The organism is Streptomyces sp. NPDC046887 (assembly GCF_040644755.1).
Lineage (GTDB): Bacteria > Actinomycetota > Actinomycetes > Streptomycetales > Streptomycetaceae > Streptomyces > Streptomyces lichenis.
The window spans coordinates 1-109310 of sequence record NZ_JBEYXH010000021.1; the positions used below are offsets into that span (position 1 = coordinate 1).

The 109310-nt window shown below is 72.9% G+C and carries 114 protein-coding genes and 3 pseudogenes (1 of these 117 running past the window's edge); 60 read left to right on the top strand and 57 right to left on the bottom strand.

The window, feature by feature from the left end; all coding sequences use genetic code 11:
• Positions 1 to 135 precede the first annotated feature (135 nt).
• Positions 136 to 1641, top strand: a complete 1506-nt coding sequence (locus ABZ945_RS19915) for an ATP-binding protein (protein WP_361271018.1) — start codon at positions 136 to 138, stop codon at positions 1639 to 1641.
• A 146-nt stretch (positions 1642 to 1787) separates the two neighbouring features.
• Complete coding sequence (hemC, locus tag ABZ945_RS19920; protein ID WP_361271020.1) at positions 1788 to 2720, top strand: hydroxymethylbilane synthase; 933 nt, start codon at positions 1788 to 1790, stop codon at positions 2718 to 2720.
• 26 nt (positions 2721 to 2746) lie between these two features.
• Here hemC and ABZ945_RS19925 read toward each other — a convergent pair whose 3' ends face one another.
• Positions 2747 to 3928 (bottom strand): epoxide hydrolase, encoded by a 1182-nt coding sequence (locus tag ABZ945_RS19925; RefSeq protein ID WP_361271023.1) that lies wholly within the window; start codon positions 3926 to 3928, stop codon positions 2747 to 2749.
• Between the two features lie 87 nt (positions 3929 to 4015).
• On the opposite strand from ABZ945_RS19925, the gene ABZ945_RS19930 reads away from it, so the two are divergent.
• From ABZ945_RS19930 to ABZ945_RS19945, 4 genes are all read left to right on the top strand, one after another.
• Positions 4016 to 4603 carry a CGNR zinc finger domain-containing protein gene (locus ABZ945_RS19930; protein ID WP_361271026.1) on the top strand — a complete coding sequence of 196 codons (588 nt, stop codon included), beginning with the start codon at positions 4016 to 4018 and terminating at the stop codon, positions 4601 to 4603.
• Between the two features lie 282 nt (positions 4604 to 4885).
• Positions 4886 to 5572, top strand: coding sequence for an RNA polymerase sigma factor (locus tag ABZ945_RS19935; RefSeq protein WP_248632349.1), 687 nt, complete (start codon positions 4886 to 4888; stop codon positions 5570 to 5572).
• Positions 5572 to 6699: a hypothetical protein gene (locus ABZ945_RS19940; protein ID WP_361271028.1), complete on the top strand. Its 1128-nt coding sequence runs from the start codon at positions 5572 to 5574 to the stop codon at positions 6697 to 6699. Before ABZ945_RS19935 ends, ABZ945_RS19940 begins: the two co-directional genes overlap by 1 nt.
• Positions 6700 to 6924: 225 nt before the next feature.
• The gene (locus tag ABZ945_RS19945) at positions 6925 to 7746 is read left to right on the top strand and encodes a MerR family transcriptional regulator (protein ID WP_361271031.1); all 822 of its coding nucleotides are present in this window, start codon (positions 6925 to 6927) and stop codon (positions 7744 to 7746) included.
• 263 nt (positions 7747 to 8009) lie between these two features.
• Here ABZ945_RS19945 and ABZ945_RS19950 read toward each other — a convergent pair whose 3' ends face one another.
• Both ABZ945_RS19950 and ABZ945_RS19955 read right to left on the bottom strand, forming a co-directional pair.
• Positions 8010 to 9371, bottom strand: a complete 1362-nt coding sequence (locus ABZ945_RS19950) for an alpha-2,8-polysialyltransferase family protein (RefSeq protein WP_361271034.1) — start codon at positions 9369 to 9371, stop codon at positions 8010 to 8012.
• The gene (locus ABZ945_RS19955) at positions 9368 to 10387 is read right to left on the bottom strand and encodes a glycosyltransferase family 2 protein (protein WP_361271037.1); all 1020 of its coding nucleotides are present in this window, start codon (positions 10385 to 10387) and stop codon (positions 9368 to 9370) included. Before ABZ945_RS19955 ends, ABZ945_RS19950 begins: the two co-directional genes overlap by 4 nt.
• 166 nt (positions 10388 to 10553) lie before the next feature.
• Here ABZ945_RS19955 and ABZ945_RS19960 point away from each other — a divergent pair, with 166 nt between their 5' ends.
• The 15 genes and pseudogenes from ABZ945_RS19960 (at position 10554) to ABZ945_RS20030 (ending at position 26965) form a co-directional block, all read left to right on the top strand.
• Positions 10554 to 11855 carry a DUF6716 putative glycosyltransferase gene (locus tag ABZ945_RS19960; protein ID WP_361271039.1) on the top strand — a complete coding sequence of 434 codons (1302 nt, stop codon included), beginning with the start codon at positions 10554 to 10556 and terminating at the stop codon, positions 11853 to 11855.
• A gap of 29 nt (positions 11856 to 11884) precedes the next feature.
• Positions 11885 to 13381 carry an NTP transferase domain-containing protein gene (locus tag ABZ945_RS19965; protein WP_361271302.1) on the top strand — a complete coding sequence of 499 codons (1497 nt, stop codon included), beginning with the start codon at positions 11885 to 11887 and terminating at the stop codon, positions 13379 to 13381.
• A gap of 65 nt (positions 13382 to 13446) precedes the next feature.
• On the top strand, positions 13447 to 14337 hold the full coding sequence (locus tag ABZ945_RS19970) for an N-acetylneuraminate synthase family protein (RefSeq protein ID WP_361271041.1): 891 nt from the start codon (positions 13447 to 13449) through the stop codon (positions 14335 to 14337).
• Positions 14334 to 15407 carry a hypothetical protein gene (locus ABZ945_RS19975; protein WP_361271042.1) on the top strand — a complete coding sequence of 358 codons (1074 nt, stop codon included), beginning with the start codon at positions 14334 to 14336 and terminating at the stop codon, positions 15405 to 15407. The genes ABZ945_RS19970 and ABZ945_RS19975 overlap by 4 nt, the downstream gene beginning before the upstream one ends.
• Positions 15408 to 15732: 325 nt before the next feature.
• Entirely contained in the window at positions 15733 to 16959 is a 1227-nt protein-coding gene (locus ABZ945_RS19980; RefSeq protein WP_361271305.1) for an amidohydrolase, read from the top strand.
• Positions 16960 to 17283: 324 nt separating this feature from the next.
• Positions 17284 to 18324 (top strand): BMP family ABC transporter substrate-binding protein, encoded by a 1041-nt coding sequence (locus ABZ945_RS19985; protein ID WP_361271044.1) that lies wholly within the window; start codon positions 17284 to 17286, stop codon positions 18322 to 18324.
• 418 nt (positions 18325 to 18742) lie between these two features.
• On the top strand, positions 18743 to 20275 hold the full coding sequence (locus ABZ945_RS19990) for an ABC transporter ATP-binding protein (protein WP_361271308.1): 1533 nt from the start codon (positions 18743 to 18745) through the stop codon (positions 20273 to 20275).
• Positions 20272 to 21384, top strand: a complete 1113-nt coding sequence (locus ABZ945_RS19995; protein ID WP_361271046.1) for an ABC transporter permease — start codon at positions 20272 to 20274, stop codon at positions 21382 to 21384. Before ABZ945_RS19990 ends, ABZ945_RS19995 begins: the two co-directional genes overlap by 4 nt.
• Positions 21381 to 22670 carry an ABC transporter permease gene (locus ABZ945_RS20000; RefSeq protein WP_361271049.1) on the top strand — a complete coding sequence of 430 codons (1290 nt, stop codon included), beginning with the start codon at positions 21381 to 21383 and terminating at the stop codon, positions 22668 to 22670. The genes ABZ945_RS19995 and ABZ945_RS20000 overlap by 4 nt, the downstream gene beginning before the upstream one ends.
• Positions 22667 to 23071 carry a cytidine deaminase gene (locus tag ABZ945_RS20005; RefSeq protein ID WP_361271052.1) on the top strand — a complete coding sequence of 135 codons (405 nt, stop codon included), beginning with the start codon at positions 22667 to 22669 and terminating at the stop codon, positions 23069 to 23071. Before ABZ945_RS20000 ends, ABZ945_RS20005 begins: the two co-directional genes overlap by 4 nt.
• 111 nt (positions 23072 to 23182) lie before the next feature.
• Entirely contained in the window at positions 23183 to 24460 is a 1278-nt protein-coding gene (locus ABZ945_RS20010) for a thymidine phosphorylase (RefSeq protein WP_361271055.1), read from the top strand.
• Positions 24461 to 24553: 93 nt separating this feature from the next.
• The gene (locus tag ABZ945_RS20015; protein WP_361271057.1) at positions 24554 to 24883 is read left to right on the top strand and encodes a type II toxin-antitoxin system RelE/ParE family toxin; all 330 of its coding nucleotides are present in this window, start codon (positions 24554 to 24556) and stop codon (positions 24881 to 24883) included.
• The gene (locus ABZ945_RS20020; protein ID WP_361271060.1) at positions 24880 to 25218 is read left to right on the top strand and encodes an XRE family transcriptional regulator; all 339 of its coding nucleotides are present in this window, start codon (positions 24880 to 24882) and stop codon (positions 25216 to 25218) included. The genes ABZ945_RS20015 and ABZ945_RS20020 overlap by 4 nt, the downstream gene beginning before the upstream one ends.
• A gap of 38 nt (positions 25219 to 25256) precedes the next feature.
• Positions 25257 to 25739 (top strand): annotated as a pseudogene (locus ABZ945_RS20025) (TipAS antibiotic-recognition domain-containing protein); the annotation flags it as partial.
• Positions 25736 to 26965: a glycosyltransferase gene (locus tag ABZ945_RS20030; protein ID WP_361271063.1), complete on the top strand. Its 1230-nt coding sequence runs from the start codon at positions 25736 to 25738 to the stop codon at positions 26963 to 26965. The pseudogene ABZ945_RS20025 and the gene ABZ945_RS20030, both read left to right, overlap by 4 nt.
• 152 nt (positions 26966 to 27117) lie before the next feature.
• On the opposite strand, the gene ABZ945_RS20035 is transcribed toward ABZ945_RS20030, so the two are convergent.
• The gene (locus ABZ945_RS20035; RefSeq protein WP_361271065.1) at positions 27118 to 27894 is read right to left on the bottom strand and encodes a maleylpyruvate isomerase family mycothiol-dependent enzyme; all 777 of its coding nucleotides are present in this window, start codon (positions 27892 to 27894) and stop codon (positions 27118 to 27120) included.
• A 62-nt stretch (positions 27895 to 27956) separates the two neighbouring features.
• On the opposite strand from ABZ945_RS20035, the gene ABZ945_RS20040 reads away from it, so the two are divergent.
• A complete protein-coding gene (locus tag ABZ945_RS20040; protein WP_361271067.1) occupies positions 27957 to 28601 on the top strand; it encodes a GNAT family N-acetyltransferase in 645 nt (214 codons plus the stop codon).
• Positions 28602 to 28797: 196 nt separating this feature from the next.
• Complete coding sequence (locus tag ABZ945_RS20045) at positions 28798 to 29769, top strand: PP2C family protein-serine/threonine phosphatase (RefSeq protein WP_361271311.1); 972 nt, start codon at positions 28798 to 28800, stop codon at positions 29767 to 29769.
• A gap of 219 nt (positions 29770 to 29988) precedes the next feature.
• On the opposite strand, the gene ABZ945_RS20050 is transcribed toward ABZ945_RS20045, so the two are convergent.
• The 7 genes and pseudogenes from ABZ945_RS20050 to ABZ945_RS20080 all read right to left on the bottom strand — a co-directional run.
• Positions 29989 to 30183 carry a hypothetical protein gene (locus tag ABZ945_RS20050; protein ID WP_361271070.1) on the bottom strand — a complete coding sequence of 65 codons (195 nt, stop codon included), beginning with the start codon at positions 30181 to 30183 and terminating at the stop codon, positions 29989 to 29991.
• Between the two features lie 157 nt (positions 30184 to 30340).
• Positions 30341 to 30502: a hypothetical protein gene (locus ABZ945_RS20055; protein WP_361271072.1), complete on the bottom strand. Its 162-nt coding sequence runs from the start codon at positions 30500 to 30502 to the stop codon at positions 30341 to 30343.
• A 136-nt stretch (positions 30503 to 30638) separates the two neighbouring features.
• On the bottom strand, positions 30639 to 31487 hold the full coding sequence (locus ABZ945_RS20060) for a helix-turn-helix transcriptional regulator (RefSeq protein ID WP_361271075.1): 849 nt from the start codon (positions 31485 to 31487) through the stop codon (positions 30639 to 30641).
• On the bottom strand, positions 31477 to 31998 hold the full coding sequence (locus ABZ945_RS20065) for a DUF6879 family protein (RefSeq protein WP_361271077.1): 522 nt from the start codon (positions 31996 to 31998) through the stop codon (positions 31477 to 31479). The genes ABZ945_RS20060 and ABZ945_RS20065 overlap by 11 nt, the downstream gene beginning before the upstream one ends.
• Positions 31982 to 32188 (bottom strand): hypothetical protein, encoded by a 207-nt coding sequence (locus tag ABZ945_RS20070; RefSeq protein ID WP_361271079.1) that lies wholly within the window; start codon positions 32186 to 32188, stop codon positions 31982 to 31984. The genes ABZ945_RS20065 and ABZ945_RS20070 overlap by 17 nt, the downstream gene beginning before the upstream one ends.
• A gap of 218 nt (positions 32189 to 32406) precedes the next feature.
• Positions 32407 to 33021, bottom strand: a complete 615-nt coding sequence (locus ABZ945_RS20075; protein WP_361271081.1) for a DUF6518 family protein — start codon at positions 33019 to 33021, stop codon at positions 32407 to 32409.
• Positions 33022 to 33118: 97 nt separating this feature from the next.
• Positions 33119 to 33322, bottom strand: a pseudogene (locus tag ABZ945_RS20080) (lactococcin 972 family bacteriocin); the annotation flags it as partial.
• An 8-nt stretch (positions 33323 to 33330) separates the two neighbouring features.
• Between ABZ945_RS20080 and ABZ945_RS20085 the strand changes: the two are divergent.
• From ABZ945_RS20085 to ABZ945_RS20095, 3 genes and pseudogenes are all read left to right on the top strand, one after another.
• Positions 33331 to 33480: pseudogene (locus ABZ945_RS20085) on the top strand (DUF3459 domain-containing protein); the annotation flags it as partial.
• 127 nt (positions 33481 to 33607) lie between these two features.
• Complete coding sequence (locus ABZ945_RS20090; RefSeq protein ID WP_361271084.1) at positions 33608 to 33946, top strand: STAS domain-containing protein; 339 nt, start codon at positions 33608 to 33610, stop codon at positions 33944 to 33946.
• Between the two features lie 155 nt (positions 33947 to 34101).
• A complete protein-coding gene (locus tag ABZ945_RS20095) occupies positions 34102 to 35664 on the top strand; it encodes a hypothetical protein (RefSeq protein WP_361271087.1) in 1563 nt (520 codons plus the stop codon).
• A 52-nt stretch (positions 35665 to 35716) separates the two neighbouring features.
• Here ABZ945_RS20095 and ABZ945_RS20100 read toward each other — a convergent pair whose 3' ends face one another.
• From ABZ945_RS20100 to ABZ945_RS20115, 4 genes are all read right to left on the bottom strand, one after another.
• On the bottom strand, positions 35717 to 35956 hold the full coding sequence (locus ABZ945_RS20100) for a helix-turn-helix transcriptional regulator (RefSeq protein ID WP_361271090.1): 240 nt from the start codon (positions 35954 to 35956) through the stop codon (positions 35717 to 35719).
• Positions 35956 to 36453 (bottom strand): DUF2975 domain-containing protein, encoded by a 498-nt coding sequence (locus ABZ945_RS20105; protein ID WP_361271093.1) that lies wholly within the window; start codon positions 36451 to 36453, stop codon positions 35956 to 35958. Before ABZ945_RS20105 ends, ABZ945_RS20100 begins: the two co-directional genes overlap by 1 nt.
• Before the next feature lie 75 nt (positions 36454 to 36528).
• A complete protein-coding gene (locus ABZ945_RS20110) occupies positions 36529 to 37509 on the bottom strand; it encodes a sigma-70 family RNA polymerase sigma factor (RefSeq protein ID WP_361271096.1) in 981 nt (326 codons plus the stop codon).
• Between the two features lie 197 nt (positions 37510 to 37706).
• Positions 37707 to 38804: a hypothetical protein gene (locus tag ABZ945_RS20115; protein WP_361271098.1), complete on the bottom strand. Its 1098-nt coding sequence runs from the start codon at positions 38802 to 38804 to the stop codon at positions 37707 to 37709.
• Positions 38805 to 39042: 238 nt separating this feature from the next.
• Between ABZ945_RS20115 and ABZ945_RS20120 the strand changes: the two genes are divergently transcribed.
• From ABZ945_RS20120 to ABZ945_RS20130, 3 genes are all read left to right on the top strand, one after another.
• Positions 39043 to 39543 (top strand): SigE family RNA polymerase sigma factor, encoded by a 501-nt coding sequence (locus ABZ945_RS20120; protein ID WP_361271313.1) that lies wholly within the window; start codon positions 39043 to 39045, stop codon positions 39541 to 39543.
• On the top strand, positions 39536 to 40066 hold the full coding sequence (locus ABZ945_RS20125; RefSeq protein ID WP_361271100.1) for a hypothetical protein: 531 nt from the start codon (positions 39536 to 39538) through the stop codon (positions 40064 to 40066). Before ABZ945_RS20120 ends, ABZ945_RS20125 begins: the two co-directional genes overlap by 8 nt.
• 572 nt (positions 40067 to 40638) lie before the next feature.
• Positions 40639 to 41799 carry a mannosyltransferase family protein gene (locus tag ABZ945_RS20130; RefSeq protein ID WP_361271315.1) on the top strand — a complete coding sequence of 387 codons (1161 nt, stop codon included), beginning with the start codon at positions 40639 to 40641 and terminating at the stop codon, positions 41797 to 41799.
• A gap of 76 nt (positions 41800 to 41875) precedes the next feature.
• On the opposite strand, the gene ABZ945_RS20135 is transcribed toward ABZ945_RS20130, so the two are convergent.
• Together ABZ945_RS20135 and ABZ945_RS20140 are read right to left on the bottom strand one after the other, a co-directional pair.
• Positions 41876 to 42523 carry a L,D-transpeptidase family protein gene (locus ABZ945_RS20135; protein WP_361271318.1) on the bottom strand — a complete coding sequence of 216 codons (648 nt, stop codon included), beginning with the start codon at positions 42521 to 42523 and terminating at the stop codon, positions 41876 to 41878.
• A gap of 143 nt (positions 42524 to 42666) precedes the next feature.
• A complete protein-coding gene (locus tag ABZ945_RS20140) occupies positions 42667 to 44025 on the bottom strand; it encodes an MFS transporter (RefSeq protein WP_361271103.1) in 1359 nt (452 codons plus the stop codon).
• 62 nt (positions 44026 to 44087) lie between these two features.
• Between ABZ945_RS20140 and ABZ945_RS20145 the strand changes: the two genes are divergently transcribed.
• Positions 44088 to 45119, top strand: coding sequence for a LysR substrate-binding domain-containing protein (locus ABZ945_RS20145; RefSeq protein WP_361271105.1), 1032 nt, complete (start codon positions 44088 to 44090; stop codon positions 45117 to 45119).
• Here the strand turns inward: ABZ945_RS20145 and ABZ945_RS20150 are convergent.
• The gene (locus ABZ945_RS20150; protein ID WP_361271107.1) at positions 45091 to 46767 is read right to left on the bottom strand and encodes a helix-turn-helix transcriptional regulator; all 1677 of its coding nucleotides are present in this window, start codon (positions 46765 to 46767) and stop codon (positions 45091 to 45093) included. The genes ABZ945_RS20145 and ABZ945_RS20150 overlap by 29 nt on opposite strands.
• Before the next feature lie 197 nt (positions 46768 to 46964).
• Here ABZ945_RS20150 and ABZ945_RS20155 point away from each other — a divergent pair, with 197 nt between their 5' ends.
• A complete protein-coding gene (locus ABZ945_RS20155) occupies positions 46965 to 47708 on the top strand; it encodes a DUF4232 domain-containing protein (RefSeq protein ID WP_361271109.1) in 744 nt (247 codons plus the stop codon).
• A gap of 85 nt (positions 47709 to 47793) precedes the next feature.
• Here ABZ945_RS20155 and ABZ945_RS20160 read toward each other — a convergent pair whose 3' ends face one another.
• On the bottom strand, positions 47794 to 48594 hold the full coding sequence (locus tag ABZ945_RS20160; RefSeq protein ID WP_361271111.1) for an alpha/beta hydrolase: 801 nt from the start codon (positions 48592 to 48594) through the stop codon (positions 47794 to 47796).
• A 163-nt stretch (positions 48595 to 48757) separates the two neighbouring features.
• Here ABZ945_RS20160 and ABZ945_RS20165 point away from each other — a divergent pair, with 163 nt between their 5' ends.
• Both ABZ945_RS20165 and ABZ945_RS20170 read left to right on the top strand, forming a co-directional pair.
• Entirely contained in the window at positions 48758 to 49912 is a 1155-nt protein-coding gene (locus ABZ945_RS20165) for an adenosine deaminase (protein ID WP_361271113.1), read from the top strand.
• 137 nt (positions 49913 to 50049) lie between these two features.
• Positions 50050 to 50385: a hypothetical protein gene (locus tag ABZ945_RS20170; RefSeq protein WP_361271115.1), complete on the top strand. Its 336-nt coding sequence runs from the start codon at positions 50050 to 50052 to the stop codon at positions 50383 to 50385.
• 130 nt (positions 50386 to 50515) lie between these two features.
• Here the strand turns inward: ABZ945_RS20170 and ABZ945_RS20175 are convergent, their stop codons facing one another.
• The 5 genes from ABZ945_RS20175 to afsQ1 all read right to left on the bottom strand — a co-directional run bounded on the left by ABZ945_RS20175 (position 50516) and on the right by afsQ1 (position 54681).
• Positions 50516 to 50716, bottom strand: a complete 201-nt coding sequence (locus tag ABZ945_RS20175; protein WP_248636822.1) for a PspC domain-containing protein — start codon at positions 50714 to 50716, stop codon at positions 50516 to 50518.
• 88 nt (positions 50717 to 50804) lie between these two features.
• Positions 50805 to 51398: a VanZ family protein gene (locus ABZ945_RS20180; RefSeq protein ID WP_361271118.1), complete on the bottom strand. Its 594-nt coding sequence runs from the start codon at positions 51396 to 51398 to the stop codon at positions 50805 to 50807.
• Positions 51399 to 51467: 69 nt separating this feature from the next.
• The gene (locus ABZ945_RS20185) at positions 51468 to 52313 is read right to left on the bottom strand and encodes a hypothetical protein (protein WP_361271120.1); all 846 of its coding nucleotides are present in this window, start codon (positions 52311 to 52313) and stop codon (positions 51468 to 51470) included.
• Between the two features lie 76 nt (positions 52314 to 52389).
• Positions 52390 to 53934, bottom strand: a complete 1545-nt coding sequence (locus ABZ945_RS20190; protein WP_361271123.1) for a HAMP domain-containing sensor histidine kinase — start codon at positions 53932 to 53934, stop codon at positions 52390 to 52392.
• A 69-nt stretch (positions 53935 to 54003) separates the two neighbouring features.
• Positions 54004 to 54681, bottom strand: a complete 678-nt coding sequence (gene afsQ1 / locus ABZ945_RS20195; protein ID WP_248636818.1) for a two-component system response regulator AfsQ1 — start codon at positions 54679 to 54681, stop codon at positions 54004 to 54006.
• A gap of 274 nt (positions 54682 to 54955) precedes the next feature.
• Between afsQ1 and ABZ945_RS20200 the strand changes: the two genes are divergently transcribed.
• Positions 54956 to 55681, top strand: a complete 726-nt coding sequence (locus ABZ945_RS20200; RefSeq protein WP_361271126.1) for a SigE family RNA polymerase sigma factor — start codon at positions 54956 to 54958, stop codon at positions 55679 to 55681.
• A 259-nt stretch (positions 55682 to 55940) separates the two neighbouring features.
• Here ABZ945_RS20200 and ABZ945_RS20205 read toward each other — a convergent pair whose 3' ends face one another.
• A complete protein-coding gene (locus tag ABZ945_RS20205) occupies positions 55941 to 56699 on the bottom strand; it encodes a uridine kinase (RefSeq protein WP_361271129.1) in 759 nt (252 codons plus the stop codon).
• 56 nt (positions 56700 to 56755) lie between these two features.
• On the opposite strand from ABZ945_RS20205, the gene ABZ945_RS20210 reads away from it, so the two are divergent.
• Entirely contained in the window at positions 56756 to 57109 is a 354-nt protein-coding gene (locus ABZ945_RS20210) for a hypothetical protein (protein WP_361271132.1), read from the top strand.
• Positions 57110 to 57198: 89 nt separating this feature from the next.
• Here the strand turns inward: ABZ945_RS20210 and ABZ945_RS20215 are convergent, their stop codons facing one another.
• The 3 genes from ABZ945_RS20215 to deoC are packed head-to-tail and all read right to left on the bottom strand — an operon-like array spanning position 57199 to position 60558.
• Complete coding sequence (locus ABZ945_RS20215) at positions 57199 to 58095, bottom strand: aldehyde dehydrogenase family protein (protein ID WP_361271134.1); 897 nt, start codon at positions 58093 to 58095, stop codon at positions 57199 to 57201.
• Positions 58088 to 59566 (bottom strand): aldehyde dehydrogenase family protein, encoded by a 1479-nt coding sequence (locus ABZ945_RS20220; RefSeq protein WP_361271137.1) that lies wholly within the window; start codon positions 59564 to 59566, stop codon positions 58088 to 58090. Before ABZ945_RS20220 ends, ABZ945_RS20215 begins: the two co-directional genes overlap by 8 nt.
• A 5-nt stretch (positions 59567 to 59571) precedes the next feature.
• On the bottom strand, positions 59572 to 60558 hold the full coding sequence (gene deoC, locus ABZ945_RS20225) for a deoxyribose-phosphate aldolase (protein ID WP_361271321.1): 987 nt from the start codon (positions 60556 to 60558) through the stop codon (positions 59572 to 59574).
• 190 nt (positions 60559 to 60748) lie between these two features.
• Here deoC and ABZ945_RS20230 point away from each other — a divergent pair, with 190 nt between their 5' ends.
• A complete protein-coding gene (locus tag ABZ945_RS20230; protein WP_361271140.1) occupies positions 60749 to 61441 on the top strand; it encodes a PH domain-containing protein in 693 nt (230 codons plus the stop codon).
• 20 nt (positions 61442 to 61461) lie between these two features.
• On the opposite strand, the gene ABZ945_RS20235 is transcribed toward ABZ945_RS20230, so the two are convergent.
• The 3 genes from ABZ945_RS20235 to ABZ945_RS20245 all read right to left on the bottom strand — a co-directional run bounded on the left by ABZ945_RS20235 (position 61462) and on the right by ABZ945_RS20245 (position 64109).
• Entirely contained in the window at positions 61462 to 62583 is a 1122-nt protein-coding gene (locus ABZ945_RS20235; protein WP_361271323.1) for a hypothetical protein, read from the bottom strand.
• Between the two features lie 277 nt (positions 62584 to 62860).
• A complete protein-coding gene (locus tag ABZ945_RS20240) occupies positions 62861 to 63406 on the bottom strand; it encodes a hypothetical protein (RefSeq protein ID WP_361271143.1) in 546 nt (181 codons plus the stop codon).
• Positions 63407 to 63539: 133 nt separating this feature from the next.
• Positions 63540 to 64109 (bottom strand): PadR family transcriptional regulator, encoded by a 570-nt coding sequence (locus ABZ945_RS20245; protein ID WP_361271145.1) that lies wholly within the window; start codon positions 64107 to 64109, stop codon positions 63540 to 63542.
• Between the two features lie 121 nt (positions 64110 to 64230).
• Between ABZ945_RS20245 and ABZ945_RS20250 the strand changes: the two genes are divergently transcribed.
• Positions 64231 to 64677, top strand: a complete 447-nt coding sequence (locus ABZ945_RS20250) for a nuclear transport factor 2 family protein (protein ID WP_361271148.1) — start codon at positions 64231 to 64233, stop codon at positions 64675 to 64677.
• Positions 64678 to 64695: 18 nt separating this feature from the next.
• On the opposite strand, the gene ABZ945_RS20255 is transcribed toward ABZ945_RS20250, so the two are convergent.
• Positions 64696 to 65637, bottom strand: a complete 942-nt coding sequence (locus tag ABZ945_RS20255) for a helix-turn-helix domain-containing protein (RefSeq protein ID WP_361271151.1) — start codon at positions 65635 to 65637, stop codon at positions 64696 to 64698.
• A 219-nt stretch (positions 65638 to 65856) separates the two neighbouring features.
• On the opposite strand from ABZ945_RS20255, the gene ABZ945_RS20260 reads away from it, so the two are divergent.
• Genes ABZ945_RS20260 through ABZ945_RS20270 form a run of 3 tightly spaced genes read left to right on the top strand, consistent with a single transcriptional unit; the run spans position 65857 to position 67436 of the window.
• A complete protein-coding gene (locus ABZ945_RS20260; protein ID WP_361271153.1) occupies positions 65857 to 66561 on the top strand; it encodes a DJ-1/PfpI family protein in 705 nt (234 codons plus the stop codon).
• Between the two features lie 30 nt (positions 66562 to 66591).
• Positions 66592 to 66909, top strand: a complete 318-nt coding sequence (locus ABZ945_RS20265) for a hypothetical protein (RefSeq protein WP_361271156.1) — start codon at positions 66592 to 66594, stop codon at positions 66907 to 66909.
• Complete coding sequence (locus ABZ945_RS20270) at positions 66906 to 67436, top strand: hypothetical protein (protein ID WP_361271158.1); 531 nt, start codon at positions 66906 to 66908, stop codon at positions 67434 to 67436. Before ABZ945_RS20265 ends, ABZ945_RS20270 begins: the two co-directional genes overlap by 4 nt.
• A 25-nt stretch (positions 67437 to 67461) precedes the next feature.
• Here ABZ945_RS20270 and ABZ945_RS20275 read toward each other — a convergent pair whose 3' ends face one another.
• Together ABZ945_RS20275 and ABZ945_RS20280 are read right to left on the bottom strand one after the other, a co-directional pair.
• Positions 67462 to 67758, bottom strand: a complete 297-nt coding sequence (locus tag ABZ945_RS20275; RefSeq protein WP_361271161.1) for a DUF397 domain-containing protein — start codon at positions 67756 to 67758, stop codon at positions 67462 to 67464.
• Positions 67755 to 68540 (bottom strand): helix-turn-helix transcriptional regulator, encoded by a 786-nt coding sequence (locus ABZ945_RS20280; RefSeq protein ID WP_361271326.1) that lies wholly within the window; start codon positions 68538 to 68540, stop codon positions 67755 to 67757. Before ABZ945_RS20280 ends, ABZ945_RS20275 begins: the two co-directional genes overlap by 4 nt.
• Positions 68541 to 68837: 297 nt before the next feature.
• Here ABZ945_RS20280 and ABZ945_RS20285 point away from each other — a divergent pair, with 297 nt between their 5' ends.
• From ABZ945_RS20285 to ABZ945_RS20305, 5 genes are all read left to right on the top strand, one after another.
• A complete protein-coding gene (locus tag ABZ945_RS20285) occupies positions 68838 to 69047 on the top strand; it encodes a hypothetical protein (protein ID WP_361271163.1) in 210 nt (69 codons plus the stop codon).
• A 4-nt stretch (positions 69048 to 69051) separates the two neighbouring features.
• Positions 69052 to 69579, top strand: a complete 528-nt coding sequence (locus tag ABZ945_RS20290; RefSeq protein WP_361271166.1) for a DUF6879 family protein — start codon at positions 69052 to 69054, stop codon at positions 69577 to 69579.
• Positions 69576 to 70412: a helix-turn-helix transcriptional regulator gene (locus ABZ945_RS20295; protein WP_361271169.1), complete on the top strand. Its 837-nt coding sequence runs from the start codon at positions 69576 to 69578 to the stop codon at positions 70410 to 70412. Before ABZ945_RS20290 ends, ABZ945_RS20295 begins: the two co-directional genes overlap by 4 nt.
• Before the next feature lie 86 nt (positions 70413 to 70498).
• Positions 70499 to 70705 (top strand): hypothetical protein, encoded by a 207-nt coding sequence (locus tag ABZ945_RS20300; RefSeq protein WP_361271172.1) that lies wholly within the window; start codon positions 70499 to 70501, stop codon positions 70703 to 70705.
• A gap of 334 nt (positions 70706 to 71039) precedes the next feature.
• Positions 71040 to 71480 (top strand): hypothetical protein, encoded by a 441-nt coding sequence (locus tag ABZ945_RS20305; RefSeq protein WP_361271175.1) that lies wholly within the window; start codon positions 71040 to 71042, stop codon positions 71478 to 71480.
• 4 nt (positions 71481 to 71484) lie between these two features.
• Here the strand turns inward: ABZ945_RS20305 and ABZ945_RS20310 are convergent, their stop codons facing one another.
• Together ABZ945_RS20310 and ABZ945_RS20315 are read right to left on the bottom strand one after the other, a co-directional pair.
• Positions 71485 to 72249, bottom strand: a complete 765-nt coding sequence (locus ABZ945_RS20310) for a nucleotidyltransferase domain-containing protein (protein ID WP_361271178.1) — start codon at positions 72247 to 72249, stop codon at positions 71485 to 71487.
• A gap of 48 nt (positions 72250 to 72297) precedes the next feature.
• Positions 72298 to 73350 (bottom strand): NAD(P)-dependent alcohol dehydrogenase, encoded by a 1053-nt coding sequence (locus tag ABZ945_RS20315; protein ID WP_361271180.1) that lies wholly within the window; start codon positions 73348 to 73350, stop codon positions 72298 to 72300.
• Positions 73351 to 73447: 97 nt separating this feature from the next.
• On the opposite strand from ABZ945_RS20315, the gene ABZ945_RS20320 reads away from it, so the two are divergent.
• Positions 73448 to 74041: a TetR family transcriptional regulator gene (locus ABZ945_RS20320; RefSeq protein WP_361271182.1), complete on the top strand. Its 594-nt coding sequence runs from the start codon at positions 73448 to 73450 to the stop codon at positions 74039 to 74041.
• Positions 74042 to 74071: 30 nt separating this feature from the next.
• Here the strand turns inward: ABZ945_RS20320 and ABZ945_RS20325 are convergent, their stop codons facing one another.
• From ABZ945_RS20325 to ABZ945_RS20350, 6 genes are all read right to left on the bottom strand, one after another.
• Positions 74072 to 77236, bottom strand: a complete 3165-nt coding sequence (locus ABZ945_RS20325; protein WP_361271184.1) for a trypsin-like peptidase domain-containing protein — start codon at positions 77234 to 77236, stop codon at positions 74072 to 74074.
• Positions 77237 to 77259: 23 nt separating this feature from the next.
• Positions 77260 to 77619: a trypco2 family protein gene (locus ABZ945_RS20330; RefSeq protein WP_361271187.1), complete on the bottom strand. Its 360-nt coding sequence runs from the start codon at positions 77617 to 77619 to the stop codon at positions 77260 to 77262.
• Positions 77620 to 77730: 111 nt separating this feature from the next.
• Positions 77731 to 79425, bottom strand: coding sequence for a phospho-sugar mutase (locus ABZ945_RS20335; RefSeq protein WP_361271190.1), 1695 nt, complete (start codon positions 79423 to 79425; stop codon positions 77731 to 77733).
• Between the two features lie 90 nt (positions 79426 to 79515).
• Entirely contained in the window at positions 79516 to 80340 is an 825-nt protein-coding gene (locus tag ABZ945_RS20340; protein ID WP_361271193.1) for a purine-nucleoside phosphorylase, read from the bottom strand.
• 384 nt (positions 80341 to 80724) lie between these two features.
• On the bottom strand, positions 80725 to 81540 hold the full coding sequence (locus ABZ945_RS20345; protein ID WP_361271195.1) for a DUF899 family protein: 816 nt from the start codon (positions 81538 to 81540) through the stop codon (positions 80725 to 80727).
• 90 nt (positions 81541 to 81630) lie between these two features.
• Positions 81631 to 82068, bottom strand: a complete 438-nt coding sequence (locus ABZ945_RS20350; protein WP_248636787.1) for a gamma-glutamylcyclotransferase — start codon at positions 82066 to 82068, stop codon at positions 81631 to 81633.
• A 202-nt stretch (positions 82069 to 82270) separates the two neighbouring features.
• Between ABZ945_RS20350 and ABZ945_RS20355 the strand changes: the two genes are divergently transcribed.
• Together ABZ945_RS20355 and ABZ945_RS20360 are read left to right on the top strand one after the other, a co-directional pair.
• Positions 82271 to 83719, top strand: coding sequence for an NAD(P)H-quinone dehydrogenase (locus ABZ945_RS20355; RefSeq protein WP_361271198.1), 1449 nt, complete (start codon positions 82271 to 82273; stop codon positions 83717 to 83719).
• A 191-nt stretch (positions 83720 to 83910) separates the two neighbouring features.
• Complete coding sequence (locus ABZ945_RS20360; protein ID WP_361271201.1) at positions 83911 to 84906, top strand: DeoR/GlpR family DNA-binding transcription regulator; 996 nt, start codon at positions 83911 to 83913, stop codon at positions 84904 to 84906.
• A 188-nt stretch (positions 84907 to 85094) separates the two neighbouring features.
• On the opposite strand, the gene ABZ945_RS20365 is transcribed toward ABZ945_RS20360, so the two are convergent.
• Entirely contained in the window at positions 85095 to 85688 is a 594-nt protein-coding gene (locus ABZ945_RS20365; RefSeq protein ID WP_361271203.1) for a helix-turn-helix domain-containing protein, read from the bottom strand.
• Positions 85689 to 85865: 177 nt separating this feature from the next.
• Complete coding sequence (locus tag ABZ945_RS20370) at positions 85866 to 87638, bottom strand: biotin carboxylase N-terminal domain-containing protein (RefSeq protein WP_361271205.1); 1773 nt, start codon at positions 87636 to 87638, stop codon at positions 85866 to 85868.
• Positions 87639 to 88031: 393 nt separating this feature from the next.
• Between ABZ945_RS20370 and ABZ945_RS20375 the strand changes: the two genes are divergently transcribed.
• Complete coding sequence (locus tag ABZ945_RS20375; protein ID WP_361271207.1) at positions 88032 to 88511, top strand: hypothetical protein; 480 nt, start codon at positions 88032 to 88034, stop codon at positions 88509 to 88511.
• A gap of 29 nt (positions 88512 to 88540) precedes the next feature.
• Here the strand turns inward: ABZ945_RS20375 and ABZ945_RS20380 are convergent, their stop codons facing one another.
• Positions 88541 to 89149 (bottom strand): nucleoside triphosphate pyrophosphatase, encoded by a 609-nt coding sequence (locus tag ABZ945_RS20380; RefSeq protein WP_361271209.1) that lies wholly within the window; start codon positions 89147 to 89149, stop codon positions 88541 to 88543.
• A 153-nt stretch (positions 89150 to 89302) separates the two neighbouring features.
• Between ABZ945_RS20380 and ABZ945_RS20385 the strand changes: the two genes are divergently transcribed.
• Positions 89303 to 89431 (top strand): hypothetical protein, encoded by a 129-nt coding sequence (locus ABZ945_RS20385; protein ID WP_361271212.1) that lies wholly within the window; start codon positions 89303 to 89305, stop codon positions 89429 to 89431.
• A gap of 69 nt (positions 89432 to 89500) precedes the next feature.
• Here ABZ945_RS20385 and ABZ945_RS20390 read toward each other — a convergent pair whose 3' ends face one another.
• Both ABZ945_RS20390 and ABZ945_RS20395 read right to left on the bottom strand, forming a co-directional pair.
• A complete protein-coding gene (locus ABZ945_RS20390; protein WP_248636782.1) occupies positions 89501 to 89710 on the bottom strand; it encodes an acyl-CoA carboxylase epsilon subunit in 210 nt (69 codons plus the stop codon).
• 56 nt (positions 89711 to 89766) lie between these two features.
• Positions 89767 to 91419 (bottom strand): acyl-CoA carboxylase subunit beta, encoded by a 1653-nt coding sequence (locus ABZ945_RS20395; protein ID WP_361271216.1) that lies wholly within the window; start codon positions 91417 to 91419, stop codon positions 89767 to 89769.
• Between the two features lie 167 nt (positions 91420 to 91586).
• Here ABZ945_RS20395 and ABZ945_RS20400 point away from each other — a divergent pair, with 167 nt between their 5' ends.
• The 5 genes from ABZ945_RS20400 (at position 91587) to hutH (ending at position 98282) form a co-directional block, all read left to right on the top strand.
• A complete protein-coding gene (locus tag ABZ945_RS20400) occupies positions 91587 to 92480 on the top strand; it encodes a biotin--[acetyl-CoA-carboxylase] ligase (protein ID WP_361271218.1) in 894 nt (297 codons plus the stop codon).
• 267 nt (positions 92481 to 92747) lie between these two features.
• Positions 92748 to 94223 carry an adenylate/guanylate cyclase domain-containing protein gene (locus tag ABZ945_RS20405; RefSeq protein WP_361271220.1) on the top strand — a complete coding sequence of 492 codons (1476 nt, stop codon included), beginning with the start codon at positions 92748 to 92750 and terminating at the stop codon, positions 94221 to 94223.
• Positions 94224 to 94251: 28 nt separating this feature from the next.
• On the top strand, positions 94252 to 95103 hold the full coding sequence (locus ABZ945_RS20410) for an enoyl-CoA hydratase-related protein (protein WP_361271223.1): 852 nt from the start codon (positions 94252 to 94254) through the stop codon (positions 95101 to 95103).
• 417 nt (positions 95104 to 95520) lie between these two features.
• A complete protein-coding gene (locus ABZ945_RS20415; RefSeq protein ID WP_361271226.1) occupies positions 95521 to 96669 on the top strand; it encodes a sensor domain-containing diguanylate cyclase in 1149 nt (382 codons plus the stop codon).
• Between the two features lie 59 nt (positions 96670 to 96728).
• On the top strand, positions 96729 to 98282 hold the full coding sequence (hutH, locus tag ABZ945_RS20420; RefSeq protein ID WP_361271328.1) for a histidine ammonia-lyase: 1554 nt from the start codon (positions 96729 to 96731) through the stop codon (positions 98280 to 98282).
• 129 nt (positions 98283 to 98411) lie between these two features.
• Here the strand turns inward: hutH and ABZ945_RS20425 are convergent, their stop codons facing one another.
• Positions 98412 to 98765, bottom strand: coding sequence for a hypothetical protein (locus ABZ945_RS20425; RefSeq protein WP_361271229.1), 354 nt, complete (start codon positions 98763 to 98765; stop codon positions 98412 to 98414).
• Between the two features lie 106 nt (positions 98766 to 98871).
• Between ABZ945_RS20425 and ABZ945_RS20430 the strand changes: the two genes are divergently transcribed.
• Both ABZ945_RS20430 and ABZ945_RS20435 read left to right on the top strand, forming a co-directional pair.
• On the top strand, positions 98872 to 99270 hold the full coding sequence (locus ABZ945_RS20430) for a hypothetical protein (protein ID WP_361271232.1): 399 nt from the start codon (positions 98872 to 98874) through the stop codon (positions 99268 to 99270).
• Positions 99271 to 99622: 352 nt separating this feature from the next.
• Positions 99623 to 100903 (top strand): Ig-like domain-containing protein, encoded by a 1281-nt coding sequence (locus tag ABZ945_RS20435; protein ID WP_361271235.1) that lies wholly within the window; start codon positions 99623 to 99625, stop codon positions 100901 to 100903.
• Positions 100904 to 100997: 94 nt separating this feature from the next.
• Here the strand turns inward: ABZ945_RS20435 and ABZ945_RS20440 are convergent, their stop codons facing one another.
• Both ABZ945_RS20440 and ABZ945_RS20445 read right to left on the bottom strand, forming a co-directional pair.
• Positions 100998 to 101903, bottom strand: coding sequence for a ribosome-inactivating family protein (locus ABZ945_RS20440; RefSeq protein WP_361271238.1), 906 nt, complete (start codon positions 101901 to 101903; stop codon positions 100998 to 101000).
• A gap of 175 nt (positions 101904 to 102078) precedes the next feature.
• Positions 102079 to 102945: a helix-turn-helix transcriptional regulator gene (locus ABZ945_RS20445; protein ID WP_361271241.1), complete on the bottom strand. Its 867-nt coding sequence runs from the start codon at positions 102943 to 102945 to the stop codon at positions 102079 to 102081.
• Between the two features lie 127 nt (positions 102946 to 103072).
• On the opposite strand from ABZ945_RS20445, the gene ABZ945_RS20450 reads away from it, so the two are divergent.
• Both ABZ945_RS20450 and ABZ945_RS20455 read left to right on the top strand, forming a co-directional pair.
• On the top strand, positions 103073 to 104116 hold the full coding sequence (locus ABZ945_RS20450) for an NAD(P)-dependent alcohol dehydrogenase (protein WP_361271243.1): 1044 nt from the start codon (positions 103073 to 103075) through the stop codon (positions 104114 to 104116).
• A gap of 121 nt (positions 104117 to 104237) precedes the next feature.
• Positions 104238 to 104591, top strand: coding sequence for a DUF1330 domain-containing protein (locus ABZ945_RS20455; protein WP_361271246.1), 354 nt, complete (start codon positions 104238 to 104240; stop codon positions 104589 to 104591).
• A 64-nt stretch (positions 104592 to 104655) separates the two neighbouring features.
• Here ABZ945_RS20455 and ABZ945_RS20460 read toward each other — a convergent pair whose 3' ends face one another.
• The 3 genes from ABZ945_RS20460 to ABZ945_RS20470 form a co-directional block, all read right to left on the bottom strand.
• The gene (locus ABZ945_RS20460; protein ID WP_361271248.1) at positions 104656 to 105213 is read right to left on the bottom strand and encodes a hypothetical protein; all 558 of its coding nucleotides are present in this window, start codon (positions 105211 to 105213) and stop codon (positions 104656 to 104658) included.
• Positions 105210 to 106319 carry an XRE family transcriptional regulator gene (locus ABZ945_RS20465; protein ID WP_361271250.1) on the bottom strand — a complete coding sequence of 370 codons (1110 nt, stop codon included), beginning with the start codon at positions 106317 to 106319 and terminating at the stop codon, positions 105210 to 105212. The genes ABZ945_RS20460 and ABZ945_RS20465 overlap by 4 nt, the downstream gene beginning before the upstream one ends.
• Before the next feature lie 64 nt (positions 106320 to 106383).
• Positions 106384 to 106992, bottom strand: a complete 609-nt coding sequence (locus ABZ945_RS20470) for a dihydrofolate reductase family protein (protein ID WP_361271252.1) — start codon at positions 106990 to 106992, stop codon at positions 106384 to 106386.
• Between the two features lie 155 nt (positions 106993 to 107147).
• Between ABZ945_RS20470 and ABZ945_RS20475 the strand changes: the two genes are divergently transcribed.
• Positions 107148 to 107519: an AQJ64_40280 family protein gene (locus ABZ945_RS20475; RefSeq protein WP_361271254.1), complete on the top strand. Its 372-nt coding sequence runs from the start codon at positions 107148 to 107150 to the stop codon at positions 107517 to 107519.
• Between the two features lie 21 nt (positions 107520 to 107540).
• Here the strand turns inward: ABZ945_RS20475 and ABZ945_RS20480 are convergent, their stop codons facing one another.
• From ABZ945_RS20480 to ABZ945_RS20495, 4 genes are all read right to left on the bottom strand, one after another.
• Positions 107541 to 108389 carry an NAD(P)-dependent oxidoreductase gene (locus ABZ945_RS20480; RefSeq protein ID WP_361271257.1) on the bottom strand — a complete coding sequence of 283 codons (849 nt, stop codon included), beginning with the start codon at positions 108387 to 108389 and terminating at the stop codon, positions 107541 to 107543.
• A 116-nt stretch (positions 108390 to 108505) separates the two neighbouring features.
• Positions 108506 to 108709 carry a DUF397 domain-containing protein gene (locus ABZ945_RS20485; protein ID WP_361271259.1) on the bottom strand — a complete coding sequence of 68 codons (204 nt, stop codon included), beginning with the start codon at positions 108707 to 108709 and terminating at the stop codon, positions 108506 to 108508.
• 220 nt (positions 108710 to 108929) lie between these two features.
• On the bottom strand, positions 108930 to 109136 hold the full coding sequence (locus ABZ945_RS20490; protein WP_361271261.1) for a hypothetical protein: 207 nt from the start codon (positions 109134 to 109136) through the stop codon (positions 108930 to 108932).
• Positions 109126 to 109310, bottom strand: partial view of an ATP-binding protein gene (locus tag ABZ945_RS20495; RefSeq protein ID WP_361271264.1) — the end only. Its footprint extends 364 nt past the window's final position; 185 of the gene's 549 nt are visible here — the last part of the coding sequence; the start codon falls outside the window, past its right edge; the stop codon is at positions 109126 to 109128. Before ABZ945_RS20495 ends, ABZ945_RS20490 begins: the two co-directional genes overlap by 11 nt.

The following is a 109310-nucleotide window of genomic DNA, read 5'->3' on the forward strand; positions in this document are numbered from 1 at the left end:
GGCCGCACCCGGACCCCCGGGCCGCGGCCGGCCGTGGCCGTTTCCGCGCCCGTGCCGGGTCTATCCGCATCCGCTGGAAAAGTGTCGAAGTAGACTTAGACGTAAACCGTCGTAGTGGACTTGTCGGGAGACCGAGTGAGCAACAGTGTGCCGATCAAGCCGGACGACGTGGTCGACCGGGACCGCGAGTGGAGCCTGCTCGCGGAGTTCCTCGCCGACCCGGATCCGGCGATGCGGCTCGGCATTGTGTCGGGGCGGCGGCGGTACGGGAAGTCGTACCTTCTGCAAGCACTGTCCGAGCAGGTCGGCGGACTGTATGTCACGGCCGTCCGGGAGGAGGGGCGGCTGCCCGCGATCCAGCGGTTCAGTGAAGCGGTCGCCGCCCACGCCGGTCTGCGGCCGGGGAGCCTCCGGCTGACCGACTGGCGTGACGTGCTGTCCAGCGCCCTGGACGTGACCACCCGCTCGTCGCACCCGCTGCTGGTGATCGATGAGTTGCCGTACCTGCTCCAGCACTCGCCGGAGATCCCGGGCCTGCTGCAACAGCTCTACGACGAACGCCAGCGAGGCGCCCGGCCCGGTGCCGGTCCGGGGCCGAGGCTGGTCCTGTGCGGCTCTGCGATGAGCGTCATGCACGAGCTGCTCTCGGGGACCAAGCCGCTGCGCGGACGTGCCGTGGTCGATCTGCGGCTGGGCGCCTTCGACTACCGCGACAGCCGTGCCTTCTGGCAGATCGCCGACCCGCTGACCGCGCTCAAGGTGCACGCGGTCCTGGGCGGGGCCCCCGGGTACCGGCCGGTGGCTGCCCGGCCGCACCCGGACGACGGCTTCGACACCTGGCTCACCCGGACGCTGCTCGACCCGGGGCGGGCGGTGTACTCGCGTACCGAGACCGAGTACCTGCTGCGCGAGGATCCGAGGATCACCCAGCACACGCTGTACTACGACATGCTCACCGCGATCGCGCACGGAGCGACCACCCCCAGCAAGATCGGTGCGGCCCTGGAGCGCCCGCGCAACGCCGTCGCCCATCCGCTCGGAGTGCTGGAATCAACCGGCTACGTCCGGCGGGAACAGGACATCCTCCGCTCCAGGCATCCCGTGATCACCCTTGCCGACCCCGTTATCCGCTTCAACCAGCTCATCACCCTCCCGCAGGCCGCCGCCGTGGAGCAGGGGTTCGCCGAGCAGGTGTGGCAGCAGGCTGCTCCGACCTTCAACTCCAAGATCCTCGGGCCGCACTTCGAGGACCTGGCCCGCGACTTCACCCGTCGATACGCCCACACCCTGCTGCCCGGGGGACTGCCCGGCCCGGTCGGTACCACCGAGGTCGCCGACCCGGCCGCCCGGACGAAGCACGAGGTCGATGTCGTCGCTCTCGCTGCCGGCGAGCGCCCGCAGGCTCCTCGCGCGAGGATCGCCCTGCTGGGCGAGGCCAAGGCGACCGCTGCCCGCCGTGGAACCGGTGACCTGGAACGCCTGGAACGCATTCGTACCCTGCTGGGCGACCAGGGGTACGACACCGCCGCCACGACGCTGGCCCTGTACTCCCTGCACGGCTTCCACCCCGACCTGGTCGAGCTGGCCGACCGCCGTGCCGATCTCCTTCTGGTCGACCTGGCCACCCTCTACGGAGGGTGACCCCAGCCGCGCCCTCCCGCCGTGAGGGCGCGGTGGGAACGCCATCGGCAGCCTCGCCTTTGGTGACAAGGTGTCGGAATCCGCCTGCTTCCGGTGTCAGTAGGGTGGCCGGTCAACACATCCCGCCGGCGGAGGAGTTGACCCGAATGGGCGACGTGGTACGCATCGGTTCCCGAGCCAGCAGGCTCGCGAGGGCGCAGGTCGCGGAGTGGCTGGCGCCGATCGCCGAGCGGTTTCCCGGGGTGGCCTTCAAGCGGGAGACCATCCTGGAGGGCGGCGACCGGGACCGGGTGACCCCGACGCTCGCGGAGGTCGCCAGGACGGCGGGCGGGTCCGCGTTCTCCAGCAACCAGGAGGCGGCCCTGCTGGGCGGGGCGGTCGATGTGGTCGTGCACTCGCTGAAGGACCTGCCCACCTCGGTCGCGGCGGGCACGCTGCTGCTGACGACGCCCGGCCCGCGTGAGGACGTACGGGATGTGCTGTGCGGGTCCACGCTCGCGGGCCTCCGGCCGGGGGCTCGGGTCGGGACCGGCGCCCCGCGCCGGGTGGCGCAGCTCCTGGCGCTGCGCCCCGACCTCCGGGTGGAGCCGATCCGCGGAAACGTTCCGGGGCGGCTCGCCAAGGCCACCAGGGGCCCGCTGGACGCGGTGGTCCTCGCCGCGGCGGGGCTGAGCCGGCTCGGTCTGACCCCCGAGGTGCACGAGGTGCTCGACCCCCTCGCCTTCCCGCCCTCCCCGGGGCAGGGTGCGCTCGGCATCCAGGTCCGCACCGGATCCCCGGCGGCCGAACTGCTGGCGCGGACCGGGGACCCTGAGGTCGACGCGTGTGTGCGGGCCGAGCGGGCCCTGCTGGCCGAGCTGCACGGCGGGTGCTCCGTACCAGTCGGCGCCTGGGGCCGGATCGGCGACGACGGACTGCTGCACCTCTCCGCCACCGTCACCTCGCTGACCGGTGACCGGCAGGTGACGGCCGTCGGCGCGGGCCCGGTCGACGGCCCGGAGAAGCTCGGCGCCGCCGTGGCGGCCGATCTGCTCGACCAGGGCGCCACCGGCATCCTGGCGGAGATCAGGCGGGACTGAGGCGCCGGGCGGGCTCGGCCTACGGGCTACCCGCGGCGGCCGTGCGCGGCCAGCACTGCCGCGAGGCCCTCCCGCAAGTCCTGGACGAAGTACTCGGGCACCTCCAGCGAGGGGAAGTGCCCCCCGTGCTCGGGTGCGTTCCAGCGGACGATCTGCCGGTACCGCTCCTGGGCCCAGGGGCGCGGGCACTTCTCGATGTCACGGGGGTACATGGTGATGGCGGCCGGGACGTCCACCCGCAGCTCGGGATCGAGCGAGTCGTGGCTCTCGTAGTAGATACGGGCCGCCGAAGCGCCGGTCCGCGTCAGCCAGTACAGGGTGACGTCGTCCAGGACGCGGTCCCGGGAGATCCTCTCGAACGGGCTGTCCTCGGTGTCGGACCACTCGGCGAACTTGTCCAGGATCCAGGCGAGCAGCCCGACCGGTGAGTCCACGAGCCCGTAGCCGATGGTCTGCGGCCGGGTCGCCTGCTGCTTGGCGTACGCCGCCCGGTGGCGCCAGAAACGGCGGGTCTCCTCGGCCCACCGGCGCTCCTCCGCCGTCAGCCCGTCCATGGACAGCCCGGGCGGTGCCTGCGCGAGGGTGGAGTGGATGCCGAGAACGTGCTCGGGGAACCTGCCGCCGAGGACCGTGGTGATGACCCCGCCCCAGTCGCCGCCATGGGCCGCGAACCGGTCGTAACCGAGCCTGCCCATCAGCTCCACCCATGCGGCCGCGATCTTCTCGGTCCCCCACCCGGTGGCGGCCGGCTTGTCGCTGTGGCCGAAGCCCGGGAGCGACGGGGCCACGACGTGGAACGCGGGCGCGTCCGCGTCCGCCGGATCCGCCAACTCGTCCACCACGTCGACGAACTCGGCGACGCTGCCCGGCCAGCCGTGCGTCAGGAGCAGCGGGGTGGCGTCCGCGCGCGCCGACCGGCGGTGCAGGAAGTGGATGCCCAGACCGTCGACGGTGGTGCGGAACTGGCCGATCCGGTCGAGGCGCTCCTCGAACGACCGCCAGTCGTACCCGGTGCGCCAGTACTCCACGACGTCGGTGAGGTCGGCCAGCGGAACGCCCTGGTCCCAGCGGCGAGGGCCGGGCGCGGCGCCGTGGACCGTCTCGGCCTCCGGTAGTCGCGCCGCGGCCAGTCGCGCGCGCAGATCATCGAGGTCGGCGTCAGTCGCGCGGGCTTCGAAGGCGTACACATCGCTGGTGGGGCGGGGCATGAGATCGACCTCCTGATTCACGGTGGAACCGGCTTAGACGGTTCTAACAGTGATCGAGGTCAGGTCGCAACCGGCTATGGTGGTTCCATGCGTGCTGAGTTCCCTGACTTCCGCCTCGGCAGCGTGCTGGCGACCAGCTTCACGGGGACCCTGTCCGAGCGTCATGGCGACGCCGTGGAGCGCATCCCGGTGCCGCACCGACTGGTCGACTGGCTGGCGGTGTACGGCCTCGACGTGGACTCCTGCACCCCCGCCCAGCTCGACCTCGCCCGGGAGCTGAGGGAGTCGATCCATGCCGCCGCGACGGCGGCCGCGCTCCAGGACCCCCTGCCCGCCTCCGCCGTGCGGGTCATCAACGACCGCAGCGCCCACGGCCGGGCGGTGGCGACCCTGACACCCGAGGGCGAGCGGCGGTGGCGGCTCGGCGCGGACCCCGGCGCGGCGCTTCGCGTGGAGGACGCTCTGGGCGTGATCGCCGCCGATGCGATCAGCGTCATCACGGGCGAACGGGACGGACGGCTGGCCCTGTGCGCGTCACCGACCTGCCGGGCCGCCTTCTTCGACACCAGCCGGAGCCGCACCCGCCGCTGGTGCGATATGAACACCTGTGGGAACCGCGAGAAGAAGGCGCGATTCCAGGCCAACCGGCGGAAGGGCCCCGGACCGGCGGAGTGATCGCGGTCTGGGCCGGGACGGGCCCGGAAACTACAGACGACCGGGGCCGCCACCCCCCACAGGAGAGGCCCCGGTCGTCCACGGGCCCGCGGTACGGCCCCGTACTCCCTTCAGCGCCGAGGCTGCGTTTTCTGTCACACCGGCCGTGGACGGGGGCCGGGGGAGAATGTTGCACGTTCTACTGGACATGGACGTGATGCCGGATGACCACGTAGCGTGCTGCTGCGCGCCGCGCGAGGCGGCGGTGGGTGACCCGCCGCGATGATGGACAGGTAAAGGGAAGTGCTGGGGGACGACGCGGAGCTGACCGCCGCGGTGCTCGCGGCACAGGACGGTGACGAGAACGCGTTCCGTGCTGTGTATCGCGCCGTACACCCGCGGCTGCTCGGTTACATACGCACGCTGGTGGGCGACGCCGACGCGGAGGACGTGGCCTCCGAGTCCTGGCTGCAGATCGCCCGCGACCTCGGCGGGTTCAGCGGGGACGCCGACCGGTTCCGCGGCTGGACGGCCCGTATCGCCCGCAACCGGGCCCTGGACCACCTGCGGATGCGCGGCCGGCGCCCCGCCATCGGCGGCGACGAGACAGAGCTCACCGACAAGCCGGCCGAGTCCGACACCGCGGACGAGGCCATGGAGGCGCTGGCCACCGGCCGCACCATGAACCTGATAGCGCAACTCCCGCAGGACCAGGCGGAGGCCGTCATCCTGCGTGTGGTGGTGGGGCTGGACGCCAAGAGCGCGGCCGAGACGCTGGGCAAGCGGCCCGGGGCGGTGCGCACGGCCGCGCACCGCGGGCTGAAGCGGCTCGCCGAGCTGATGGACCCGGGCGGCCGCGCCGCCTCCGGTGGCGTCACCGACCCGGCGGGCCCGCTGGAGGGCGTACCGCCGCAGCGCAGGCAGCGGGTGGGGTCCATGGCCCGCACCGGTGTGACGCATTGGCGCTCGCGGACGCAGAAGGAACTGTGATGGCCGACGAGCGGAACGCATGGCTCGACCATGACGTGGCGGAGAGGCTGCTGCGCGGTGACCGCGTCGGCCTCCCGACCCCCGTCGACCCCGTCGACCCCGGTGATTCCGGAACCTCCGCGGAGCGGGCGCGGCGGCTCGCCGAGGCGCTGGCGGCGGTCCGGGCCGCCCATGCCCCGCGGCCCACGCCCGGGCGGGAGCTGCCGGGCGAGGACGCCGCGCTGGCCGCCTTCCGGGCGGGACGAAAGACGACCGCGGGCAGCGAGGCCGCGCGCGGGGCGGAGCTGGGTCCGGTACGGCTCGGTGCCGGTGCGGGGGCCCGTCGGCCGTCGGCCCGGCGTCCGGGCTGGGCGCGGGGGATGCGGTGGGGGCTGGCCGCCTCGGTGGCGGGGCTCGCGGTCGGCGGGGTCGCCGTCGCCGCCGGTACGGGGGTGCTCCCGGTGCTCGGCAAGGGCGCCGAACCGCTGCCCGCCGCCACCGTCTCCGCCGAGCCGGCCCCGTCCGACTCGGCCACGCCCGTCCGGCCGACCGAGACCGGCACCGCTCAGCCGGTCGACCCCGAGGTGCCACAGGCCCCGGAGCGGCGGCGGCCGCCGGTGTCGAGCCCGCCCGGCCCGAGCACCGGCAGCCAGGAGCGCGATCCCGGCCGGCCCCGGCCCGGTGGCACCGGCCCGGCGGATCCGGTGCCCGAGCGGACCGAGGAGGACAAGGAGCCGGAGGGCACCGAGCCCGGCGAGGGCGGGAGCGAGCAGCCCAAGCCGAGCGTGGGCGCGAACTGGCTGGAGCGGACCGTGCAGGCCTGCCGGGACTACCGGTCGGGGAAGCTGGACAACGGCCGCAAGGCCGCGTTGGAGTCGGACGCCCGGGGCCGCGCCAATATCGAGCGGTTCTGCGACCGGCTGCTGGACGGCCCCACGGGCGACGGCGGGGGCGCGGGCAGCGGTCTGCCGGGCAGCGGCCTCCCCGGCAGCGGCTGGGGGCACGGCGACGACGGTAAGGGCAAGGGCGGTAAGGGCGATGGGGGCGGTCGGGGGGATGCGCCGACGCGCGGCCGGGAGGGTTCCGTGGCCCGTCCGTTCATTTCACCGCGCCCCGCCGCACCCGCGCTGACCAGCGCTTTGTCGTAGTTCTCCGCAGGGGTGTGACGTTTTTCGGCGCCCCGGCGCAGTAGTAAGTGAGCCGACTGGTCATCGGCAGCGCATCGAGCCGGGGTTCCCCCCGTACCTACGGCTCAGCGCATCTGGCGCGGGCGGGACACGTTCCCCCGGTCCCGCCCGCGCCCCCTCTTCTCCGGCCCCCTCCGGGCGATGCTTGACCCTCACACCGTGTCAGGCCGTTCCGTAGGGGGCGTCATGTTCACCATCGGAGACTTCGCCCGGCACGGCCGGGTCTCGGTCCGGATGCTGCGCCACTACGACGCCATCGGACTGCTGCACCCCGCCCGCACCGACCCGCACACCGGCTACCGCTTCTACGAGGCGGCCCAGCTCGCCCGGCTCAACCGCGTGATCGCGCTGAAGGACCTCGGTTTCACCCTCGAACAGGTGGCGGCCATCCTGGACGAGCAGGTCGGCCCCGAGGAACTGCGCGGGATGCTGCGGCTGCGCCAGGCCGAGCTGGAGAGCGCCATGGCGGAGGCGGCCGCGCGGCTGGCGGGCGTCGCGGCGAGGCTCCGGGCCATCGAGAGCGAGGGACGTATGTCCACCCAGGACGTCGTGGTCAAGAAGGTGCCGGCGGTACGGCTGGCCGAGCTGACCGCCGTCGCGGCGGGGTTCGGACCGGATCAGATCGGTCCCGTCATCGGCCCGCTGTACGAGAAGCTGTGCGAGCGGCTGGACGCCGCCGGGGTACGGGAGTACGGGCCGGGGGTGGCCTACTACGAGGACGCGCCCGCGGGTGACGGCTCGATCGTCGTCCACGCCGGGATGACCGTGCCCGAGGGCGTGGCCGTGCCCGGGGTCGAGCTCACCGTGCTGCCCGGCCTCGACGAGGCGGCGACGGTGGTGCACCGCGGTGCCATGGACGCGCTGCTGCCCACCGTGCAGACCCTGGCCACCTGGGTCGACGCCAACGGCTACCGGTCCGCCGGTTACGCCCGGGAGCTGTATCTGGAGGTGCCGGAGGACCGTACGCGGTGGGTGACCGAACTCCAGGAGCCGGTCACCCGCGCCTGAGGCGCCTGCCTGCCGCGGATCAGTGGTCCGGCACCACGGGGGCGCCGGACCACTGGCCCGGGGCCGTAAGGGGGGCGGTACGGTGCCGGCAAAGGCCTGCGGCCCGTACCGCCCCCGGCCCGTACCGCCCCCCCGGCCGTGCCCCCGGCCCGTACCGCCCCCGGCCGTGCACCCGGCCCGTACCCCCCCGGGCCGTGCCCCCAGTCCGTACCGCCCCCGGCCGTGCCCCCCGGCCGTACCGCCCCCCCCGGCCGTAACCGTCCCTACTTCCCCACCGCCTTGCGCACCCGCCGTGCCACCCGGCGGACGGCGGGCTGCCGGGAGAGGCGGCGGACCACCGCGCGGCGGGGCATCGGCAGGCCGCCGGGGAGGCCGAGGGCGGTGAGGCGGCGGCGCTTGAAGTAGCGGCGGACGGTCTCGTCCAGATGGGCGCCGAGGAAGCGCTCGGCGGCGGTGCGCAGGTCGGGGCGGATCCTGGGCTGCATCGCGAAGCCGACCGCCGCCACCAGGCCCGGCAGATTGCCGCAGGCCGGGCCGAGCGGGTCGGCGGCGGCGAACGGCGGGCCGGAGCGGCCGGCCGCCAGGTCGGGCAGCAGGGCGTCGGCCAGCGTCACCGGGATGCGGTTGCTGTTCTCGTACGGGGTGAGGCGCTCCAGCAGCAGACCAGTGCCGATCCGGGCGACCGGCACCCGGTAGAAGTGGGCCGCGGTGAACAGCCCGGTGGAGAAGCAGGCCACCACCAGCGCGGGCCGCAGCCGCAGCAGCAGCACCTCGGCCAGCTCCGGCCGGTCGATCACGGTCAGCTCCGCGCCCAGCGCGGCGGCCTCCTGCTCCAGGGTCTCGTTCCAGGCGGCGGGGGCCAGCGGATGGGGCTTGAAGAGGAGGTGGGTGTGGCCCTGCTCGACGGCCCCGCGGACCATGCTCAGATGCAGCTCCGCCTCTTCCTCGGGGGTGAGGATGGAGAGGGCGGAGAGGTACTGGCCCAGGATCAGGGCGCCGCCGCCCGGTTCGGCCGCCTCGGCCCGCGACTCCGGGCGGGCCTCCTCCAGCTGGGCCACCACCTTGGTGAAGGCCGCGGTCGGTATCACCTCGGGCACGGTCCCGAACTCGGCCAGGAGGAGTGGGCGCAGCCCTGGGACCAGGTCCAGGTGGAGCAGCCGCCGCACCCGCTCGCCGACCAGCGGGTCCAGCTTGTTGCGGGTGGGGCCGTAGCTCATCAGCCCGTCCGCGTAGACATCGATCGGCGCGTCGGGGAAGCACCGGGTGACGGAGAGGGCGGGGGAGACCTGGAGCGATTCCACGCCCAACTCGACCGGGTCGTCGCCCAGTTCCCAGAGCGTCCGCAGATACCGCTCCCAGAGGGGGACGTCGCCGCCTCGGGGACTCCAGCCGGAGGGGTGGAAGGGGGCGATGGCCTCGTTCCAGGAGAGCACCCCGTCGAACCGGTCGCGCAGCGCCTCGAAGCCGGGCATCCGGTCCAGCGGGGTGGCCGTCTCCGGTATCGCCGCGTTGTTGGTGACAAGGAGCAGGGTGCGGTCGGCGGGGCCGAAGCAGCCGCTGTCCAGCGCGGCGGCCAGGGTGACCGCCCCGTAGAGGGTGGAGGCGCAGAGGATACGGGTGGTCATGCCGCCACCTCCGCGCGGGCGCCGCCGCCCCGGGCCGCGCCGGTCGCGCGCCGCCGCAGTCTGCGCAGCCGTATCGCCCGTTCGGCGTCCATCGCGTCCAGCGTGGCGTCCAGCATCGGCTGGGGCATCCGGCGCAGCGCCGCCGCGGCGCGGGTGCGCAGCTGCCGCAGCACCGCCGGTTCGAAGCGGTCGGCGTTGCCGAGATGGTGGGCGGTGATCGCGCAGTAGGTGCGTACGGCTTTCGGCAGCAGGCGTTCGGCGTCCCGGTCGGCCGCGGTCTCGCTGAGCACCTGGTCGAAGGCGCGCAGGAAGTCCAGCTGGCGGACGTCACCGATCTGGGTGAGCGAGGTGGCGACCCCGCGCCGGTAGAACAGGCCCAGCCCGCCGGGCACCCCGCGCGGCCCGGTCACCGCGAAGGACTCCGCCTCCCGGTGCAGCCGCCAGATCCACGGCCGGTCCTCGGCGGTGCGCAGCCCGTCGGTGAAGTGCAGCAGCCCGCGGTCGGCCAGCCGCCGGTGGTACATCCCGGCCCAGGCGTACGGGTAGTCCACGGAGGTGGAGCGGTCGGCGGGGAGTATCGCCTCCCGGGGCTTCAGGACCACCCCTCGCCGGCCGACCGGCACCCGGGCGATCTTGCGGGCCTTGCCGGTGCACACCACATGGTCGGTGCGGACGAAGTCGCAGCCCAGCTCCTCGATGGCGGCCAGCAGCCCGGTGAAGTGGCCCGGGGCCGTCCAGTCGTCGCCGTCCAGGAACGCCAGATACTCCCCGCGGGCCGCGTCGAGCCCGGTGTTGCGGGCGCTGGCCAGGCCCTTGTTCACCTCGTGGGTGAGCAGCCGGGCGCCGGGCAGCTCGCGGGCGGCCCGCTTGAGGATGTCGGGTGTCCGGTCCGTCGAGCAGTCGTCGACGAGGAGGAACTCGATGTCCTCGCGGGCGTCGGCGCGCAACGCGAGCAGGGTGTCGGAGACGTATGTCTGCACGTTGAAGAACGGCACGACGACGGAGAGCTTGACCACGGGCACGACGCTAGGCAGGCCGTCCGCCACGGGCGCCCACCGGGAGGCGGCCGGACGGTGAACAGTGGGCGGCACCGTGGCCAACTCGGTTCCGGCAAAACGCTGTTCACCCTTTGTTGCGGCGTAGTTGGGCCGCCGGGGCCGGTGCCTTCCTAACGTCCTCGGCGTGCCATCACCCAACCGAGAGGCGGTGCGGGTCGCCGTGCTCGCCGACTCCGACACCCGATGGAAATGGGGCGCCCTCACCGCGCGCCGCATCACCCCGGCCGGTACCCGGCCGGACGGCTACCTCCTGCGGGGCCGCGCCACTCCCACCGCCCGCCAGCTCGCCGAGACGGCGGGCAGCGGGGCGGCGGCGGGCGGCAGTGGGCCGGCGCCCCGCGAGGTGACCGGGGCGGAGTTCCTGCGGGTGCTCGCCGACGAGGGGTACGACGTGGTCGTGCTCGCCCTGGTCGGCGGAACCGTCCAGGCGGTGCTGCACGGAGTGGCCGCGCTCGGCCTCGCCCGCCGCCCGGTGATCGTCACCGGGTATGTGGGGGTGGTCTACGAGAAGCTGGCCGACGGGCTGCTGCTGCGGCACGGCGCCGATGTGGTGCTGGCCAACTCGGCCGCCGACGCCCGCCGCTTCCGCGCGGTGTACCAGGGGGTGGGTGCCGACGCCTCGGCGGTCGTCCGGGCCGCGCTGCCGTTCCTCGGCGGAGCCCCGTACACGCCGGAGTCCGGCCGGGACACCCTGGTCTTCGCCGCCCAGCCGTCGGTGCCGGCCAGCCGGGCCGAACGGGCGTATCTGCTGGACCGGCTGGTCCGCCACGCCGAGCTGCACCCGGGGCGCGAGGTGGTGCTGAAGCTGCGTTCCAAGCCGGGCGAGCACACCACGCACATCGAGGAGCTGCCGTACCAGCGGCTGGCCGCCCGCCGCCCGCTGCCGCCCAACCTGGTCCTCGCCTACGGGCACATGGGCGAGCTGCTGGACCGCACCGACCTGCTGGTCACCGTCTCCTCCACGGCCGCGCTTGAGTCCCTGCACCGGGGCGTGCCGACCGCGATCCTCACCGACTTCGGGGTCCGCGAGGCCCTGGGCAACCACCACTTCATCGGCTCCGGGCTGCTGGCCTCCTTCGACCACCTGGACGAGGACCACCGCCCGAAGCCGGACCGGGAGTGGCTCGCCGACCACGGCGTCCACCCGGCGGGCTCCTCCCCCTCCTACGAGCGGGCCTTCGACGCCGCCCGCGACCGGGTGCTGACCCTGCTCGGGGAGCCCGTACTGCCGCCGCCGCGGCCCTACTACACGACGGCCACCGCCCCCGGCTACCTGCCGGGCGTGCTGGCCCGCCACCGTCTGGATGCCCCGCCGTCTCCGGCGCCCTCCCGGGCCCGGCGCGTGCTGCGGGACGCCGCACGCGGGGCCTACCGCCACGGGGTGCAGCGCGTCGCCCCGGTGATCCGCCGCCTGGGAGAGCTGTGACCACCACCCCTGAACCGAACCGCCCGCTGGTGGCCACCCCGGAGCCGGGCGCCCGCCCGCTGGTGCTGGCGGTGATACCCGCCCGGGGCGGCTCCAAGGGCGTGCCCGGGAAGAACCTGGCGCGGATCGGCGGGGTGCCGCTGGTGGCCCGGGCGGTACGGGCCTGCCGGGGTGCCGCCCGGGTGACCGACGTGGTGGTCTCCACCGACGACCCGGAGATCGCCGCCGCCGCCCGCGCGGCCGGCGCCGAGCCGGTGGACCGCCCCGCCGCCCTCTCCGGTGACGCCGCCACCAGCGAGGCCGCCGTACTGCACGCCCTGGACACCTTCGAGGCCGCCCGGGGCCGGGCCGCCGACGTGGTCCTGCTGGTCCAGTGCACCAGCCCCTTCCTGACCGCCGAGGACGTGGACGCGGTCACCGCCCGGGTGCTGGACGAGGGCGCCGACTCCGCGCTGACGGCGGCCGCCTCGCACGGCTTCCTGTGGAGGAGCGGTACGGATGCCGCCGGGGCCGCCGCCTCCGGTACCGATGGGAACGCGGAGGCGTCCGCCGCCCCGGGCACCGCCCACGCCCCGGGCGCCCCGGGGGCCGACGCCCTCGGCGCGGAAGGGGCCGCCAGCAGCGCCTCCGGCGTACCGGGGGCCACCGCCTCCGCCCCGGGCGCCGATGCCGGCGCCGACCGCGCCATGGCCACCGCCGCTGGCGCCTCCGGCGCCCACGGGGTCACCGCCGACCGGGCCCCGGTCTCCGCCTCCGCCCCCGCCGCCCCCCGTACCGACGGGAACGCGGTCGGGGTCAACCACGACAAGGCCCACCGCCCCCGCCGCCAGGACCGGGAGCCGGAGTATCTGGAGACCGGCGCCGCGTACGCGATGGACGCGGCCGGGTTCCGTACCCACCGGCACCGCTTCTTCGGCCGCACCGCGCTGGCCGTCACCGACCCGGCGCGGGTGCTGGAGATCGACGACCCGCACGACCTGGCCCGCGCCCGGGTGCTCGCCCCGCTGCTGGACCCGGTGTCCACCCCGACCCTGACCGACGTGGACGCGGTCGTCCTGGACTTCGACGGCACCCAGACCGACGACCGGGTGCTGATCGACGCCGACGGCCGCGAGTTCGTCGCCGTGCACCGCGGCGACGGCCTCGGCACCGCCGCGCTGCGCCGCTCCGGGCTGCGGCTGCTGATCCTCTCCACCGAGCAGAACCCGGTGGTCGCCGCCCGCGCCCGCAAGCTCGGCGTCCCCGTACTGCACGGCGTGGACCGCAAGGACCTGGCGCTCAAGCGCTGGTGCGACGAGCAGGGCGTGGACCCCACCCGGGTGCTCTACGCGGGCAACGACGCCAACGACCTGGGCTGCTTCGCCCTGGTCGGCTGGCCGGTGGCGGTGGCCAGCGCCCATGACGCGGTACGGGCCGCCGCCCGGGCCGTCACCGCGGCACCCGGCGGCGAGGGCGCGATCCGCGAGATCGCCGCCTGGCTGCTGGGCCCCACCCTCGACCACCCGGCCGCCCCCGCCACCCCCTGACCCCCCTCCTTTCCGTAGATCCGCACGTCCCCCCTCGTACGTCCCTGAGTAAGGAAAGAACCCCCATGAGCGACAACCGTCTGCGCACCCTTGGCAACCGCCCCGTCGGCCCCGGTCGGCCCGTCTACATCACCGGCGAGATCGGCATCAACCACAACGGCGACCTGGACAAGGCCCTGGCGCTGGTGGACGCCGCCGCGGAGGCCGGCTGCGACGCCGTGAAGTTCCAGAAGCGCACCCCCGAGATCTGCACCCCGCGCGACCAGTGGGACATCGAGCGGGACACCCCCTGGGGCCGGATGACCTACATCGACTACCGGCACCGGGTGGAGTTCGGCGAGGAGGAGTACCGCGCCATCGACGCGCACTGCGAGGAGCGCGGTATCGCCTGGTTCGCCTCCCCGTGGGACACCGAGGCCGTCGCCTTCCTGGAGAAGTTCGACGTGCCCGCCCACAAGGTGGCCTCCGCCTCCCTCACCGACGACGAGCTGCTGCGCGCGCTGCGCGCCACCGGCCGCACGGTGATCCTCTCCACCGGGATGTCCACCCCGCGCCAGATCCGCCACGCGGTGGAGGTGCTGGGCAGCGACAACATCGTGATGTGCCACGCCACCTCCACCTACCCGGCGGTGCCCGAGGAGCTGAACCTCCGCGTCATCGAGTCCCTGCACCGCGAGTACCCGAACGTCCCGATCGGCTACAGCGGCCACGAGACCGGCCTGCAGACCACGCTGGCCGCGGTCGCCCTCGGCGCCACGTTCGTGGAGCGGCACATCACCCTGGACCGCGCCCTGTGGGGCTCCGACCAGGCCGCCTCCGTCGAGCCGCAGGGCCTGGTCCGGCTGGTGCGCGACATCCGCACCATCGAGGCGGCCCTCGGCGACGGCGTGAAGAAGGTCTACGACTCGGAGCTCGGTCCGATGAAGAAGCTCCGGCGCGTCGCGGCCGCGGTATGACAGCCGTCCGCCGCGGTACGGAGGCCGGGTCACCGGTCGCCTTCGTGGAGAGCCCGGTCCAGTTCCTGAACGTGCTGGAGTGGGCGCACGCCGGCGGGGCGCGGCCCGAGGTGGTCGTGCTCTCGCCGGTCGACCCGATGTCCCGGGGCCAGCTGCGGCGGATCGCCGGGCTGGCCCGGGACGAGGGGTACGCGGTGCGCTGGCAGGACGCCCGGGAGGACGGGGTCGCCGTGCTCCAGGCGCTGCGCGAGCTGGGCCCGCTGATCTCCCACGCCGAGCGGGTGGTGGTCGGCGACCCGTTCTCGCGGTACGTGCAGCTGCTGCTGGCGCTCTTCGGGGCGCGGCGGCTGACCGTGGTGGACGACGGTACGGCGACGCTGGAGTACCTGGCGCAGTTGGCCCGCGGCGAGAGGCTGGTGCGCTGGCACCGCCGCGGCGGCCGCGGGCCCCGCGAGCTGGCGCTCGCCCCGCTGGCGGCGCTGGCCCGGCGGAAGCTGGCGCCGGGGCGGGGCCGCGAGGTGGAGGTGTTCACCGCGCTGCCGGTCGAGGCGGCCCCGGAGGGCACGGTGATCACGGAGAACCGATTCGTCTGGACCCGCTCCCGGCTCGGCCCGCCCCGGCTGACCGAGGGCGCCGACCTGGTGGGCACCTCGCTGGTGGAGACCGGGGTGGTGGACCTGGACCGCTACACCGCGGCGGTCGGGGCGCTGGCCGTGGCGCACGGCGGCCGCCGCTACTTCGCGCACCGCCGGGAGAGCGCGGAGAAGCTGCACCGGATCGCGGTGGAGACCGGGCTGGAGATCGTCCGCCCTGATCTGCCGCTGGAGCTGATCGCCCGGCGCGGGCCCGTGGCCCGGACCGTGCTCAGCTTCCCGTCCACCGTGGTGCACACCCTGCCGCTGGTGCTGGCCGGCGACGGGGTGTCGATCCGGGTCTGCCCGATAGCCCCGGAGTGGCTCCGCTCCACGGTCACCGACCGGGCCCGCGGCTTCCTGGCCGGAGTCGCCGACTCCGCCCGGGCCGCCCACGGCATCCCCTTCACCGGAACGCACCGCGCGGCGGAGGCGTGACCGGCGTGCCCCGGGGGGAGGGGCGCGTTTCCGGTCACCCGGCACCGGGGCGCACTTTCGGTCACCCGGCGGCACAGGGGGTGTACGGAGGGCGCTCGATCGTCACCACACGCTGTCCTTCGGTCACCTGCCGCACTTCCCGCGCACTTCTCCCGCAATGGGAACGTTTGACCGGCTTCGGGGCGGAAACGCGTGAGCTTACCCACCCCAAACGGCCGTCAAGCCCTCCGGACGGGTTTTTCTTTCCCCTTCAGGGCTGAAGTTTTGTAGATCACACGTTAGTTGGGCCCGAATCACGCCTACCCTTTCATGGGTGAACCAATTGATGTCCCGCGACCCCGAAACCGACGATCCGGGCGGAACGCCCCTCCTCGGCACGCTGCCCGAGTCGCTGCGCGCCGAGTTGATCGCGTTCCGCCGGGATGTGCACATGCATCCCGAGCTGGGCTTCCAGGAGTTCCGCACCACCGCCGCGATCAAGGCGCGGCTGGAGGCGGCCGGGCTGTGTCCCCGGGTCCTGCCCGGCGGTACGGGGTTGATCTGCGACATCGGCACCTGGGACGGCGTACGTCCCATGCTGGCGCTGCGGGCGGACATCGACGCGCTGCCCATCCCGGACACCAAGACGGACGTCCCGTACCGCTCCACCGTCCCCGACCGGGCGCACGCCTGCGGGCACGATGTGCACACCACGGTGGTGCTCGGCGCCGGGCTGGTGCTGGCCGACCTGGAGAAGCGCGGGCTGCTGCCGCACCCGGTCCGGCTGGTGTTCCAGCCGGCCGAGGAGGTCATGCCGGGCGGCGCGATCACCGCGGTGGACGCCGGGGTGCTGGACGGTGTCGGGCGGATCATGGCCCTGCACTGCGACCCCCGGGTGGACGTGGGCCGGATCGGGCTGCGCACCGGGCCGATCACCTCGGCCTGCGACCGGCTGGATGTGGTCCTGGACGGGCCCGGCGGCCACACCGCCCGCCCGCATCTGACCACCGACCTGGTCACCGCGGTGGCCCGGGTCGCCGCCGACGCGCCCGCGCTGCTGGCCCGCCGGGTGGACGCCCGCTCCGGACTGGTCCTCACCTGGGGCCGTATCGAGGCCGGCCACGCCCCCAACGTCATCCCCCAGCGTGCCGAACTGGGCGGCACGGTCCGCTGCCTGGAGCTGTCCGCCTGGCGGGACGCGCCGGACCAGGTGTACGCGGCGATCGACGAGGTCGCCCAGCTGCACGGCGCCAAGTGCCAGATCGAGTACGTCCGGGGCGTCCCGCCGGTGGTCAACGACGCCGAGGTGGCGCAGCATCTGCACGACGCGATGACCGCGCGCTTCGGCCCGCAGTCGGTGGAGGACACCGAGCAGAGCCTGGGCGGCGAGGACTTCTCCTGGTACCTGGAGCACGTCCCCGGCGCGATGGCCCGCCTCGGCGTCCGCCGCCCCGGCGACAGCGCCCGACTCGATCTGCACCGGGGCAACTTCGACGTGGACGAACGCGCCATCCAGGTCGGCGTGGAGCTGTTCACGGCCGCCGCGCTGATGGAGCCGCCGCCGGTGGTGTGAGGCCCGGAGGCCGACCGGTTACGGAGAGGGCGGGGCGCGCGACCGGGCGCCCCGCCCCTCTCCGTAACCCCCACCCCCCCCGTAGCCTCGCCCCCCCGCACCCCGCCCCGCTCACTCAGCGTGTCCGAAAGCTGCCCCCTCCGGCATCGCGCTCCGTGGCCGATAGCGCCCGAGGCGTCACCCACGGTGGCAATGCGTCTCCATCCGCGACGAATCGATAACGACTGCTGAACAGGTCTTTAACTGACATCTACGCGCGTTACGATCGCCGCGAAACCAGCGCCGGAAGAGGCGCTTTCGGTCATCCTGAAGGGACCCCTCCTCGTGCGCCGGGTATCCAAGATCACCGCCGCGTGTGCCCTTACCGCGGCACTCGCCGTCACCGCCACCGCCTGCGGCCAGTCCTCCACGGAGGCCGGCGGCTCTGACGAGGGCAAGCTCAAGGTCGGCATGGCCTACGACGTCGGCGGCCGTGGCGACAACTCGTTCAACGACTCCGCGGCCCGCGGCCTGGACAAGGCCAAGGCCGAGTACAAGGCCGAGACCAAGGAGCTGACCGCCAAGAGCGGTGAGACCCCGGCCGACCGCGAGCAGCGCCTCGCCTCCCTCGCCGAGGGCGGCTACAACCCGGTGATCGGCGTCGGCTTCGCGTACAAGGACGCGATCGACAAGGTCTCCGCCAAGTACCCGAAGACGACCTTCGGTCTGATCGACTCGGCCTCCGAGCAGAAGAACGTCGCCTCCATCGTCTTCACCGAGGAGCAGGGCTCCTACCTCGCGGGTGTGGCCGCGGCGCTGAAGTCCAAGGACGGCAAGGTCGGCTTCATCGGCGGTGTGGACCTCCCGCTGATCAAGAAGTTCGCGGCCGGCTTCCGCAAGGGCGCCCTGGACACCAACCCCAAGGCCGACGTGACGGTCCAGTACCTCTCCACCGGTACCGACCTCTCCGGCTTCGGCGCCCCGGACAAGGGCCGCGCCGCCGCCAAGGGCATGCTCGACAAGGGTGTGGACGTCATCTTCGCCGCCGCGGGCGGCTCGGGCGCCGGTGCCATCGAGGCCGTCGCCGCCAAGCCCGGCACCTGGGCGATCGGCGTGGACTCGGACCAGGCCAAGGACCCGGCGCTGGCCAAGTACAGCAACTCGATCATGACCTCGGTGGTGAAGAACGTCGACAGCGGCGTCTTCGACCTGATCACCTCGGTCAAGGACGGCAAGCCGAAGACCGGCACCAACTCCTACTCGCTGGCCGAGGACGGGGTCAGCCTGACCACCACGGGTGACCACCTCAAGGACATCCAGGCCAAGCTGGACGAGGCCAAGAAGAAGATCGTGGACGGCTCCATCAAGGTGCCGACCACCCTCTGACACGGCGGTCGAGCGGGGCCCGGGGGGACTTCGGCCACCCGGGCCCCGCTCACTGTCCGCGAAGCGGCGGCGCACCCCGCGCCACCCCTCCCGCGGAACACCGCAAAGGCGGCCCCGGCCGCCGGAACGGTAATGGCGGCCCTGGCCGCCCCCACCACCCCCGTGAGGACGGCGACTCCGCCGCCCCCACCGCAGGACGGCGACCCCGCCGCCCGACCACCGGACGGCCAAGCCGGCCGTCCGCAGAACAGTTTGGCGATGCTACGCGCGTAGCCCGGCGAAGTGAGCGCGTCGGCACGGTAGTTTTCGCCACCACCGCCCTGCTTCTCCGCCCCCCTGCTCCTCCGCTGCTGTCTAGGGAGAGTGCGCCATCAACGCGTCCAGCAGTCCCACCACCCACGCCGTAGAGCTCCGCGGCATCACCAAGCGATTCCCCGGGGTCGTCGCCAACCACGACATCGACATCACCGTGCGCCGCGGCACCGTGCACGCCCTCGTGGGCGAGAACGGCGCCGGCAAGTCCACGCTGATGAAGATCCTCTACGGCATGCAGAAGCCGGACGAGGGCACGATCTCGGTCAACGGCGAGCCGGCCGTCTTCCACAACCCCGGCGACGCCATCGACCGCGGCATCGGCATGGTGCACCAGCACTTCATGCTCGCGGACTACCTCACCGTCCTGGAGAACGTCGTCCTGGGCTCCGAGAAGCTCCACGGCATCGGCGACAAGGCCCGGCAGAAGATCCGCGAGATCTCCGACGCCTACGGGCTCGGGGTCCGCCCCGACGTGCTGGTCGAGGACCTCGGTGTGGCCGACCGCCAGCGGGTGGAGATCCTCAAGGTCCTCTACCGCGGCGCCCGCATCCTGATCCTGGACGAGCCGACCGCGGTCCTGGTCCCCCAGGAGGTCGACGCGCTCTTCGACAACCTGCGCGAGCTCAAGGCCGAGGGCCTGACCGTCATCTTCATCTCGCACAAGCTGGGCGAGGTGCTGTCCGTCGCCGACGACATCACCGTCATCCGGCGCGGTACGACGGTGGGCAGCGCCGACCCGAAGACCGTCACCACCAAGCAGCTCGCCGAGCTGATGGTCGGCAGTGAGCTGCCCTCGCCGGAGACCCGCGAGTCCACCGTCACCGATGTGCCGATGCTGACCGTGGAGGGGCTGCGGCTGACCGCCACCGACCCGGACGGCGTGGTCCGCGCCGTGCTCGACGGGGTGTCCTTCACCATCCACAAGGGTGAGGTGCTGGGCATCGCCGGTGTCGAGGGCAACGGCCAGTCCGAGCTGGTCGAGGCCGTGATGGGCATGCGGGTCCTGGACACCGGCACGGTCACCCTGGACGGCGACGACATCTCCCGTACGCCGACCCGGCGCCGCCGCGAGGCCGGCATCGGGGTCGTCCCGGAGGACCGCCACCGCCACGGGCTGCTGCTGGAAGCCCCGCTGTGGGAGAACCGCATCCTCGGCCATGTCTCTGAGAAGCCCAACAGCAAGGGCGCCTTCCTCGACCTGAAGGCCGCCCGCGCCGACACCGAGCGGATCGTGCGCGAGTACGACGTGCGCACCCCCGGCATCGAGGTCACCGCCGCCTCCCTGTCCGGCGGCAACCAGCAGAAGCTGATCGTCGGCCGGGAGATGAGCCACCAGCCCAAGCTGCTGATCGCCGCCCACCCCACCCGCGGTGTGGACGTCGGCGCGCAGGCCCAGATCTGGGACCAGATCCGCGAGGCCCGCCGCGAGGGCCTGGCCGTGCTGCTGATCTCCGCCGACCTGGACGAGCTGATCGGCCTGTCCGACACCCTGCGGGTGATGTACCGCGGCCGGCTGGTCGCGGACGCCGACCCCGCCTCCATCACGCCCGAGGAGCTGGGTTCGGCCATGACCGGCGCGGCGACCGGCCACCTGGAACACCCCGCCGACAGCGCCCCGGAGGACGAGGCCCGATGAAGAAGTTCGACAAGGAGCGGGTGCTCCTCGGGCTGGCCGCCCCGCTGCTGGCGATCGTGGCCGCCTTCCTGGTCACCGCACTGGTGCTGGCGGCCACCGGCAAGGAGCCGTTCAGCGCCTTCGGGATCATGTTCGACTACGGCGTCAAGTCGGACAGCCAGGTCTACATCATCAACAAGGCGACCACGTACTACCTCGCCGGTCTCGCGGTGGCCATCGGCTTCCGGATGAACCTGTTCAACATCGGCGTCGACGGCCAGTACCGGCTGGCCGCGTTCTTCGCCGCCGCGCTCGGCGGCGCGCTGACCCTGCCCGGCTTCCTGCAGATCCCGCTGATCATCATCACCGCGATGATCGTCGGCGCGATGTGGGCCGGTATCGCCGGTGTCCTGAAGGTCACCCGGGGCGTCAGCGAGGTCGTCGCCACGATCATGCTCAACATGATCGCCACCGCGATCATCGGCTATCTGCTCCAGCCCGGCCGCCTGGGCCACCTGGACTCCGCGGGCACCAAGGTCTCCACCACCCCGCTGCCCGAGTCCGCCCGCTTCTTCGACTTCCCGACCCAGCCCGACCCGGTGTGGGGCTTCCTGGTCATCGCCGTCCTGGCCGGTGTCGCCTACTGGTTCACCCTCGCGCGCACCCGCTTCGGCTTCGACCTGCGCACCGTGGGCCAGTCCGGCTCGGCCGCCGAGGCCAGCGGCGTCAACGTCAAGCGCATGGTGGTCACCTCCATGCTGATCTCCGGCGCCATGGCCGGTCTGATCGGCATGCCGACCCTGCTCAACGACTCCTACGAGTACAGCGGCGACTTCCCGGTCGGCATCGGCTTCACCGGTATCGCCATCGCGCTGCTCGGCCGCAACCACCCGATCGGCATCGCCCTGGGCGCCCTGCTCTGGGGCTTCCTGGAGCGCGGCACCGGAAAGCTGGAGTTCGAGGGGTACGACAAGGAGATCGTCGGCGTCATCCAGGGCGTCATCGTCCTGTGCGTGGTCATCGCGTACGAAGTGGTGCGCCGCTACGGCCTCAAGCGCCAGCAGCGGCAGGTGGGCGAGAAGCTCGCCGCCCAGGCCCGTAACTCCGACAACCAGGAGGTGTCGGCGTGAGTGCCACGGCGACTTCCACTCCGCCGCCCGCCGCACCGAAGGTCTCCGGCGGCAAGGGCGGCCGCACCCGCCTCTCCCTCCCCGTCATCCTGCTCATCGTCGCCGGGGGCCTGATCGCCCTCTCGGCGGTGCGCGCCATCACCGGCGCCCAGGACCTCACCTCGGCCGGCCAGATCAGCGCCGCGCTGTCGATGGCGGTGCCCATCGGCCTGGCGGGCCTCGGCGGCCTGTGGGCCGAGCGGGCCGGCGTGGTCAACATCGGCCTTGAGGGCATGATGATCCTCGGCACCTTCTTCGGTGCCTGGGCCGGCTGGCAGACCAGCCCCTGGATCGGCGTCCTCGCCGGAGTCCTGGGCGGAATGTTCGGCGGACTGCTGCACGCGGTCGCCACCGTCACCTTCGGCGTCGACCACATCATCTCCGGTATCGCCATCAACATCCTGGCGCTCGGTGTCACCACCTACTTCGCCAAGCTCTGGTTCAACGCCGGTGAGGCCGCCGAGCGCGGCGGCAGCCCCAAGCAGTCCCCGCCCTCCGAGGACATCACCTCGATCACGGTGCCCGGGGTCTCCGACTGGCTGCACTCCCTCGAAGGCCACCACTGGTTCCTGGTCTCCGACATCGCCGGCATCCTCGGCGGCCTGGTCACCAACCTCTCCCTGCTCACGATCGTCGCCATCCTGCTCTTCGCCGGCACCTTCTGGATCCTCTGGAAGACCCCGTTCGGCCTGCGGCTGCGCTCCTGCGGTGAGAACCCGGTCGCCGCGGAGTCCCTGGGCGTCAACGTCTACACGTACAAGTACATCGCGGTGATCGTCTCCGGCGGCCTCGCCGGGCTCGGCGGCGCCTTCCTCTCGCTGGTCACCTCGCACATCTACAACGAGGGCCAGACCGGCGGCCGTGGCTACATCGGCCTCGCCGCGATGATCTTCGGCAACTGGCGGCCCGGCGGGCTGGCCATGGGCGCGGGCCTCTTCGGCTTCGCCGACGCCCTCCAGCTGCGGGCCGGCGGCAGCTCGGTGCACGCCCTGCTGCTCCTCCTCACCATCGCCCTGGTCGCCCTCGGCGCCTGGAAGCTCTACCGCAAGAGCTACCTCACCGGCGCGATCAGCCTGGTCATCGCCGCGGGCACGCTGGTCTGGTACCTCGGCACGGACACCGTCCCCACCGAGTTCGTCAGCGCCACCCCGTATGTGGTCACCCTGCTCGTCCTGTCCCTCTCCGCGCAGCGCCTGAGGATGCCCAAGGCCGACGGCATGCGTTACCGCAAGGGCCAGGGCAAGTGACCAGCCCCGAGCAGGTGCCCTTCGACTGGGAAGAGCTGCGCGCCGCCGCCCGGGACGCCATGTCCCGCGCCTACGCCCCGTACTCGGGGTACGCGGTGGGCGCGGCGGCCCTGGCCGACGACGGCCGCACGGTCACCGGCTGCAACGTGGAGAACGCCTCGTACGGCATCGGCCTGTGCGCCGAGTGCGGGCTGGTCTCCCAGCTCCAGGCCACCGGCGGCGGCCGGCTCACCCACTTCGTGTGCGTGGACGGCAAGGGCGAGACCATCGTCCCCTGCGGCCGCTGCCGACAGCTGCTGTACGAGTTCGGCGGCGACGGCCTGCTCCTGGACACCCCCGCCGGGGAGCTGACCCTCGGCGCGATGCTCCCCCAGGCCTTCGGCCCGCAGCACCTCTCGTAGTACCCCCCGGCGCCCCTGTCACCCACCCATGGCAGGGGCGCCGCCCCTCTCCTCCTCTATGCGCGTAGAGTCGTCGGCGTCGTAGAGGCCCTCGCTGGAAGGAACTTCACCATGGACGCGATCTCCGTCATCCGCACCAAGCGGGACCGCGGCGAGCTCAGCCCCGAGCAGATCGACTGGGTCATCGACGCCTACACCCGCGGCGAGGTGGCCGACGAGCAGATGTCCTCGCTCGCCATGGCGATCCTGCTCAACGGCATGAACCGCACCGAGATCGCCCGGTGGACCGCCGCGATGATCGCCTCCGGCGAGCGCATGGACTTCTCCTCCCTCTCCCGGCCCACCGCCGACAAGCACTCCACCGGCGGCGTGGGCGACAAGATCACCCTCCCCCTGGCCCCCCTGGTCGCCGCCTGCGGCGCCGCCGTCCCGCAGCTCTCCGGCCGCGGCCTCGGCCACACCGGCGGCACCCTGGACAAGCTGGAGTCCATCCCCGGCTGGCGCGCCCTGCTCTCCAACGAGGAGATGCTGCACGTCCTGGACACCACCGGCGCGGTGATCTGCGCCGCCGGCGACGGCCTGGCCCCCGCCGACAAGAAGCTCTACGCCCTCCGGGACGTCACCGGCACCGTCGAGGCCATCCCCCTCATCGCCTCCTCCATCATGTCCAAGAAGATCGCCGAGGGCACCGGCTCCCTGGTCCTGGACGTCAAGGTCGGCTCGGGCGCCTTTATGAAGACCATCGAGGACGCCCGTGAGCTGGCCTCCACCATGGTCGCCCTCGGTACCGACAGCGGCGTCAAGACCGTCGCCCTGCTCACCGACATGTCCACTCCGCTCGGCCTCACCGCCGGAAACGCCCTCGAAGTGCGCGAGTCCGTCGAGGTCCTGGCCGGCGGCGGCCCCGCCGACGTGGTCGAGCTGACCGTCGCCCTCGCCCGCGAGATGCTCGACGCGGCCGGCATCAAGGACGCCGACCCGGCCAAGGCCCTCGCCGACGGCACCGCGATGGACGTCTGGCGCCGCATGATCGCCGCCCAGGGCGGTGACCCGGACGCCACCCTCCCGGTCGCCCGTGAGCAGCACGTCCTCACCGCCCCCGCCTCCGGCGTCCTCACCCGCCTGGACGCCTACGCCGTCGGCGTCGCCGCCTGGCGCCTCGGCGCCGGCCGCGCCCGCAAGGAGGACCCGGTCCAGGCTGGCGCCGGCGTCGAACTGCACGCCAAGCCCGGCGACACCGTCACCGCCGGCCAGCCCCTCCTGACCCTCCACACCGACACCCCCGAGAAGTTCGACTACGCCCTGAAGTCCCTGGACGCCGCCTGGGACATCGCCCCCGCCGGCACCGCCCACCAGCCGACCCCGATCGTGCTGGACCGCATCGCCTGACGCCCGCCCGCCGGTGATGTGACGGCCCCGGCCGCGTACGCGACGTGTACGCGGCCGGGGCCGTTGGTATAACGGGCGGTATCGGCATGGTTCGTGGAGCTGGCCGAGACAGACGCGGACACCGCCAGGCAGGTAGAAGATGCCATCGACGTGCTCGCTCAAGCGGGACCGACTTTGGGTCGCCCTCTGGTGGACCGGATCAAGGGTGCCGCCCACCACCATCTGAAGGAGCTGAGACCGGGTTCGTCCGGTGGCAGCGAGGTACGTATCCTTTTTGCTTTCGACCCCGTACGGCGAGCAGTGCTCTTGGTGGCTGGCGACAAGGCCGGACAGTGGCGGGACTGGTACGACACCAATATCCCGTTGGCCGAGCAGCGGTGTCGACTGCACTTGGCCGAACTCGAAGACAGGGAGTACGAATGAGCACTGTCAGCTGGGAGGAGACCAAGCGGAGAGCGCGGGAACGGCGTGAGGCCGCTGGGCTCCCGGTGCGGTCGGCACAGGAGAAGAAGGCCGCGATGGACCGGCTCAAGGCTGAGGTGCGCGCGCACAAGCTGGCGGACGTCCGCCGTGCGCAGGCTCTGACCCAGCGACAGGTGGCTGCTTCCATGGGCGTTTCGCCGCCTCGCGTCTCCGCCATCGAGCACGGCGAAGTGGACCATGCCGAGCTGGCCACGCTGCGGGCATACGTCGAGGCGTTGGGCGGGCGTCTTCGGGTGGTCGCGGACTTCGGCGACGAGGAGTACAGGGTCGCCTGACGGCGGGAACTGCCCATTCGCGCAAGGCCGTCTTGCCGCGGGCCGTGGAGGTCCAGCAGACCGGGGTGTCCCTCACCCCCCAGGAGCGCTTCGAGGTCTTCGGCGACCTCGCCTTCGACCTGAGCTACGCCACCGAGGCGGAGCTGAGGTGGGCGGGCACCGAGGGGCAGCGCGCGTCCATGGCGCGGGCCGCCGCGCACACCAAGGAGGACTGGCGGCGGCTCATGAGGGAGGCCGCCGCCTGGCGCGCCGAGCTGCTCGCCGCCTTCGACGGAGGCGAGCCGAGTGACGGCGAGCGGGCCATGGATCTCGCCGAGGAGCACCGGCTGCACATCTCGCGCTGGTTCACCTCCTGCCCGTACGACATGCACCGGCGGATCGCCGACGACTTCACCGCCGACCCGCGCGCCTTCGCCCTGGTGGTGCCGGTGTCCCAGCAGCGCCCGGGGCTGGCCGCCTACCTGGGCAAGGCGGTCCACGCCAACGCCGCCCGCGGCCACGACACGGGGGAGGACCGATGAGAATCCTGATCGCCGCGGCCGGTTCACGGGGCGATGTGGCGCCGTACACGGGCCTGGGCGCCGCACTTCGCCGGGCCGGGCACGAGGTCGCTCTCGCCGCCACGGAGGGCTTCGGTCCCCTGGTACGCGATGCCGGGCTGGAGTTCCGCGCCCTGCCCGGCGACACCCGGGCGGACAGGGCCGACCTGGCGGACCGGCGCCAACTGGCGCGCAAGGCGGCCTCGTTCCTCGTCGACGTCGGACGAGGACTGTCCGGCGCCCTCGCCGACGGCGGCGCGGATCTGCTGCTGCTCTCCACCACCACCGCCCCGCTCGGCTGGCATCTGGCCGAGGCCACCGGCACGCCCACCCTCGGGGCGTACCTCCAACCCACCGCGCCCACCGGCGACTTCCCGCCCGTGGTCACCGGCGCCCGCTCACTGGGCCGGCTGGGCAACCGGGCGGCCGGGCGGTTCGCCCTGCGGATGGCCGACCGGGTCTATGGGACGGCGGTCGGCGAGCTGCGCGACCGGCTCGGGCTGCCACCGCTGCCCGCCCACGCGATGCGCCGCCGCCAGGACCGGGACGGCTGGCGCATCCTGCACGGCTTCAGCACCGCGCTGGTGCCGCGGCCCGCCGGCTGGCGCCCGGGCCTGGAGGTGGTGGGCAACTGGTGGCCGTACCACCGTCCGGAGGAACGGCTCCCCGCCGACCTGGCCGCCTTCCTCGACGCCGGGCCCCCGCCCGTCCTCGTCGGCTTCGGCAGCATGGCGGCGGGCGAGGGGAAGCGGCTGGGCGGGCTCGCCGTGGCGGCCCTGCGCCGGGCCGGGCTGCGCGGCGTCCTCCAGGGCGGGGCCGCCGGTCTCGTGGCCGACGGCGACGACGACGTCCTCACCGTCGGCGATGTGTCGCACGCCCTGCTGTTCCCCCGGCTGGCGGCCGTCGTCCACCACGCCGGAGCGGGCACCACCGCCGCCGCGCTACGGGCCGGGGTGCCCGCGGTGGCGGTGCCGGTCGCCGGTGACCAGCCCTTCTGGGCCGGGCGCCTCACCGCGATCGGCGCCGCCCCGGACCCGGTCCCGTTCCCCGGGCTCACCGCCGAGCGGCTGGCGGACGCGCTCGGCCGGGCGGTGCGGGAACCGGGGTACGGGCGGGCCGCCGCGCAGGCCGCCCGGACGATGGCCGCCGAGGACGGGGCGGCGCGGACGGCCGAGGCCGTCCAGCGGCTGGCCGTACCGGCCCGCTGACCTGCACGAGTCCGCCGTCCGGGGCGAGTCCGCTGACCGGGGCGAGTCCGCTGACGCGGGGCGAGTCCGCCCCACTGGCGGGGAGGCGACCCACGGGGGTGGCCGCCTCCCCGGCGTGCCACCGCCCCGCCCTGCCCCTCCGGTTCGCAGCCCTACGCCTCCGGCTCCCAGGCACGGAGCAGATCGAACAGCCCGGCGTCCCCGTCCATCCGCATCGACTCCGCCGGAAGGCGGTCGTAGAGGTAGAGAACCAGCTCACCGGCGGTGCCATGGACGGCGGCCCCGGCCCCGTCGTCGGGCGCCTGGACACGCGCGGCGCGTGCCCCGCCCCCGTCCACCGTGAGCCGCCAAGAGCGGCCCTCCGCGGCGTGGAAGTCGAAGGCGGTGGGCTTGTGCGGCCAGGGGCTCGTGGTGGCGCAGCAGGTGGTCAGGAACTCCTCCACCCCGTCCAGCGCCACCTCGGCCGGCAGCGGCCGCGGGGCGCCCAGGGCGAGCTGGACGTCGTACAGATGCACCGAGGTCTCCTGGACCCGGTGGCGGGCTACGGCGCCGGAGCTCCGCGGCGACTGCGACGCACCCCACCACGTCCAGCAGCCGCGCTCTGGGCCCGCCTCCCGTAGGGCGCCCAGCAGCTGCCCGGTCGACTCCTCCAGCCAGGCCACCAGCGCGTCGCGCTCACGCGGCGCGGCCACCGCGGCACGCGCGGCGACGGCCTCGGCCGGAGGCGCCTCGGCGGGGCCCGCGCCGACGATGGCGGCCCAGAAGCCGTCCCCGCTCCCCAGGTGCCGGACCAGTTCGAACAGCGTCCACTCGGGGCAGCTCGGCACCGGTACGTCCAGGTCGGGCGCGGAGGCGACCGCGGCGCGGAAGGCGGTCGACCGTTCGCCGATCAGTCGCAGCAGCTCGGCAAAGTCAGAGGTGATGGTCACCCCGTTTCTCTACCATCGCGTCCTGATCATCAGACAGCGATTTTCCCCCCCAAGGAGGAGCGATGAATGGGACGCCACTGGCCGACATCCTGGACGCGGCGGCGTGTGGCGAGTTCCCGCCGCCGGACGGGCGCACCACGGTGGTGCCCCAGCCCAGCCACCGGGACGCCGGGGTGATCGCCTTCACCGCGCACTCGGTGGTGTTCACCGACGAGGACCCGGCCTGGGTCCGCGCCACCCTGGCCGCGCTGGACTGCGACGAGCTGGCAGCCACCATGAACCCGCGGTTCCTCGCCGCGCTGCTCGACCGCACCGGGCGGGCCACCGACACCATCGACCTGCTGACCGTGGCCGACCCGCTCCCCGGCCCGCCGCCCCTGCCGCTGCGCGAGCTGACCGACCCCGACCACCCGCGGGTGGCCCGGGCCCGCAAGCGCCGGGACGGGGTACGGGTGTGGGCGGCCGACGGGGGAGTGGTCGTCCTCGGCCGGGGCGTGGCCGGCCGCTGGGAGGCGGCGATCGAGGTGGACGAGACGGTACGCCACCGGGGCCTGGGCCGCGCCCTCGCGAGGGCGGCCCGGCACCTCGTACCGGACGGGCGGCCCCTCTGGTCCCAGCAGGCCGCCGGGAACGCCCGGAGCATCCGCGCCTTCCAGGCCGCCGGCTTCCGGCCCGTCGGCTCCGAGGCACTGCTCCTCGCGCTCTGAGCCGGAACCCCGGCTCTCCGCCCCGGACCGGGCCGTCAGAGCGCTATGTCCCGATCGCCTAGTTAGTCTGGTAAGTGTGATCGATTCTGCGCGGCCGCGGCTCCGTCGGCGTTACGGCCGAGGGACGTTTGTGCGGCTGTCGCCGGTCATCCTGACCGTGGTGATCGCCAGCCTGGCCTATGCCACTCCTCCGGAGATGGCCTTCAGCCGCCTGCTGCCCGCGGCGCCGGCGCTGGCCGCCGCCATGTGGCCGGTCCTCCCCACCGTCCTGCTCGGGACGGTCTGCCTGCTGCTGATGATCGGCCTCAGCCTGGTCTTCCCCGGCCTGGGGACCTGGTGGACGGCGGCGGGCATCATCGCGGTCACCGTGGCCGCCGCGTACGGAAGCCACGTCCGGCTCCAGCGTGAGCGCACCCTCTTTCACGTACGGCTCGTCGCCGACGCGGCGCAGCACGTCGTCCTGAGCCCCATGCCGCGCCGCTTCGGCCCCCTGGAGATCGAGTCCCTCTACCTCGCGGCCGCCGCGGAGGCCCGTATCGGCGGAGACTTCTACGAGGTGGTCGACACTCCCTACGGGGTGCGGCTGCTCATCGGCGATGTACGCGGCAAGGGCCTGCCCGCCGTCGGCGCGGCCGCGGCGATCGTCAACGCCTTCCGCGAGGCGGCCTACGGTGAGGCCGACATGGTCAGCGTCGCCCGCAGACTGGACGCCAGCAGCGCCCGCTACAACGCCGCCTTTCCCCCGGACGGGCCCATGGAGCGCTTCGCCACCGCCCTCCTCGCGGAGATCCCCCACGAGGGCGGCCGCATCGACATCCTCAACTGCGGACACCCGCCCCCGCTGCTCCTCAACCGCGGCAACCTCCGCATCCTGGAGCCCGCCACTCCCTCACCCCTCCTCAGCCTCGCAGAACTCATCGGCGACCACTACAACGTGGACTCCTTCGACCTCGCCCCCGGTGACCTGCTGCTCCTCTACACCGACGGCATCGCCGAGACCCGCGCCCACGACGGCGAGTTCTTCCCCCTGGCCGCCTGGATGCGCCGCCAGCCCCCCACCCCGCCCCGCGAACTGCTCACCGCCCTCCACCGCGACCTCCTCCGCTACAGCCGAGGCCGCCTGGACGACGACATCGCCGCCCTCGCGGTGCGGCTGGGCGAGCCCTGAACCACAGACGAGGGCGGCGGCCCACCCGGGCGGCCGGTGCGGTACGAGACGGGCACGGATGCCGTGGCGGCCGGGCCCCGTCCGGACACCTCCCGCAGTGCACGAGCGGCCGAGTCGATCGCCGCGTTGCCGAAGTGCCAGGCAAGGGCTCGCCCCGCCGGTGAGCCATGTGCACTCACCGGCGGGACCGCCTTCCTGACGCCCTACAGGGGCACCGACCTACGTACCGCCCCCGTCCTTCGGCGCGGGGGCCGGGTCGCGGGGCGCCTCCGGGGGCACCGGCCCGCCGTCGTGCCTGCCCCCGTCCGTCGCGAGGACGGCTACGCCCTCGTCGCCGGGGTGGCGGAAGGGGAACCCGCGCCAGCCGTCCGCGTCCGGGACCCTCGTCTCGTACGCGTCGAGCACCACGCTCATCCTTGAGCCTCCTCTTCTCTGGAAGGCCACACCCCCGTACCGTCGGGGACATGGCCCGCGATGCGCAGGGGGTGACTCCTGCGTCGGCCACCCGCCCCGGCGCTCGACCTGTCCAGGGATTCCGTCGCCGGGGCGGGCATCTATGAGCGGCTCGGCCTTACGCCGTGGCCGCGTGTGTGGAGGGACATGCGCCGATGTGCCGGTAGACGGCCACGGTCCGACCCGGCTCGCGCTCGACGGTGGCCCGGCGTACCGGGTCGAACGGTTCGATGCCGGCGCGGCAGGCGGTGCACTGCTCGCCCGAGGGTGCGTATGTCACGTACTCCCACCCTCCCTCGCCGGTGTGGGGCAAGGGCCCGCTTGTCGTCGTTCCGGGTGCGCCCATGTTCGTTGCCTCCTCGATGCTGTCCCGAGTGGGCAACCAGTCTTGCCGTGCGAGCGCCAGGGCTCCGAACTTATTGGCGTTGTCGGGTAAATCGCCCGGCCCACTCTCCAAGGAGCTCCCGGCAATCGTCACCCCACACCGCGTGGGCCTCATATCGTTCGAAGTCCTCGCGGTATGCGGCCACGTCCTTGTAGTCCCGCAGAATCAGCGCACCGGTGTGCGTCTCGACCTGCACCAGCCGCCGGTCGTACACGGTGAATACGCTGAGCGGTGTCTCATCCACGGGCCCCGGAAGCCCGAGCGGGATGACGCCGAGCCGTAGATGGGGAATGCGCGACAGGGAAGCCAGGCGATCGAGTTGCAGAGCCATGGCCAGGGGCGGTAGCAGGGGCCAGCGCACGGCCTGCTCGGTGAGGAGGAACGTGAAGGATTTGGACGAGTCCATGAGAACGCGCTGACGTTCGAGTTTCTTGGCGATGACTTTGGCGATGTCGCCTGAACTACGCGAGAGGCTGGCGCGTACGTAATCGGGCGTGGCGAGCAGACCCGTGATCATGGTCGGCAGAAAGAAGCGAAATTCGGTGGTCACGGCCTCCAGGCGGGTCAGTTCGTTCTGCTTCTTGTCCAGCCCTCGCCGCTGTGACGCCCAGCCGTCCTGCCACTCGGTGTGGGCGGAGCGCGCGAGAGCGAGTATGTCCGTCGCGACGGATCCTTGCGCGCCCAGGGTCTCCAGGATCAGTTCGACATCGACGATCGTCGGGGCGATCTTTCCGCTCTCGATGTTGCTGATCTTTGTCTGCGACATGTTGCAGCGCCTGGCGAGCGTGGTCTGTGTGAGCCCCGCCCGCCGGCGCTCGTCGCGTAGTGCCGCCGCCAGGTCTGATCGCGTCCTACCCAGCGACTCCGGATCAAAGGTCAATGCCCTTCACGTACTCCTCGAAGGGTACGGACTCGGCCAGAGCGATCCGCTGGTACTCATGGAAGTGCGTGATGTCGCCCTCGAAGACCTCGCGGCTGATCTGTGTGCCGTCCGCCTCGTAGTTCATGAGGACGACCTCGGAGCGGTCGAACATCCAGAAGTCCTGCACTCCCGCAAGTGGGTTGGGGCGGTTCGTGACATCCATGATGCGAATGTCCTCACCGGCTGCCGCGTGTGGCCGGTAGTACATGAACTCGAAGCGCAGGTAGTCCGACAGAGGGCGAGTTACGACGTGAACACGGCCCTTGCTCTTCCCCTCCCGCCGCGCCCGTTCGAGGTCTTCGGTGTAGTCGTCCGAGTATGTCTGTGGGTCGATGCGCTCACCGGCCAGAAACTCGGCGATCTCCTCAGCTTCCTGCGGCACTCGGTAGGCCGGCAGAGTCTCAAGGCGCCACGCCTCTCGACGGAAGGTCTCGAATCGAGCTGCCCACTCGTCACCATCCAAGAACACGAACAGCCTCCTTCAGGGTGTCCTCCGGGATCTCCACCAACCCCTCGCCCTTCGGGGTGGTGAAGGCTCGCGACACATTGCCTTGTACGACGAAGGACCCGGACACGGTGCGGTACACGTTGGGGCAGTCGTTCTTCTTGCACTGCCCCGTGCCGTTCCCCGTAAGCCGCGTCAGTTCCTCACGAGCCATGGTGAAACCCCCTGTCTCGCGCCCCTGTTGGGGCGTCGCCGCCAACCGTACGGAGACCGCGCGACCACCGTCCATGCGGCAACGCCAATATTGACGTTGTCGCATAAAGAGGTGCCGGACCAAACCCACCGCCCCGCCCTGCCACTGGCGAACAGGGGCTGGACGGGGCGGTGGTGGGGCGGGACGGCCGTCGGGGCCGGGGGCTTAGGTGGCGGGCTTCAGGCTCTCGCCCCGGGACGCCGGCGTTTCGTGTGCCACGCGGCCAGTACGGCCAGGGCGCTGATCGCGACCGTCGCCAGCATGCGAGTGAACTGCCAGGCCGTGACGACCGTCTGGTCCTGCAACGGAGCCGGATATGCGAGGCGCATGGTGGTCTCCCCCAGGATGACGAGGGGGAGCAGGAGTTGGGCGGGGAGACGGAACGGTCCGGTGCGGGCGAGCTTCCCGGCGACTCCGCAGAGGGGGCCCAGAAGACAGGCGGCCACACCCCATAGCCCGATCATGGAGACGAGTTCGCTCCAGGCGACGTACTCGGTCTTGCCGGAGGTGTCGCTCAGGTCGGCCCGCAGGTAGTCCCCTTGGGCGGCCTTGGTCAGGTAGTAGGCCGTTACGCATATCCACAGGGAGACGATGCCGAGGGCGGCGGCTCCCTTCTTCGTGCCACACGTCATGCCGGAGAAGAACGAAACCGCGGCGTATGCCCACCCGGCACTCAAGGTGGCGCCGACGGCCTGGCCGACGGGTCCGTTCAGTGCCCCGGCCAGAGGGCCGAGGATTCCCACGGCTGCCGCAGTCGCCAGAACCAACGCTGGGCGCAGAATCGAGGAAGGCATGAAGGCAACCTTGGAGGGGGGGGAGGGAGGTGTCGCGAGCGGGCAGCGGAGTGCGGCTCGGTCGCCACCATACGGATGGTGGCGACCGAGCCGCTATTCAGCGCACCCTGGTACAGGTGCCGCGCTCAGCGCTCAGTAGAGGCCCCAAGTAGGCGTTGCAGGTGTGGGCGGCCCCGCCGCTGGCGTACGCCTTGGCCCAGACGTCCTTCTCCCGGATGTCCTTGTCGGTGGCGTTGCCGAGGGAGACGCTGGCCGAGTGCTTCTGCCTCGGGTGGATGTAGTTCGAGTAGCAGTCCTTGTAGGCGCCGACCGCCGAGTGGCGCCGACCTGGTCTGCGCGGTCAACCTGGGCCCCGGGTCCGTACCGCTCCCGCCGCACACCGCCGTCTTCCTCGCCAGCGGCCCGCTCGCCGCAGACGGCCGACTGCCCTCGGATACCGCGGTCTGGCTGTGCGGCTGAGCCGGACGACCACCGTGCTACGGGGCTACGGGCCCGGGGGCCGACCGCACCGATGACGTCCGGGCGGTCGCGGCGGGGGCGACCGGCCGTACCGATGACTTCCGGGCGCCTCCGGGGTCAGATCAGTGTGGAGACCACCGAACCGCACGTGCTGCGGCTGCCCGCGACCGTCGGCCCCAGTGACGTGCCCCGGCTCTGTGCCGGGCTCGCCGCCCTGATGGACCGCGTCGACCCGGGGCGCCCGCTGGTGTGCGACGCCGGAGGGCTCGCCCGCCCCACCCTGGCGGCGGTGGAGGCGCTGGCCCGGCTGCGGCTGACCGCGCTCCGGCGGGGCAGGGCGCTCACCGTACGGGGCGCGGGCGCCGAGCTGCGGGCGCTGCTCGGCCTCACCGGACTCGCCGCCCTGCTCGGGCCCCCGGGCCCGGACGGCGGACGGGACACCGAATCCGGGCCGCCCGGCAACTGAACCGCACCGGGCACGCGTCGTCTCCTACGCCCGGCCCTTGGGCCCGTCGTCGTTCGGCCGTCTTTCGGGAAGGCCCGCGCGCTCCGGCGGCTGGGGTGGAACCATCGGGGGACGCCGGGGGTAGAGCAGGGGAACGCGACGACGGGGGAGGGGCCATGAGCCGTGCGCTGCGCGGGGGATTGCTCGCACTGCTGGCGGTGGCGCTGGTGGGGCTGGTGCTCTGGTACGCCTCGTACTACACGACCATCGTGGTGTGGGAGCTGCGCAAGCTGCTGCCCTGGCTGGCGGTGCCGCTGGTGGCCACCGGGCTCGTCGCCCTGCCGTGGCTGATAGGGCAGCTGCGGGACGGATCGCGGGGCGACTCCGACGCGGCGGCGGCCTTCGGCTGCCTGGGCGTCGTGGTCGGGGTGGGGGTCGCGGTCGGCTGGTTCGTGTACGGGGACTACCTCCAGGACCGGGAGTATCTGGAGGGGATGCGGGTGGTGGCCGAGCCGGTGCCCGGGATGGCGGCGCGCGCCCCCTATCTGGCCGGAAAGGCGCAGGCCGCGCCGCATCTCGGCGATGTCACCGGCGAGATAGCCGACACCACCTATCTGCCCGACTCCGACCGGTTCGCCACCCTGGTGGAGCGGCCCGGCTGGCTGACCGGGTACGAGGTCGGGCTGGTGCAGGACGTACCGCTCGGCGGCAAGAGCCGGACCCAGCAGCGCTGCCGCTTCGACGTGGACACCGCGGACGCCCGGATCGGCGGCTGGTTCACCCACAACCTCGGGCGCAAGATCTCCGCCGAGCGGCGCTGGGCGCGGTTCGAGGCCGACGACGCCTATGTGTACTGCGAGGGCGAGAAGCCGATCCTGGTCGTCCCGCTCAAGCGCCAGACCGGACTGCTGGTGGTGACCGAGCGCCCCGCCGGGGTGGCCCTCTACGACGGGCGGACCGGGAAGCTGACCGTCACCGACGACACCGCCTCGGTGCCCGGCCCGACCTATCCGCTGAGCCTGGCCGCCCGGCAGCGCGAGGCGACCGAGGCGGTGGGCAGCTTCGGCGACTGGTGGTTCGAGCGCAGCGGCTGGGACGAGTCCGAGGACGGCGCCAACGAGGGCAACGAGGCCGACTTCACCCTGCGCCAGCGGGACGACCCCGCTCGCAGCGCCTATGTCACCCCGCTGACCCCGCAGGGCGAGGCCAGCTCGGTGGTCGCCGTCTCGACGGTGCCGACCCGGCACCGGGGCGGCTCGCTCGCCCCGCTGACCGTGCACCGGCTCGACCCCACCTGGTCCTCGCCGGCTGCGCTGGTGGCGCTGATCAAGTCCGAGTACCGGGATGTGTGCTGCTACAACGGCGATCGCGTATTCGAGGTCGTGCCCACCGGGGGCAGCACCTGGACGGCGACCCTCGGCAGCGCGCAGAACATCCGCTACCGGGTGGAGGGCCGGGGCCAGATCGGCGGCCGTGAGGCGACCTGTCTGAAGACCGCCGAGGGGGCCCTGATCCGCTGCGCCCACGCGGTGCCCGGCTCGCCCGAGGAGAAGGAGCTGAAGCGCCGGGCGGCGGAGGAGGCGAAGAAGAAGGAGCAGGGGCAACCGGGCAAGGGGACGGGCGGGCCCGGGGCGAAACCGGGGGAGGTCGGCGACCTCGGCGACTACAGCGCCGAGCAGCTGGCCGAACTGCACCGCCGGGTCAGCGAGGAGGTCACCCGCCGCCTCAAGAAGGGCTAGAAGGGCTAGCAGGACGGTCGTTCGGGCGGCCCGCCTCAGGAAGGGTTGAGCCTCAGGAAGGTTCAGGAGGGCGGCCGTTCGGGGGTGTCTCCGGCACCCAGCGCAGGACGTCCCCGGGCTGGCACTCCAGTACGCGGCAGATCGCGTCGAGCGTGGTGAACCGCACCGCCTTCGCCCGGCCGTTCTTCAGCACCGCGACGTTGGCGGGCGTGATGCCGACGGCCTCGGCGAACTCGCCCACCGACATACGGCGCTTGGCGAGCTGCACATCGAGGTCGACGATGATCGGCATCAGACGACCCCGGCCATCTCGGTCCGCAGCTCGGTCGCCTTGCGCAGCAGGCCCTTCATCACGACGACCAGCATGGCGAAGGCCGCGCCCACCCCGGCGCACCCCGTCGCGGCGAACAGCGCCCCCAGCACATCCATGCCGTCGCCGGGGGAGGGGATCTCGGCCACCGCCAGATGCGCCGCCGCCCCGGCTGCCAGCACCGTCGCCACCAGCGCGGAGCCGATGATCACGTCCACCCAGCGGAAGGCCCGCGAGGTGAAGATCGCGTCCCGCTCGACCATGGTGAGCAGCGCCCAGGTGGCGACCAGGGCGACCTGGACGCAGAGCACCCCGAGGATCGCCACCGCCGTGTAGGGCACGGCGAACGGGGCGTACGGCGGGAAGCGGTCGACCTCGTCGGCCGCCGTCGTCGGGAGGACCACCAACTGGCCGAAGAGCCCGGCCAGCAGTGCCACGGAGATGCCGGCCCGCAGGGCGGCGATGAACAACCGATGCATCCATCGATCATCGATGGGAATCGATCGAAAATCAATAGGTGCCGGAATCAGTAGGGACCGGCCCTGCGGTGGTGTTCAGTCCTCCAGCCGCTCCGGCAGGTCGAACAGCGGGAACCAGCGCTTGACGTCCAGGAAGGAGGTGATTCCGGAGACCTTGCCGTCCACGATCTCGATCACCATCAGCGCCCACGGGGTGAAGCCGCCCGCCGGATCCGGGTGGTAGTGCGCGAACGCCGGGGTGCCGTTGGCGACCACCGGGACCAGCCGGGAGCCCCGGCACACCTCGCCCACCCCGAGCATCCAGCCCACGATGTCGTCGTGGCCGCGCAGCCAGAGGTCGTACGGAGGCATGGAGAGCGTGGCGTCCTCGTGCAGCAGCGCGGTCAGCGCCGTCATGTCGTAGCCCTCGAAGGCGGCGACATACCGCTCCAGCAGCCGCTGCTGCTCCTCGTCGAGCGGATCGGCGAGCGCGGTGTCGGCCGGGGCGGACTCCGCCAGTGAGGCGCGGGCCCGCTGCAGTGCGCTGTTGACCGAGGCGACCGAGGTGGACAGGAGCTCGGCCACCTCGCCGGCCCTCCACGCCAGCACCTCGCGCAGGATCAGCACCGCCCGCTGCTTGGGCGGCAGATGCTGGAGCGCGGCCATGAACGCCAGCCGCACCGACTCCCGGGCCACCGCCGTCTCCGCCGGGTCGGCGGTCTGCGGCAGCACCCGGCCGTCCGGCACCGGCTCCAGCCAGGTCACCTCGTCCCGCTCCTGGAGCCGGGCCTGCGCGACCGGGGTGGAGTCGGTCAGGTCCATCGGCCGGGCGCGCTTGTTCCCCGCGTTCAGCGCGTCCAGGCAGACGTTGGTCGCGATCCGGTACAGCCAGGACCGCAGGCTGGATCTCCCCTGGAACCGGTCCAGGCTGCGCCAGGCCCGGACCATGGTGTCCTGCACCGCGTCCTCCGCCTCGAAGGCCGAGCCGAGCATCCGGTAGCAGTAGCCGGTCAGCTCGGTGCGGTAGTCCTCCAGCCGGGATTCCAGATCCTCCCGGGCCACAGCAACATCACTCATCACGCCACCCCAGTCGTGGAGATGCCTACCTTTCGGAAACTACCGGACCCCACTGACAACGGCCCCCGGAGAGGGCCCGAAGGCCCCCGCCACGACCGGCGGGTCGGCTCCGGCGCCCCGCCCGCCCGACGAATCGGGCGGGGGCCGCCGTCCCGGACAGCGCCCCCGCCCCCGCGCCGGCGAGGCGGTCGCCGGTGCTACCAGGCGATCACCATCAGGCCGCGGCCACCGCCCGCGCCGGTGGTGCCGTCCCCTCCGGCACTGGCGTTGTCGCCACCGGAGAAGCTGCCGCCGCCGTCTCCCCCGTCGCCGCCCTTTCCGCCCTGCCCTCCGGCGCCACCGGTGGCGATGCCGGCCGGGACGGTGAAGACGGTGCCGTCGGGGAGGGTGAGCGTGCCGGGACCCTGCCGGGCGCCGCCGTCGCCGGGCAGGCCGTGGCCGAAGACGGCCCCGGAGTCCCCGCCGCCACCGCGGATGTGGTTGCCGGTGCTGCCGCCGGACTGACCGGCCCGGCCCTCGCTGCCCTGGGCGCCGTTGGTGACGGACTCCCCGCAGGGCGAGAAGCCCATGTCGCTGCCCTGGCCGCCGGCGCCGGCCCCGGTGCCCTGACCGCCCCGGGCGCCGTTCTCGTTGCCGCCCTGCCCGCCGCCCGGCTCGGCGCCGCCTCCGCCGCCGGACCCTCCGTCCGCCGTACCGAGCAGGAACCCTTCACGGTCCTGAATCGCGGTGGTGGAGCCGGCGCCGCCCTGCTCTCCCGCGCCGCCGTTCGATCCGTTCCACCCGTTCCCGCCGAAGGAGTAGCCGCCCCTGCCCCCGCCGCCTCCGCCGCCGCCCTTGCCCCCGGCGCCGGTCTGGCCGACGAGCACCCGGAGCGAGTCGAGGCGGTCGGCGCCGATGGTGCAGGGGACGAACGCACCGGCGCCGCCCCCGCCACCGCCCGTGCCACTGGCGCCTCCGGCGCCGCCGATTCCGTAGGCGCTTCCCCCGGCGACCCCGCTGCCGGGCTTGCCCCCCTCGCCTCCGCCGCCACCCGCGCCGCCGGCCCCACCGCCGCCACCGCCTCCGGCGCCCCACATATAGACGGTGTACGAGGACACACCGTCCGGGACCTGCCAGTCGCCGTTCTCCGTGAACACGGCGTGGCCGTGGGGAGCCTGCCGCGCCCCGGCCGGGGCGGTGGCCATGGCGGTGGAGGCGAGAACGGCCAGGGCCACGCCGGCCAGGACCCTGCCCCGTACCGACCTGCGTGTCTCGGTCGCTGTGTCGGTCGCTGTATCGGTCGTTGTGTCAGTCATGGACGCATGATCATGGGCCGCTCCGGGCCCGGGTCTGATCAACCGGCGGCATTCACTCGAAGGTGCCATGTCCGCCCGTACGTATCAGCACGGGGGAGAGCCGCCGACTCGCCGGGGCGGGGCGGGTCGGCTCCGGCGCCCCTGTGACCACCGTCACCCTGTTTCCTCGTACACCGTGTCGACCGGACGCGCCCCCAGGGGCGTATGCCCGGTGAAGCAAGAGATCCGGGAGTGGCTGTTGACCGTCGAGGAGTTCGAAGAGTTCTACGCCCAGACGGTCGCACGTCTGACAGGGCAGCTGTACGTGATGCTCGGCGACCTGCACGAGGCGCAGGACGTGGTGGCGGAGGCGTACGTCAAGGGGTGGACCCGGCGGGCGCAGCTGGACCGCGAGGGGCAGCCCGAGGCGTGGATCCGCACGGTCGCCTGGCGGCTCGCGGTGAGCCGCTGGCGGTTCCGCCGGCGGAGCGCCGAGGCGTGGCGGCGCGGCACGGCGCCCCCCGCGCACGTGGAGGCCCCCGGCCCGGAGCACCTGGTGCTGGTGGACGCGCTGCGCGGGCTGCCCGCCCAGCAGCGGCGCAGCCTCACCCTGCACTACCTCTGCGACCTCACCGTGGAGCAGGTCGCCGTCGAGACCGGGCTGTCGGCCAGCACCGTCAAGACGCACCTGGTCCGCGGGCGGGCCGCGCTCGCCGACCGTCTGCACGATCCCCGTATCGAGGAGGCCCCTGATGTCTGAACCGAGAGACCCGCTGCGGTCGCTGTTCCGGCAGGCGGCGGACTTCGGGCAGGACCGGGCCGAGCCGGTGCCGGCCGCCCGGATCGCCGAACGCGGACGGCGGGCGCACCGGCGCCGGGTCGCCGTGCTGGCGGTGACCGCCTGCCTGGCCGTCGCGGGTGGTGGCGCGGCGGCGGCGAACCTGCTGCCGGACCGGCCCGGGCCCACCATCCCGGCCGTCACCCCCTCGCCCCGTACCTCACCGGCCGAGCTGCCCGACCGGACCGCCCCGCCGACCCCGTCCACCACCCCGACGAGCCGGGCGACGGAGGGCGCCTCCGTCGCCCCGACGACCGGTGCGCCCTCCGGGGGCGACCCGACCGACCCGCCGCCGTCCCCCAGCGGTACCCCCTCCACCACCCGGCCGCCGGACCGCCCCGGCTCGACCGAGACCGAGACCGGGACCGGGGCCGGGACAGGGACCGGGACCGGGGACCCGGAGGCCACCGCCCCGCCCGCGACCTCCACCACCGAGGCCCGCTGACCATGCCGCCCCACTCCGCCACCACCCGCCCCGCTGCCGGTGAGGAAACCGTGACCCCCCGGCCCACCGCCCCCGAGGACACCGACCCGATCCCCGCCGCAAGCCTCCGGACCGTCCGGCCGCCTCGGACCGGGACCGCGCAAGCCGCCCGGCCACCCCAGGCCGGGGCCGCCCATGCCGGGGCCCGGGCCACCCGCGCCCAGGGCCGGACCGCCCAGGCCGGGAGCGCCCAGGCCCGGACCGCCCAGGCCGGGACCGCCCATGCCGGGCCCGCGCAAGCCGCCCGCCCGCCCCAGGCCGGGACCGCGCAAGCCGACCGATCGCCCCACACCCGGGCCGCCCGGCCACCCCAGGCCGGGACCGCCCAGGGCCGGGCCACCCAGGCCGGGACCGCCCATGCCAGGCTCACGCAAACCGCCCGCCCGCCCCATGCCGGGCCCGCGCAAGCCGACCGCCTGCCCCATGCCGGGGCCGCGCAAGCCGACCGGCCGCCCTATGCCGGGGCCCGGGCCGCCCGCGCTCAGGGCCGGGCCACCCGCCTTCGCTTCCGGCTCACCGCCCCGCTCGCCCGGCTGGATCCCGGGGACCGGGAGGTGCTCTGGCTGTATCTGGTGACCCGGCTGGCCCTGGCGATCACCGTCTACGGGGCGCGGTGGCTGTTTCCCGCCGACCGGGACGCCCACGACCCGGGCCCGCTGCTCGCCCCGTTCGAGCGCTGGGACTGGGGCTTCTACCAGCGAATAGCCCGCGAGGGGTACTTCCCGGGCGCCGCCGGGCCCTGGACGGAGGGGTGGGACAACCGCGAGGCTTTTCTGCCCGGCTTCCCTTCCGCGCTGCGTCTGGTGCACACCGTCGTTCCGGACTGGGCGGCGGCCGGGCTGCTGGTCTCCTTCGCCGCCGGGGCGGTCGCCGTGGTGGCGCTGGGCCGGATCGCCCGGGTGTGTCTGCCCGGGACGGGTACGGCCGGGGGCCGGCGTGCCGTGCTGTTCTTCCTGCTCTCCCCGTGCGCGGTGTTCCTGGCGGCCGGTTACACCGAGGCGCTCTTCCTCGCCCTGGCGCTGCCCGCCTGGCTCGCCGCGCTGCGCCGGGCCTGGCCGCTCGCCGCCATCCTCACCGCCCTGGCCACCACCGTGCGGGCCAGCGGACTGTTCCTGGCGGCCGCCCTGGTCACGCACTTCGCGCTCAGCGCGTACCGCGCGTACCGCTCGGACCGCTCCGAGGACCGCCGGGCCGTCTGGCGGCAGGCGCCCTGGCTGGCCCTGTGCGCGCTGCCCCCGGCCGCGTACAGCGCGTATCTGTTCGCGTACACCGGCGACTGGATGGCCTGGAAGCACGCCCAGGAGCGCGGTTGGTACCGGACCTTCCACTGGCCCTGGGAGTCCTGGGCCCACACCTGGAACTCGGCCTTCGACCAGCTCCACACCACCGGCTACGCGGTGATGTTCCAGGCCGAGTTGGCGGCCATGGTGGCCGGGCTGCTGCTGCTCGGCGCGCTGTTGTGGTGGCGCCGCTGGCCGGAGGCCGTCTACCTCGCGCTGACCCTGTGGGCGCTGGGCACCTCCTACTGGTACATGTCGGTGCCCCGCTCCACCCTGCTGTGGTGGCCGCTGTGGATCGCCCTGGCCGCGCTCAGCCTGCGCCGGCCCCGGTTCACCACCGCCTATCTCTGCCTCGCCGTCCCGGTGTCCACCGCCGTGGCCCTCACCTTCCTCACCGGGCGGTGGGCCGGCTGACAGGTGACCCGGGGGTACGCGAAGGGGCCCGGGCCTCCGTGGCGGAGACCCGGGCCCCTTCGGGGGTGCGGTGGAATCACGTGCCGGGCTTGCGGCCGTAGACGAACACGTCGTCGCCGTTCCTCAGCAGACCCCAGTACTTCTTGGCGTCGGCGCGGGTCATGTTGACGCAGCCGCCGGAGCCGGGCGGGTTCCACATCGACTTGTCGACGGCGTGGAACGCCTGGCCGCCGTCGAAGAACTGGGCGTGCGGCATCCAGACCTTGTACAGCGTCGACCAGTGGTTGGCGCTGCGGTAGTAGATCTTGTTCGCCCCGGTACGGGTCGGCGTGGCCTTCTTGCCGGTGCGGACCGGGACCGGCCCGTACACCAGCTTCTTGCCGTCCTGCACCCAGGACAGCTGCCGGGTGAGGTCGACGCAGGCGATCCGGCCCTTGTTGGTCGGGCACTTGCCGGCGGCGTTCGGCTTCTTGCCGGCGGCCTTCTGCTGGTTCATCGTGTTCATCGTCTGCCAGGTCAGCGGCCCGGCGTAGCCGATGGTCGGCGTGATGCCGTGCTTCTTCTGGAACGCCTGGATCGCCTTGCAGTCGCCGGACGACTGCCTGCCGTCGGCCGTGCGGCCCAGGAACTTCTCGACCTGCTTCTGGTACGGCCCGGTCGACGCCGTACAGGACGCCGCCTGGGCCGGTGCGGCGCCGAGCGCCACCGTCAGTGGTACGACCATCCCGGCCACCGCCAGTGCGGCCCCCGTGCGCCTGCGTATCGCGGCCACGTCCGTCCCCCCTCCGAGGTTGTGTTGCCTTGGGTGCTGCGCCCCCGGACGGGTGGCTGCCCCACTCGGGGCGCCGCCATACCCGCGGGACGCTGCTATGCCCTTAGGACGCTCGGAGCGCCGGTCCGGTTGTATGTTTCCCGGCCTATTTCCCGGCTTTCGCGGCCGGTCTCCCGGTCGCGCTCACGGGCCTCGGCCTTGAGTTCGACGCGCGCGCGGTGGGTGCCGTACAGGGTGACCGAGACCACCCCGAGGACGGCCACCAGACCCAGCAGCACGGTGCCCGCCCAGCCGCCGGAGTGGAAGGCGACCGCGCCGAGCGTGCCGCCCGCGCTGGAGCCCAGGTAGTAGGCGGACTGGTAGAGCGCGGAGGCCTGGGCGCGCCCGGTGGTGGCGGTGCGGCTCACACTGGAGGAGGCCACCGCGTGCCCGGCGAAGAACCCGGCGGTGATCAGCACCAGCCCGGCCAGCACCCCGGTCAGCGTCTCGGCGAGCGAGAGCAGCAGCCCGGCCGTGGTGGTGGCCACCGCCAGATACAGCGCACCGCGCCGCCCGAGGCGGGCCACCAGCTGCCCGGCCACCGCCGAGGAGACGGTGCCCACCAGGTAGATCAGGAAGATCGAGCCGATCACCCCCTGGGGGAGCGAGAACGGCTCCTCGACCAGCCGGTAGCCGATCACCGTGTAGACCGCGCCGAACACGGTCATGAACAGCGCGCCGATCGCGTACAGCCGCAGCAGCAGCGGATCGGCCAGGTGCCCCTTCACGGTGCGGGCCAGCGCCGCCGGGTTGAGGGTGCCCGGGGTGAAGTTTCGGGCCTTCGGCAGCAGCAGCCGGAACGCCACCGCGCACACCGCGGCCATCAGCCCGACCGCGGCCAGTCCGACCCGCCAGCCGCCCAGTTGGGCCGCCCAGCCGGTGACCACCCGTCCGCTCATCCCGCCGATCGAGTTGCCCGCGACGAACAGCCCGATCGCGGCGATGAGCGCCTTGGGCCGGACCTCCTCCGCCAGATACGCCATCGCGGAGGCCGGCACCCCGGCGAGCGCGGCGCCCTGCACGGCGCGCAGCGCCACCATGGACTCGATGGACGGCGCGAACGGCACCAGCAGGCCGATCGCCACCGCGACCGCGAGCGAGCCGGTCATCACCGCCCGGCGGCCGAACCGCTCGGACAGCGCGCTCAGCGGCAGCACGCACAGCGCGAGCGCGCCGGTGGCCGCGGAGACGGTCCAGCTGGCGGCGGACGCGGTCACGCCATAGGCGGCGGAGACGTCCGGCAGCAGGGCCTGGGTGGAGTAGAGGAGGGCGAAGACGGCGAGACCGGCGGCGAACAGCGCCAGGTTCGTCCGGCGGTAGCCGGGTCGTCCGGGGGCAAGGCGGGTGTCGGTGTCAAGGCGGGTGTCGGCGTCCACAGGTGCGATCGTGGACGCCTCGGTACTTGCGGAAGGCATGATTCGACGGTATGCACCGCACCTTCATGCGTCCAATGCACGAAACTGCTGTAATCGTTCCCATGGCGCATGACTACAGCTCACCGGCGTGGCTGTCACCGGACGGTAACGAAGAAGACATGGGGCTGCTGCTCGCCCCGAGGCTCGCCTACTTCGCCGCGGTGGCCCGGCACGAGCATGTCACCCGCGCCGCGCAGGACCTCGGAGTGCCCCAGTCCACCCTCTCCCGGGCCATCGTCCGGCTGGAGTCCGACCTGGGTGTCACCCTGTTCGCCCGGCGCGGCCGCACCGTCGCCCTCACCCCGGCCGGGCGCTCCTTCCTCACCGCCGCCGAACGCGCGCTGGCCGAGGTCGGCCGGGCCGCCGACACCGTACGCGCCGACGCCGACCCCGCCGCCGGACGGGTCGCCTTCGGCTTTCTGCACACCATGGGTTCGGAGACCGTCCCCGGGCTGATCCGCGCCTTCCGGGTGGATCATCCCAAGGTCCGCTTCACCCTGGTCCAGAACTACGGTGAGGCGATGATCGAACGGCTTCGCGCCGGCGATCTGGACCTCTGCCTCACCTCCCCGGTGCCGGACGCCCCGGACCTGGTCACCCGGCGGCTGGACGAGCAGCGGCTGCGGCTGGTCGTCCCCGACGACCACCGGCTGGCCCGCCGCAAGCGGGTCCGCCTCGCCGAGGCCGCCGAGGAGGCCTTCGTCACCCTGGAACCGGGCTACGGGCTGCGCCGGATCACCGACGCCCTGTGCGCCGAGGCCGGGTTCGCCCCGCGCGTCGCCTTCGAGGGCGAGGAGGCCGAGACCCTGCGCGGACTGGTCGCCGCCGGTCTCGGCGTCGCCCTGCTGCCGCCGCCCGCCGTCCCCCGCCCCGGCGTGGTCGAGCTCACCGTCACCGCCCCCCGGGCGGCCCGGGAGATCGGTGTCGCCTGGCTGGACGGCCACCCCGACACCCCGCCGGTCGCCGCCTTCAAGCGGTTCCTGCTCTCCCGGCGCGGCCGGCTGCTCGGCGAGCACGGCATGCCCCCGCCATCGCAGTCGGCGGAGTCCGCCCCGGACGACCAGGTCACTGACTCAGCTCCTCCTCCCGCTTGATCCACTCACCGCCGCCCAGCGGGTAGTGGTAGCTGGGGCGGCCGGCGCTGCCGCTGGTACGGAACGGGGTGCCGTCGTTGTCGATGTGCACGGTGCCCTGGCGGTCCCCGCTGGACCACTTCAGGGTGAGGTCCCAGCGGACGTCGTGCGCCCGGGTGTGCGCGGTGACATAGAAGACCAGCGGATCGGACTCGGTCACGCTGAACGGGAAGCCGCGCTGGCCGTTCTTGGTGGTGACGGTCGGGCTGCCGGAGTCCAGGTCCACGTCGAAGGAGGCGGACTCCACCTCGCCGCCGCAGCCCGAGCCCATCGCGTAGTCGTTCCAGGCGGGCGGGGCGCCCTTGGAGACCACCCGCACCTGGAGCGAGTCCAGCACGATGGTGTCCTTGCCCGAGCCCTGGAGGGTGACGGCGACCCGCTGCTCGTCCGAGGAGACCGCGCCGTAGGCGGCGGCCCAGCGCGGGGCGTCCTGCTCGGTGGGGGCGGGCGGGCCCACCTGCGACGGCTCGCTGTCGACCAGGAAGTGCTGGCTGCACGGACCCTCGTAGACGAACGGGCGGGTGGCGACGTTCACCGAGGTGCTGCCCTGCGGCTCGGCCCCGTTGCCGTCCCCGCCGTCCCCGGCATCTCCGTCCCCGCCGCCGACCGCCGCCGGCTTCGAGGCCCCGGCGGAGGGTTTGCCCCGCTCCGCGTCCGCGGAGGCGGAGGCCGAGGGGGAGGGGGAAGAGGACGGGGTCGGGGAAGGGGACGCGGAGAGCGACGGGGACGGGCGCTTGCCGTCCGCCGGCCCGGTGGCGGCGCCGGAAGCCCCGGCCGGACCCTGGGCGGTGCCCCGTGTGCCGCCCCCGGAGGACGGCAGGTTCACCACCAGCACCACCGCCCCCAGCACGGCCGCTGCGGCCACGGCGGCGATGACGGCGGTACGGCGCCGGGTGGGGCGCAGAGCGGTGGACGGTCCGGGCCCGGCGACCACCGGCTCGGCGGCCTGGTCGCGCTCCCCGCCCGCGCCACCGTCGGCGGGCCCGCCCTGGACGGCCACCGCTTCGGCCCCACTCGTCGCCGTACGCCCCGTATCCGCCGCCGTCGCTTCGGCCGTACTCGTCGCTGTACGCCCCGCATCCGCCGCCGTCGCTTCGGCCGCGCCCGTCGCCGTACGCCCCGCATTCGCCGCCGTCGCTTCGGTCGCACCGGTCGCCGTACGCCCCGTATCCGCCGCCGTCGCTTCGGTCGCACCGGTCGCCGTACGCCCCGCATCCGCCGCCGCTTCGGCCGTACCCGCGCCAACCGCCGCATCCCCCGCAGCTGTCGGCGCCGCCGTCCGTCCGTCCGCCGCCTCTCTGACCCTCTCCGGTCCCGGCTGCCCGGCCGCCTTACGTCCGCGCGCCGCGTCCGCGAGGATCCAGCTCCGGTGCAGCTCGACCAGCTCCGCGGGCGTCGCCCGGCACACCCGGGCCAGCCGCTCCACCGGTGCGTAGTCGGCCGGTGTGGCACTGCCGTTGCAGTAGCGGTGCAGCGTCGACGTGCTCATATGCAGCCGCTTGGCGAGCGCCCCGTAGCTCAGCCCCGAGCGCTCCTTCAGCCCGCGCAGCAGCTCCGCGAACACCTCCGCGTCCCCGTCGGCCCCCGTCGATCCCGTGGCCCCAGACACCGCGTTCCCCTTCCCCGCACGACCCGCCACATCCCATTCGGGCGTTCCAGGCCTCTTCTGTTTCCCCTGGTCAAAGCCCGTTTCGGCGTTCCAGCGTCCCCAACTCCCCGCTGTTCGTGGCGGCTGGGACGGATTGCCGAACAAGCTTCGGTCATCCAAGCACCACACCGACCGCAACACCGAAGGGCCTGACCCACATGTCGAACGCACGCACCTCCCGCAACCGCCTGCTGACCGCCGCCGCGGCCACCGCGATCGCCGCCCTCTCGCTCACCGCCTGCAACGACGGGACGGGCAGCAAGGACCAGGGGATGTCGCCGGTCGCCTCCTCCACCGCGCCCGGCTCGGCCGCCTCCGCCTCCGGCGCCGCCCCCTCCTCCTCCACCGCCGCCAAGCCCGCCCCCGCCCCGTCCGCCTCCGCGCAGTCCGCCGGGGGCACCTCCTCGGGCGAGGCCCCGGCGGCCACGCCCACCAGCACGGCGGCCGCCGGCGGCTCCGGCAAGGGCGGCAAGAAGGACGTCACCTGCGACGGCTCCAACACCAAGACGGTCGCCGCCCCGCTCAGCCGCCCCATCAACCACATGCTGCTCACCGTCACCAACACCGGCAGCACCCGCTGCGACCTCTACTACTACCCGGCCCTGCGCTTCGGCGAGGCCCAGTCGGTGCCGCCGGTCATCGAGGACTCCAAGCCGCAGGCCGTCGTCTCCCTCAACCCGGGCGAGTCCGGCTACGCCTCGGTGAACCTCTCGGCCGCGGACGGCAGCGGCGGCAAGGGCCACACCGAGAAGTCCCTCACCGTCTACTTCATGGGCCGCACCCCGGGCCAGAACCCCACCGCGGGCGCCACGCCGGCGCTGCCCGCCAAGGGCGTCTACGTCGACAACTCCCTGAAGACCACCTACTGGCAGTCCTCGATGGAGGACGCCATCAGCTGGTAACGCGTCCTCAGCGAACCTGTCCCCGGAAGGCTCACCTCCGGAAGGCTCACCCCCGGAAGGCTCACCCCCAGGGGGCGCAAGCCCCTCACTGACGGCCTCGCCCCGCCCCCTCCCCGAAGCCTGCGGCCAGCGGCATCCGCAGACCCAGCGGGGGCGGGGCGGCCAGTGCGTCGGCGATCGGCCGGGCGAAGGGCCGGGCGAAGAGCGTGCCGAGGACGAAGTCGGCGGTGAGCGCGGCCACCTCGTCCCGGTGCCGGCGCAGCCGGTGGCCGTCGGTGTGCGCCTCGAACCGGCAGGTGTCCCGGTTGACCTTCTTGATCCGCTCGCCCAGCCGGTACGAGCGCTCGGCGGCGTTACGGGTGTCATAGGTGCCGTGGGCGATCAGCACCCGGCGCCCGATCAACTGCCGTACCGGCTCCGGCTCCCCGCCGCCCTGCCCGTCCACCGGGTCGGCCGGCTCGTCCGGCGGCAGCCAGGGGGCCAGCGCCACCACCGACACCACCGCCGGATGCCCCGCCGCCCGCAGCGCGGCCCGGCCTCCCATGCCGTGCCCGGCCAGCGCCAGCGGCACCCCCTCCCCGTACCGCCGTACCGCCTCCGAGGCGGCCCAGCGGGCGTCCTCCGCCAGGGCGGCATCCGCCCCGTTCCAGCCGCGCCCCCGGTAGCGCACCACATGCGCCACCAGTCCGTGCGCCCCGCCCGCCCGGGCCAGCGCGCGGGCCAGCGGCAGCGCCACCGTGTACGCCCGGTGGGAGGGCCCGCGCCCCGACTCCGGCTCGCCGTCCGGCAGGAGCAGCACCACGCCGCCCACCGCCGCCGGATCCCCCACCGCCCTGCCGAGCCGGGCCGCCCGGCCCGCCGTTCCTACGAGTGCGTGGTGTGCCATGGCAGCACGGTCCCAGAACCCGGCCGGTACGCCACCCGGACGCGCGCCGACTGTTACGTATGACCCCCGGCCCATCCCCCCCGTACGGGTACGGACGATGGTCCCGTTGTCCCGTCCGTGCCGACACCTCCCGTTCTACGCGCGTAGGGTCTATGGTGCCGAGATGACGAGCCAGACGTTCCGCATCCCCGCCCCGGACCAGATCCGCCGCGCGCCCAAGGTGCTGCTCCACGACCACCTCGACGGCGGGCTGCGGCCCGGCACCGTGGTGGAGCTCGCACGCGACCGCGGCTACACCGCGCTGCCCGAGCAGCAGGCCGACAAGCTCGGCATCTGGTTCCGGGAGGCGGCCGACTCCGGCTCGCTGGAGCGCTATCTGGAGACCTTCGCGCACACCTGTGCCGTGATGCAGACCCGCGAGGCCCTGGTCCGGGTCGCCGCCGAGTGCGCCGAGGACCTGGCCGAGGACGGGGTGGTCTACGCGGAGGTGCGCTACGCCCCCGAGCAGCACCTGGAGGCCGGGCTCACCCTGGAGCAGGTGGTGGAGGCGGTCAACGAGGGCTTCCGGCTCGGTGAGCGGCGGGCCCGCGAGGGCGGCCACCGCATCCGGGTGGGCGCGCTGCTCACCGCCATGCGGCACGCGGCCCGCGCCCTGGAGATCGCCGAACTCGCCAACCGCTACCGGGACGAGGGGGTCGTCGGCTTCGACATCGCGGGCGCCGAGGCCGGCTTCCCGCCCACCCGCCACCTGGACGCCTTCGAGTACCTGAAGCGGGAGAACAACCACTTCACCATCCACGCCGGGGAGGCGTTCGGGCTGCCGTCGATCTGGCAGGCCCTCCAGTGGTGCGGCGCGGACCGCCTCGGCCACGGCGTCCGCATCATCGACGACATCCAGGTCGCCGACGACGGCACCGTCACCCTGGGACGGCTGGCCGCCTACGTACGCGACAAGCGCATCCCGCTGGAGCTGTGCCCGACCTCCAACCTCCAGACCGGGGCCGCCGCCTCCTACGCCCAGCACCCCATCGGGCTGCTGCGCACCCTGCACTTCCGGGCCACCGTCAACACCGACAACCGGCTGATGTCGGGCACCAGCATGAGCCGTGAATTCGAGCTGCTGACCGAGGCGTTCGGCTACACGCTCGATGACATGCAGTGGTTCACGGTCAATGCGATGAAATCAGCATTCATTCCTTTCGATGAACGCTTGGCCATGATCAATGACGTGATCAAGCCCGGGTACGCGGAGCTGAAGTCCGAATGGCTGTTCCGGCAGACCGCCGGGACCAGCGAGAACGCCCCGGATCGCGGCTGAGGGGCGGGTGGGCGCGGCGTCCGGGATCCGGGAGAACCGGTTCGTTTCGGTGTTTGCGGGAAGCCGGGCGGGCTGACTACGTTTCAGGCCGCTCATCCCTCCCTGAGTTCCCCGAAACACCCTGAGGACGAATCCCGATGAAGCAGTCCGCTGTGAAGACCGTCGGCGTCGCCGCCCTCGGCGCCGCTTTCGCCGCCACCGCCGCCGGCACCGCCGCCGCGAACCCGATGGCCGCCGCGCTGCCGGCCGGCACCGCCCTGAGCGCCGCCACCTCCACCGCGCTCCCGGTCGCCACCGCCGCCGTCCAGCAGGCCCCGGGCAGCGCCGTCGAGTCTCTGGGCACCACCCAGGGCCTGCTCGGTGCCGTGACCGAGAACGCCTCGCTCCAGGGCCTGCCGCTGGACCCGTCCACCGCCACCGGGCTGCTCGGCGGCCTGCCGGTCGGCGGCAGCCTGCCCGCCCTCGGCGGCTGAGCGGCGGCCCGTCCGCCCGTACGCCGACGGGGCGCCCACCGTGTGCTGGTGGGCGCCCCGTCGGCGTAGGCGACCGGTCCCGGCCCATCGGGCCCGGGCGGCGTTGCCGGCGTATGCGTCCGGCGTCGGCCTACCAGGCCCCGGCGGCCTTCTTCTCGTCCGGCAGCAGCAGCCAGAGCGCTATGTAGAGCAGGAACTGCGGCCCCGGCAGCAGACAGGACACCACGAAGATCACGCGCATCGTGCTCGCGGAGGTGCCGAAGCGCCGTGCCAGCGCCGCGCAGACTCCGCCGATCATGCGTCCGTCACGAGGGCGGGCAAGTGCGGCCATGGTGGGCTCCTTCGCGAGTAGGGGGTGAGCCGTCCACCGGCTCTCCGTACCTCCATAGTGACCGCCCGACCTGGGGCAAAACGTCGGACTACGGGGCGACCCCGACCCTGGGAATCCTCGGGGTCGCACCCTGAGAGACCTCCTCCCGGGCCACCCCGCCCCCACCCCGGCCACCCGGACGGGGACCGGACCCACCCCGTACCGCGCCCGAGGGCCGCTCCAGGCGGCGCCGCAGCCGCCCCCGCCAGACGGGCACCACGGCCAGATGCGCCAGCGCCACCCCGGTCATGGCGAGCAGCACGGCGTCCACGTCCACCACCCGCCCCGGCACCACGGTCTGGAGCAGTTCGATCCCCATCGAGACCAGGCCGCCGGCCAGCACCGTACGGGCCAGCGAGGCCCAGGGGCCGGCCTCCAGCCGGCCGCTCGCCAGCGGGAGCAGCACCCCCAGCGGGGCCAGCAGCGCCAGCCCGCCGCCGATCCGGCGCGCCGCCTCCAGCGGCCCCGCCGACAGCGCGGCCCGGATCCCGGCCAGCGGCTCCAGGTTCGGCGCCATCACCCAGGGCAGGTCCAGCGGGCGGAGCGTCAGCCAGCCGACGAGCGAGAGATGGGCGAGGAGGAGGGCGAAGCCCGCCGCACGGAAGGGGATGACGGCGCTGCCGCCCGAACCATGACGCTGCACGCCCCCCAAGACGTGCCCGGCGGCAGGATCGGTTCCGCATCGCTCCCCGGGGACCACGAGACACAGGTCTCAGGGCGACTCCGTCGCGTCCGGCTCCTTGCCGCCGGCCTCCGGGGAGCCCGTACCCGCCGGACCCGGGGGCGAGCCCGGGGCGCCCGGGCCCGTACCGCTGCCGGGTGCCGGGGAGCGGGTCGGCACCGGGGACTCCGGGCGCTCCTTCTGGCCCGCCGGGCAGACGTACCGCCGCACCGGGTAGTCGCCGGGACCGCCCAGCACCACCGTGCCGTCCCCGGCCTCCACCCCGTTCTCCGCGTAGGTGCACACCAGCTGGGACAGCGCGGTGGCCGGCAGGTCCTCCGGCTGGCGGCTCAGCCGCAGCACCTCCGCCGGGTCGCCCGGCCGGCCCGCCGACACCGCGAGCGGCGGCTCGACATGGCTGGCGAAGCCGGCCTCCCGCTCCTGTTCCGAGGGGCGGGCCAGCAGCTGGTTGAGCAGTGCCCGGGCGGTCGCCGACCGCGCCTCGCCCGCCGGGCGGCCGGACGGCGAGGGCACCGCGCGCTCCACCGCCTCCAGCGCCGAGGCGCACACCAGATACACCCGCACCGGCACCGCGGGCCCGGCGCTCGTCGTCGGCGCGGGCGCCTCCGAGGCGTCCTGGCCGGACAGGGTGCACGGCAGCCGGGAGGGCGCCGCGCCCGCGTCCACCGGCACCGAGGTGGTCCGGATCCCGCACCCCGCGGTCACCGCCCCGAGCACCAGCAGACTGGCCAGCGCCCACACCCCCCGCGCCCCGCGCCACCCGCGCTCGCGTGCCACGGCACCACGGGCGGCCCGATCCACTCCCCGTACCGCCTGCTCCTGCTCCCGCTCGCGCGCCACCGCGCCCCGCCCCCGTACCGCCTGCTTCGGTGCCACCGCACCCCGCACCCGCCCCCGTACCGCCCGCTCCCGCACGCGTCCCACCGTCCGCCGCACGCCTCGTACCGCCCGCTCACCCACGGCCGCCACCGTCCTCACCGGCGTCCACTCCCCGCTCGTCGCCGTCCTCGCCGGCCCGGGAGGCGTCCACGGGCAGCCGCAGCTCGAAGACGGCGCCGTCGCCGTCCGGGGAGTTGCGGGCGGCGATGGAACCGCCGTGGATCAGCGCGTTCTCCCTCGCGATCGACAGCCCGAGGCCGGAGCCCTCGCTGCGCGGCCGGGACGCGCTCGCCTTGTAGAACCGGTCGAAGACATGCGGCAGTACCTCCTCCGGGATGCCCGGACCGTGGTCCCGCACCTCGATCCGCAGCTCCTCGCCCGCCGTCCGCGCCTCACCGGCCGTACGCACCGACACCCGTACCGGTGAACCGCCGTGCTTCAGCGCGTTGCCGATCAGATTGGCCAGGATCACATCCAGCCGCCGCGGGTCCAGCCGCGCGGTGATCCCGCGCTCGGCGTCCAGCTCCACCGCGTCCAGCCAGGCCCGGGCGTCGATACAGGCCGTCACCTGGTCGGCGACATCCACCTCGTCCAGCACCAGCCGGGCCGTGCCCGCGTCGAAGCGGGTGACCTCCATCAGGTTCTCCACCAGCGTGTTCAGCCGCCGGGTCTCGCTCACCACCAGCGCCACCGCCGGGGCGATCATCGGATCGAGACCGTCCTGCTCCTCCTCCAGCACCTCGGTCACCGCGGTCAGCGCCGTCATCGGGGTGCGCAGCTCATGCGACATATCGGCGACGAACCGCCGACTGGACTCCTCCCGGGAGCTCATGTCGGCGACCCTCTTCTGCAGGCTCTCCGCCGCCGCGTTGAACGTCCGCGACAGCTCGGCCAGTTCGTCGGTGCCCGACACCCGCAACCGGGTGTCCAGCTCGCCCTCGCCCAGCCGCCGCGCCGCCTCGCCCAGCCGGTGCACCGGCTTGAGCACCGTGGTCGCCGCCGCCTGCGCCAGCAGCGCCGAACCGATCAGCGCCAGCAGGGTGGCGATCCCCAGCGACCAGCCCAGCGAGTTGAGGTCCTGCCGCTCGGCCTCCAGCGAGGCCGACATATAGCCGGTCGGCCCACCGCCGTCCACCCGCGCCCCGCCCACCAGATAGGGCGTCCCACCGCGCTCGGTGCGCTGCCAGAACAGGTGGTACGGGTAGGGGTTGCCGTCCCCGGTGCCCTGCCGCCGCTCCACCGCCTGGCGCAGCTCCGCCGGGACGTCGTCCATGGTGAAGCGGTCCGGGTCGGAGGCACCCACGATCGGCTTGCCGCCGTCCCGCTCGCCCAGCAGCACCACCCCGTAGCCCACCGCGCTGCTGGACGCCATCTGCTCGGCGGCCCGCTGGAGTTCCTCCTCGGTGGGCCGCAGCGGCAGCGCCGCCGCCCGGTCCTGCATCTCCTGCCGGAAGTCGTTGAGCGCCGAATCCTGGGTGCGGGTCAGCACCGCCTCCCGGTTCAGCCAGTACGCGATACCGGAGGCCGACACCGCCGCGGTCAGCGCGACCAGCGCGAACACCACCACCAGCCGCATCCGCAGACTGGTCCAGCGCAGCCCCCCGCCCGCCGCCCTCATACCGCCATCCCCGCCCTCATACCGCCATCCCCGCCGTCCCCGCCCTCGTACCGCAGGCCCCGCCAACCGTCACGCGGGCACGTCCAGCCGGTAGCCCACCCCGCGGACCGTGCGGATCAGCGTCGGCGAGGACGGCACGTCCTCCACCTTCGCCCGCAGCCGCTGCACACAGGCGTCCACCAGCCGGGAGTCGCCCAGGTAGTCGTGCTCCCACACCAGCCGCAGCAACTGCTGCCGGGACAGCGCCTGCCCCGGTCGGCGGCTCAGCTCCAGCAGCAGCCGCAGCTCGGTCGGGGTCAGCTGGAGATCCTCGCCGTTCTTGGTCACGGTCATCGCCGAGCGGTCGATCACCAGCGAGCCGAAGACCGCCGAATCGGTGGACTCCCGCTCCCCGCGCCGCAGCACGGCCCGGATCCGCGCGTCCAGCACCCGGCCCTGCACCGGCTTGACCACATAGTCGTCCGCGCCGGACTCCAGCCCCACGACCACGTCGATGTCGTCGCTGCGGGCGGTCAGCAGGATGATCGGCAACTGGTCGGTGCGCCGGATACGGCGGCACACCTCGAAGCCGTCGATGCCGGGCAGCATCACATCCAGCACGACCAGGTCAGGGCGCTGCTCACGCAGCAGTTGCAGGCCGTCCTCGCCCGTCGCCGCGGTGGCCACCTTGTGGCCCTGGCGGGAGAGCGAGAGTTCGAGGGCCGTGCGGATGGAATCGTCGTCCTCGATCAGCAACAGGAAAGGCACCGGGCCATTCTGTCCCATGGCCGCGGGCCGCAAGAACCCGCGCGCACCGCCGGACCCCCGTACCGGCCGGGAACCGCGCACCGCCCGCCGGCCGTGATCGTGTGCACCGCACCGGGAACCGCGGACCGCCCCGCGCCCCCGATCCCGTGCACCACACCGGTACCACCGGCCGCTGTGACAGGCCTGTGACAGTCGGGGGACACCGCTGAGAAGTCGCCCCGGCAAGCTCATTGGCACACGGACCGACACACTCCAGACCGACGGGGGGCGCACGATGAACACACTGCACGGCACCAACTCCAGCGCAGTGGTCACGCGTCTCCACGACGTCACCAGGAGCACCGAGAAGTCCGGCGCCGCAACGAACGGACGGGGGTGCGTTCGAGGCGCCGGACGTCAGCACAAGGCGCCCTACATGGTCGCCGTCGCTGACGGGGGAGCGGTGTACGGGGAGGCCGCGGGGGAGCGGACGAGCCTGAGCGAGGCGGAGTTCACCGCCTACGTCCAGGAACGCCGCGCCTCCCTGTACGCCACCGCCTACCACCTCACCGGTGACCGCTTCGAGGCCGAGGACCTGCTGCAGAGCGCGCTGTTCTCCACGTACCGCGCCTGGGAGCGGATCAGCGACAAGGCGGCGGTCGGCGGCTATCTGCGCCGCACCATGACCAATCTGCACATCAGCGCCTGGCGCCGCCGCAAGCTCAACGAGTACCCGACGGAGGAGCTGCCGGAGACGGCCGGCGACACCGACGCGATGCGCGGCACCGAACTGCGCGCGGTGCTCTGGCAGGCGCTCGCCCGGCTGCCCGAGCCCCAGCGCACCATGCTGGTGCTGCGCTACTACGAGGGCCGCACGGACCCGGAGATCGCCGACATCCTGAACATCAGCGTCGGCACCGTGAAGTCCAGCATCTGGCGGTCGCTGCGGCGGCTGCGCGAGGACGAGGCGCTGAGCTTCGGCCGGAGCGAACAGGAGTCCTTCGGCGAGCTGGTGGCCTGAAGGGACGGGGGCGGTCGCCGATCCGGGGGGAGCGGCGGCCGGTGCCGGGGTCCGGGGGGACCCGTACGGCACGGAGCGGGGGATCGGGGAGCGGGGCCACGGGGGACACGGGGCTCCGCCACCCTCCGGAAGATCCCATGGGGACCGTGGGGGTACCCATGGGGGACGACGGGGGCAAGGGAAAACGCTGCGGGGCGGGACCGAAGGGCCGGGGGGCCCGGGTTCCGCCCCGTACGCATGCCCTCGTGTCCTTGAGGAATCAGGCCGGTTCGTGCGTCTGCTCGGCGGCCCGGGGCGCCGGTACGGAGACAGCGGCCTTCGTCGCGAGAGCCGTGGGGGCGCGGTGGCGGCCGGCCGCGGCGGCGGCGAGCCGGCCCAGCGCCTCACCCTTGGCGCAGGGGTGGGCGCCCAGTGCCGTCTGCCGGGCCACGATGGCCCGCTCGGTGCGCATCAGCCGCCAGCCCCGGCGCAGCAGCACCGGCACCGACTTGCGGCCCTCGCGTAGATCGCGCAGCAGCCGGCGGCGGAAGGTGGTGGAGGGGCGGCCGCGCAGGCAGAGCGCGTCGGCGAGCAGCCCCAGCTCCTGGCAGCGGCTGACGATGTCGGCCGCGAAGATCCCCTCGGCGACGAAGAGCGGGGTGCGCGCGATGTCCAGCGACTCGCGGCCTACCAGGGAGCTGGTGGCGATGTCGTACACCGGTACGGCCGTCCGGCCGGTGGCGCACAGCTCGGCGATGGCGGCCACCGCCGCGTCCGCGTCCCAGGACAGCGGCGAGTCCCAGTCGGTGTCGGTGGTGCCGGGCACGAGCGGCAGCGTCGGGTCGCCGGCCTCCTTGTAGAAGTCGTCGAGGCGCAGCACGGGCAGACCGGTGCGGGCCGCGAGCGAGGACTTGCCGGAGCCGGAGGGACCGGTCAGCAGCACGACACGGGTCGGGATCGGTAGCGAGCTCACGGGACACCAGTCTGAGGCATTCCCCCGGTCGGGGGACCCCGCCCCCACCTCGTTGGTATCGAGCATCACATCTCGCCTACGCTGCGTGCCCGACCGACCACCCCCGAGTGCGGGAGTTCCTCATGGCACGTCACAAGCTGCTGCTGAAGGCCTCACTGGCCGTCACGGCGATCGGCGCCGTCGTCGGCGCGGGCGGCGGCGCCGCGCAGGCCGCCGAGGCGTCGGCCGCCCCGGTGACCGACCCAGCCGCCGCGCTGGCGGCCGTCAGTGGGGCGGTGCCGTATGTCACGGCGGTGCCCAAGAACCTCAAGCTGAACCCGCTGGCGCAGACCGGGGTGGACCCGCTGGACAACGGGGTCGGCACCCAGGTCAGCGACTTCCAGCCGCTGGACACCACTGCGGTGACCGGTTCGCTCACCAGCGCGCCGAACCTCCCGGTGGCCGGCCCGCTGCTGGGCGGCCTGATCCCCGGCTGAGCACCTGTCACGGCGGACGGCCCCGGCTCCCCCGGACGGAGGGGAGCACGGGGCCGTCGGCGTCCAGCCGCGTCCCTGGCGGACCAGGGTCAGTACGCGGAGCCGGACGCGCCCAGGGAGCCGGTCGGGTGCCAGACCGTCTTGGTCTCCAGGAAGGCGGTCAGCCGGGTCAGCCCCGGGTCGGCCGCAAAGTCCGAAGCCGTCTCCTCGGGGCGCAGCACCCGCTTGAGGTTGTCCGCCGCGGCGACTTCCAGCTCGTAGGCCAGCTCCGGGTCCGCGCCGGTCAGGTCGATGGCGTTGACGTCCTGGTGCGCGGCGAGCGGGGCGCCGAGCTCCGCCGTCAGCCCCGACAGCACGTTGACGACCCCGCCCGGCAGGTCGGAGGTGGCCAGCACCTCGCCGAGCGAGAGCGCCGGCAGCGGGGCCCGCTCGGAGGCCACGACCACCGCGGTGTTGCCGGTGGCGATGACCGGGGCGATCACCGACACCAGGCCCAGGAAGGACGACTCCTGGGGGGCGAGCACCGCGACCACGCCGGTCGGCTCGGGGGTGGAGAGGTTGAAGTACGGCCCGGCGACCGGGTTGGCCCCGCCCACCAGCTGGGCGATCTTGTCGGTCCACCCGGCGTACCAGACCCAGCGGTCCACGGCGGCCTCGACCACCAGCGCGGCCTCGGACGTGGACAGCCCCTCGGCCTGCGCCACCTCGCGGGCGAACTGGTCCTTGCGGCCCTCCAGCATCTCGGCCACGCGGTAGAGCACCTGGCCGCGGTTGTACGCGGTCGCGCCCGACCAGCCGCCGAACGCCTTGCGGGCCGCCACGACCGCGTCACGCGCGTCCTTGCGGGACGACAGCGGGACGTTCGCCAGCCACTGGTCCTTTGCGTCTGCCACCTCGTACACCCGGCCGCTCTCGCTCCGCGGGAACTTGCCCCCGACGTACAGCTTGTAGGTCTTCAGGACGCTCAGACGGGAAGACTCAGACATCGAGGTACGCCTCCAGGCCGTGGCGGCCGCCCTCGCGGCCGAAGCCCGACTCCTTGTAACCGCCGAACGGCGAGGTCGGGTCGAACTTGTTGAACGTGTTGGCCCAGACGACGCCCGCGCGCAGCTTGTTCGCCACGGCGAGGATGCGGGAGCCCTTCTCGGTCCAGATGCCGGCCGACAGGCCGTACTGGCTGTTGTTGGCCTTGGCGACGGCCTCGTCCGGCGTACGGAAGCTCAGCACCGACAGCACCGGGCCGAAGATCTCGTCCCGGGCGATGGTGTGCGCCTGGGTGACCCCGGTGAACAGCGTCGGCGCGAACCAGTAGCCGGCGCTGGGCAGTTCGCACTCCGGCGACCAGCGCTCGGCGCCCTCCGCCTCACCGGTGTCGGCCAACGCGGTGATCCGGGCCAGCTGCTCGGCGGAGTTGATCGCGCCGATGTCGGTGTTCTTGTCCAGCGGGTCGCCGAGCCGCATCGTGGTCAGCCGGCGCTTGAGCGCGTCCAGCAGCTCGTCCTGGATGGACTCCTGGACGAGCAGCCGGGAGCCGGCGCAGCAGACCTGGCCCTGGTTGAAGAAGATGCCGGTGACGATGCCCTCGACGGCCTGGTCGATGGGGGCGTCGTCGAAGACGATGTTGGCGCCCTTGCCGCCCAGCTCCAGGGTGACCTTCTTGCGGGTGCCGGCCACCTGGCGGGCGATCGCCTTGCCGACGGCGGTCGAGCCGGTGAAGGCGACCTTGTCCACGCCCTCGTGCGCGACCAGCGCGGCGCCGGCGTCCCCGTAGCCCGGCAGGATGTTGACGACACCCTTGGGCAGCCCGGCCTGGCGGCAGATGTCGGCGAAGAACAGCGCGGAGAGCGGGGTGGTCTCGGCGGGCTTGAGCACCACCGTGTTGCCGGCCGCGAGCGCCGGGGCGATCTTCCAGGCCAGCATCAGCAGCGGGAAGTTCCACGGGATGACCTGGCCGGCCACACCCAGCGGGCGCGGGTCGCGGCCGTAGCCGGCGTGGTCCAGCTTGTCGGCCCAGCCCGCGTAGTAGAAGAAGTGCGCGGCGACCAGCGGGAGGTCCGCGTCGCGGGTCTCCTTGATCGGCTTGCCGTTGTCCAGGGTCTCCAGGACGGCCAGCTCACGGGAGCGCTCCTGGATGATCCGGGCGATCCGGAACAGGTACTTGGCGCGCTCGGCGCCCGGCAGCGCGGACCACTTCCCGAACGCCCGGCGGGCGGCGGCCACCGCGCGGTCCACGTCCTCCTCGCCCGCCTGGGCGACCTCGGACAGCACCTCCTCCGTCGACGGGGAGACGGTCTTGAAGACCTTGCCGCCGGCCGCCTCGGTGAACTCGCCGTCGATGAACAGGCCGTAGGACGGCGCGATGTCGACGACCGAGCGGGACTCGGGCGCGGGCGCGTACTCGAACGCGGGCGCCTTCCCGGGCGCGGACGCGGACGCGGTGTCGAATGCGGATGCCATGGTGATCAGTCCACCGTCACATAGTCGGGACCGGAGTAACGTCCGGTGGCCAGCTTCTGCCGCTGCATCAGCAGATCGTTGAGGAGGCTGGAGGCGCCGAAGCGGAACCAGTGGTTATCCAGCCAGTCCTGCCCGGCCGTCTCGTTGACCAGGACGAGGAACTTCACCGCGTCCTTGGTGGAGCGGATGCCGCCGGCCGGCTTCACCCCCACCTGTACCCCGGTCTGGGCGCGGAAGTCGCGCACCGCCTCCAGCATGAGCAGGGTGTTGGAGGGGGTGGCGTTGACCGCGACCTTGCCGGTCGAGGTCTTGATGAAGTCCGCTCCGGCGATCATGCCGAGCCAGGAGGCGCGGCGGATGTTGTCGTACGTGGAGAGCTCGCCGGTCTCGAAGATCACCTTCAGCCGGGCGGCGCCGGACGCCTCCTTCACGGCGCGGATCTCCTCGTAGACCTTCAGATAGTGCCCCGCGAGGAACGCCCCGCGGTCGATCACCATGTCGATCTCGTCCGCCCCGGCGGCCACCGCGTCCCGGGTGTCGGCCAGCTTCACATCGAGCGCGGCGCGCCCGGCCGGGAAGGCGGTGGCCACCGAGGCCACCTTCACATCGGACCCGGCGAGCACGGTCTTGGCGGTGGCGACCATGTCCGGGTAGACGCAGACCGCGGCGGTACGCGGGGTGGTGCGGTCGGTCGGGTCGGGGTTGACCGCCTTGCCGGCGAGCGCCCGGACCTTGCCGGGGGTGTCCGCTCCTTCCAGCGTGGTCAGGTCGATCATCGAGATCGCCAGGTCGATGGCGTACGCCTTGGCGGTGGTCTTGATCGAACGGGTTCCGAGCGAGGCGGCGCGCGCCTCCAGGCCGACGGCGTCCACACCCGGCAGCCCGTGCAGGAAGCGGCGCAGGGTGCTGTCGGACGCGGTCACGTCGGCGAACGCGGCGAGGGTGGCGGCACCACCCTGCCCGGGCGGGGGCGAGAGCTGAGGGGAGGGCATGGTCACCAGACCAGCATATCTACGCGCGTAGCAGCCTGTACAGCCCCGGGTGCGTGCCCGGCGGCCCGACGGTCCGGGCGGGGACCGGCGATTCCCCGCGCCCCGTTTCCCCGCGCCCCGCTCTCGGCTCGCGCCGGTCCGGGCCCGGGTCGCCGGGGGCGCACGGGGAGCGTGAGGCACAATCGGGCCCATGACGAGCCCCACCCCGAGCCCCGAGCAGCCCAGCGAGCCGAAGTACGCCGACCGGGCCTACCGTTCGCCGATGGGCATCGCGGGCGGAGTGCTGCTGCTGGTGCTGGCGCTCTGGCTGGGCGGGGACGCCCTGCTGCGCGGCGACGGCGCGCGGGTGCGCTGGGTGGCGGTGGCCGGGCTGCTGCTGGTGGTGCCGCTGATCATCGCCTTCACCCTGCGGCCCGCCGTCTTCGCGGGCGCCGACCGGCTCCGCGTACGCAACCCGTTCCGCACCATCGTGCTGCCCTGGACCTCGGTGGCCGAGATCCGCGCCGGGTACTCCACCGAGGCGGTGAGCACCGCCGGCACGGTGTACCAGCTGTGGGCCGTCCCGGTGTCGCTGCGCAAGCGCAAGCAGGCCAACCGCCGCCGGATCCGGGCCGAGGCCGCCGAGCGCCGCCAGTCCGGGGCCGACACCGACCCCGACCTGCGCCGCTCCGCCCGCCCCACCCCCGCCCACCCCACCTCCGCCGGCCCCGACTCCCACCACGCCCCCGGCGACCAGGTCGTGAAGGACCTGAACCGGCTGGCCGAGGAGGGCGCCATCCGCCCCACCGCCAAGGGCGAGCCGGTGGTCCGCTGGGCGTACGAGGTGATCGCCCCGGCCGTCGTCGGCGCGATCGCCCTCGCGGTCCTGCTCGCCACCGGCTGACCGGTCCGTACACCAGCCGGTTACGGCGGCCCCGCCCACACCAGCAGCATGTAGCCGCCCAGCCAGGCCGAGCAGGCACCGGCACCGGTCAGCACCAGCACGGTGACCGCCGGCCGGGCCCGGGCCAGCGCCGTGGCCACTGGCAGCAGCAGCGGAAAGCCCGGCAGCAGGAAGCGGGCGCGGGGGAAGTACACCCCGCCGCTGCCCAACACCACCAGCAGCAGCACCCCGCAGAACACCAGCAGGACGGGCGGCTGCCGGTCGGCCACACAGAGCGCGTACAGCCCCGTGGACAGCACCAGCACCGCCGACACCGCCACCAGGAACAGCTGCGGGGTCCGGTCGTACGCCAGCAGCTCCCGTAGCTCCCGCAGGGTGTGCGCCCCGCCGTCCCACTCGTTGCGCCAGAGCCACTGCACCGCGAAGTAGCCGTCCCAGCGGCCCAGCCGCGCCCCCACCCACCCCACGTACCCGAGCCACCCCAGCGGCGCCACCAGCGCCCCTCTCCATCCCCGGCCCCCGTCCCGTACCGCCGCCGCGATCCCGGCCGCCGTGACCGCCACCGCCAGCGCGATCCCGGTGGGCCGGGTCAGCCCGGCGGCCACCGCGAGGCCCGCCGCCCAGCCCCACCGCCCGCCCAGCACCGCGTACAGCGACCAGGCCGCCAGCGCCGTGAACAGCGACTCCGTGTACCCCATCCACTGCACGGCCCCCACCGGCAGGGCGCCCCACAGCACCGCCAGCACCGTGCCCGTGCGCCGCCCGTGCAGCCGGTCGCCGACCGCGAACACCCCCCAGGCCGCGACCAGCGAGCAGCACCCCGCCAGCACCAGCCCCACCGAAGCCGCCGACCCCGGCGCAACGGTGCTCAATCCCCTGATCAGCGCCGGATACAGCGGAAAGAACGCCAGGTTGTTGGCGTCCATCGCCGTCCCCAGCCGGTCCGTGTACCCATGGGCGGCGATGTCCAGATACCAGCGGGAGTCCCAGGAGGTGGCGAGCGCGGGCCACACCCCGTGCCCCTTCAGCCGCGCCCACCGGGCCAGCACCAGCAGCGCGAACAGCCGGACCGCCAGATAGCCGAGGAGCGCCGGGGCGGCATACCCGAGCGCCGCCCCCACGGCCCGCCCCCGCCGCCGCATTCCGCCGGACCCGGGCGGGGAGCGGCGGGACGCGGGCACGGTAGGCGGTCGGGCGGTGATCACCGGCGGCACGGCGGCGCTCCAGGGGCTGTTGACTCGGCCCGAGACCGGGGACCCTGCCTGGAGCCGCCCGGCACTCGGTGCCCGGCTCGGGCTCGGCCGGGTCACCGGCTCACCCTGCGCACGGGCCCCGCCCCCACCCGGCGCCCTGCGCCCCATGCCGTACCAGGTTCACCCGCACGGGGGAGGGGCCGCCGGGCGGCTCACGCCCAGCGAATCAGCCAGGATCCGGCTGCTGCCATACCCGGGGCCAACCGCCGGACGGCGGAGGTGGCCCCGTGATCCCGAGATCGCGTCGGGCACAGGCGTAGAACTCGTCTCGCGCCTGGCTGATCCGGCCTTCCGCCCGGGCCCATCCGGCGACGTCTTCCCGCACCCCGCGCGCGTACAGTTCAAGGTTCCAGACGGCTTCGTGCCACGCGCGCGCCGCCGCGATGGTCTTGGCGTCTCCCACCAGAAGTACCGCTTCCCACTCGGACGCTCGCTTCGACTCGGCCTCGGCGAGCAGGATCAGCCCGTCGTCCGGTTCCAGCGGGTCCACGACGTTCTCAAAGCCGCGGGCCGCCCCGATACGTTGAGCGATCCGTATCTGGGCCTTCAGGGTGTTCGCGTAGGTCATATAGGTGTGGAACCGCTGCTCGTCCCACCGTTCCGCTCTCGCCCGTTGCCATCGGCTCCGCTCGGTGAGGCTGGCCGCGACATAGGAGCCGAGAGCTCCGACCACCACACCGATGAGAGCCGGCAACTGCTCCCCCAACGCCATCGATCCCCTCCCGCAGCAATGGCAGTGGGGACCACGGTGTCATGATCGGACCTCCCTGGACAGGTGTACCCCGGCCCCAACTCGGGACCGGCACCCCGCTGCGACCAGGTCGCCGATCAAGGGCCCCGCGCAATCAACTGTCCGCGCGAGCGCCCGCCCTCTCCCTCAGCACCGCGATGGTCGTCCGGCACCAGTCGCGGTTGCCCCGCTCGAAGGCCAGACCGCGCAGACAGGTCAGATACGGGCCGAGGGGCTCACCATCCCGCAGGAACTCCTCCTCCGTGCGCGAGCCGCGCATACGCTCCAGCAACTCCTCGAACAGCTCGACCTTGCCCTGGGCGAAGTCGGCGCGCTCGGCGAGCTGGGCGATCAGGGCGCCGGTGTCCACATGGTCGGCGCCCTGCACCTTCACCAGCAGATCGTCCCGTACGAAGGAGGGCTTGGCGGACGCGGCGGTGAACCGCTCCACTTCCGCCAGCCCCTCGGCGGTGACGAGGAAAACCCGCTTGTTGGGCCGGCCTTCCTGGACGACCTCCCGCCCGCTGATCAGCCCGTCCCCCTCCAGCCGGGTGAGCTCCGCGTAGAGCTGCTGCGGCTGGGCGTGCCAGAAGTTGGCCACGCCCAGGTCGAAGGACTTGGCCAGCTGGTAGCCGCTGAGCTCGCCACCGAGCAGCGCGGCCAGCACCGCGTGCCGCAACGCCATCAGACCCCTCCTCCCCTCCCGCACCGTTTCCCGCCATGGGTCTTGCCCCGGCCCACCCCGCCAGGATAGTACTCATGAAATTGACTAGTCACTTTCATGAGTAAGAGACAGGAGAGCCTTCATGACCGTCCCCAGCACCGCGGACCGCTTTCGCCACGCAGTCGAGACCCGCGATCTGTCCGCGCTGGACGAATTGTTCACCGACGACATCCGCCTCTACAGCCCGGTGAAGTTCCGCCCCTTCGAGGGCAAGCCGATGGTGCTGGGCCTCTTCGGCGTCCTGCTGCGGATCTTCGAGGACTTCCGCTACGTCGGCGACCACACCGGCACCGCCCAGACCAGCATCGACGGCACCGAGGCCCCGTCGGCCGTACTGCTCTTCCGCACCACCGTCGCAGGCAAGCAGATCCACGGCATCGACCTGCTGCACTTCGACGAGGAGGAGGGAGACGCCCGGATCAAGGAGTTCACGGTCATGGTCCGGCCGCAGTCCGCCGTGCACGCCCTCGGCGAGGCGGTCCTGGCGGGCCTGGTGGCCGACGGCCTGGTGCCGCCCCCCACCCCCTGAGGCCCCATCCCCCTCCCCTCAGCCGAAGGTGCGGCGGTACGCCTGCGGGCTCACCCCTGTGGTCCGCTTGAACCGGTCCCGGAAAGCCGTCGCCGAGCCGAAGCCGACCTGACCGCCGATCCGCTCCACCGAGTGGTCGGTGGTCTCCAGCAGGTGCTGCGCCTGCCGCACCCGGGCCCGGTGCAGCCACTGGAGCGGGGTGGTTCCGGTCTGCTCCCGGAAGCGGCGCATCAGCGTACGGGTGCTCATCCCGGCGTACGCGGCGATCTCCGCCAGCGTCAGCTCGCGGGCCAGGTTGGCGCGCAGCCAGTCCAGCACCGGCTCCAGCGCCGAGCCGCGCGGGGCGGCCGGGGTGTGGTCGTGCACGATGAACTGGGCCTGCCCGCCCTCCCGTTCCAGCGGCATCACGGCGAGCCGGGCCGCGTCGGCGGCCACCGCCGAGCCGTAGTCCCGCCGGATCATGTGCAGGCACAGATCCAGCCCGGCCGCCGCCCCCGCCGAGGTCAGCACCAGCCCGTTGTCGACGTACAGCACATTCGCGTCGACCTCGATCTCCGGATGGGCGGCGGCCAGGTGCGGGGCCGCGATCCAGTGCGTGGTCGCCCGCAGCCCGTCCAGCAGCCCGGCCTGGGCCAGTACGAAGGTGCCCACGCAGATCGACGCGATCCGCGTCCCCTCGGCCGCCGCCGCCCGCAGCGCCTCCAGCACGGCGGCCGAGGGCGGCTGGTCCGCGACGGCCGTCCCCGGCACGATCACGGTGTCCGCACCCCGTAGCCCCTCCAGCCCGTACGGCGCCCGCAGCGCGAAGGTCCCCGCGTCCACCTCCGGCCGCTCCGCGCACACCCGGATGCGGTAGCCGGGCCGCCCGTCCGGCAACCGGGTCCGCGAGAAGGTGTCGATGGGGGTCGCGAGGTCGAACGGGAGCACCTGGTCGAGGGCGAGTACGGCGACGGTGTGCATGGCGGGAACGTACCCCACCACCCGTTCCCCGCCAACCGCCCCACCACCTCCCCACCTCGTACCCACCCTTCCCGTCCCCTCCCATCCCCCCTTGGCAAAATCCCGTTGAAGGGTGTCGGTAGTGCCACTGGGGCGACGGCTCCGCCCTGCCTAGGGTTCACGGTGGGCCGAGAGGACAGGTCGGCCCGCCCACGACCGAACCCCACCGGGAGCTGACCCATGCCGCCCACTCCCCACCCCGACACCGCCCAGATCGTGCTGTTCGACGGCTTCGACCCACTCGACGCCGTCGCCCCCTTCGAGGTGCTGCACGCGGGCGGTATCGCCTCCGGCGGGGCGCTGACCGTGGAACTCGTCTCCGCCGAGGGCCCGCGCGAGGTGGTCAGCGGTTCGGGTGGACTGAGCCTGCGCGCCACGGCCACGCTCGACCCCGACCGCCCCGGGCTCGTCCTGGTCCCCGGTGCCTCGGGCCGTATCGCCGAGCCGGACGAGGCCCCGGACGCCGTGACGGCCCCGCGACCCGGCGGAGAACCCATCCCCGTACTCCTCGGCCGCACCCTCACCACCCCGCTGCCGGAGCTGCTCAAGGCGGCGATGGCCAACCCGGAGGTGCTGGTGGCCACCGTCTGCGGCGGCTCGGCCATCCTGGCTCTGGCCGGTCTCACCGAGGGGCGGTACGCCACCACCCACCACCAGGGCCTGGACCTGCTGGACGCCACCGGCACCCACGCCGTGACGGCCAGGGTGGTGGACGACGGCGACCTGGTCACCGGCGCCGGGGTGACCTCCGGCCTCGACCTGGCCCTGCACCTGCTGGAACGGCGGCTGGGGCCGCGTATCGCCCACGCGGTGGAGGAGCTGTTCGCCTACGAGCGACGGGGCACCGTCTGGCGCCCCACCGGCCCCGCCCCTCTCCCCTTCTGACGTCCGCCCTCCGAGCAAAGGACCCTGCCCATGACCGTCGCCGTCACCGGCACGTGGGACCTGGCCATCGCCACACCCCTCGGCACCATCCACGCCGCCGTCCACCTCCAGGAGGCGGACGGCGTCCTCACCGGCACCGCCTCCGGCGCGGGCGAGGACGTCCCGCTGCGGGACATCGTCCGCACCGGCGACCGACTCACCTGGCACCAGGCCATCACCCGCCCCCTGCGCCTCAACCTGGCCTTCGACCTCACCGCCGACGGCGACACCCTGACCGGCACCTCCAAGGCCGGCCGACTGCCCGCCTCCCGAGTGACCGGCGCCCGCCGCACCGGAGTCACCGCATGACCAAGCTGCTGCTCTCCCTGCACGTGGTGGCCGCCATCCTGGCCATCGGCCCGGTCGCCGTCGCCGCCAGCATGTTCCCGGCAGTCCTGCGCCGCACGGCCCCCGCATACGCGGCCGAAACTCCCGTGACGGCTTCCGGGGCAGCGGGTGCCGAGTCTCCCGTGACGGCGGCTGGCGAGCCTCCCGTAGGAGAGGGTGACGACCGCACCGCCACCCTCCGCCTCCTCCACCGCATCTGCCGCGTCTACACCGGCGTCGGCGTGGCCGTCCCCGTCTTCGGTTTCGCCACCGCGAGCGCCCTCGGAGTCCTGGGCAGCCCCTGGCTGATCGCCTCGATCGCGCTCACCTTCATCGCGGCGGCGATCCTCTGGGTGCTGATCCTCCCGGCCCAGGAAGCCGCCCTGGAGGGCACCGGCCCCACCGGCGGCCCCAGTCGACTCGCCATGCTGACCGGCGTGTTCAACCTGCTGTGGGTCGCCGTCACCATCCTGATGATCGTCCGCCCGGGCTCCACCACCAGCGCGTAACCCATGACGACATCCGGGCGTTGCTTCAGCTCACCGAGCGCGTGAACGCGGCCCAGGCCCCCGGCTCGACGGTGAGCATCGGGCCGGACGGGTTCTTGGAGTCCCGCACATGCACGGCGGCCGGATGCGCGGCCACCTCGACACACTGGCCGCCATCACTGCCGCTGTGGCTGGACTTCTGCCACTCATAAGCGACTTCGAGGCACTGGCCACCTTCGCTGCCGCTGTAGCTGGACTTGAACCACTCGTAGGCGACTTCGAGGCACTGACCGCCCTCGTCGCCGCTGTAGCTGGACTTGAACCACGTCAGTGCGGTGCTCATCGCTCTCCCAGAAGCCGGTCCAACAGGCTCCTTGTGTCATCCACGTCCAGGGCCTGCGTCCGCAGCATCGCATACTTCTGCAACAGGATGCTGACCTCGGTCGGATCAGTGACGAGATGGCTGCCACGCTGCGTCTCGGTGTAGCCCACCAGCTGATGATCCGGAGTCTCCAGCACCGTGAACGGCCCGTCGAGAGCGGCATGCCGGGTCTGACTCAGCGGCAGGATCTGGATGGTGACACCCGGGAGTTCGGCACAGGCTCGCAGATGCCGAATGGCCTCACGCCGGATCTCCTGCCCGCCGAAGTCACACCGCAGGATCCACTCCGCGATGACGAAGCTGATGTTCGGAGGCTGCTTCCGGTGCAGGATCTCCTGCCGCGCCAGCCGAGTCGCCGTCATCGACTCGATCTCCTCCTCACTCATCGCGGGCACCTTGTTCCGGAAGGTCTCCAGCGCATAGGCGCGGGTCTGGAGCAGCCCGGGGATGGCCTGGTTCTCGTACCACTGGATCGCGACGGCCACCTCCTCCAGGTCCATGTACTCCTCGGCCCAGGCCGGGATCAGGTCCACCTCCGGCATGTGGGCCACCGCCGTCGTCAGTGCGCCCTTGGTCTCCAGGACGTCATCGATGATCCGGGCCCAGTCCGGTTTGAGCGACCGGCGGCCCTGCTCGATGGAGGCGAGGGTGTCCAGCTCCATGCCGACCTCCTCGCTGAGCCCCCGCTGCGTGTAGCCCGCCGCCCGCCGGAACGTGCCCACCAGGGCCCCCACCAGCCGCATGGCCGACGCGTTGCGTCGCCGGTTCTGCGGTTGTCGTGACATGCGTCCGAACTCCCCCTCACACGGGCCCGGTTAAGCGTGAATCGCTCGTACAGCAGCTTTGTACGACCTCGCGCACGGCCCGACCGGGTGATGACCCGATTGCCCCACGTAAGGGTGAGGACGACCCGCCTTCTCTTCCGCCTCCGGTACGCAGACAGCGGCTCGCGCCCCGGACGGGTGACGTCCGTAGGTCCTCTGGATGCGGCAGGCCGGCGGCGCTACGGTGCTCGCCACAGCCCTCGGCAGGAGGTACACATGGCCAGACGCTTACGCACCCTCGGGACTACGTCGGATGACGGCAAGTGCCCGACCCTCTACGAGGACATCGACAGCGGCGACATCGTCGTCCAGGGATACGTACTGTCGGACCCGGACGATGTCCGGCAGATGGAGCACGTGCTGCCCGGTGAGTCCTTTGTCGTCGTGCCGCGTGAGCTGCTCACCCGCTTCGGGCCCAGGGAGTAGTGAGGTGCCGGAGTTCATCGACGACAACGATTTCGGCGGCTACTTCGAGGCCTTCGAACACACCGCCTGGCGTTTGGAGACTCGCCGGGGCTACGCCTCGGACCGGGCGAGCGAGAAGTTCCACCGTTGGTCGGAGAGCGGCGTGCTGCCTGACGACTCGCACCGCCCCTGGTGCCGGAACGTGCGACGGCAGACGGCTGCGGGCAAGCGGATCGAGCGGGTTCGGCTGGTCGACACCCCGCTCACTCCGGAGCAGCGGTACCTGTTGGCCGGTGCCAAGGCCAACAACGCCGCTGGCGAGGACATCAGGACGCTGCGGCGGGACGAGGCCGATCGACTGGGGCTTGGGAGCGAGGACTTCTGGCTCTTCGACGCTTGCCGAGCGTTGGTACTGCACTTCGACAAGGCGGACGAGTACCTCGGTGCCGAGCTGGTCACCGACCCCGCCCGTGTCGTGCGGTTCTGCCGGCTCCGGGACGCGGCCTGGCATTTCGCGAACCCGCGCGAAGCGTTGGTGACCGAAGCCGAGTGAGCACGGATTTCCAGCAGGCGCGCGAAGCCCTCGGGCTGCGGTTGCGCGGCCTGCGCACCGCGACCGGTCTGAACGGGAAGGAGTGGGCGGGACGGCTGGGATGGCAGCGTTCCAAGGTCTCGCGGTTGGAGACCGGCAAGCAGACCGCGACCGCGGACGACGTCACGGCGTGGGCAACGGCAGCCGGTGTCCCGGAGGCGGCAGACGAGCTGATCAGACGGCTGGACCGGCTGGAGACGCACTACCGCTCGTGGCGCCGACAGCTTTCCGCCGGGCACCGTGCCGTGCAGGAGCGGCACGGTGTCCAGGAGTCGCAGGCGCGGGAGATACTCGTCTTCGAGTCCGGCATCATCCCGGGGCTCGTCCAGACGCCCGAGTACGCGCGGGACGTGCTGACGGATGTATCCGCCCGGCACGGCAGTCCGGCCGACGTGGAAGAGGGCGTCACGGCCCGGATGCGTCGTCAGGAGATCCTCTATCGACCCGGTCACTCCATCCACATGGTTCTGTGGGAAGCGGCGCTCTACGCGGTGCGCTGCGAGCCACCGGCCATGGCAGCACAACTAGACCGGCTGTGCGGCCTGGTGGGTCTCGGCGCCGTGACCATCGGCATCATCCCGCTCGGGGCCCGGACCTCCTTCTCGCCCAAACACGGCTTCTGGATCATCGATGACCGTGTGGTGGTCGCCGACACCTGGTCCGCGGAACTGAGCCTGGACTCGGCCGAAGACCTGGCCCTCTACCGACGTCTGTGGACCCTGCTGCACGGCGCAGCCGTCCACGGGCACCAGGCTCACGCGCTGATCACCCGCGCACGCGGCAGCCTGACCTGAGCAACCTCTCCCATTCACCGCATCCCCGTGCGCAATCCCGCGCAATGGTGCGGTGAGCAGGGCGGACACGCCTCTACCGTCCAGCCATGGCTGAGGAACCGAACGACCCGGGCTGGTGCCACTGGCACGGCGGCCCCTCCCACAGCGCCGTACTCATCGCCGTACTGGAGGCCGGAAGCGGGCCGGGGAACGCGCTGTACGCCTGCGCCCCGTGCCGGGACGAGCGGCATCTGACGCCGTACGCCGAGAGCGCCCCGCCCTCCGACAACGCACCGCTGCCCTCCGAGGGCTGACCCGCGTACCTCCGTTACGCGCCGGAGCAGGCGCGCATGGCGTACGTCGGGCCGAAGAGCCCCCGCCCAGGCCGAATTCCCTGGCAGGACCGCGACCCGGGCGGGTTCGTGCACCACCCCACCGAAGAAGGGACAGGCACATGAACAACATCGCCCACCGCCGGGTCGTTGTCCAGGGCGACCCCGACAACACCGACATCGAGGACGGCGGCGGCTCCAACCCCACCCACGGCTGCGGCGACAGCTGAGCGCACCGCCATGCCCGCGTCCCGCTCCGGTCTGCCCGGGGCGGGACGCCCGTCGAAGGGAGACCGAGGAACGGATGAGCAGGATCATGACAGGCACCGGCCGGGTGACCGTGCTCCCGCTGCTGCACCTGTGGCCGGACCGCTACTGCGTACTCGCCTACACCGGGACCGGCGCTTTCGGCGACACCGCCGTCGTCGGCTGCGCACCCGTCCCCGGGGTTCCGGAGGTGTCGCTGTTGGACGTGGCGGCCCGGCACGAGCCGCAGCGGCTGTACGGGTCTCCGGCCGGGCGCCCGGAGTTCGCGGCGGCGTGCTGGCTGATCTGTACGGGATGGAGCGGACGCGGCACCCCGCAGCCCCGGTCCCTGGACCTGCGCGCCGCCGCCTGGGCCCTGGACACGGAGCGGACGATTGAGCTGGGGCAGACCATGTACGGCCATGACCGGCTCTGCCTCGGCCGGTTCACGCTGGTGGACGAGGCGCTGATGGGCGCCGCGGTGAAGGTGCTGCCGGACTGTGCGGGCTGACGCCCTACCCGGTGCCGGGTCCGGTGCCGGTCAGCGTGGCGCGGATGCCTCGGCGTAGGAAGGCGCGGGCCCGGGCCGCGCGGCGGAGGCGGGGCAGGGGGGTGAGGGGGTCGGGGGTGCCGTAGCGGCGGGCGCGGATGTCGTCCACCACGTCTAGCGGGGCTCCCAGGCGCGGGAGTTCGTCCAGGGCCTCGGCCTTGGTGATGAGCCGACCGTCCCGCAGGGTGACGGTGGCGCGGGCCAGGACCAGGAGGCCGAGGTCCACCCAGATGTCCTGGAGCCAGAGCTGGGGTTTGGCGGTGGCCGGGAGCCAGTAGTGGCGCAGGTCTCGGCGGATGTGGGCCGCGAGCTCCCCGGGGGTGAGCGGTGGGAGGAGGGCGGTGGGGGCCGGGCCGTGCAGGGTGAGGCCGCCGTCGAGGAGTTCGCGGCGGGATACCGGGGTGACCGGGCGGCGGAGCATCCGGGCGTGTGCCCAGGTCAGATGGTCCGTCGCGGCGTCGGAGAGGTCAGTCTTCGGTAGGTACGAGCAGTGCAGACGGGTCGCGTCCGGGTCCTCGGCGGCGAGCAGCCGGTGGAGTGTCGCCAAGCGCTCCCGCTCCTGGGCGTCCACCGGGCGCTCGACCACCGCGATCAGGTCCAGGTCGCTGCGCCCCGGCTGGAAGTCGCCGAGCGCCAGGGAGCCATGGGCCCAGACCGCCACCAACGGCACCGACCCCCGTAATTCGGAGACGAACCGGCGGAGGAGGAGGTCGGTGGATTCCGTCGTCATGGTCGTGATGGTGGCACGGGGCCCGGCTGGGCGGTATGGCGTGGGGCGTCAGTCGGGGTCGGATGCGTCCAAGTCGGAGAGGTCAAGGACGAAGCGGTAGCGGACGTCGCCCCGGTCGAGGCGGGTGAGGGCCTCGGCGACCCGGGCGGAGGGGAGGAGCTCGATATCGGCGGTGAGGGAGTGCTCGGCGGCGAAGGCCAGCATCTCGGCGGTGGCGGGGCGGCCGCCGATGCCGGAGGAGGTGAGCTTCTTGCGGCCGATGAGCAGGTCCATGACGTCGACCGAGACCTCGCCGAGGTGGCCGACGAGGTTGAGGGTGCCGTCCGGGGCGACCAGGTGCAGCAGCGGGGCGAGGTCGTGCGGGGCGGAGATGGTGTCGAGGACCAGGTCGAAGCTGCCGCGTGCCTGCTGCATGCGCTTGTCGTCGGTGGTGGGGAGCAGGTCGGCGGCGCCCAGGGCGCGGGCGTCGGCTGCCTTGCCGGGGGTGCGGCTGAGCACGGTCACCTCGGCGCCGAAGGCGGCGGCGAACTTCACCGCGAGGTGGCCGAGACCGCCGAGGCCGGCGACCGCGACCCGGCTGCCCGGGCCGACGCCCGCCGTCCGCAGGGGGTCCCAGACGGTGATGCCCGCGCACATCAGCGGGGCGGCGGCGGCCGGGTCCAGGCCCTCGGGCAGCGGATAGGCGAAGGCCTCGCGGAGCACGTACTCGCGGGTGTAGCCGCCCTGGGTGGTGGTGCCGTCGACGCGGTCGGTTCCGCCGTAGGTGAGGGTCGGGAACTCGTCGCAGTAGTTCTCCTGCCCGGCCCGGCACATCGGGCAGACCCCGCAGGAGTCCACGATCGTGCCGACCGCCACCCGGTCGCCGGGGGAGAAGCGGTGGGCCTCGGGGCCGGCGGCGGTGACCGTGCCGGTGAACTCGTGCCCGGGGACCAGCGTCCCCTGGCCGCCCATGCCGTTGATGCTGTGCAGATCGGTGTGGCAGACGCCGCAGAAGTCGACGCGTACGGCGATGTCGTCCGCGCGCAGCTCCCGGCGTTCGATCGGGACGCGCCGCAGCGCGGTGGTGCCGTCGGTGCTCTGCCAGCCGGTGGTGATCCGCATGGCTGCCTCCCAGACAGACTGTTCGGTCTATTTCTTCCAACGTAGGACAGGATGGTCGGGGAGGCAAACAGACTGGTCTGTCTGTTACGGTCGGGGTATGGCTGGCCCACCTACCTCGCCCTCCACCCAGCGGGGCGCCGCGACCCGGCGCCGCATTCTCGACGCGGCCACGGAGGAGTTCGCGCGGCACGGCATCGCCGGCGCGCGGGTGGAGCGGATCATCCAGACGGCCCGTACCAACAAGGCCCAGCTCTACGGGTACTTCGGCAGCAAGGACGGGCTGTTCGACGCCGTCGTGACCGACTCCCTGGACCGCATCACCACCGTCGTCCCGATCGACGCGGACGACCTGGCCGACTGGGCGGTCCGGCTCTACGACTCGTATCTGAGCGACCCGGACATCGTCCGCCTGGCCACCTGGATCCGGCTGGAGCGGCGGCCCGCCGGGCTCCTGGTGGACGACTCCGACCGGCTCAACGACCCCAAGACCGAGGCCATCCGCCAGGCCCAGGCCGCCGGGCGGGTCTGCCCCGGCGACCCCTTCGACCTGATGGCCCTGGTCATCGCCATGTCCTGCGCCTGGTCCCCGGTGAGCGGCGTCTACGCGGCCACCGCGGACGAGCCCGAGGCGGTGCACGACCGGCGGCGGGCTCAGCTGCGTGAGTGCGTGCGGCGCGCGATCGCGCTCTGAACGGGGCCGAGCGGGGCGCCCGCGCCCGTGCTAGTGGCCCTCCCAGTAGCCGAGGTCGACCATGAGTTGCGCATCCAGGTCCGGGATCCGCTGCAACAGCTCGGACCACCTGTCGGCGCCGGCTCGGGCGAACAGTGCCGCCTGGTCCAGGGCCGTCTGCGCGCCGAGAAAATCCTTCGTCTGCGCCCTGACCACGGCCACCCTGAACTGCGCTTCGGCGTAGTCCACGAGGAAGTAGTCGTCCTCCCCCAATACCAGGGGGCGGCCCTCCTTCTGGCGCTTCAGCCACTGCCACGCTGGCTCCCGGTACATCTCCACCACCACTTCGAACGCCTTCAGGGCCTCCCGGTAGTGCCCGTTGTCCCCCAGCCACTGGCCGAGGTCGCTCTGGACGCGTGCCCGCCATTCACCGAACCGGCCCGGCGCCTCGTCGTACAGCCGGCGGTACAGTTCGGCCGCCTCGCGGACCGCCTCGATGCCCCGGGACCACTCGTCGGTGATCACCAGAAGGTGGCCGTACATGTGCAGGGACAAGGCGAGGCCCGGCCGGTGGAGCGAGGGGTCGTCGTTTGCCAGTCCGCGGCGCACCGCCACTGCTTCCTCCGCGACCGCGAGCGCTTCCTCGACGTGACCTTCCCCGAGCAGTGCGGCGAGATCGTGGAGCGCCTGCCCCAGGGGTGGGCCGTAGGCCACCGGGTCCGCTTTGAACAGCCGGCGGTGCGTCGACACCGCCCAGCGGGAGAACTCCAGCCCCCGGGTCCTCGCTCCCATGTCCCACAGCCGGGTCGCGAGACGGCCGACCGCGTGTGCGAAGGTGGCGATCTGATGGACGTCGGGCTCCTCCTCCATGTGCCGCCCCAGGTCCATCACCGCACGTTCCAGGACCTTCAGTGCCTTTCGCTCGCGTCCTGACTTCCACAGCCGGTCGGACAGGCCGATCATCGCCACCGCGAGGTCGACCCGGTGCGCGGGCGAACGGAGCGCCAGCCGGCGCAGGACGCGCACTCCCGCGCGCGCGTCGGCCAGCGCCTCGTCGTCCTGACCCGCTGTGGCCAGATGCGCGCTTGCGAGCATCCGGGCGGAGGCCAGATCCCGGGCGGCAGCCGCTCCGCGCGCGCCGCGACCCTGCTCGGCCCGCACCAGCGCGGTGCCGAGCCTGGCGGACAGCGGAGCCGTGATGTGGGCTGTGGCGGGCAGCGCGACCATCACAGAACGCAGTGCCCGGCGGTCGAGCGTGTCCGGCGCGACCTCGGCGGTCAGCAGGGCGAGCAGGTCCCGGCTCTCCCGCACGCGATCGCTGTTGTAGTGCCCGAGGACGGCCCGGAGCAGGACGACCAGGGTTTGCGTCTGCTGCTCCGGGGTGGCGCTCGACAGCAGGGCCGGCAGGCTGAACCCGCCCTTGGCCAGGACCTCCGCGGCGTGGTACTCGGCGATACGGTCGGGCTCCGGCGAGCCGAAGTAGCGGTCGCCGCGGCTCGGATACAGAGAGGCCAGCCACCGCGCGGTGTCGGCCCGCCGGCCCGCGGGCAGGGCGTCCAGCACGGCGAGCACCGCGACGGCCTCGTTCTCGGTCGCGGCCCCGCCGAGGGCCGCCACGGCCACCGCGGCGGACAGCGCCGGGTCGGTCAGGCCCAGGTCGTAAGCCGGCGTCCGCGCACTGACCTCCCACAGCCGTTTCTCGTGCCCCAGCAGGATGTGCTCCAGCGGGGCGTCGGCGGCTGCCTCGGCCGGCTGCGGACCGCGTTGCAGCAGCGCGACCAGCGCGGCCATCTGGAGCGTCAGCACATTGCCGTACAGGGCGTCCGCCAGCGCCGCCGGCGGCTCGACCCCCGCGGCGACCGCGTCCCAGCCGCCCTGCGGAGGGTCGAGCACCCGGGGCAGCAGCCGGGCCAGATCGACCGCGGCGGCGCGGAAGGCGTCACGCCGGTCATCGGCCGACCGGCGCGCCGGCAGCAGCGGATCGAGGGGTACGACCTGGGCCAGGTCGAGCAGTTCCGCCACCTCGCGCAGCGCCTCCAGCGAACTGGTCCGCCACGCCCCGTCCGAGCGGGCGAGCAGCAGCACCCGCACCCGGTGGGGCGAGCGGTACAGCGCGGTGAGCAGTCGGCGCACCACATACGGCCGGGTCTCGGCGTAGTCCACGACCAGCAGCAGCGGCAGCGCCGTACGCAGCGGGGCGAAGTCGTCGAGGCCGCGGTCGCCGAGGTCGGAGCGGAGGTGCCCGGTGACCCAGCCGTCCTCGGCCATCATCGCGGTGAGCCGGCGGGCCAGGCGGGTCTTGCCCTGCCCGCCCGGCCCGGTCACCACCCGTACCGACAGGCCCTGCGGGCCGCTCTCGCACCAGGTGCGCAGGCCGTTCAGTTCGTCCGTGCGGCCCTGGAAGGCGACCGTCTCGGCGTGGGCGCTCAGTAGACCGACGGGGGAGCGGAAGGAGTGCTCCACGGCGGCCGGGGCGAGCAGCGGGGCGGGCTCGGCCGGTTCGAGCGCGGGCCGGCGGCCGGTGTGCTCGGCGAGCAGGGCCGAGAAGCCGGGGTCGGCCAGCAGTTCCGCGGCCGTGGTCGCGGTCAGCCGGGACCCGGCGCGGGCCTGCCGGTCGCGACGGATCACCCCGCACAGCAGGCTCCCGCCCAGACCGTCCTCGGCCAGCACCGGGGCGCCCGACATGCCCGACCAGGCGGTGCCCGCGGAGCCTTGCGTCAACGGGACGGTGGGGTCGGTGCCGGAGAGCTCGTAACGGCCGGCCAGCGAGCCGGTGCCCGGCGCGATGTGCGCCGACAACTGCTCGTCCAGCCGGCGGCCGCCCTTGATGTCCTTCTGCATGCGCGGGAACCCGAGCGCGGTGACCGGGTGCGGCCGGGTCCCGATGAGCCGGCCGTACCGCTGCGGCGGCCGGCTGAGCAGGTCGCCGAGCGACGGCGGGACCGGCCAGCCGCAGTCCTCCTCGATCTCGATCAGCGCGGCGTCCACCAGGTCGTCGGTGCGCTGCCAGCGCACGAGCGCGGGGAAGCGGGTGTCGTCGGCGTCCGGCCGGCTGACGGTGAGCGGCACGTCGGCGGCCGGGTCAGGGTCGTCCAGGACGTGGGCGGCCGTCAGCACCAGGCGCGGGGCGACCAGGTACCCCGAGCCGGCCCCCGTCATCCGCTCGCCGCCGATCAGGCACGCCACCCGGATCTGGACCCTGCGGTCGAACTCCACGTCCGCCGCCCCCGCCCGCCGGCCTACTCCGTGTCTCTGACGTCGATGTCACCGCCGCCGGGCTTGTGCGGGGTCAGCGTCACGGTGAGGGTGTGGGTGTTCGTCGCACCGCTCTCCTTGCGGCCCCCGAAGCCGATCACGCTCCAGCGCAGCCCGCCGTCGACGCCCCTGGTCCTGGTCAGCTCCATCCCGAGCTCCAGGGTGATCTCGCCCAGGGTGAAGCGCACCCCCTTGTCGGCGGCCGTGGCCGGGGCGCCCGGATCGGTGTTCCGCGCCGGCGGCCGGTCGATCAGCCGCTGGGCCTCCGCGATCTGGTCCCTGAGCAGAGTGATCGCCTGCACCAGGTCCAGCTGCTGCCCGGTCGCGCCCTCGTCGTCGGCCATGTCGAGCCCCCTCCCCGGCGCGCGGATCCCCCTGCGGCCCGCGCGTGCCCGGGGATCCTCTCCCCCCTGACGGGCGGTCAAACTCGCGCTCGCCAAGGGGGGTTGCCGGGGTCAGATCCCGGCCGCCGCCGCGAGGTCGCGCTTGAGGGCGGTGAGGACCTCGGTGGCGCGGGTGCGGGCGTCGGCCAGTTCGGGCTGGGCGGCGACGGGGACGACGACCTCCAGGTAGCACTTGAGCTTGGGCTCGGTGCCGCTGGGGCGGACGATGACGCGGGCGGTGTAGGCGCCTTCGAGGTGGTAACGGAGGCCGTCGGTGGGCGGGAGGGTGTCGGTGCCCTTGGTCAGGTCCTCCGCGGAGGCGACCGTCAGCCCGGCCAGCTCGGCCGGCGGCTGCTCGCGCAGGCGGCGCATGGCGGTGGCGATGACCGTGAGGTCGGTGACCCGGACGGAGAGCTGGTCGGTGGCGTGCAGGCCGTGGGTGACGGCCAGCTCGTCCAGCCGGTCGGCGAGCGTACGGCCCTGCTCCTTCAGTTCCGAGGCCAGCTCGGCGACGAGCAGCGCGGCCGTGATGCCGTCCTTGTCGCGCACCCCGCCCGGGTCCACGCAGTAGCCGAGCGCCTCCTCGTAGCCGTAGCGCAGGCCCTCCACCCGGGCGATCCACTTGAAGCCGGTCAGCGTCTCCTCGTACCCGGCCCCGGCCGCCTCGGCGATCCGGCCCAGGAGGGAGGAGGAGACGATGGACTCGGCGAAGACGCCCTCGGCGCCCTTGCGGACCAGGTGGTCGGCGAGCAGCGCGCCCACCTCGTCGCCGCGCAGCATCCGCCAGCCCGCCTCGGCGGAGGCGTCCGGCACCGCGACGGCGCAGCGGTCGGCGTCCGGGTCGTTGGCGATGACCACGTCGGGGGCGGCCCGGCGCGCGGTGGCGAAGGCCAGGTCCATCGCGCCCGGCTCCTCCGGGTTGGGGAAGGCGACGGTGGGGAAGTCCGGGTCGGGCTCGGCCTGTTCGGCGACGAGTGTCGGGGCGGGGAAGCCGGCCCGCGCGAAGGCGGCCAGCAGCACGTCCTTGCCCACGCCGTGCATCGCCGTGTAGACGGTCTGCGCGGTGCGGGCGGTGCCGGGGGTGAGGACGGCGTCGGTACGGGTGAGGTAGGCGGTGAGGACGTCCTCGCCGAGGGTGTCCCAGCCGGACTCGGGGCGTGCCACGTCCGCGAGGGCGGCGACCGCGTCGATCTCGGCGGCGATCTCGCCGTCGGCCGGCGGCACGATCTGCGAACCGTCGCCCAGGTACACCTTGTAGCCGTTGTCCCGGGGCGGGTTGTGGCTGGCGGTGACCTCGACACCGGCGACCGCGCCCAGGTGGCGGATGGCGAAGGCCAGCACCGGGGTGGGCAGCGGGCGGGGCAGCACGGCGGCGCGCAGCCCGGCGCCGGTCATCACCGCGGCGGTGTCCCAGGCGAAGTCGGCCGACTTGTGCCGGGCGTCGTAGCCGACCACGACCAGCCCGTTCGCCTCGCCCTTGGACTTCAGGTACGCGGCCAGGCCGGCGGCGGCGCGGATGACCACCGCGCGGTTCATCCGCATCGGGCCCGCGCCCAGCTCACCGCGGAGGCCGGCGGTGCCGAACTGGAGGGTGCCGGAGAAGCGGTCGGCGAGCGCGGCGGTGTCGCCCGCCTCGATCAGCCCGGCCAGCTCCTCGCGGGTCTCCGCGTCCGGGTCCTCGGCCAGCCACGCCCGCGCCCGGGCGACGAGCTCCGCCTGCGCGGTGGCGTCCGCGGTGGCGGCATCGGCGGTGGGGTCCTGCTGCACGGTGGTCTGCCTTCCTGGGCGTGCTGTACGGGGATGGGGGCGGGCCGGGCGCCCGTGGGGGCGGGCCCGGCCCGGTGGGGTCCAACCGCCTCAGAGGCGGTTGAGCACCTGGGTGAGCAGCTCGCCCATCCGGGCCGCCGAGTCGCGGCCGGCCTGGAGGACCTCCTCGTGGTTCAGCGGCTCGCCGGAGAGGCCCGCCGCCAGGTTGGTGACCAGGGAGATGCCCAGCACCTCGGCGCCCGCCTCACGGGCCGCGATGGCCTCCAGCACGGTGGACATGCCAACCAGGTCGCCGCCGAACACGCGGACCATGTTGATCTCGGCCGGGGTCTCGTAGTGCGGGCCGGGGAACTGGACGTAGACGCCCTCCTCCAGCGTCGCGTCGACCTCCTTGCACAGCGCGCGCAGCCGCGGCGAGTACAGGTCGGTCAGGTCCACGAAGTTGGCGCCGACGATCGGGGAGGCGGCGGTCAGGTTGATGTGGTCGCTGATCAGCACCGGCTGACCGGGGCGCATGCCCTGGCGCAGGCCGCCGCAGCCGTTGGTGAGCACGACGGTCTTGCAACCGGCGGCGACGGCGGTGCGCACCCCGTGGGCCACCGAGGCGACGCCGCGGCCCTCGTAGAAGTGGGTGCGGCCGAGGAAGACCAGGGCGCGCTTCTCACCGAGCAGGTACGAGCGGATCTTGCCCCCGTGGCCCTCGACGGCCGGCGGCGGGAAGCCGGGCAGCTCGGTGACCGGGAACTCGGCCTCCGGCGCCCCGAGCGCGTCCACGGCCGGCGCCCAGCCGGAGCCCATCACCAGGGCGACGTCGTGGGTCTCGGCGCCGGTCAGTGCGCGGAGCCGCGCGGCGGCGTCGTCGGCGGCGGCGTAGGGGTCGCCCTGGAGGTGGTCCGGGGTGGCAGTTGCGTTCACAGAGTCTCTCGCCTCGCGAAGAACGTCGCCCCGGGCGGGCCAGGCCGACCGGGGTCCGGGGCCGAGGCCCCGGAGAAAACAGAATGCGGTACGCACAGAGCCTAGCCGCAGATTGCCTACGCGCGTAGATGACGTAGCCCACGGACTTGCGATCGTTGTCTTGTCGTTTCCCACAGGGGGGTGAAGAGGGGGTGAAGGGGGGTGTGCGGAGGGTCTGGGGTGCCGGGGGCCCGGGGGCGCTCGACGGTGCCGGGGGCAGGGAGCAGCGGGCGGTGCCTTGGGGCCGGGCGCCCGACGGTGCCGGGGGACTGGGGCGTCTCAGGGAGCGGCGGGGCGGTGCCGGGGGGGCCGGGGCTCCGGGCGGTGCAGGGGGCCGGGGGTGTCTCAGGGGGTGGCGGGGCGGTCGGCCAGGTCGTCGGAGCGGCCGGCGTCGATGCGCGGCCAGTGCGCGGTGGGACGTCCACCTTCCTCGTCCCGCAGCGGCCGCCAGTCCGGAGCGCCGCTGAGGGTCCGGGTGGCCTGCCCGAGGCGCGGCCAGGCTGCCGGTGAGTCCTCCCACTCCTCCTGGCGCCCGAACACCGTGAGGTCCATGAGCGCGTAGCTGTGGTCCACCGCCTCCGCCCCACGGCGGCTGGTCCAGTACGTCTCGAAGACGCGGTCGCCGTCGCGCAGGTAGCACACCAGGTGGAACAGACCGGGCTCCCGGCCGGTGAGAAGCGAGGCGAGCGAGGGCTGGGCGGAGTACCACGGCATCTCCCACCCCATGAAGGAGCGGTAGCGCAGGCTCTCCTCGTACGAGGTCCGCGCGTCCGCGAAGCCGTAGGCGGTGTTCCGCCCCTGGCACAGCACGGCGAAGGTGATGTCGCGGGAGTGGAGATAGCTCAGCTCGCCCACCTGGCTCATCACCCAGGTGCAGCCCTCACACTGCTCGGCGGCCGGCCGCCCGGGCCACCACATGAAGTAGTAGGCGATCAGCTGGCGTCGCCCTTCGAACGCGTCCAGGAGGGTCACGGGGCCGTCCGGTCCCAGCAGAGGGCTGTCCGCGGCCACCTCGACCATCGGGAGCCTGCGGCGCGCGGCGGCGATCGCGTCCCCTTCGCGGGTGTGCGCCTTCTCCCTCGTACGCAGGTCTTGCAGATGCTGCTCGAAGGTCGCGCGGTCGGTTACGGGCGGCTGCGCCTTGCTCGGCTTTTCGGACACGGGGGCTCCCGGGATCACGTGGGGGGTTCGTGCGTGGGTCGCTGTGTCGCCGTCTCTGCCCCCTTTCCGCCGCAGGGCCCGCCGAAGAGGTCAGCAGGGGCGCTTGCGGAGCTCCATGACGTAGTCGTGCGGGGCGCCCGCGGACTCGGCGGCGTCCGCCACCTCGCCCAGGTAGCGGGCGGAGGGCAGCCCGCCCTCGTAGCCGTTGAGGACGTAGACCCAGGCGGGCTCCTCGCCGTCCAGGGTGTGCACCCGTACCCGCATCCGCCGGTAGATGTCGAGGCCCACGCCCTCCCAGCGGTCCATGGAGTCCTCGTCCATCGGCGCGATGTCGTACAGGGCGACGAATACCTGGGAGCGCGGCGCCTCCACGATGGTGGCCAGCGACCCCTCCCAGCCCATCTGCTCGCCGCCGAAGGTCAGCCGCCAGCCGTTGAGCCAGCCCGTGCCGCGCAGCGGGGAGTGCGGAGCGCGGCGGGTCATCAGCCGCGCGTCGAGGTTGCCGGCGTACGCGGCGTAGAGCGACATGGCATCGAGGGTACGGGAGGGGCGGGCATGGGGCCCGTTCCGGCCGGAGGGCCACCGGGCGGTCACCGGATGGCAACCCGGCGGGGTCGGCGCGGCCGCCCCCGGCCCCGTACGGGAGTGCGGGACCCGGCGGGAAGCACCCCGGTGCGTGCGGGACAATGGGACGCGTACTCCAGACCCTGCCGTGACGAGAGCGCGAGGCGTGACCCCTGTGACCCGGATCGTGATCATCGGTGGCGGACCCGGCGGATACGAGGCGGCCCTGGTGGCCGCCCAGCTCGGCGCGGAGGTGACCGTCGTGGACTGCGACGGCCTCGGCGGGGCGTCCGTCCTGACCGACTGCGTCCCCTCCAAGACCCTGATCGCCACGGCCGAGGTGATGACCACCTTCGACTCCTCGCACGAGGAGCTGGGCATCATCGTCGCGGACGACACTCCGCACATCGAGCAGGCCGCCCGGATCGTCGGCGTGGACCTCGGCAAGGTCAACCGCCGGGTCAAGCGCCTCGCGCTCGCCCAGTCGCACGACATCACCGCCTCGGTCACCCGGGCCGGTGCCCGCGTCGTACGCGGCAAGGGGCGGCTGGAGGGGCAGCAGGCGGCGGACGGCTCGCGCCAGGTCGTGGTCCGGGCCGCGGACGGCTCCGAGGAGCGGCTGACCGCCGACGCGGTGCTGATCGCCACCGGCGGCCACCCGCGCGAGATCCCCGACGCCCAGCCCGACGGCGAGCGCATCCTCAACTGGACCCAGGTCTACGACCTCGACGAGCTCCCCGAGGAGCTGATCGTGGTCGGCTCCGGCGTCACCGGCGCCGAGTTCGCCGGGGCGTACCAGGCGCTGGGCTCCCGGGTCACCCTGGTCTCCTCCCGCGACCGGGTGCTGCCCGGTGAGGACCCGGACGCGGCCGCGGTGCTGGAGGACGTGTTCCGGCGGCGCGGGATGAACGTCATGGCCCGCTCGCGCGCGGCCTCCGCCAAGCGGGTCGGCGACCGGGTGGAGGTCACCCTGGCGGACGGCCGGGTCATCTCCGGCACCCACTGCCTGATGGCGGTCGGCGCCATCCCCAACACCGACGGGATGGGCCTGGAGGAGGCCGGGGTGCGGCTCACCGACTCCGGGCACGTCAAGACCGACAAGGTCTCGCGGACCTCGGCACCCGGGGTGTACGCGGCCGGCGATGTCACCGGTGTCTTCGCGCTCGCCTCGGTCGCGGCCATGCAGGGCCGGATCGCGATGTACCACTTCCTCGGCGACGCGGTCACCCCGCTGAACCTCAAGGCCGTCTCGGCGAACGTCTTCACCGACCCGGAGATCGCCACCGTCGGCTACAGCCAGGCCGACGTGGACGCGGGCCGGATCGACGCCAAGGTGGTCAAGCTGCCGCTGCTGCGCAACCCGCGCGCCAAGATGCAGGGCATCCGGGACGGCTTCGTGAAGATCTTCTGCCGCCCGGGCACCGGGATCGTGGTCGGCGGCTGTGTGGTCGCCCCGCGCGCCAGCGAGCTGATCCACCCCATCTCGCTCGCGGTGGACAACAACCTGACGGTGGAGCAGATCGCCAACGCGTTCACGGTGTACCCGTCGCTGTCGGGCTCGATCGCCGAGGTGGCCCGGCAGTTGCACACCCGGAAGGCCGAGGGCGGGGCGTAAGGGCCTTTACCGGCGCGGTGCGGGGCGGGGGGGAACGGACAACCCCCGCCAACCCCCGGCAAGTCGGGGCGGTGAGCGGTCGGCAATCGCCGTCCGGAGTCAAGGAGCGTCAACGAGCGAGCCGTCTTATACCAGTTGGTGGGCGTCTCTGTTCGGAAATTCGCTTAACGGGGGCATTCCGCTGCGTGGGAATGGTCGCTGGGGTTACTGTCAGTTTCGTGTTCGCTGCAGAACGTCGTCAGTTGATCCTTGAAATGGTGCGCGCCAACGGGGCCGTGAGCCTCCGGGAGCTCGCCCGCGTCGTCCAGACCTCAGAAGTGACCGTACGGCGGGACGTACGGGCGCTGGAGGCAGAAGGACTCCTCGACCGCCGGCACGGCGGTGCGGTACTTCCCGGCGGCTTCACACGGGAGTCCGGGCTCCCGCAGAAGTCGCACCTGGCCACGGCCGAGAAGACCGCCATCGCCGATGTGGCCGCCGGACTGGTGGGCGAGGGCGAGGCCATCGTGGTCGGCGCCGGGACCACCACCCAGGAGCTGGCCCGCCGGCTCGCCCGGGTGCCCGGCCTCACCGTGGTCACCAACTCGCTGCTGGTCGCCCAGGCCCTGGCGCACGCCAACCGGGTCGAGGTGGTGATGACCGGCGGCACCCTGCGCGGCTCCAACTACGCCCTGGTGGGCAGCGGGGCCGAGCAGTCCCTCCAGGGTCTGCGGGTCTCCCGGGCGTTCCTGTCCGGCAGCGGGCTGACCGCCGAGCGCGGGCTGTCCACCTCCAACATGCTCTCCGCCAGCGTGGACCGCGCCCTGGTGCAGGCCGCCGCGGAGGTGGTCGTGCTCGCCGACCACACCAAGCTGGGCACCGACACCATGTTCCAGACGGTGCCCACCGACCTGATCACCCGTCTGGTCACCGACGAGCCGCCGCCGCACGAGGACCGGGCCGGCACCGAGCTCCAGGCGCTCGCCGACCAGGGGGTGCAGATCACCGTCGCCGGCACCGGCCAGGGCGGTGCCCCCGAGAACGCGCCGCCCAGCCGCCGCACCCGCCAGGACGTGCCGCTGCCCGGCCAGCGGGGCCGCCACCCGGGCGCCCCCGGACCGCTGCGCGGCGCCCCCGGCCCGCTGGCCGCCCCCGACCCCCAGCCCGCCGAGCGCGCGGCCCGAGTGGCGGACCTGCGCCGCCGCTGAGCCCGCCTGAGCCCGCTGAACTGGTGGGGCGGGCGGCCGGGTTACGGCTTGAGGCCGCGCGAGCCGGCGGTGAGGGCTTACGGAGCGGGGCCCCGGGCCACCGGGCCCTGTGGTTGCGGCCTGAGGTACCGCGCGAGTCTACGGAGCGGGGCCCCGGCCCTCCGCCCCCTTGCCCCCCGGCCCTGCGGTTACGGCTTCAGCCCGCGCAGGGTCAGGGTCAGCAGCCGGTCGGCGAGCTGCTCGTCGGCCGGGCACTCCTCGGCGGCCAGGGCGATCGCGTTGGTCAGCTGCATGAGGTCGCCGATCGACACGTCCTCCCGTACCGCCCCGGACCGCTGCGCCCGCCGCAGCAGCGCGGCGCCCGCCGAGCCCAGCGGGGTGCTGCACTGGGAGAGCGCGGAGGTGGTGTCATGCGAGGCGGACATCAGCTCCCTGGCCAGCCCCCGGTACTCACCGGCGTGGGTGACGATGGCCCGCAGCCACTCCACCAGCGCGGCGCACGGCTGCTCGGCCTCGGCCAGCTCCTGGGAGCGGGTGAGCAGGGCGTGCAGCGCCTCCTGGAAGACCGCGTTCATCAGGGCGTGCCGGTTGGGGAAGTGGCGGTAGAGCGTGCCGATGCCCACGCCCGCCCGGCGGGCCACCTCCTCCAGCGAGGCGTCGGTGCCGTGCTCGGCGAAGGCCAGCCGCGCCTCGCGCAGCAGCCGCTCCCGGTTGCGGCGGGCGTCGGCGCGCAGCGGACGCGGCTGCTCGGGCACCCGGTCGCCCGCCGTACTGGTCGCCATCGCGCGGTCCCTCCTCGTCGCGGCCCCGCCGCGCTCGCGGCGTGCTCTCCAGGAACTCCAGGATGCCATCGAGGGCTGGGGCCCCCGCCCGGCACGGAGAATCACGGGGCGGTACGGGACGGGGCCCACCGGAGATCATCCGGTGGGCCCCGTCCCATGGCCGTAGAGCGCCGGCCGTCAGTCCTTGATCTCGCAGATCGCGGCGCCGGAGGTGATGGAGGCGCCGACCTCGGCGGTCAGGCCCTTGACCGTGCCGGAGCGGTGGGCGTTGAGCGGCTGCTCCATCTTCATGGCCTCCAGGACCACGATCAGCTCGCCCTCCTTGACCTCCTGGCCCTCCTCGACGGCCACCTTGACGATGGTGCCCTGCATGGGCGAGGCGAGGGTGTCGCCGGAGGCGGCCGGGCCGGACTTCTTGGCGGCCCGGCGCTTGGGCTTGGCGCCGGCGGCCAGCCCGGTGCGGGCCAGCGACATGCCCAGCGAGGACGGCAGGGAGACCTCCAGGCGCTTGCCGCCGACCTCCACCACGACCGTCTCGCGGCCCGGCTCCTCGTCCGCCTCGGCGTCGGCCGGGGCGGCGAAGGGCTTGATCTCGTTGACGAACTCCGTCTCGATCCAGCGGGTGTGGACGGTGAACGGGTCGCTGGAGCCGGTCAGCTCGGGGCCGAACGCCGGGTCGACCACCACGGCCCGATGGAACGGGATGGCGGTGGCCATGCCCTCCACGGTGAACTCGGCGAGCGCCCGGGAGGCGCGCTGGAGGGCCTGCTGCCGGGTGGCGCCGGTGACGACCAGCTTGGCCAGCAGGGAGTCCCAGGCCGGGCCGATGACGCTGCCGGACTCCACGCCCGCGTCCAGCCGGACACCGGGGCCGGTGGGCGCGTCGAAGAGGGTGACGGTGCCGGGGGCGGGCAGGAAGTTGCGGCCCGGGTCCTCGCCGTTGATGCGGAACTCGAAGGAGTGGCCGCGCACCGCGGGATCGCCGTAGCCCAGCTCCTCGCCGTCGGCGATCCGGAACATCTCGCGGACCAGGTCGATACCGGTGACCTCCTCGGTGACCGGGTGCTCGACCTGGAGGCGGGTGTTGACCTCCAGGAAGGAGATGGTGCCGTCGTTGCCGACCAGGAACTCCACCGTGCCGGCGCCGACGTAGCCGGCCTCCTTCAGGATGGCCTTGGAGGCGGCGTAGAGCTGCTTGTTCTGGTCCTCGCTGAGGAACGGCGCCGGGGCCTCCTCGACCAGCTTCTGGTGGCGGCGCTGGAGCGAGCAGTCACGGGTGGAGACGACGACCACATTGCCGTGGGTGTCGGCCAGGCACTGGGTCTCCACGTGCCGGGGGCGGTCGAGGTAGCGCTCGACGAAGCACTCGCCGCGGCCGAAGGCGGCCACCGCCTCGCGCACCGCCGACTCGTAGAGCTCGGGGACCTCCTCCAGGGTGCGGGCGACCTTCAGTCCGCGCCCGCCACCGCCGAAGGCGGCCTTGATGGCGATCGGCAGGCCGTGCTCCTTGGCGAAGGCCACGACCTCCTCGGCCCCGGAGACCGGGTCGGGGGTGCCGGCCACCAGCGGGGCGCCGGCGCGCTGGGCGATGTGCCGGGCGGCCACCTTGTCGCCCAGGTCGCGGATGGCGTGCGGCGGCGGGCCGATCCAGGTCAGCCCGGCGTCCAGCACGGCCTGGGCGAACTCCGCGTTCTCCGACAGGAAGCCGTAGCCGGGGTGGACCGCGTCCGCCCCCGCGTCGGCGGCGGCCTGGAGCACCTTGGCGATGTCCAGGTAGCTGGTCGCCGGGGTGTCACCGCCCAGGGCGAACGCCTCGTCGGCCGCCCGGACGTGCAGGGCGTCCCGGTCCGGATCGGCGTAGACGGCCACGCTGGCGATCCCCGCGTCCCGGCAGGCCCGGGCGACACGGACAGCGATTTCGCCACGGTTGGCGATGAGCACCTTGCGCACGATGGCTCCCTCCTTGAAACAAGCTGAGTTTAGGGACTGCCGACACGGCCTCACGACCCGTCCCCAGGGGTGAGCTTGCCCACACGGAGCGTGATTCGAGGCGTGCCGTATGCGGAAAAATCCTTGTCGCACCACGTTACGCAGGGCTTCTGGACGGAACAGTAACCGCCCGGTGTGGCCCAGGTCTCTGTCTGCCGGTCCAGCGCCGCGTCCCGATTCTTTGTGGAGTCCCTACCAATGGCGGAACGGATTCCTCCGAGCGGCGCGCTCGACGCGATCTCCGGGACCGGCCTTGGTCCACACCCTTGTCCTGGCCATTACCACTCAGTAGCCTGCCCGGCACCGGCCACTACCGCCGGTAAGGGAGATACCAGCGGGACAGGAGGGGGTTCCATGGGGGTCCGTCGAGCCGTCGCCCTGGCGGCCGGAGCCGTGCTGCTGCTGGAAGCGGTCGGCACGGTGCTGCTGCATCTGGTGCTCGCCACCGTGATGGGCGGCCAGCAGATGTCCCTGGACGGCCTCAAGCCCGACCATATGGTCACCGGGATCTGGGTGCTGGGGGCGGTGTTCGGCGCGTTCCTGGCGCTCTGCGGGGTGCTGCTGCTGGTGGTGGGGGTACGGGACCAGCCGCCGACCCGGCCGGTGCGGATCGTGCTGATCGCCTGCGCCATCGTGCACGGGGTGCTGGGCGCGGTGGCGGTGGGCCTGGTCGGCTGGACCGCCTTCGCCCTGATGATGCTGGTCCTGGCGCTGCTCGTGGCCGCGCTGGTGCTGTACGCCCCCGACCTGCCGGACCGCCGCCCGGGCCCCACCGGGGTGGACGGCGACCCGGGGGCGGGGCCGGACGGCAGCGGGCGCCCGGCCCCGGCGTAGGGCCGCGGTGCGCGTACGAAGGGGTGGGCTCAGGCCCAGAGGTCGGTGATGGCCACCCCCAGCTCGGCCAGCAGCCGGCGCAGCAGCGGCAGGGACAGCCCGATGACATTGCCCGGGTCACCGTCCACGCCCTCGATGAACGGGGCTGACCGGCCGTCCAGGGTGAAGGCGCCGGCCACGTGCAGGGGCTCCCCGCTGGCCACATACGCGGCGATCTCCTCGTCCGTCGGCTCGCCGAACCGGACGACGGTGGACGCGGTGGCGGAGGCGTACCGCTTGGCGGCGGTGTCGTAGACGCAGTGCCCGGTCTGGAGCACGCCCGCCCGGCCGCGCATCTCCTTCCAGCGGGCGGTGGCCTCCACCGAGTCGGCCGGCTTGCCCAGCGCCCGCTTGTCCAGCTCCAGCACCGAGTCGCAGCCGATCACCAGGGCGCCGGCCACCTCGGGCCGGGCCGCCACCCGGGAGGCCTTGGCCTCGGCCAGCGCGAGCGCCAGTTCGGCGGGGGTGGGAGCGGTGATCGCGTCCTCGTCCACCCCGCTGACGATGACCTCGGGGGCGAGGCCGGCCTGCCGGAGCAGACCGAGGCGGGCGGGGGACGCGGAGGCCAGTACGAGACGGCGGCGAGCGGCGATGGTCATGCCAGGGAGGGTACTGATCCACTCCGGCGGCCGCGGACACGGCCGGGGCGGACGGGGACACGGCCGGGGGTGACCAGGCCCACGCGGGCCCCGGTGGAGGCTGAGTACGCGTACTCAGGCGGGCGGCGGGGCGGCGGCCGCAGGATCGAAGACATGCTGTGGTCCGACCCGGAGAACGAGCCGCCCGAGGAGATGCGCGATATGCAGGCCATGCTGCGGCGCGCGGGTGTCCTGCTGGCCCTGGCGATGGTGCTGCTGATGTTCGTCACGGGGCTGCGTTAGCGACGGCCGCCCGTGCCGCAGGGCCCGCACCCGCGCCGGGTACGGGCCCTGCCGCCGCTACCGATGTCCTCAGGCCGGCCAGTAGGAGCGGGTCCAGGAGCGCGGGCCCGGCTGGGGGCGGCGGCCGCGGGCGATCCTGGCCGGGTCGGACCAGCCCTCCGGGGCGTGCGGCGGGCCGTCGGAGGCGGCCGCGGCATCGGCCGCCGCGCGGGCCCGGACCACCGCGAGGGCGGCGGCCAGCTCCTCCGGGGTCGGGTTGCCCCGTACGACTCTGATCATGGGAACCTCCTCGTGGTGGTGCTGCCGGACGCGACGCTGACGCGGGTACCCCCGCCCTACAGCGGGATGTTGCCGTGCTTCTTCGGCGGCAGGCTCTCCCGCTTGGTCCGCAGCTGGCGCAGCCCCTTGACCAGGTGCGCCCGGGTGTCCGAGGGCATGATCACCGCGTCCACATAGCCGCGCTCGGCCGCCGTGTACGGGTTGAGCAGGGTGTCCTCGTACTCCTGGATCAGCCGCGCCCGCGTCCCCTCCACATCAGCCGCCTCGGCGATGGTGCGGCGGTGCAGGATGTTGACCGCGCCCTGGGCGCCCATCACGGCGATCTGCGCGGTGGGCCAGGCCAGGTTGAGGTCGGCGCCCAGGTGCTTGGAGCCCATCACGTCGTAGGCCCCGCCGAAGGCCTTGCGGGTGATCACCGTGATCAGCGGCACCGTCGCCTCGGCGTAGGCGTAGATCAGCTTGGCGCCGCGCCGGATGATCCCGCCGTACTCCTGGTCCACGCCCGGCAGGAAGCCCGGCACGTCCACGAAGGTGATGACCGGGATGTTGAAGGCGTCGCAGGTGCGGACGAACCGCGCGGCCTTCTCCGAGGCGTCGATGTCCAGGCAACCGGCCAGCTGCATCGGCTGGTTGGCGACCACGCCCACCGGGTAGCCCTCGACCCGCCCGAAGCCGGTGACGATGTTGGGCGCGAACATCCCCTGGGTCTCCAGGAACTCCGCGTCGTCCAGCACGTGTTCGATGACGGTGTGCACGTCGTACGGCTGGTTGGCGCTGTCCGGGACCAGGGTGTCCAGCTCCCGGTCCTCGTCGGTGGGGGCCAGGTCGGCCTCCTCCGGGAAGGACGGGGCCTCGGTCAGGTTGTTGGACGGCAGGTATGACAGCAGCGACTTGACGTACTCGATGGCGTCCTTCTCGTCGCCCGCCATATGGTGCGCCACACCCGAGGTGGTGTTGTGCGTCCGGGCGCCGCCCAGCTCCTCGAAGCCCACGTCCTCGCCCGTCACCGTCTTGATGACGTCCGGTCCGGTGATGAACATATGCGAGGTCTGGTCCACCATCACCGTGAAGTCGGTGATGGCCGGCGAGTACACCGCGCCGCCCGCGCACGGTCCGACCACCAGGCTGATCTGCGGGATCACCCCGGAGGCATGGGTGTTGCGGCGGAAGATCTCGCCGTACAGGCCGAGCGCCATCACGCCCTCCTGGATACGGGCGCCGCCGGAGTCGTTGATCCCGATCACCGGGCAGCCCGTCTTCAGCGCGAAGTCCATCACCTTGACGATCTTCTGCCCGTAGACCTCGCCCAGCGCCCCGCCGAACACCGTGAAGTCCTGCGAGAAGACCGCGACCGGGCGGCCGTCCACCGTGCCGTAGCCGGTGACCACCCCGTCGCCGTACGGGCGGTTGGCCTCCAGACCGAACGCGGTCGAGCGGTGCCGGGCGAACTCGTCCAGCTCCACGAAGGAGTCCTCGTCCAGCAGCAGCGCGATCCGCTCACGGGCGGTCAGCTTGCCCTTGGCGTGCTGCTTCTCGACGGCGCGCGCCGATCCGGCGTGGGTGGCCTCCTCGATACGGCGCTGGAGGTCCGCGAGCTTGCCCGCGGTGGTGTGGATGTCGATCAGGGGCTCGGACGCGGACTCACCGGGCCGCGGCCCTCCGGTCTGGGGCTCCTGGGGCTGCGGGGACGTCTTGGCCGGCTCGGACATCGGGATGCGGCTCCCTGCCTGGTCGGGGACCTGGTCGTGGACGGTTGATCGATCGCCGGTTACGGGGCGGATCGCCCTGGTCACGGGGACGACGGCTACTGGCCCGTAGCGTATCGGCGGGGCGGGTCTCCGGCAGTGCGGTGTTTGCCACACCTACGCTGACTTGCATGACGCCCGCACAGCCCGCACACGGTTCTTCTTCTCCTGGTGGAAGCGGCGGCGGCAGCCGCTGGTCCGACCTCGAACGGCCGCCGCTCGACGAGGGGGCGCTGCGCCGCGCCCTGGTCCGCCCCGGCTCCCTGTGGACCTCCCTCGACGTGGTCGCCGCCACCGGCTCCACCAACTCCGATCTGGCCGCCCGCGCCGCCGAGCTTCCCGAGGGGGCGGTACTGGTCGCCGAGGAGCAGACCTCCGGACGCGGCCGGCTGGACCGCTCCTGGACTGCGCCCGCCCGCTCCGGGCTCTTCTTCTCCGTTCTGCTCAGGCCGGACGTCCCGGTGGAGCGCCTGGCCTGGCTGCCGCTGCTCACCGGGGTGGCCGCCGCCACCGCGCTGGCCCGCGCCGCCGGGGTGGACACCGCCCTCAAATGGCCCAACGACCTGCTGGTGACCGTCGGCGGCGAGGAGCGCAAGACCGGCGGCATCCTCGCCGAGCGGGCCGGGGACGGCGGCGCGGTGGTCATCGGCCTGGGCCTCAACGTCAGTCTGCGCGCCGAGGAGCTGCCGGTCCCCACGGCCGGCTCGCTGGCCCTGGCCGACGCCGTCTCCACCGACCGCGACCCGCTGCTGCGGGCCGTACTGCGCTCGCTGGAGGAGTGGTACGGGCGGTGGACCGCGGCGAACGGTGACCCGGCCGCCTCCGGACTCCAGGAGGCCTACGCCGCCGGCTGCGCCACCCTCGGCCGCTCGGTCCGCGCCGAGCTGCCGGGCGAGCGCACCCTGGTGGGCGAGGCGATCGCCCTGGACGGCGAGGGCCGGCTGGTGGTGGCCACCGAGGGCGGCGGCCAGGAGGCCGTGGGCGCCGGGGACATCGTCCACGTACGGACCGGGAACGGCGGCTGACCGCCGCCCCTCCGGCGGGCCCCGGGTGGAACTGATCCTTCCGCCCGCCCGGGGCGGCAGGGGAGCCGGATCGGGGCCGGACCCGGGGCCGGATCGGGGCGAGACGAGCCCCGGACGAGCGCCGGACCAGCGAGTACGGCGGTGGGACCGGTCGGAGGCCCGGGCGGCCCATCAGGACGTGAGCCAGGGCACACCTGCCGTATCGTGGACCGCGATCCAGCGACAGATCGGCAGAACAGTGCGCACGGAACGGGCAGGAGGCGGCCGGTGACCGTCGACGACGCGAACCCCGACCGGCCGGAGCCCGGCTCCGGTACCGGTTCCGGCAGCGGCCCCGTCCACCGTTCCGGCACCGGTTCCGAACCCCGTTCCGGCACCGGTCCCGCCCGTCGTTCCGGCAACGGCGTCCCGGACCCCTCCCACTCCGGGACCGGGCAGTCCCGCTCAGGATCCGGCTCCGAGACGGAGAGCGAGACGGGGACGGAGACCGGGGCCGGGTCCGGGACCGACACCGACTCCGACACCGGAAGCGACTCCGGGACGGGGGCCGCGCCCGAGGACTCCCCGTCCCCGCGCTCCGGGACCGCTTCCGATGGCTCCCCGTCCCACCGCTCCGGGGCGGCCGGTGAGGGTGCCGCGTACCCGACCCCGCACCATGTGGTCGACCACACCGCCGAGCCGACCGACGACCCGCTCGCCATCCGGCTGGAGCAGCTGATCCTCGGCGCCGACCGCCGTTACACCCCCTTCCAGGCGGCCCGCACCGCCGGGGTCTCCATGGACCTCGCCTCCCGCTTCTGGCGGGCCATGGGCTTCGCCGACATCGGCCAGGCCAAGGCGCTCACCGAGGCGGATGTGCTGGCGCTGCGCCGGCTGGCCGGTCTGGTGGAGGCCGGGCTGCTCAGCGAGCCGATGGCGGTCCAGGTGGCCCGCTCCACCGGGCAGACCACCGCCCGGCTGGCCGAATGGCAGATCGACTCCTTCCTGGAGGGCCTGACCGAGCCGCCCGAGCCCGGGATGACCCGGACCGAGGTCACCTATCCGCTGGTCGAGCTGCTGCTGCCGGAGCTCCAGGAGTTCCTGGTCTACGTATGGCGGCGGCAGCTCGCGGCCGCCACCGGTCGGGTGGTGCAGGCCGCCGACGACGAGGAGATGGTGGACCGGCGGCTGGCGGTCGGCTTCGCGGACCTGGTGGGCTTCACCCGGCTGACCCGCCGGCTGGAGGAGGAGGAGCTCGGCGAGTTGGTCGAGGCCTTCGAGACCACCTGCGCCGACCTGGTGGCCGCGCACGGCGGCCGGCTGATCAAGACCCTCGGCGACGAGGTGCTGTACGCGGCCGACGACTCCGGCACCGCCGCCGAGATCGGCGTACGGCTGATCGAGACCCTGTCGCAGGACGAGACCATGCCCGCGCTGCGGGTCGGGATCGCCTTCGGCACCGTGGCGACCCGGATGGGCGATGTCTTCGGCACCACGGTGAACCTGGCCAGCCGGCTGACCTCGATAGCGCCCAAGGACGCCGTGCTGGTGGACGGGGCCTTCGCCGAGGAGCTGACCCGCACCGGCGAGGCCCCGGTCTCCGAGACCGAGGCGGCCGAGGCCGCGGCCCGCGCCGAGAAGGAGGGCGAGACCCCGCCCTCGTACCGCTTCGCCCTCCAGCCGATGTGGCAGCGCCCGGTCCGCGGGCTCGGGGTGATCGAACCCTGGCTGCTGACCCGCCGGACACCTAGGATCCCCGGATAACGTCCGTTAACCGGGAGGGTGCGTCCACATGGCAGAGCAGGCAGCCGGGCCAGTGGGGTCAGAGGGATCAACGGGATCCGAGGCGGCCGAGGGATCCGAGCGGCGCTTCGGGGAGTACGTCGTCGTGCGCCGGCACGGGTACGTGGCCGAGCTGGTGCTGGACCGGCCCAAGGCGATGAACGCGGTCTCCACCGAGATGGCCCGCTCGCTGGCCGCCGCCTGTGAGGCGCTGGCCGCCGACCCGGCCGCCCGGGTCACCATGCTGACCTCCTCGAACGACCGGGCCTTCTGCGTGGGCGCCGACCTCAAGGAGCGCAACTCCTTCACCGACGCCGAGCTGGTGCGCCAGCGCCCGGTGGCCCGCGCCGCCTACACCGGGGTGCTGGAGCTGCCGATGCCGACCGTCGCCGCCGTGCACGGCTACGCGCTGGGCGGCGGCTTCGAGCTGGCGCTGGCCTGCGATCTGATCGTGGCCGACGCCAGTGCGGTGGTCGGGCTGCCGGAGGTGTCGGTGGGGGTGATCCCGGGCGGCGGCGGTACGCAGCTGCTGCCCCGCCGGGTCGGCGCGGCCCGGGCGGCGGAACTGGTCTTCACCGCCCGCCGGGTCGAGGCGGCCGAGGCCCTGCGGCTCGGCCTGGTGGACGAGCTGGCCGAGGAGGCCCGTGCCGCCGCGCTGGAGCTGGCCGGGCGGATCGCCGCCAACTCGCCGGTGGGGCTGCGCGCCGCCAAGCGGGCGCTGCGGCTGGGCCACGGCATGGACCTGCGGGCCGGGCTTGAGGTGGAGGACGCGGCCTGGCGGTCGGTGGCCTTCTCCGGCGACCGGGCCGAGGGCGTGGCCGCCTTCAACGAGAAGCGCAAGCCGGCCTGGCCGGGAGAGTAGCCGTCCCCAGGGAGCCGGCCTTCTTCGGGGCCAGCCTCCTTCGGAGAGCCGGCCTTCTCCGGGGCCGGCCTTCTTCGGGGCGAGCCTTCTTCGGGGCCGGCCTTCTTCGGGGCCAGCCTCCTCCGGGGAGTAGCCCTCCCCGAGGGCAAGCCCTCCCCGAGGGCAGCCCTCCCCGGAATCGGCCCTCTCCCGCGAGTAGCCCTCCCGGGGAGTAGCCCTCTCCCGGGAATAGCCCTCCCCGGGAGGGGAAGGCGGCCCGAAGGCCGGGTGGCGGGGCCGGGAGCCGGGTGGCGGGCGGGCGGTCGGCCCTGGTCATGGAGCCGATCGGCCCTGGTCGCGGAGCCGACCGGGGCACCCCGCCGATCCGGACCCGACCCCTCCGGGTGAAATGCCATGAATCCTCCCTAAGCTTGAGGAATGGGAGAGGATGTCCGGCTGCGAGCCGTGGTGGCGGTGGCCCAGGCGATGGCGCTGGCGCACACTCCCGAGGAGAGCTGGCGGGCCGCCGCGCTCGGCGCGCGGGACGCCCTCGGCGGGAGCTTCGCCGCCCTGTCCACCTGGCAGCGGGACAGCGGCCGGCTGAAGGTGCTGGTCAACGTGGGGGAGCGGGCGCCGGACGAGGAGGAGTTCCCGGCGGACGAGAGCTACCCGGTGCACCAGTTCTCGGAGATCACCGAGTTCCTGCACGAGCGGTGGGCCAACGGCGGCGAGCCGCACGCCTGGGTGGAGACCGCCGAGGGCCCCGGGCCCGGCCGCCCCGGCTATCCGCACCCCCGGGTCGCCGCGCTGCGCCGGCGCGGGCGGGGCGCCTGTGTGGTGGCGCCGATAGTGCTGCACGGGCGGGCCTGGGGCGAGCTGTATGTGGCCCGGCCGACCGGGGCGCCGGTCTTCGACCGGGCGGACGCCGACTTCGCCACCGTGCTGGCCTCGGTGGTCGCCGCCGGGATCGTGCAGACCGAGCGGCTGGAGGAGGTCCGGCGGCTGGCCTTCACCGATCCGCTGACCGGGCTCGCCAACCGGCGGGCGGTGGACCTGCGGCTGGACGAGGCGGTGGACCGCTGGCGGGTGGACGGCTCCGTGGTGAGCCTGGTGGTCTGCGACCTCAACGGACTGAAGCAGGTCAACGACACCCTGGGCCACGCGGTGGGGGACCGGTTGCTCGAACGGTTCGGCTCGCTGCTGTCCTACTGCGGGGCGATGCTGCCGGGCGCCCTGGCGGCCCGGCTGGGCGGCGACGAGTTCTGCCTGCTGGCGGTCGGCCCGCAGGCGGACGAGGTGATCGCGGCCGCCGACGAGCTGTGCGCGCGGGCGGCGGAGCTGGAGCTCGGCGCGGGTGTGGCCTGCGGGGTGGCCTCCACCGGTGACCCGATCGGGCCGGTGCGCTCGGCCCGCCGGCTGTTCCGGCTGGCGGACGCGGCCCAGTACCGCGCCAAGGCGGCCCGCTCCCCGAAACCGGTGGTGGCGGGGCGGGACGGGGCGGTGATCCGGCTGGCCGACGCCCCCTCGTCGCCGCTTGGCCCTGGCCGCGACCGCCGCCGCTTCCGGGACGCCCCGCCGCCCTCGTAGAGCGCCCGCATCCGGTAGTGACAGGTCTCGATTCAATACGTACGCTGCTGAATATGGATATGCACACAGTGGTGGTGGAGACGTCCGGGACCTCCGCGCAGGACGTCATCGCCGTGGCCCGGGCGGGCGCCCGCGTCGAACTGTCCGCCGAGGCGCTCGCCGCCCTCGCCCGCGCCCGGGAGGTCGTCGACGCCCTCGCCGCCAAGCCCGAACCGGTCTACGGGGTGTCCACCGGCTTCGGCGCGCTCGCCACCCGGCACATCGGCCATGAGCTGCGCGCCCAGCTCCAGCGCAACATCGTTCGCTCGCACGCGGCCGGGATGGGCCCCCGGGTCGAGCGCGAGGTGGTCCGGGCGCTGATGTTCCTGCGGCTGAAGACCGTCGCCTCCGGCCACACCGGGGTGCGCCCCGAGGTCGCCCAGACCATGGCCGACGTGCTCAACGCGGGCATCACCCCGGTCGTCCACGAGTACGGCTCACTGGGCTGCTCCGGCGACCTCGCCCCGCTCTCGCACTGCGCGCTCACCCTGATGGGCGAGGGCGACGCCGAGGGCCCCGACGGCACCGTCCGCCCGGCCGGCGAACTGCTGGCCGCCCATGGCATCGCCCCGGTCGAACTGCGCGAGAAGGAGGGCCTGGCCCTCCTCAACGGCACCGACGGCATGCTCGGCATGCTGCTGATGGCCCTCGCCGACCTCGACCGGCTCTACACCGCCGCCGACATCACCGCCGCGCTCTCCATGGAGGCGCTGCTCGGCACCCCCAAGGTGCTCGCCCCCGAGCTGCACGCCATCCGCCCGCACCCCGGGCAGGCCGCCTCCGCCGCCAACATGCTCGCCGTCCTCGACGGCTCCGAGCTCACGGGCCACTTCCAGGAGCAGGAGGCCCCCCGGGTCCAGGACGCCTACTCGGTGCGCTGCGCCCCGCAGGTGGCCGGCGCCGGCCGGGACACCCTGGCGCACGCCCGGCTGGTGGCCGAGCGCGAGCTGGCGGCGGCCGTGGACAACCCGGTGGTGCTCCCCGACGGGGCCGGCGGCGGCCGGGTGGAGTCCAACGGCAACTTCCACGGCGCCCCGGTCGCGTACGTCCTGGACTTCCTGGCCATCGCCGCCGCCGACCTCGGCTCCATCGCCGAGCGCCGCACCGACCGGCTGCTGGACAAGAACCGCAGCCACGGGCTGCCGCCGTTCCTCGCCGACGACGCCGGGGTGGACTCCGGGCTGATGATCGCCCAGTACACCCAGGCCGCCCTGGTCGGCGAGCTGAAGCGGCTGGCCGTGCCCGCCTCGGCCGACTCCATCCCGTCCTCCGCGATGCAGGAGGACCATGTCTCGCTGGGCTGGTCGGCCGCGCGCAAGCTGCGCACCACGGTCGCCAACCTCACCCGGGTGATCGCCGTGGAGCTGTACGCCGCCACCCGCGGCATCGAGCTGCGGCACGGCCTGGCCCCGGCCCCCGCCTCCCGCGCCGCCATCGAGGCGCTGCGCGCGGCGGGCGTCCAGGGCCCCGGGCCGGATCGTTTCCTCGCCCCCGACCTGGAGGCCGCCGAGGCCTTCGTACGGGACGGGCGGCTGGTGGAGGCGGTCGAGCGGGTCACCGGACCGCTGGCCTGAGACCACGGGCGCGTATCGCGGTACGGGGCGTGCGGGGCGGCTTTCACCAGCCCCCTGCGCGCCCCTCCGTGTACCGGGCGGCTTTCAGGAGCGCCCCGCGCGTTTCTCCGCCCTACCGGGCGGCCGCCCTCAGAGCGCCCCGCGGGCCCCCCGGCGTACCGCGAAGGCCACCATCCCGGTGCCGAGCCCCAGGAAGGCCGCGCCGCCCACCAGATACGGCGTGGTGTCCACGCCACCGGTGTCGGCGAGCGCCACCACGGCGGCGGATCGCTTCTCGGTGGAGACTCTGGGCGGGCTGGGGGCGCGGAGAGCGCTGGGAGTGCTGGGAGTGCTGGGAATACGGGGGGTGGCGGCGGCGGCCGCGCGGTCGCGCCCGGTGGGCGGCTGGTCGGCGGTGGCGTTGGCCGAAGGAACGAACCACAGCGCGGCGAGGAGGCTCCCGGCGGCGGTGGCGGTCAGCAGCGGTCGGCGTGCGACGGACACGTGTTCAGATCCCCTTGCGGAACCGGAGATTGACGATTGCGCCGATGCTAGACAACACAGCGGGTCGTGGGAAAGTCGCGGTCTCCGGCACCTTACGCTCCGTCATATGAGCGTCTCTGAAACCTCACGGTATGTCCGGCTGCGGGTGGAACTCCTGCTGGAAATCACCGATCCGGACCAACTCACCGCAGCCGCGCTGGAGCGCGTGGAGAGTGACGAGTTCCTCCCGGACGAGGAGCGTACGCACGCCCGTTCTGCGGTACGCGAGGACGAAGCGGAAGCTCTCGCCTACCTCGTGGAACCCGCCGATCTGATCGGTGAGGTGCCCGGGGTGGACCTCGCCCAGGCGTCCTGGAGCAGCGAGCGGGCCGAGCACGACCCGGAGGCCTTCGCGTGGGAGGAGTTCGACGGGGAAGACGCGGAGGAGGACGGTGACTACCTCGACGAGGACGAGGACGAGGACGAAGACGAGGCCGATGGTAAGGAGCGCGGTCTGCGGCCCTAGCGGCGGCCGGGGTTCCGTATCGTGGTCCGGGTCGGCAACCGGGGCCCGGATCCGGACCGGCGCATCCGCCGCGTCCGGCCGGCCCGGTGGGAACCGGCGGTGGCCCGGACGCGTCGATCATGACGGTGCTCGGCGGTCGATGACCGGAACGGTGTGACCGGTCACCTATGACCGACGTCATCCGATCGCGGATCGACCGGGATCCGCCCACTGATCGACCGAGGTTGATCAGTGGCATTTCCCACATCCCGCCCGTGAGGGAACCGGACGGGTCGATATGGGTGTTCTGTTGATGGGTGACCTGAAAGCGGCCACCGCGTCCGGTAGGGGCGGCGGCAGGGATTCGGCGACGATGGAGAAGCGTGTGATGACGGACAGCAAGCGGCGCAGGGGCTTGGCGGCCGCGTCCGTGGTGCTCGGCGGCGTGCTGGTGCTCTCGGCCTGCGGCGGCGGGGACAGTGAGGCCGATTCCGGGTCCGGGTCCGGTTCGGGCGACGGGAAGTCGTCGCAGTCGCAGGTGGACGACGCCGCGGCCAAGGAGACCTCCCAGGCCAAGATAGCCATAGCTCCGAAGAACGGCGCGCAGAACGTCGGCATCAACGACGACGCCAAGGTCACCGTGAGCGAGGGCACCCTCACCGAGGTGACGCTCACCGGCCCGGACGGCAAGACCGTCGAGGGCGAGCTGGCCGCCGACGGCAAGAGCTGGAAGCCCACCCAGCAGCTGGAGCGGGCCACCATCTACAAGATCGCCGCCTCCGCCAAGGACTCCGACGGCCGCGAGGCCCACGAGAACTCCTCCTTCACCACCGTCTCCAAGGCCAACAGCTTCATCGGGAACTTCACCCCCGAGGACGGCTCCACGGTCGGCGTCGGCATGCCGGTCTCGATCAACTTCAACAAGGCGATCACCGACCAGAAGGCCGTCCAGTCGGCCATCAAGGTCAGCTCCAGCAGCGGCCAGGAGGTCGTCGGCCACTGGTTCAACTCCCAGCGCCTGGACTTCCGCCCCGAGCAGTACTGGAAGGCCAACTCCAAGGTCACCCTCACGCTCGACCTGGACGGGGTCGAGGGCGCCGACGGCGTCTACGGCGTCCAGCAGAAGACCGTCACCTTCACCGTCGGCCGCAACCAGGTCTCCACGGTGGACGTCGCCACCAAGACCATGAAGGTCACCCAGGACGGCAAGACCGTCCGTACCATCCCGATCTCCGCCGGCTCCAAGGACAACCCGACCTACAACGGCCAGATGGTGATCTCCGAGAAGTTCAAGGAGACCCGGATGGACGGTGCCACGGTCGGCTTCACCGACGACGACGGCAAGGGCGAGTACGACATCAAGGACGTCCCGCACGCCATGCGGCTGTCCTCCTCGGGCACCTTCATCCACGGCAACTACTGGGGCGCCGACTCGATCTTCGGCTCCGCCAACACCAGCCACGGCTGCGTGGGCCTGAACGACGCCAAGGGCGCGGGCGACTCCAAGCAGGACGGCGCCTGGTTCTTCGACAACTCGATCACCGGTGACGTGGTCGTCGTCAAGAACTCCCCGGACAAGACCATCAAGCCCGACAACGGCCTCAACGGCTGGAACATGGACTGGGCGCAGTGGAAGGCCGGCTCGGCCGTCTGAGCCCCGCCGCGCACGCGAGACGGCGGCCCCTCCTCGTACCGGAGGGGCCGCCGTCGCGCGTATGTGTGCTCGGAGCCGTGCGGCCCCGCGGGGCTCAGCGGGAGCCCGAGTGCAGCTCCATGAAGAAGACGTATGCGAGGAGCTGCTGGAGGGTCCGGAAGGACCGGTGGAAGACGCCGGAGCCGAAGGAGAGCTCACCGGCGGCGGGGTTCTGGATGACGCGGTAGACCCAGTTGGAGATGCGGCTCCAGTTCTGCTGGAGGTCCACGTTCTCGACACCGAGCTGGGCGCCGCCGCTGCCGGCGGTGCGGATGTTGCCCCGGATGTTGTCGAAGACGCGGCCGAAGCGGGCGGCCTCGGCGGTCGCCTGGATCATCATGACGAGGGACTGGCCCAGCAGGTCCTGGCCGGCCCCGTGGGAGATGAGCCTGCGGGCACCGGCCAGGTTCATCATCGCGCCGTGCAGCCGGGGCCCGTTGATCTGGAGGTTCTGCCGGGTGCTTCCGCCCGGGAGCGCGATGTAGCTGCCGTTCCATGGCAGCGGTTCGGAGTGGACGCCGAGCACGGCGTTGAAGTCCGCGGGCCGCTGGTCGCGGAAGGCGAAGTGCCCGCCGCCCTGCCCCGGCTGGTAGATGCCGGCCAGGTAGAGGTTGTCGGCCCAGAAGTAGAGCGCGCCGACGTAGGCGCCCTTGTGGTGCAGGCTGATCTGCACCAGCCGGTTGGACAGGCCCGTCGTCTCGTCCAGCTGCGTCTGGTGGAAGTCGTGCCCGGTGTGGTGGTGCAACTGGTCGATCACCCGCCAGTACTCGTCGTGGGCCGCCTGGCCGCCGCCCTCCAGGCCGGTGATGTTCCAGTGGATCTCGGTCAGCGGCTGCTTGGGGTCCGCGTGCGAGACGGGGGCCGTCAGGCCCACCATGCTCAGCGCCATGACGAACGCGAGGCCCAGGCCGGTCAGGCGCCTGCCCCGGACCAGCCGGCGCAGCGGATACGGCAGCTTCATATGAGGGGTACTCCTTGCGAAGGTGAACCGGCTCGGCCCGATCGGCCCGCCGGATCGCAGGCTATGAAGCCGCCGTTCGCCCGCGGTGGACCACGAGCGCACAACGCTGGTTCACCCGCGCACACGGCACACGGCGGGGTCCGGGCGTTGCCGCCGTTCCCATGCCCTCACGGAGCTAGCGCCGGCTGCCGGCCGCCGGCTCGTCCACGCCCCAGTGCGCCAGCAGCCGCAGTGCGTCCGCCGAGGGCGAGTCCGGCTCGGCGGTGTACGTCACCAGGCTCTGGTCGTGGTCGTCGGACACCTTCAGCGTCTCGTACGCCAGGGTCAGCTCGCCCACCACGGGGTGGGCCAGCCGCTTCACCCCGTGGCCCTTCTCGGCCACCGTGTGCTTGGCCCACATCGCGCGGAACTCCGGGCTGCGCACCGACAGGTCGCCCACCAGCACCGACAGCTGGGGGTCGTCGGCCGAGCAGCCCGCGTACATCCGCAGAAAGCTGACCACCTCGGTGGCCTTGGCCTCCCAGTCCACGTACAGCTCGCGCGCGTGCGGGGAGAGGAACACCTGCCGGGCCATGTTCCGCTCCTGCGGCTCCAGTGCCGCGAAGTCGCCGAGCAGGGCCGCCGCCATCCGGTTCCAGGCGAGCACATCCAGCCGCCGCCCCAGGACGTACGCCGGGACACCGTCCAGCGCGTCCAGCAGATGCCGCACCGAGGCCCGTACCGTCTGCGGCCGGTTCGCCGCCGCCCGCTTGCGCTTCTTCTCCGCCGGCTTCGCCAGATGGGTCAGATGGTTCCGCTCGGCCTCGGTCAGCCGCAGGGCGCGGGCGATGGCGTCCAGCACCTCCAGGGAGACGTTCCGCCCGTTGCCCTGCTCAAGCCGGGTGTAGTACGCCACCGAGACCCCGGCCAGCTGCGCCAGCTCCTCCCGGCGCAACCCCGGCACCCGGCGGTGCCGCCCGAACTCGGGCAGACCCACGTCCTCGGGCTTCAGCCGGGCCCGCCGCGAGCGGAGGAATTCGCTGAGTTCGGCACGCTGGTCCATAGCGCAAGTATCCCTGGGTGGCCGGAACACACACCCTGCCGAGCCTGATCCTGCCAGTGGTACGCACGCTGGTCGTAGGTACGACGGAGGGCTGGGTGGCAGCTTGGCACGGCGGCAGGGTGGAGGCATGACCACCAACGTCACCGCTTACGCAGCCCCCGCAGCCAAGGCCCCCCTGGAGCGCACCACCGTTCCGCGCCGGGCGGTCGGTGAGCACGACGTGCTGATCGAGATCAAGTACGCCGGCATCTGCCACTCCGACATCCACCAGGCGCGCGACGGCTGGGGCGAGGGGATCTTCCCCATGGTCCCGGGCCACGAGATCGCCGGAGTCGTCACCGAGACCGGCTCCGCCGTCACCAAGTACACCGTCGGCGACCGGGTCGGCGTCGGCTGCTTCGTCGACTCCTGCCGTGAGTGCGAGTACTGCGAGCAGGGCCTTCAGCAGTACTGCGAGCAGGGCATGATCGCCACCTACAACGGCCGCGACAAGGCCGGCGACCCCACCTACGGCGGCTACTCCAGCCACATCGTGGTGGACGAGGCCTACACCCTCCGCATCCCCGACGGCCTCTCTCTGGACGTCGCCGCCCCGCTGCTGTGCGCCGGCATCACCCTCTACTCGCCGCTCGCCCACTGGAAGACCGGCCCCGGCAAGAAGGTCGCCGTCGTCGGCCTCGGCGGCCTCGGCCACATGGGCGTCAAGATCGCCCACGCCATGGGCGCCGAGGTGACCGTACTCAGCCAGAGCCTGCGCAAGCAGGAGGACGGGCTGCGGCTGGGTGCCGACCACTACTACGCCACCAGCGACCCGGCCACCTTCGAGCAGCTGGCCGGCAGCTTCGACCTGATCGTCTCCACGGTCTCCGCCCCGCTCGACTTCGACGCCTACCTCTCCCTCCTGAAGACGGACGGCGCACTGGTCAACGTGGGTGCCCCCGAGGACCAGGTCAAGCTGAACCTGTTCTCCCTGATCGGCGGCCGCCGCACGCTGGCCGGTTCGGCGATCGGCGGCATCCCCGAGACCCAGGAGATGCTGGACTTCTGCGCCGAGCACGGCTTGGGCGCCGAGATCGAGCTGATCCGGGCCGACCAGATCAACGAGGCCTACGAGCGGGTGCTGGAGAGCGACGTCCGCTACCGCTTCGTCATCGACACCGCGACCCTGTAGTCCCTCCGCGGGCCGTACGGCGTCGATGACCTCCGAGGTCATCGACGCCGTACCCGTGTCCCCGACACGATGGCGGCACGCCCCGGGGACACCGGGGAGCCTTCGAAAGGACGGCCCCGCCATGACCGCGTACGCCATCGCCCACCTCCGCCGCCCGGCCACCGACCTCCCCGACGAGGTGCTGGACTACATGGAGCGCATCCAGTCCACCCTGGACCCCTACCAGGGCCGCTTCCTCGTCCACGGCGCGCCGCGCACCGAGGTCCTGGAAGGCACCTTCGACCAGGCCGTCGTCATCATCGGCTTCCCCGACTACGACCGGGCCCGCGACTGGTACCACTCCACCGCCTACCAGCAGCTCCTGCCGCAGCGCACCGACCACCTGGACGGCGACTGCCTGCTGATCGACGGCGTCCCGCCGGGGTACGAGGCGGCCGCGACGGCCGCCACCCTGCGCGCGGCTCAGGAGGCTTGAGCCCTGGCGCGTACGCTCGCTTGAGCGGGGCTCCGTCATCCAGCACAGCAAGGGTTCAGGCGCCTTACAGCAAACCGTGCTGCTTGCACCACGGGAGGAACTGCCCTCGCTGACACGGATACCGGGCGCCAGAGTCGATCATGGAGTCCACGAGAGCGCTGCCCGCATACTCGGTGATGTGCCCGTCGCTCACGGACTCAGCCACCACCCGGAGAGAGCCGCATACATCGAGTCCGTTCTGCTGACCGATTCTCTGGGCATCGCGATCGTCCACAACGGCCCGTGCTCCGTGAATCTGTGACCAGGTGAGAACGGTTGCCTCGCCGTGGTTCGATTTCGCTCCCGCTACGAGGGCCATCCACGTGACGAGTGCTTCGAGTTCCCTGAGGTCGTCCACGTGGACGACCTCAAGCCATCCAGCCCCTTCCAAAGGGAGCTGGAAGTAGTCGATCTCGCTTATCACAGCCTGAGTCGTCACATTCCTGCGGGCGACACCACCGCAGTTCTGCGCGATGTCGCCGAGGATGTCTAACTTGCCCGCCTTGATGGCGTGAAGGATGGGAGAGGTGTCCCAGATCAGCGTCTTGGGTGAAAGAACCGGGGATTGCGGGACCGCCGTCATGGCAGGCAATCCTCCAGATCTCGCGCCGGGAGTTCGTTCTCTGGCACTGCTCCGTACAGCAGCTCCACAGCGCGGGGTGCAGTGATGGCGCCGTTCGTCCAGGCAGAGAGCGCAGCTTGACGCCACCGCCTTCCCGTGGCTCCCTCTTCCAGGTCGGGAGCTGGTTCGCTGCCATGGGCGGCCAGGAAGTCGCCCCGCTGCGGAATGCGTGCCTTCTGCTCCCTGACCTCGTGCGGCCGGAGCAGCCCCAAGTGCGCCACCCTGTTGACGGCAGCGCTCCAGGACAGCCGGTAGACCGCGGCCAGATCCAGCAGCACCGTTCTGACATCATTGCCAGGGGTGTCCAGGCTCCGCCAAGCCTCGTGCACATCGCTTGACGGCAGCATGAACTCCTCGACGAAACGGTCAATGAGCTGTTCGCGCTCGTCGCGTCCCGCCGCCACCCCTGCGTCGCTGTGATACTCGTCCTGCATCAGGTGATGCCCCAGCTCGTGCGCTGCGGTCCACCGTCGCCTTCCCGGCTGCGCCTTACCGCTGATCACAGCGACGCCGTAGCCTTCAAGCAGGAGCGATGCGCCTTCTGCCTCTTCGTCGACCACGGTGAGGTAGAGGCCCAGATCCTCAAGCGTGTCGGCCAATGGCCCCAGCGGGCCGGTCGGCCTTCCGATCGTCTCCCTGGTGGCGATGGCAAGGGCGATGGGATCGACTGGCTCGCCTTGGTGACGCAGTGGGATGCGGTCGGCCGGCGGTGGCACCAGATAACCGCGCTCCACCAGCCAGCGGGCACGCCGGGCGTGCTCTTCGAGCCGGGCGTCGAGTCGGTACCGAGCGCGGGAGGCCTGGTCCGCGTTCTCCTCCAACGCGTCGCGGCGGGATACGACGGCCTGAAGAGGACGGGTGACCAGGTGTGCCAGAGGAACGTGGAGCGCCTCAGCCAAGCGGAACAGCTCAAGGGCTGTGACGCGGCGCTCACCCGCTTCTATGCGAACAACGGCTGTGCGGTCCAAGTCCAACTGCTTCGCCAGGTCGCCCTGGCTCAGACCCGCCGCCACACGGGTCTCGGCGATCCGCGCCCCCACCTCGTCCCAGCTGTCCATGCCATCCATGTGTGTGATTTTGGCACACCCTCCTTGGAGGTGCACCCGCCTTGGCCGGGTCAGCGGCGGTCGTTCAGCTCGGGCGGCTGTTCCCAGCACGCCGGTACACGCACACCTGCGCGCCGGTCGGGCTGACGGTGCCGGACACCAGCTCCAGCCGCCGCAGCCCGCCGTCCTCCGGGAAGATCGACTTCCCGCCACCCAGCAGCACCGGAGCCAGCAGCAGCCGCAGCTCGTCCACCAGATCGGCGCTCAGCAACTCCCGTACGAGCGTGGGGCTGCCCATCACCAACAGGTTGCCGTCCTCCCCGGACTCCGCCAGCCCCCGTACCGCGTCCGCCGCCTTGCCACCGCCCAGCCGGACCGTGTTGCCCCAGGTCAGCTCCTCATCCCCCAGCGTCTCCGACACCACGTACTTCCGGATGGCGTTGATCCGGTCCGCGAAAGGATCCCCGGCCCGCTCCGGCCATGCCCCCGCCATCGTCTGCCAGGTCCGCCGCCCGAACAGCAGCGCGTCCGCCGAGGCCAGCGCCGCGTCGAACGCCCCGCCCAGCACCTCCGGGTCGAAGAACGGCCCCGACCAGCCCCCGTGCGCGAACCCACCCGACTCGTCCTCCCCCGGCCCGCCCGGGGCCTGGACGACACCGTCGAGGCTGATGAACTCGATGACCGTGATGCGCATGGGACCACTCCTCGTCCTCTGTCTCGGCTGTACGGCACTACAGACTGCCGCCCCGCACGAAACTCATCGCCCCTCATCGCCTTCCGGCGCGCGCAACCTTCACGCCGCGCTCCGTGGTCCTTTCCGACAGACCACGTTCCGGATCGAGGGTGGATATGACCGACCTGAACACCACGGTGACCTGGGTGGACGCCCGCGCCCACCGCCCGGACGACGGCGCCCCCGTAGCGGCTGCCATCACGGGCCACTACCCGCCGCCCGACGATTCCGGTAGCGGCGAGTCCTTCTGGCTGGTGCGCCCCCTGGTGTACACCACCCACCACATCGCCGAGGACGGCACCCACCACCTGGACTGCTTCGTCGACTCCGACGGCGTCGTCCGGCTCCCCTACGGCGGGGGGAGCGAGGAGACGGTGACCCACTGGGCCGCCCTGCCGGCCCTGCCGGGCGGGACGGGGCATGTGGTGCTGGGGGGTGAGGTGGGCCCTGCCCTTCGCCGGGTGTGGGATGCCCGGCCCGCCACCTGACAGCCGTCCGAGGCCGGTGCCTCAGGGCCGGAGGTGCCGCAAGGTGAACTCGGGTGAGGCGAATGAACCGGCTTGCGGAGCTTCGGGATCGGCATGGAGATCGGCGGTGGCGATGTCCGCCGCATGATCCTCGGCGTTGTCCAGCGGCGTGTAGGCCAGTTCGGACTCCGCGGGAAGCTCCCAGAAGCGGCGGGTGTTGGCGGAGACGGCGTACACCGTGGCGAACCGGGTGGAGAGCGGGGCCGCCAGCGCGGCGCGGCAGAAGCCGACGGCATCGCGCGGGCTGAGCCAGGTCGCCAGATGGCGCGGTTCGCTCGGCACCTCCTCGAAGCTGCCGATACGCAGGCAGATCACCGAGACGCCGAACTTGTCCGCGTACAGACTTCCCAGGGCTTCGAGGGCCGCCTTGCTCACCCCGTACAGACCGTCCGGACGCACCGGCTCCTGCGGGGTGGTGCGATGGGCCGTGGGGTAGAACCCGGCCACCCGGTTGCTGCTGGCCAGCACGACCCGTGGGATCGACGCGCGGCGGGCGGCCTCCAGGACGTGGTGGGTCCCCAGCACATTGGCGTCCAGAAGATCCCCCAGCGGCGCCTCGTCCGGCACACCGCCCAGGTGGAGCACGGCATCCGCGCCCGCGAGCGCGGTCTCGACGGCGGCCGCGTCACGAAGGTCCACGGTGTGCACCACCTCGTGCGTGGCCTCGGCCTCAAGGGGAACGCGGTCGAGCAGGGTCAGACGGCTCACCTCGTCGCGCAGCGCTCTGCGCACGACCGAGCCGATGTTCCCCGCTGCCCCGGTGATGGCTACGGTCCCCAATGCCACTGCGTGCCTCCCCTGTTCGAGCCCCAGCACCTGCGAGAAGCTCATCAGTCCGCCACGGTGGAAGGATAGGACAGCGGGCCCGGCCGACCGCGCTACCTGAGCCCTGCTACTGCGGGAAGCCGGAGCAGCAGGGCTCAGCGGACGGCGGACGACCGGCGAGGTCAGCCGCGGGCCTTGGCGAAGGCCACCAGCCCCGCGAAGCCCTCCGGGCTCAGCGCCAGGCGCGGCCCGTCGGGGTTCTTGCTGTCCCGAACCAGGACCGCGCCCGTCGCGCGGGCGTATTCCGGGGCCCACTCGACGCATTCACCCTCGCCGCCGCTGTATGTGCTCTTGACCCACTCCACGGGGCCGGGTGTGCTGCTCATCTCGCGTGCTTCTCCATGATCTTGCCCATCAAGGCCAGCGACTCGTCCTCGGACGCGGCCGCCATGCGTAGCCGGTCGGTCATGGCGACCGCCTTGGCGACCGTGCAGTCCAACTACTCATCAGGTGAAGCTACTTCAGGCACAAGGCTCTGGGCGGTACGTTTCGCGCCACCCGACTCGCGAGTTCACATGGACCACCTCCGTACGGCTGGCAACAAGGTCAGCCGTGCCGCTGCACTGTCAGGCGATCACCCGCATGGATGCGTAGGGACGGATGCGCAGGAAAGAGGAGGACGATGGCCGGGGTGCCGGTCGGGTAGCGCTCTAGCCGGGTTGATGCCAGCTCCAACCAGTGTCCGCGTATGCGGATGAGGTCGCCGTGCCGCACCAGCACCGCGACCATGCTGCCGGGCTGGTCAGTGGCCACGGTCGTGGTCGTCCAGATCGAAGCGACAGAACACGCTCTTGCCGCCTTCGTCCCGAGGAGCCCACCACGCCGCGCTGGCGAGGGATTGGACGAGGAGCAGTCCGCGACCGTGGTCGGGGAGGATGTCATCGGCCTCCAACTGGGAGAGGTCAGGGTTGAGGAGTTCGCCGACCG

Excerpts from the sequence above, each read along its gene's own strand:
- ABZ945_RS20305 (WP_361271175.1), top strand. The coding sequence starts at position 71,040 with ATGACAGGCACCGGCCGGGTGACCGTGCTCCCGCTGCTGCACCTGTGG.
- ABZ945_RS20095 (WP_361271087.1), top strand. The coding sequence starts at position 34,102 with ATGAGCCGTGCGCTGCGCGGGGGATTGCTCGCACTGCTGGCGGTGGCG.
- ABZ945_RS20135 (WP_361271318.1), bottom strand. The coding sequence starts at position 42,523 with ATGGTCGTACCACTGACGGTGGCGCTCGGCGCCGCACCGGCCCAGGCG.
- ABZ945_RS20395 (WP_361271216.1), bottom strand. The coding sequence starts at position 91,419 with ATGTCCGAGCCGGCCAAGACGTCCCCGCAGCCCCAGGAGCCCCAGACC.
- ABZ945_RS20265 (WP_361271156.1), top strand. The coding sequence starts at position 66,592 with ATGACCGTCGCCGTCACCGGCACGTGGGACCTGGCCATCGCCACACCC.
- ABZ945_RS19995 (WP_361271046.1), top strand. The coding sequence starts at position 20,272 with ATGAAGAAGTTCGACAAGGAGCGGGTGCTCCTCGGGCTGGCCGCCCCG.
- ABZ945_RS20210 (WP_361271132.1), top strand. The coding sequence starts at position 56,756 with ATGGCACGTCACAAGCTGCTGCTGAAGGCCTCACTGGCCGTCACGGCG.
- ABZ945_RS20300 (WP_361271172.1), top strand. The coding sequence starts at position 70,499 with ATGGCTGAGGAACCGAACGACCCGGGCTGGTGCCACTGGCACGGCGGC.
- ABZ945_RS20115 (WP_361271098.1), bottom strand. The coding sequence starts at position 38,804 with ATGACTGACACAACGACCGATACAGCGACCGACACAGCGACCGAGACA.
- ABZ945_RS20445 (WP_361271241.1), bottom strand. The coding sequence starts at position 102,945 with ATGGACCAGCGTGCCGAACTCAGCGAATTCCTCCGCTCGCGGCGGGCC.
- ABZ945_RS20320 (WP_361271182.1), top strand. The coding sequence starts at position 73,448 with ATGGCTGGCCCACCTACCTCGCCCTCCACCCAGCGGGGCGCCGCGACC.
- ABZ945_RS20310 (WP_361271178.1), bottom strand. The coding sequence starts at position 72,249 with ATGACGACGGAATCCACCGACCTCCTCCTCCGCCGGTTCGTCTCCGAA.
- ABZ945_RS20010 (WP_361271055.1), top strand. The coding sequence starts at position 23,183 with ATGGACGCGATCTCCGTCATCCGCACCAAGCGGGACCGCGGCGAGCTC.
- ABZ945_RS20030 (WP_361271063.1), top strand. The coding sequence starts at position 25,736 with ATGAGAATCCTGATCGCCGCGGCCGGTTCACGGGGCGATGTGGCGCCG.
- ABZ945_RS20285 (WP_361271163.1), top strand. The coding sequence starts at position 68,838 with ATGGCCAGACGCTTACGCACCCTCGGGACTACGTCGGATGACGGCAAG.
- ABZ945_RS20140 (WP_361271103.1), bottom strand. The coding sequence starts at position 44,025 with ATGCCTTCCGCAAGTACCGAGGCGTCCACGATCGCACCTGTGGACGCC.
- ABZ945_RS20160 (WP_361271111.1), bottom strand. The coding sequence starts at position 48,594 with ATGGCACACCACGCACTCGTAGGAACGGCGGGCCGGGCGGCCCGGCTC.
- ABZ945_RS20455 (WP_361271246.1), top strand. The coding sequence starts at position 104,238 with ATGACCGCGTACGCCATCGCCCACCTCCGCCGCCCGGCCACCGACCTC.
- ABZ945_RS20165 (WP_361271113.1), top strand. The coding sequence starts at position 48,758 with ATGACGAGCCAGACGTTCCGCATCCCCGCCCCGGACCAGATCCGCCGC.
- ABZ945_RS20205 (WP_361271129.1), bottom strand. The coding sequence starts at position 56,699 with ATGCTCGATACCAACGAGGTGGGGGCGGGGTCCCCCGACCGGGGGAAT.
- ABZ945_RS20450 (WP_361271243.1), top strand. The coding sequence starts at position 103,073 with ATGACCACCAACGTCACCGCTTACGCAGCCCCCGCAGCCAAGGCCCCC.
- ABZ945_RS20045 (WP_361271311.1), top strand. The coding sequence starts at position 28,798 with ATGGCCTTCAGCCGCCTGCTGCCCGCGGCGCCGGCGCTGGCCGCCGCC.
- ABZ945_RS20190 (WP_361271123.1), bottom strand. The coding sequence starts at position 53,934 with ATGAGGGCGGCGGGCGGGGGGCTGCGCTGGACCAGTCTGCGGATGCGG.
- ABZ945_RS20175 (WP_248636822.1), bottom strand. The coding sequence starts at position 50,716 with ATGGCCGCACTTGCCCGCCCTCGTGACGGACGCATGATCGGCGGAGTC.
- ABZ945_RS19925 (WP_361271023.1), bottom strand. The coding sequence starts at position 3,928 with ATGCCCCGCCCCACCAGCGATGTGTACGCCTTCGAAGCCCGCGCGACT.
- ABZ945_RS19975 (WP_361271042.1), top strand. The coding sequence starts at position 14,334 with ATGACAGCCGTCCGCCGCGGTACGGAGGCCGGGTCACCGGTCGCCTTC.
- ABZ945_RS19945 (WP_361271031.1), top strand. The coding sequence starts at position 6,925 with ATGTTCACCATCGGAGACTTCGCCCGGCACGGCCGGGTCTCGGTCCGG.
- ABZ945_RS20275 (WP_361271161.1), bottom strand. The coding sequence starts at position 67,758 with ATGAGCACCGCACTGACGTGGTTCAAGTCCAGCTACAGCGGCGACGAG.
- ABZ945_RS20235 (WP_361271323.1), bottom strand. The coding sequence starts at position 62,583 with ATGCGGCGGCGGGGGCGGGCCGTGGGGGCGGCGCTCGGGTATGCCGCC.
- ABZ945_RS20400 (WP_361271218.1), top strand. The coding sequence starts at position 91,587 with ATGACGCCCGCACAGCCCGCACACGGTTCTTCTTCTCCTGGTGGAAGC.
- ABZ945_RS19940 (WP_361271028.1), top strand. The coding sequence starts at position 5,572 with ATGGCCGACGAGCGGAACGCATGGCTCGACCATGACGTGGCGGAGAGG.
- ABZ945_RS20485 (WP_361271259.1), bottom strand. The coding sequence starts at position 108,709 with ATGAGCAGCACACCCGGCCCCGTGGAGTGGGTCAAGAGCACATACAGC.
- ABZ945_RS20280 (WP_361271326.1), bottom strand. The coding sequence starts at position 68,540 with ATGCGGCTGGTGGGGGCCCTGGTGGGCACGTTCCGGCGGGCGGCGGGC.
- ABZ945_RS20110 (WP_361271096.1), bottom strand. The coding sequence starts at position 37,509 with ATGAGTGATGTTGCTGTGGCCCGGGAGGATCTGGAATCCCGGCTGGAG.
- ABZ945_RS20465 (WP_361271250.1), bottom strand. The coding sequence starts at position 106,319 with ATGGATGGCATGGACAGCTGGGACGAGGTGGGGGCGCGGATCGCCGAG.
- ABZ945_RS20380 (WP_361271209.1), bottom strand. The coding sequence starts at position 89,149 with ATGACCATCGCCGCTCGCCGCCGTCTCGTACTGGCCTCCGCGTCCCCC.
- ABZ945_RS20435 (WP_361271235.1), top strand. The coding sequence starts at position 99,623 with ATGGAGAAGCGTGTGATGACGGACAGCAAGCGGCGCAGGGGCTTGGCG.
- ABZ945_RS20145 (WP_361271105.1), top strand. The coding sequence starts at position 44,088 with ATGGCGCATGACTACAGCTCACCGGCGTGGCTGTCACCGGACGGTAAC.
- ABZ945_RS20350 (WP_248636787.1), bottom strand. The coding sequence starts at position 82,068 with ATGTCGCTCTACGCCGCGTACGCCGGCAACCTCGACGCGCGGCTGATG.
- ABZ945_RS20260 (WP_361271153.1), top strand. The coding sequence starts at position 65,857 with ATGCCGCCCACTCCCCACCCCGACACCGCCCAGATCGTGCTGTTCGAC.
- ABZ945_RS20240 (WP_361271143.1), bottom strand. The coding sequence starts at position 63,406 with ATGGCGTTGGGGGAGCAGTTGCCGGCTCTCATCGGTGTGGTGGTCGGA.
- ABZ945_RS20375 (WP_361271207.1), top strand. The coding sequence starts at position 88,032 with ATGGGGGTCCGTCGAGCCGTCGCCCTGGCGGCCGGAGCCGTGCTGCTG.
- hutH (WP_361271328.1), top strand. The coding sequence starts at position 96,729 with ATGCACACAGTGGTGGTGGAGACGTCCGGGACCTCCGCGCAGGACGTC.
- ABZ945_RS20315 (WP_361271180.1), bottom strand. The coding sequence starts at position 73,350 with ATGCGGATCACCACCGGCTGGCAGAGCACCGACGGCACCACCGCGCTG.
- ABZ945_RS19950 (WP_361271034.1), bottom strand. The coding sequence starts at position 9,371 with ATGACCACCCGTATCCTCTGCGCCTCCACCCTCTACGGGGCGGTCACC.
- ABZ945_RS20330 (WP_361271187.1), bottom strand. The coding sequence starts at position 77,619 with ATGGCCGACGACGAGGGCGCGACCGGGCAGCAGCTGGACCTGGTGCAG.
- ABZ945_RS20415 (WP_361271226.1), top strand. The coding sequence starts at position 95,521 with ATGGGAGAGGATGTCCGGCTGCGAGCCGTGGTGGCGGTGGCCCAGGCG.
- ABZ945_RS20390 (WP_248636782.1), bottom strand. The coding sequence starts at position 89,710 with ATGATCAGAGTCGTACGGGGCAACCCGACCCCGGAGGAGCTGGCCGCC.
- deoC (WP_361271321.1), bottom strand. The coding sequence starts at position 60,558 with ATGCCCTCCCCTCAGCTCTCGCCCCCGCCCGGGCAGGGTGGTGCCGCC.
- ABZ945_RS20470 (WP_361271252.1), bottom strand. The coding sequence starts at position 106,992 with ATGCGCATCACGGTCATCGAGTTCATCAGCCTCGACGGTGTCGTCCAG.
- ABZ945_RS20220 (WP_361271137.1), bottom strand. The coding sequence starts at position 59,566 with ATGGCATCCGCATTCGACACCGCGTCCGCGTCCGCGCCCGGGAAGGCG.
- ABZ945_RS20155 (WP_361271109.1), top strand. The coding sequence starts at position 46,965 with ATGTCGAACGCACGCACCTCCCGCAACCGCCTGCTGACCGCCGCCGCG.
- ABZ945_RS19930 (WP_361271026.1), top strand. The coding sequence starts at position 4,016 with ATGCGTGCTGAGTTCCCTGACTTCCGCCTCGGCAGCGTGCTGGCGACC.
- ABZ945_RS20200 (WP_361271126.1), top strand. The coding sequence starts at position 54,956 with ATGAACACACTGCACGGCACCAACTCCAGCGCAGTGGTCACGCGTCTC.
- ABZ945_RS20460 (WP_361271248.1), bottom strand. The coding sequence starts at position 105,213 with ATGACGGCGGTCCCGCAATCCCCGGTTCTTTCACCCAAGACGCTGATC.
- ABZ945_RS20050 (WP_361271070.1), bottom strand. The coding sequence starts at position 30,183 with ATGAGCGTGGTGCTCGACGCGTACGAGACGAGGGTCCCGGACGCGGAC.
- ABZ945_RS20170 (WP_361271115.1), top strand. The coding sequence starts at position 50,050 with ATGAAGCAGTCCGCTGTGAAGACCGTCGGCGTCGCCGCCCTCGGCGCC.
- ABZ945_RS20410 (WP_361271223.1), top strand. The coding sequence starts at position 94,252 with ATGGCAGAGCAGGCAGCCGGGCCAGTGGGGTCAGAGGGATCAACGGGA.
- ABZ945_RS20475 (WP_361271254.1), top strand. The coding sequence starts at position 107,148 with ATGACCGACCTGAACACCACGGTGACCTGGGTGGACGCCCGCGCCCAC.
- ABZ945_RS20365 (WP_361271203.1), bottom strand. The coding sequence starts at position 85,688 with ATGGCGACCAGTACGGCGGGCGACCGGGTGCCCGAGCAGCCGCGTCCG.
- ABZ945_RS20440 (WP_361271238.1), bottom strand. The coding sequence starts at position 101,903 with ATGAAGCTGCCGTATCCGCTGCGCCGGCTGGTCCGGGGCAGGCGCCTG.
- ABZ945_RS20070 (WP_361271079.1), bottom strand. The coding sequence starts at position 32,188 with ATGGCTCGTGAGGAACTGACGCGGCTTACGGGGAACGGCACGGGGCAG.
- ABZ945_RS20245 (WP_361271145.1), bottom strand. The coding sequence starts at position 64,109 with ATGGCGTTGCGGCACGCGGTGCTGGCCGCGCTGCTCGGTGGCGAGCTC.
- ABZ945_RS20075 (WP_361271081.1), bottom strand. The coding sequence starts at position 33,021 with ATGCCTTCCTCGATTCTGCGCCCAGCGTTGGTTCTGGCGACTGCGGCA.
- ABZ945_RS20105 (WP_361271093.1), bottom strand. The coding sequence starts at position 36,453 with ATGCATCGGTTGTTCATCGCCGCCCTGCGGGCCGGCATCTCCGTGGCA.
- ABZ945_RS19970 (WP_361271041.1), top strand. The coding sequence starts at position 13,447 with ATGAGCGACAACCGTCTGCGCACCCTTGGCAACCGCCCCGTCGGCCCC.
- ABZ945_RS20480 (WP_361271257.1), bottom strand. The coding sequence starts at position 108,389 with ATGAGCTTCTCGCAGGTGCTGGGGCTCGAACAGGGGAGGCACGCAGTG.
- ABZ945_RS20040 (WP_361271067.1), top strand. The coding sequence starts at position 27,957 with ATGAATGGGACGCCACTGGCCGACATCCTGGACGCGGCGGCGTGTGGC.
- ABZ945_RS20020 (WP_361271060.1), top strand. The coding sequence starts at position 24,880 with ATGAGCACTGTCAGCTGGGAGGAGACCAAGCGGAGAGCGCGGGAACGG.
- ABZ945_RS20255 (WP_361271151.1), bottom strand. The coding sequence starts at position 65,637 with ATGCACACCGTCGCCGTACTCGCCCTCGACCAGGTGCTCCCGTTCGAC.
- ABZ945_RS20270 (WP_361271158.1), top strand. The coding sequence starts at position 66,906 with ATGACCAAGCTGCTGCTCTCCCTGCACGTGGTGGCCGCCATCCTGGCC.
- ABZ945_RS20230 (WP_361271140.1), top strand. The coding sequence starts at position 60,749 with ATGACGAGCCCCACCCCGAGCCCCGAGCAGCCCAGCGAGCCGAAGTAC.
- ABZ945_RS20360 (WP_361271201.1), top strand. The coding sequence starts at position 83,911 with ATGGTCGCTGGGGTTACTGTCAGTTTCGTGTTCGCTGCAGAACGTCGT.
- ABZ945_RS20250 (WP_361271148.1), top strand. The coding sequence starts at position 64,231 with ATGACCGTCCCCAGCACCGCGGACCGCTTTCGCCACGCAGTCGAGACC.
- ABZ945_RS19980 (WP_361271305.1), top strand. The coding sequence starts at position 15,733 with ATGTCCCGCGACCCCGAAACCGACGATCCGGGCGGAACGCCCCTCCTC.
- ABZ945_RS20385 (WP_361271212.1), top strand. The coding sequence starts at position 89,303 with ATGCTGTGGTCCGACCCGGAGAACGAGCCGCCCGAGGAGATGCGCGAT.
- hemC (WP_361271020.1), top strand. The coding sequence starts at position 1,788 with ATGGGCGACGTGGTACGCATCGGTTCCCGAGCCAGCAGGCTCGCGAGG.
- ABZ945_RS20215 (WP_361271134.1), bottom strand. The coding sequence starts at position 58,095 with ATGTCTGAGTCTTCCCGTCTGAGCGTCCTGAAGACCTACAAGCTGTAC.
- ABZ945_RS20430 (WP_361271232.1), top strand. The coding sequence starts at position 98,872 with ATGAGCGTCTCTGAAACCTCACGGTATGTCCGGCTGCGGGTGGAACTC.
- ABZ945_RS20125 (WP_361271100.1), top strand. The coding sequence starts at position 39,536 with ATGTCTGAACCGAGAGACCCGCTGCGGTCGCTGTTCCGGCAGGCGGCG.
- ABZ945_RS20100 (WP_361271090.1), bottom strand. The coding sequence starts at position 35,956 with ATGCCGATCATCGTCGACCTCGATGTGCAGCTCGCCAAGCGCCGTATG.